Genomic DNA, 113256 nt, shown 5'->3' with positions numbered 1-113256 from the left:
GCGCAGGAAGCCGGACAGTGGCCGCGTGGCGCCAATCAATACCAGCGACCACACAAGGCCCAGCACCACATGGATGCTGACCAGGCCGAAGGTCCAGGCGATCAGCGAATGGCCCTGGGGGATGAACTGCGGCAGGAACGACACGTAGAAGATCCCCACCTTGGGGTTCAGCACGTTGCCCAACATGCCCTTGAGGAACCAGTTGCTGCTCGGCTGGCCGTTAGTCTCAACCGACGATAGCGAACGGCGTGGCCGCAACAACATGTTCAAGCCCAGCCAGGCCAGGTAGGCCGCGCCGCAGTATTTCAATACGTTGAAGGCCAGCTCCGACACGGCGATCAACGCGCCCAGGCCAAAGGCAACCGCCGCGCCCCAGAGCAGGCAGCCGGCATTGATCCCCAGGGTGGCCTGCAGCGCCTGGCGCTTGCCTTCCACCGTGGCGGTGCGCAACACCAGGGCGGTGTCGAGCCCCGGGGTGAGGGTCAGCAGAGTGGCGGCGAAGGTGAAGGCGAGGAGGTTATCGGCAATGGACATGGAACGCTGGCCTCAAGGGGGATGGGGCACACGTTAACCGATCGGCAGTCAACGCGGAAAACCCCGGGACTTCCCGGCAAAAAACTTCATAATAGCGGCCATTTTGTTTAGCCCGTTATTCTGGTGTGCCCGCATGGAAATTAAGGTCAACTTTCTCGACAACCTACGACTTGAAGCCAAGTTCGACGATTTCACGGTGATTGCCGACCAGCCGATCCGCTACAAAGGCGACGGTTCGGCCCCGGGCCCGTTCGATTATTTCCTGGCGTCGTCGGCGTTGTGTGCGGCGTACTTTGTGAAGCTGTACTGCCAGACGCGCAACATCCCCACCGAGAATATCCGCCTGTCGCAGAACAACATCGTCGACCCGGAAAACCGCTACAACCAGATCTTCAAGATCCAGGTCGAGCTGCCGGCCGACATCTCCGACAAGGACCGCCAGGGCATCCTGCGTTCCATCGACCGTTGCACCGTGAAGAAAGTCGTGCAGGCCGGCCCCGAGTTCGTGATCGAGGAAGTGGAAAACCTCGACGCCGATGCCCAGGCCTTGCTGATGCCCAACTCGACCTCCGACGGCGGCACCTACATTGCGGGCAAGGACCTGCCGCTGGAGCAGACCATCGCCAACATGTCCGGCATTCTGGCGGGCCTGGGCATGAAGATCGAAATCGCCTCGTGGCGCAATATCGTGCCTAACGTGTGGTCGCTGCACATTCGCGACGCGCATTCGCCGATGTGTTTCACCAACGGCAAGGGCGCCACCAAGGAAGGCGCACTGGCGTCGGCCCTGGGCGAGTTTATCGAGCGGCTCAACTGCAACTTTTTCTACAACGACCAGTTCTGGGGCGAGGAACTGGCCAACGCGCCGTTCGTGCATTACCCGGATGAGCGTTGGTTCCAGCCGGGCCCCAACGACGAGCTGCCCAGCGAAATTCTCGATGCCTACTGCCGCAAGGTCTACGACCGTGAGGGCGAATTGCGCGGCTCGCACCTGTTCGACACCAACTCGGGCAATGAGGAGCGCGGCATTGTCTCGCTGCCCTTCGTGCGCCAGTCGGACGGTGAAGTGGTGTACTTCCCGTCCAACCTGATCGAAAACCTCTACCTCAGCAACGGCATGAGCGCCGGCAACACCCTGGCTGAAGCGCAGGTGCAGTGCCTGTCGGAGATTTTCGAGCGGGCGGTGAAGCGCGAAATCATCGAAGGTGAATTTGCCTTGCCGGACGTGCCCGCCGAGGTGTTGGCCAAGTACCCTAGCATCCTGGCCGGCATCCAGGGCCTGGAAGCGCAAGGGTTCCCGGTGCTGGTCAAGGATGCGTCCCTGGGCGGTGAGTTCCCGGTGATGTGCGTGACCCTGATGAACCCGCGCACCGGTGGCGTGTTTGCCTCGTTTGGCGCGCACCCAAGCCTGGAAGTGGCGCTGGAGCGCAGCCTCACTGAGCTGCTGCAAGGCCGCAGCTTCGAAGGCCTGAACGACTTGCCGGCGCCGACCTTCGAAGCCCAGGCGGTGACCGAGCCGAACAACTTTGTTGAGCACTTCATCGACTCCAGCGGTGTGGTGTCCTGGCGCTTCTTCAGTGCCCAGTCGGACTACGAATTTGTCGAGTGGGACTTCACCGGCCAAGGCGAAGACTCCAACGTGCAGGAAGCCGCGACCTTGTTCGGCATCCTCGAAGGCATGGGCAAGGAGTCGTACATGGCCGTGTACGAACACCTCGGCGCCACCGCCTGCCGCATCCTGGTGCCGGATTACTCGGAAATCTACCCGGTGGACGACCTGATCTGGGACAACACCAACAAGGCGCTGTTTTTCCGGGCCGACATCCTCAACCTGCACAGCCTCGACGAGGAAGAACTGCACGCGTTGGTCGAGCGCCTGATCGAAAGCGAGCTGGACGACTACACCGACATCACCACCCTGATCGGCATCGAGTTCGACGACAACACCGCGTGGGGGCAGTTGACCATCCTGGAGTTGAAGTTGCTGATCTTCCTGGCCCTCAAGCAATACGAAGAGGCCAAGGAGTGCGTGGAGATGTTCCTGCAGTACAACGACAACACCGCCGAACGTGGCCTGTTTTACCAGGCGATGAACGCGGTGCTGGAGATGGAACTGGATGACGACCTGGAGTTGGACGACTACGAAGCCAACTTCCGCCGTATGTTCGGCAATGAGCGGATGGACGCGGTGATCGGCTCGGTCACCGGCGACGTGCGCTTCTACGGCCTGACCCCGACCAGCCTGAAGCTCGAAGGCCTGGACCGCCATCAGCGCTTGATCGAGAGCTACAAGAAGCTGCACGCCGCACGGGCCAACATCACCTCGGCCTGACACAAGGTCACCTGGGGGAGCAGCCTCGCTTGCGCGAGGCTGCGAAGGCGGTGGGTCAGGTGAAATCACAGTTGACAGTGCCGCCGCTATCGCAGGCAAGCCAGCTCCCACAGTTGACCGAGTACACCCACTGACCTGCACTCACTGTAGGAGCCGGCTTGAACTGGCGATCGCGATCCATCAGCCAGCAGAGTTGCAAGCTGACCCACCGCCATCGCTGGCAAGCCAGCTCCTACAGTTGACCGAGTACACTCGCTGACCTGCACTCACTGTAGGAGCCGGCTTGCCGGCGATAGCGGTCCATCAGCCGGCAGAGTTGCAGCTGACCCACCGCCACCGCTGGCAAGCCAGCTCCCACAGTTGACCGAGTACACCCACTGACCTGCACTCACTGTAGGAGCCGGCTTGCCGGCGATCGCGATCCATCAGCCAGCAGAGTTGCAAGCTGACCCACCGCCATCGCTGGCAAGCCAGCTCCTACAGAGGGGGGCTATCAGATGCGGGCCAACGCCTGGGCCAGGTCTGCCCGCAGGTCTTCCACATCCTCAACCCCCACCGACAACCGCACCAACCCGTCACCAATGCCCAACTGCGCGCGCGTGGCGGCCGGGATGCTGGCGTGGGTCATGATGGCCGGGTGTTCGATCAGGCTTTCCACGCCGCCAAGGCTTTCGGCCAGGGCGAAGATCTTGACGTTTTCCAGGAAGCGCGTGGCGCCCGCCAGGTCGCTGTTGAGGTCAACCGAAATCATCCCACCGAACCCACGCATCTGCCGACGTGCCAGCTCATGCTGCGGGTGTGAGGCCAGGCCGGGGTAGTAGACGCGCGACACTTGCGGCTGTTTCTCCAGCCAGGTCGCCAGGTCGAGGGCGTTGCTGCAATGACGTTCCATACGCAGTGCCAGTGTCTTCACGCCGCGCAAGGTAAGAAACGCATCGAACGGCCCGGCGATGGCGCCCACCGAGTTCTGCAGGAAGCCCAGGCGTTCGGCCAGCTCCGGGTTGTGGCCAACGATTGCAATCCCACCGATGACGTCCGAGTGGCCATTCAGGTATTTGGTGGTGGAATGCACCACGATGTCGAAGCCCAGCTCCAGCGGGCGCTGGATCCAAGGGCTGGCGAAGGTATTGTCGGCCACACAGATAATGCCGCGCGCCTTGCAGATGCGCGCGATGGCGCTCAGGTCGGTGAGGCTCAGTAGCGGGTTGCTCGGAGTCTCGACCCAGACCATGCGCGTGTCGTCCTGCAAGCTCGCCTCAAATGCCGACAGGTCGCTCAAATCGACAAAACTGAAGCGATGCCCGGCACTGCGTTGGCGCACTTTGTCGAACAGGCGGAAGGTGCCGCCATACAAGTCGTTGCCGGAGACGATATGCGCGCCGGCGTCCAACAGTTCCAGCACGGTGGAGATTGCCGCCAGCCCGGACGCAAAGGCAAACGCCTGGCTACCGCCTTCCAGATCGGCCACGCAGCGTTCCAGGGCAAAACGCGTCGGATTGTGGGAGCGTCCGTAGTCAAAGCCCTTGTGCACGCCGGGGCTGTCTTGCAGGTAGGTGGAGTTGGCGTAGATCGGCGGCATCAGCGCGCCCGTGGTTGGGTCGGGGGATTGCCCGGCATGGATCACACGGGTGGCAAACGCGCTTTTATCGGACTGACTCATGCAAGGGATCTCCGTAGGTGATTGAGCAGGTCGACGCGGGTGATCAGGCCATGGAAGCCCGACGCGTCGGCAATGATGGCGACCAGGCCGCGATCCAGTTCTGCCTGCAATTCAGCCAGGCTGGCGCTGGGGGCCAGGGTTTGCAAGGTGTCGGTCATGGCACTGGCGACGATCATCGAGAAGTCTGCCGCGTCATGGTGCAGGCCCAGCAGGATGTCGGATTCGTCGATCACACCCACCAGCTCCTGGCCATTCACCAACACTGGCAATTGCGAAACGTCGGCCAGGCGCATGCGCTGGAAGGCGGTGAGCAGGGTGTCGTCGGGGCTCACGCTGATCACGCGGCCGTCTTCGAAACGGCGGGCGATCAGGTCGCGCAAGTCACCGTAGTGTTTGTATTGCAGCAGGCCCGCGTCTTTCATCCATTGGTCGTTGTAGACCTTCGACAGGTAGCGCGTACCGGTGTCGCACACGAACGTGACTACACGCTTGGGCTCGGTCTGCTCGCGGCAATAACGCAAGGCGGCGGCGAGCAGGGTGCCGGTGGACGAACCGCCGAGGATGCCTTCGGCGCGTAGCAGTTGGCGGGCATGGTCGAAGCTTTCTTCATCGCTGATGGAGTAGGCGTGGCGCACGCTGGAGAGGTCGGCGATCGACGGAATGAAGTCCTCGCCGATGCCTTCCACGGCCCAGGAACCGGGGGTTTCCATCTTGCCGCTGCGGCTGTATTCGGCCATCACCGAGCCCACGGGGTCGGCCAGCACCATTTCCAGCTCAGGCTGCACACGCTTGAAAAAACGGGTCAGGCCGGTGAGGGTGCCGGCCGAGCCGACGCCCACCACAATGGCGTCCACGTCATGCTGGGTTTGTGCCCAGATCTCCGGGGCGGTGCTGGTTTCATGGGCCAGCGGGTTGGCGGGGTTGTTGAACTGGTCGGCGAAGAATGAACCCGGAATGTCCTTGGCCAGGCGGGCGGCCACGTCCTGGTAATACTCGGGATGGCCCTTGCCCACGTCGGAGCGGGTGATATGCACCTCAGCGCCCATGGCCTTGAGGTGCAGCACCTTTTCGGTGGACATCTTGTCGGGCACCACCAGCACCACCCGGTAGCCCTTGGCCCGGCCGACCAATGCCAGGCCCAGGCCGGTGTTGCCAGCGGTGGCCTCGATGATGGTGCCGCCGGGGCGCAGGCGGCCATCGCGCTCGGCGGCGTCGATCATGGCCAGGCCGATGCGGTCCTTGATGGAGCCCCCGGGGTTCTGGGATTCGAGCTTGAGAAACAGCGTGCACGGGCCGGTATCGAAACGGCTGACCCGAACCAGCGGCGTGTTGCCGATCAGTTCGAGGACGGCGGGGCGGGAAAGCGTGGGCATGTCGTCACCTGGGTACGGGAAGGGCGTAGGGAGGGGGACAGCAAATTAAAACGCATGGCTTGGAACATAGGCCGCTATCGGTCGGGTCGCAACCGGGCGGTCCGATGAATGTCTTTTTTTGGCGCATGGGCGATGCAGCTGTGCGCCATCAGTGGGCAGGGGTTAACCAGCGTAGGACTGGCGAAGCCCCGTAAACAGTGGGTGTGGCTGTATGGCCCGGGCTTTGCTAAAGGAAATCCAAACTTGGATACAAGATGGAATTTCCTATGCACAACGTTTTTGGCTGGACCCTTGGCGAATGGCAGTCGGCTTACCGCAGTGGCGCAATCAAGCCAGAGATTTTGCTGGACCTGGTCGACGCCTACCCGGCCGAAGACAATGCCTGGATCGCCCGCGCCGGTTCATCGCAACTGCAGGCGCAATTGGACGAACTCGGCGAACGCTTGGCGGCCGTGGGCGGCGACATGGCCCAGTTGCCACTGTATGGCGTGCCGTTTGCCATCAAGGACAACATCGATGCGGCGGGATGGGATACCACGGCGGCCTGTCCTGAGTTTGCCTACGCACCTGGGTCAGACGCGTTTGTCGTCTCCAAGCTACGAGCGGCGGGCGCGATCCTGGTGGGCAAGACCAATCTCGACCAGTTCGCTACCGGCCTGGTGGGCACGCGTTCGCCTTATGGTGCGGTGGGCAACAGCTTCGACCCGGCTTACGTCAGCGGCGGTTCCAGCTCCGGCTCGGCCTCGGTGGTGGCCCGTGGGCTGGTGCCGTTTGCCTTGGGCACCGATACCGCAGGCTCGGGCCGTGTACCGGCGGGGTTCAACAATATTGTGGGTTTGAAGCCGACCAAGGGGCGGCTGTCCAACACCGGCCTGGTGCCCGCCTGCCGCACGGTGGATTGCATTTCGGTGTTCGCCTTGACCGTGGCCGATGCCGAGCGCGTGGCGCAGGTGGCAGCTGGCTACGACGCCAGCGACGCCTACTCGCGGGTCAACCCCAACACGGCGCCGGTGGCGGTGGGGGCGCAGATCAAGTTGGCGATCCCGGCCGTGCTGGAGTTCTTCGGCGATAGCCAGAATCAAGCGGTGTTTGAGCAGGCTGTCGAGCGATTCAAGGCGTTGGGTGCAGTGATTACCCCGGTGGACTTCACACCGTTCAAGGCCCTGGCCGATCAGCTGTATTACGGGCCGTGGGTGGCCGAACGCACGGTGGCGTTGGAAGGCATGCTTGAGCGTCAGCCCGAGGCGATCAACACCGTGGTGCGCGGTATCGTTGAAAACGGCCGTCAATACACGGCGTGTGATGCTTACAAAGCCGAATACCTGCGCGCCGAATTGAGCCGGCGTATCAACGACAGCCTGGCGGGTTTTGATGCCTTGCTGGTTCCCACCGCACCGACCCTTCGCACCCTGGCGGAAATGGCCGAGGAGCCGGTGTGCTACAACTCGCAATTTGGCTACTACACCAACTTCACCAACCTGGCAGACCTCTCGGCCCTCGCGCTTCCCGCCGGGTTGCGTGTCGATGGTTTGCCCAGTGGCATTACCCTATTGGCACCCGCCTGGCATGACACGGCGCTGGCTGATCTGGGCAAGCGTTGGCAGGCCAATCTCGACCTCAGCCTGGGCGCGACCGGGCGTTCTCTGCCCGCACCCGGCGTACCCGTGCAGGCGCCAGGATCTGTGCGAGTGGCCGTGGTGGGCGCGCACCTGACGGGCATGCCGCTGAACTTCCAGCTGACCAAGCGCAATGCGGTGCTGGTGGAGCAAACCCACACGGCTGACAGCTATCGCCTGTACGCACTGCCCGGTACCGTGCCGCCCAAGCCGGGGCTGGCCAAAGCCGAGAGTGGGCGCTCGATCATCGTAGAGCTGTGGGACATGCCCCTTGCACGCTTCGGTGAGTTCGTCGCAGAAATCCCCGCGCCCCTGGGGATCGGCAACGTGGTGCTGGCGGACGGGCGTAGCGTCAAAGGCTTTATCTGTGAACCCTGGGCACTGGCCGAAGCGCTGGATATCACCGAGCTCGGCGGCTGGCGCACGTTTATTGCGAGCCGGGGGTGAACATGCCGCGTCCTGACAACCTCGCCGAGCAGGTGTACACGCAACTCAAGGCGGATATTTTCGACTTCCGCCTGCTGCCGGGGGATCGCTTCAGCGAAGGCGATGTGGCAGGTCGCATGGACGTCAGCCGAACGCCGGTGCGCCAGGCGCTGTATCGTCTGGAGAAGGAAGGCTATGTGGAGGTGTATTTCCGCAGCGGCTGGCAGGTCAAGCCGTTCGACTTTGCCTATTTTGAAGAGCTGTATGACGTGCGCATCGTGCTGGAGCTGGCGGCTGTCAGCCGGTTATGCCGGATGGAGGCATCCGATAATCCGGTGTTGAACGCGCTGAAGGGTATCTGGCTGGTGGCGGAAGATGAACGGTTGCAAGACCCTCAGGAGGTGTCTGCGCTGGATGAGCGTTTTCATTGCGCTTTGGTGGAAGCCACCGGCAACCGTGAAATGGCCCGCATGCACTACGCGATTACCGAGCAGATCCGCATCATTCGCCGGCTCGACTTTACCCAGGTCGAGCGCATTGCCGCGACCTACCAGGAGCATACACAGATCCTGGAGGCCATCTTGCAACGGCGCAGTGACGTGGCCCAGGCACTGCTCACGCGACATATCGAGTTGAGCAAACAGGCCGTGCGCGAGATCACGCTGCACCGATTGCAGATGGCACGGCAAGTGGGCCCCAGGCCCGTGTAGGAGCCGGCTTGCCGGCGATGCAGGCGCCTCGGTATTTCTTCAGGTACACCGCGTGGAGGCCATCGCCGGCAAGCCAGCTCCTACAGGTTATGTGTTTGGGTTGAGGACCGTGTGCAACCGGGCTTTCACGGCATCGCTGGCGGGCTGCATCGGGGCGCGCAATTCGCTGCTGATCAACCCTTCCATGGCCAGCGCGGCCTTGACCGGTGCGGGGTTGGGCTCCATGAACATTGTGTTGATCAACGGCAACAACTGAAAAAACGTCGCCCGGGCCTCGGCCAGTTGGTTGTCCCGTACCTGCTGCCACAGCGCCACAAACTGCTCGGTGTGCACATGGGCCGAGGCGGCAATCGCGCCGCTGGCGCCCAGGCACAGGGCGTTGAAGATCTGGATGTCCTCGCCGCACAACACATCCACTTCGCCACTGGCCAACAGCGCCAGGGTGTTGCCCAGGTTGCCGCCACAATCCTTGATCGCGACGATGCGTTCATGGGCGACGATGTTCAGCAGTGTCGCCTGCTCAAAGGTCGCGCCGGTGCGGTAGGGGATGTCATACAGGATGATCGGCACGCTGGACGCGTCGGCCACGCTGCGAAAGAACGCTTCCAGGCCCGCCTGGGACGGGCGGATGTAGCTGGGTGCTGGTACCAGCAAACCGGCCACCGGGCGTTTGAGGATCTGTGCCTGGAATTGCAGCAGCTCAATCTGGTTGTAGCCCGCCAGGCCCATGACCACGCGGTGTGCCGGCACCAATTGCAGCACGGCATCGAGCACGGCCAGTTGTTCCTGGCGGCTCAGCGCAGCTGCTTCGCCGGTGGTGGTGCAGACCATGATCCCGGCCACGTGTTTTTCCAGCAGGTGGCTGACCAGCCGGCGCAAGCCGACAAAGTCGATGGCACCGTCATGGAACGGCGTGACCACGGGAACCCAGATACCTTGAAACGCTGACATGCACTTTCTCCTGATAATTGACCGCTTGAGTCACCGTCAGAAGGGCAGAGGGAATTGTGCAAAGGGGGAGGGAGTCCGTCGCGCTCAATGTCCTGTCAGCTCATCTGACGGGACAGCGCGCCCCGGTCACATGAGCGACTGTTTCTTCGATTTGAGGGCGTGCGCTACGCAACCTTGCGCCTTGGCAATCAAGCCAATGACGGAAAAGTTAACGAACGACGTAGCAGACATAAATTGTCACACCCTGGATAAGGCCCCCATCTTCAGGGGAGCCTGGCGACTGTGTCAAGCCCGCCGCAAGTGTTCTCGCACAAATTGCGCGACCTGCGCGGCCAGCTCCAAGTCCTCCGGCGCGCCCATGAAACCGCCATGGGGCATCGCTTCGAACACGTGCAATTGCGCAGGCACCTGGGCCTTGAGCAGGGCGCGGTGCATGCGCACGGTGTTGGACAGGAACAGGTCCCGCGTGCCGCTTTGCAGGAAGGTAGGCGGGAACCCTTTCGTAAAGTCACCAAACAACGGTGACAGGTACGGGTGGGTCAAATCCGCGCCATTGGCGTACAGCAGGTTGGCGCTCATCAATGGGTTGGGCAGCACCACATCGACCGTGCGGTTGACCTGGAAACTGTCACCCGACTCGGTGAGGTCCACTTCCGGCGACAACAGCACCAGCGCGGCCGGCAGTGGCAAGCCTTCGTCGCGAGCCCGCAGCACCATCGCCGCTGCGAGGTTGCCACCGGCAGAACGGCCGCCTATCACGATGTGCTGCGGCGCGTGCCGGGTGAGCACATGGCGATAGGTGGCCAGGCAATCATCCAGCGCAGCCGGGTAGGGATGATCCGGTGGCATGCGGTAGTCCACGCCGTAGCAGACCAGGTCGTGCAGGTCGGCCTGCCGGGCGGCGGCCAGGCGGCAGTTCTCACCGCCGCCGAACACCAGCGCGCCGCCATGCAGATCGATGTAGGCCAAGTCAGCCATGCCGGTGGCCGGCGTCGCTACGTGGACGGTGGCGCTGCCCACGGTGATCGTCGCCAGGCTGGCCCGCAGCGATGCTTCCTGGCCTGCGTTGGCGGCGGCGTAATGCTGGGCCACGGCACCTTGCAGGCGGCGCCAGCCGTCGTGGTCATCGGATGAGGGCATGGCGTGCAGCGCGTTCAGTGGCACGCCGTCCTCACCCACCAGGCGCTTGAGCAGCGCCTGAGCCTCGGGGCTGATCGAGTGGGGGACGGGTAAGGTCCGTGGGTCGATCTTGACGCCGTCATTCATGGTCACTTACTCGAAGGTGTCGATACGCGAATCGGAGTAGTAGAACGGGTTCTTGTCGGTACTCGACTCAAAGAAGTAGGCGTAGTCGGTCAGGAAGTACCAATGGCTGACGCGCTTGTACTCGTCATTGTCGTAGGTGCACGACAAGGCCTTTGCCGTGCCCAGCAGCTTCGGGTTGAGTTCGCTGGCCTGCAGCTCGCGTTCCACCACGCAGCGGGTGAGGTTGGGCTTGCCGTAGCTGCCGACGATGTTGTTGAGGGTGGCGCGGGTGAACTGGTAAATCACGGTTTCGCCCACCGGCAGGGTTTTCCAGTTACCGGTGAAGCTCAGTTGGGTCACGGTCGAGCTTTCGGCCATGCTGCCACCGCCGTAGTTGGATTTGGTCACCAGTTCAACCAGGTTGCGCCAGCTCACCGATTGCGACTCGTAGCCCTTGCCGCGGTTCGCCACGCTCAGTTGGCCGCTGGGCCCGTCCTGGCTGATGAAGTATTGGCTCGACAACTCACTGGTGGTGCCTTTGTAGGTCGAGGTGCCGACCATGTGCACGTATTTGAAACTGCGGGTGGGCTTGTCCAGGTTCAACTGGGTGATCGCTGCCAGCACTTGCGGCTGTACCGACGTGAGGGCAATAGTCACCGGGGCTTTCAGGCGCGGCTTGAAGGCCGGCAAGGCCGCGATTTTTTCCGGGTTGGTGCAGACGTTGTTGAACAGCAGTTCGTAGTCGGCGTTGCTGCCAGCGATCTTCTGGGGCGTCGGGAAACTGTCGACACGGCCATCGCTGACGCGATTGTCGGCATCCATGTCGTAGCCGGCCAGTTCCTTGTAGGCGCCGGCGGCGCACGACACGGCAAAGTGCTCGCGTTTTTGCGCGTAAGGCGCGTTGTAGGGCAAGTCGTTCAGCACGGACGGGTTGTCGAAGGCGGCCCAGAAACGGGTTTCGCCATTGACGTTCTTGATGCTGTTGGCGTCGATCAACACCCAGTTCTCGCGTTCGTTGGTCTGCACCAGGCGCCAGTCGGTTTTGGGGGTGTCGGCACAGGCACGCACGAACGTCGGGTTGGTCGCCAGGGTGGCGCGCAGGTCGGCAGACAGCTTGCGTGCACCGCTGTAGCGGCCGGCGGCGGTCGGGTAGACGCGCTGGGCGCCATCGAGGTACAGCAAATACAACTGGGGTGAGGAACACGCTGCCTCGAACTGCATGGTGCGGCGTACTCCAGCGGTGGACTCCGGCATCAGCAATTCAAAGCTGAGGTTGTCGCCTTCGCGCACGATGCTGTTTTCTACCAGCGGCTGGGTCAGCGTGCTGGCGAACATGCGGTCAACCGTGGATTTTTGGGTGGCACAACCGGCCAGTGTGGCGATGCCACCGAGCAACAACAGGGAAGAAATAACGCGCACAGAAGCCTCATTGAGTCCATTCAGGGATGTAAGGATGACGGCAGGCAGCCCGTAATCTTTAGGCGGCAAGCCTAACGGCCACGGGTTTATCTGAATAGCCGGTTCGAAGCCGCAGCCAGCTATGCCTGGGACGCAATGGCTGCGCTGGGGGCGGCCAAGCCCTAACGACCGGCCACCGCCGCTTCAATCGCGGCAATGTCGATCTTGGTCATGGTCATCATCGCGTCGAAGGCACGCTTGGCGATCGCCGGGTCGGCGTGAGTGACCGCAGCGGTCAACACCCGTGGGCTGATCTGCCATGACAGGCCCCATTTGTCCTTGCACCAGCCGCAGGCGCTGGTCTGCCCGCCATTGTCGACGATGGCGTTCCACAGACGGTCGGTCTCGGCCTGATCGTCGGTGGCCACCTGGAACGAAAACGCCTCGCTATGGGAAAACGCCGGGCCGCCGTTGAGGCCCAGGCAGGGAATGCCCATCACGCTGAATTCGACGGTCAGCACGTCGCCCTGTTTGCCCGACGGAAAGTCACCGGGGGCATGGTGCACGGCGTGCACGGCGCTGTCCGGGAAGGTCTTGGCGTAGAAGGTGGCGGCTTCGAGGGCGGTGCCGTTGTACCAGAGGCACAGGGTGTTTTTGTGGTTCATTGTCTGGCTCCATGGGCGGATGGGTCCATGGAGTCTAGACAATGGCTGTGCTTGCGGGCGCTACATGATGGTGTAGTCCCTGACCACGCCATTGTTGAGGTGGATATTGAGACGACGGTTCTGTTGCTCGGGGGCGATGTTGTCAATGGCGGTGCGCCGCGTGTCTATCGCGTTGTCGTAGGTGTTACCGGGGATATGGTTGGACACCAGCCCGAGCAAGTGCCGCATGGAAGCGTTGGCGGTGGTGGAAGGCGAGTAGTCCCAGGTTTCGGTGCCGTCGGATGCAATCGACTGGTTCTGCGGTTCGCCGTACATCGCTTTGAGCTGTTGGGCGGTGGTCTTGCCGGACACGATATGGGTCCGCACGTAGGTGGTGTCGAACAACGAAATGTCCGGCCCTGACTTGCCCTGGATACCGGGTATGGACAGGCCGTTGAGGCTGCTGAGGCCGTTGTTGCCGCCGGCACAGCCTGACAGCAAAACCGCGGCGACCAGTGGGGTGATGGCGTTACGAATGAGTGCACGACGGGCCATGATTTCCTCCGTTGATTCAGGGCTCTGAAACTGAGGCCAATCATAAAACGGCGAAAAAAACGCGGAAAAAATCTTCCTGTCCCAGCGTCTCAATTACTTGCCTGGCTGTCTCACGCGGGTGTCATCTGGCCCAGGATGGATCGCAGCGAAAAGCCATCATGGCGGCTCACCTGGCCCTGTTTGAGGTGCACGCCCGCCACGTCCCGGGCCTCTCGGGGGGAATAGCCGAAAGCCTGTTTGAACGCACGACTGAAGTGCGCATCGCTCTTGAACCCAAATTGGAACGCCAGGCCGGAGACCCGATGCCGCGCGCCGCTGTCGCTTTGGATCATCACCCGTGCCCGGTTCAACCGACGCTTCTGGATATACGCCGCCACACCGGCTTCCTGGCTGAACAAGCGGTACAGGTGCGCTCGCGAAATGCCCAACTGCTGGCACAGGAAGGCGGGTGACAACTCGGGGTTGCGCAGGTGCTGTTCAATCTGGCGACGGGCACGGTTGAGCAGGGTGTGGTCGATCTCCTGTGCGGCCATGTGCAGGTTCGCCAGCGACGGTGCGATGGCAGCCGAGACCAAGCCCAGGGTGGCCTGTTGCGCGTGGGGGATTTCCCCTGGCACCAGGCGTGGCAGGCGATGTTGCAAGGCGCGCATGTGGTCGGCCAGCAGTTCGCTCAAGCCGCCTTGCAACACCTGCCCGTGCAGGTCTTTATGGCCCAGGCTCTGCGCCAGCAGGTCGCGGGGGATGGTAAGAATCACCGTGTCGCCGGCGGTGATCAGGCAGTCCAGTTCGCGGGCCAGGTCGAGGATGTAAATCTGCGAATTGCCGGCGGCCAGGGACGTGCGGCCCGCCGTGCCGTTGATCGAGTGAGACAAGCCCAGGCACAGGTAGTAATGGTCGAGATGGTCACGGCGGATCATCTGGGCCGAGCGCTTGACCCGGTAGGGGACCGGGGCGCCGGTGCCATCCCAGGCACCGCAGCCCATCAGCAATGCGCCCAGGTAGCCGGTGGCCAGGCGGTAATTGAAGGCCGTGGAGTCCGGCTCGCTGATGGTGATGTCGAAGATCGCGTTCACTTCCTCCCGCCACACCTCGAAGCGTTGGCGTGGCGGGTAGGGTTGGGTGGTAAAGGTGAACAGCGGGTTCTCCATGGCTGGCGCCTCCATCAAAGCTGTTGTGCTATCGCCGCCTTATCGATCACGGACCAGACGTGCGCGAATTTCCCATCGATGACTTCGTAGAATACGTTTTCATCGAAGGTCACTGTCTTGCCGTTGATCGGCAGGTCGAAAAATTCACCCCTGGGGCTGACCTTGAAATTCAACCGGCTGGCCACCGTGGGCGGGTCGGCCACCAGCAATTGAATGCGAAACACCAGGTCGGGTATCTCGCGAAAATCCCGTTCGAGCATGGCGCGGTAGCCCTCAAGGCCGACGGTGGTGCCGTTGTAGCTCACTTGTGGGTGCACAAAATCGCCCAGGTGCGCCCAGTCCTGGCGGTTGAGGCATTCGATGTAGCCTTGGTAAAGGGCGGCGAGTTGATCGCGGGTCATGGGGCGCTCCACTGAGGTTTAAAAGCGTTCGTCCAGGATGGTCGACTTTTCTTGTAGCATCCAATGTCGTTTTACATTCCTGGAGTGCACATGCGGATCTACATCACAGGCGCTTCCTGCTCGGGCGTGACGACGTTGGGGCGCACCCTCGCGACGTTGCTCAGCTTGCGACAAGTCGATGTCGATGACTTTTACTGGATGCCCACGGACCCGCCCTATACCACGAAACGTGCGCCTGAAGATCGCGTGAGCTTGATTCAACAATCACGCGGGGACGATGACTGGGTGCTGACGGGCTCGTGCAACCTGTGGGGCGACGCGTTGATCGCCGAGGCCGATCTGATCGTGTTTGTGGACACGCCAACCTCGGTGCGCCTCGAGCGGCTGGCTGCGCGTGAGCAGGCACGTTTTGGGGCGCGCATCGCACCCGGTGGCGACATGCACGAGATACACGTAGCCTTTCGCGAATGGGCTTCGCAGTATGACGATCCCCACTTTTCCGGACGCAACAGAGCGCGGCACGAAGCGTGGATTACAGAACAGACCGTGCCTGTCCTGCGAATTGACGGGGAGGGCACTGTTGAAGGGATGGCGGCGCAGGTGGTGCATGCTGTGGAGCGTCGGGTTCTGTAGTGAGCGAGCTTGCTCGCGCCGGGCGCGCCCCCATCCCAAACCTCGCAATCCTGACGCGAACAAGGTCAAGTTATGTGCGCAAGAGCAACCCATACCTCACTTCCGCAAGGGTTATACCGCCCCTTATCAGGTTACGCTCGCTACCCGGTTCCTCAACGCATCCAACGCTGCGATAGAACCGAATAGCCCGTTCATTCAGCGCCAACACCCACAGCGTTAATCGCGTAAAACCTTGCTGCCGTAACTGCTGCACGCCGACGTTCCATAGCGCCCGCCCGACACCCGTTTCCCAGTACCCGGCCAGGACATAGATGGCCATGACTTCACCCGTATTGACCTCGGCGTCGTCATCGCGACTGACTCCGACGGATACCCAGCCAACCACCTGCTGGTCCCGCTCCGCCACCCATACGCCGGATTCGTCCGATTCAATCGAACGGGCCCAGAACGATTCACGCCGAGCCAGGGTGGTATCCAGCGCGCTCAGGTAGTCGGCCGGCATCAGGTCACGGTAGGCCTCTTGCCAACTGCGGATATGCACCTGGGCAATGGCGTTTGCATCAGAAGGTAGTGCCCTACGAATCATTGAAATGCTCCTTGCCTGGCTGCTGTGAGTCCGTGCTGTTGCCCTTCAAGCATGGGCGCAAATCATGACAGTTGAAGGCTTGAGCGCAATCGTACACACCATGAGGAGCGCTAAAGATTCAGTGAAATCAATTCATTATCTATGGAGCAAGGGCTCGACCTAAAATAGCCTCAATGATTGAGACTATTAATATTGCTGAGCAACACCAGAAGCTATCAGTCGATACATTCAGGTGTTGCTTCGGGTGTATGGGTGTGAAATTAAAATGAGTACAGACTTTACATTTGCTATCAAGCGCATTCAGTTTGACGAGCATTATCACCCTTCCGAAAATACCCGCATTACCACCAACTTTGCCAATCTGGCGCGTGGGAAGAGTCGCCAGGAAAACCTGCGTAATACCCTGCGGATGATTGATAACCGCTTCAATGCCCTGGCGCATTGGGATAATCCAAAGGGTGATCGTTACGCGGTCGAACTTGAAATTATCTCCGTTGAAATGGACGTAAACTCCGGCAGCACCGGCAACGCCATTCCGCTGATTGAAATATTGAAAACCAATATTGTGGATCGCAAAACGGACGAGCGTATCGAAGGAATTGTAGGAAACAACTTCTCATCTTACGTACGCGATTACGACTTCAGCGTGCTATTGCTGGGGCATAATAAGAATCGTGCAGGTTTCAGCACCCCCGATAATTTTGGCGACCTGCACGCCAAGCTGTTCAAGCACTTCGTGAACTCAAGTGCCTACAAGGCCAACTTTAACAAGCTGCCTGTCATTTGCCTGAGCGTTTCAAGCAGCAAGACCTACCACCGGACAGAAAACCAGCACCCCGTGCTGGGTGTGGAATACCAGCAGGATGAGTATTCGTTGACAGACGCGTACTTCCAGAAAATGGGCTTGAAGGTTCGCTATTTCATGCCGCCCAACAGTGTTGCGCCGTTGGCGTTCTACTTCTCGGGTGACTTGCTGGGGGATTACACGAACCTCGAGCTGATCAGCACCATCAGCACTATGGACACCTTCCAGAAGATTTATCGCCCCGAGATTTACAACGCGAATTCGGCCGCCGGTAAATCCTATCAGCCAAGCTTGAGCCATCAGGATTACTCGCTGACACTGATTGTTTACGACCGAGAAGAACGCAGCCGCCTGGCGATTGAGCAGGGTAAGTTTGTTGAGGAAAACTTCATCAAACCCTACCAGGCTGTGCTTGAGCAGTGGTCCGCTAACTGCGCGCTTTGATTAATTAAACGTACAAGGTTGTTCATGATGAAAAAGTTGTTACCTACTTCAACCGCTGGCAGCTTGCCTAAACCGTCCTGGCTGGCAGAACCCGAGAAACTCTGGTCGCCCTGGAAGTTGCAAGATGATGAGTTGGTTGAAGGCAAACACGATGCCCTGCGTTTGGCGCTGCAAGAGCAACAGCAGGCGGGCATTGATATCGTCAGTGACGGTGAACAAACTCGCCAGCACTTTGTGACGACGTTTATTGAACACCTCAGTGGCGTGGATTTCGAGAAACGCGAGGTCGTCAGGATTCGTGATCGTTACGACGCGAGCGTTCCGACCGTGGTCGGCGCCGTTGCACGTCAAAAGCCGGTGTTTGTTGAAGATGCCAGGTTCTTGCGCCAGCAAACAGACCAGCCGATCAAATGGGCACTGCCTGGCCCGATGACCATGATCGACACGCTGTACGACAACCACTACAAGAGCCGTGAAAAACTGGCGTGGGAATTTGCCAAGATCCTCAACCAGGAAGCCCTGGAATTGGAAGCGGCCGGTGTCGACATCATCCAGTTTGATGAGCCCGCGTTTAACGTGTTCTTTGATGAGGTAAACGATTGGGGCGTTGCCACGTTGGAGCGTGCAATCGAAGGCCTCAAATGCGAAACCGCCGTGCATATCTGCTACGGCTACGGCATCAAGGCCAACACCGATTGGAAGAAAACGCTGGGGTCGGAATGGCGCCAATATGAAGAGGCGTTCCCCAAGCTGCAAAAATCCAGCATCGATATCATTTCGCTTGAATGCCACAACTCCCATGTACCCATGGAGTTGATCGAGCTGATTCGCGGCAAGAAAGTGATGGTCGGTGCCATTGATGTGGCCAACCATGCCATTGAAACACCTGAGGAAGTCGCCAATACCCTGCGCAAAGCGCTGCAGTTTGTGGACGCCGACAAGCTTTACCCGTGCACGAACTGCGGCATGGCCCCTCTGCCTCGTCATGTGGCAAGAGGCAAGCTGAATGCCCTGAGCGCCGGTGCAGAAATCGTTCGCAGAGAGCTGTTGAACCAAGGCTGAGCGAACGCCGGAGGAGGGCGGTGGAGTTAACCCTCACCCGCCTTCTTCCGGCCTCACTTTGCCCGTTCGACGCCACCGACTATTCAAGGCTTTCTATGTCACGTCTCCCTACGGCTATCGAGCCACTGCACTTTCGCGAAGCGCTTGGGCACTACGCCTCCGGTATCACGGTGATTACCTCCCACCTTGATGACGAACCGATTGGCTTTACCTGCCAGTCGTTCTACAGCGTGTCGATGAGCCCGCCGCTGGTGTCATTCAGCGTCATGTCCAGTTCGGCGAGCTACCCCAGGATTCGCGAGGCCGGTCGTTTCGCAGTCAACATCCTGTCGGGCGAGCAGGTGGGTATTTCCAATCAGTTCGCTCGGCGAGGCACGGACAAATGGCACGACGTGGACTGGCACACGTCGCCGCTGGGCAATCCGATCATCGCCGGCAGCCTGCACTGGCTCGATTGTGAAATTCACGCTGAACACGCTGCAGGTGATCACCTGATTGTGATTGGTGAAGTTAAAGCGTTGAACCTGCAAGCGCCTGGGGCGCAGCCGTTGCTGTACTTCAAGGGGCAGTATCGGAATATCGCTGCCAATGTCGGTCATTGATCGTCATAAATCGGCAGCTCTATCGCGTCCGCTTTCGGCGAAAGGATTTTACCGAACAGGGTTCTTAACCCTGGCGCGGTAGCCATCCTCAACACCGCGTGGCCCAGTGCGATACCGGCGCGTGAGTGCGGCGATGCCAACCTGGGCGCCCATTTGGGCACGCTTTGCGCCTGGGCAACGTAAGGGCGCATCAGGTTTTCATACGCCGCAAATGCTTGAGTGTGATCCGTGTGGCGCCCCAATTCCCCGGCCAGCACATAGGCCCCGCACAGCCCCAGGCTGGTGCCCATGCCACTGATGGGCGATGCGCAATACGCCGCGTCACCCACCAGCGCGATACGGCCTTTGGACCAACGCGCCATCTTCACTTGGCCCACTGCATCCAGATACAGGTCAGTCGCCCTCTCCAGGGCTGCGAGTACCCGTGGTGCCTCCCAGCCGGCGTCGGCAAACACGTGCTTGAGCAGGGTGATCTGCTCGGCCCGGGGCAGTTTTTCGTAGCCGCTCGGTGCTTGTTGAAACGATAGAAACGCCCGTGTAGTACCCAGGTTGTCAGGACGCAGGCAGATGGAACGCCCCCCGGGGAAGTTGCACCAGCGCATCACGTCACTGTCGCTCGTCTGTCGAGGCACGGTGAAGTAGGCCGTGTAGAGATCCAGCGGGCGCCGCTCGACTTCGCTGCCAAACACCTGACTGCGTGTGGTGGAGCCGATCCCCTCGGCCACGATCACCAAGTCGTAGACCTGCTCGCCACCCTGTTCGAAGCGCACGTGCACCCTGTCGCCATGGTCTTCGAGGGCTTCAATGCTGTCGCCGAAGCGGTAGGTCACACGGTTTTGGCTGTGCCCGATCAACAGCTTGGCGAGTTCGCCCCTGAGGATTTCCAACTCAGCGATGGGCCCGTCACCGTCGAAGGCATTGACGCCAATGAATGCTTTGGTTCGGTTGTGCACGTCGACGAAGGCGATCCCTTGCTCATGGGTGGTATTGGCCTGAATCAATCCCTCCAACCCCATGCGTTGCACCACCACACGGCCTGCACCGCGCACGTCGATAGTTTGTCCGCCGTCGCGAAAGGTGCGGGCGCGCTCCACCACGGTCACGTCCATACCTTGTCGGGACAACCAATACGCCAGCGCCGGCCCGGCAATGCTGGCGCCCGTCACCAGGATTTTTTGTGGTTTCATCAGGCGTCCTGACCTTCGTGAGAGGAGGGCGCATTGCCCGGCAGTGTGGTGCGGTAGACCTCGATCACCTGCCCGAGAAAGGCCTCGATCACCCTGCGGTCGTCGCCCTCGAGTGCGCCGAGCACGCTGCTGAGCCCGTTGAGCATCGGCGCGATGTGCCGATACGCCTGGGCCACCGACTCAGGCACCGGGCGCACCAGCACCCGGCGCTTGTCATCGAGCTGACGCTCGCGCACCACATGCCCGGCGCGTTCCAGTCGGTCGATGACCTGGGTGATGCCTGCGGTGGTGACCGAGAGGCGCGTGGCAAGCTCGGTGGGGGGGAGCGGCCCGTCGGTGATCAGGTGTTCCAACACGGCCACGTCGGTCTGGTTGATACCCAGGGCGGTGCCCAGATGACTGGCGGACTTGCGCGTGAGGATGGCGATCTGTTGCAGCTGCTGGCCGACGGTATCGCTGGCGATTTGCAGGCGGCGTGGGTCTTCGGGGGGTCGGTTTTTGGGTGACTTCATGGGCAGAGGCAGTCCACGGTTCATGGGCGAGGCGTTGTGAGGAGGAAGAAACTAGCATATAGCTAACTTGCTTAGCTAGTTTTAAAGGCGGGCGGTGACGCTGCCACCTGATCGGGCATAATCGCGGTCTGCCTGCCCACCGGGAATCCTGCACCCCATGCAACCGCTCGAATTCACCGTTGCCTTCGAAAACTACACGCTGCACGCCGATACCCTGACAGGCGAACGCAACCCTCACCTGTTTTGCATCCACGGCGGCGGCGCGCGTTGCCGCTCGGTATTCGCCGAGGTGCGACACACGCTGCACGGGCAGGGCATTGGCTCTACGGCCCTGGACTGCATCGGCCATGGACAAACCGGTGGTGTGTTCGCCGACTCATCCCTTCACCGGCGTGACCAGCAGGCGCTGTCGGTAGTTCGACACAGTGGGGTGCAGCCCAGCGCCTTGATCGGCATCAGCATGGGCGCCTATAACGCGGTGCGGTTGAGCGAAACCCTGGGCGCCCAGACGTTGATTCTGGTGGTGCCGGGCATCTACACCCCCGAGGCTTACACGGTGCCGTTTGGCCCTTCGTTTTCGGCAATCATCCGCCAGCACCGCAGCTGGGCCGATAGCGATGCGTGGGACATTCTCAGCCGGTTCAAGGGCCGGCTGCTGGTGATCGCCGGGGAGCAGGATGACGTCATCCCGCTGGAAATCCCCGAGCGGCTGTTGGGGGCAGCGACCCACGCCCAGGACAAGGAGTTGCTGGTCATTCCCGACGCGGGCCATAACGGGCTGATGCCCCTCATTCAGCAGCAGCCGCAATGGCTCGCAGCAATCACCACGCGTGTGGCGTCAAGCGCCTGAGTGCCTGCGGGTTCAGGCCCTGCGCGCCATCAACAACACTGTCGCCGCCGCCGACAACAACCCCGCGCAGCAACGATTGAAAATCCGCTTGCCACGGGGCTCGGCAAACCAGCGACGCATGTGCAGGCCCATGTAGGCGTAGGCGCTGATGGCAATCCATTCCAGTGCCAGGAACATCGCACCCAACAGGGCGAATTGCGGGGTGATCGGCTGGCCCGGCACCACGAATTGCGGGAGAAATGCAGTGAAGATCAGGATGGCCTTGGGGTTGCCCGCTGCCACCAGAAACTCCTGACGCGCCAACGCCCACAATCCCACCTTGGCCGTAGCGGATTCCGCCTCTGCCTGGGGATTGGCGCGCCATAGCTGAAAGGCCAAATAAAACAGATACGCCGCCCCCAGAATCTTGATCCCGTAGAACAACAGCTCCGAGGTTTGCAGCACCACCGCCAAACCCGCAGAAGCCAGCGCGATCATGCCGGCGAAGGCCAGCAGACGGCCGATACCCGCCAGGCACGAAGTGCGGTAGCCGTAGCGAGTGGAGTTGCTCACGGACAGCAGGTTGTTCGGGCCGGGCGCCATGTTCAGGGCGAAGCAGGCGGGGAGGAAGAGGGAGAGGGTGGCGAGGTCCATGGCGGCTCCGTGTGCGCGGGGGACGGGGAGCGTTGAGGATAAGGGGGGTGGGGCGCTTGGACAATGGGGGCAGTGGAGCGCTTTTATTGCGGCTCCAGTTCTGACCATAAATCACTGCGCCCAATGCCGTTCATGAACGTTCCGTAGTCTTCAAATTGACCGACATTCACCTCCTCTTCACTAAACCACGTCGCTTCACATTCGTTGCATACCCACAACAAGATCTGTGCGGCGTGGACACGCATTGCCAGGACGCAACCTTGACTACATCTTTTGCACTCAATCTGCATGTCAGTCATTGCCAGTGGGCAGTGAAGAAGAGCAGCGTTTGAAGCGGCCGCTGTGCACCAGGTGCTCAGTCTTGCTTATACGCCTGGGTGTTGATCAGTTTGCCTGAGGTATCAAATAAAAATGCCACCGTGATAGTGCTTTGGACTTTATAAAGATAGACGTATCGACCATCCGGGTTTTTGTTCTCATGAAATGGCGAACCCAAGCAGCTTCGGATCTGCTGTGAAGTGGCTTCGCCTGCCTTGTAATCGCCGATTTTTTGAGGGCAATCTGCAGGCGGCGCAGAACTTTGCTGATTCATTTTCTTTATTTCAAAATCAGCGCTGCCCATGCCCTTTTCTTTGAAGGTTATCAAGAACGAAGAACGGGCACCTTGCGACTCGACAACCCACATTTCCCGCCAAGCTCTGGCGCCAGGGCTGCCAACAGGTTGCTGGATCACGAACTTCAGTATTTTTGTTTCTGCAGTAAACGCGGGTGCGCCGAGTATGTTCTGCAGGCCGGCGGTGGTGTCAGACGCCAACTTTTCATTGGTCAGTGTCCCTTCACTGGCAACGTTTGGCTTGATGCTGGAGACCGGCTGCAACTGGGAAGAGGTTTCGCAGCCGGATAACACGAAGGCAAAAACAATGGCGGCAAGTTTTAAACGCATCTAATCACTCCTTGATTGAGACCGGCTGACCATCTGGGCTCGTAGCCTCGCTGGTAATATCCATGTGCTATCACTGTATCCAACCCCGGCGTCTTGTCAAATACGGCCGGTCATTAATGTTCGGCCATAGCGCGAGAAGACGCTGAGGGGTTTCGCGGTAGACATGACCGCCTCAAATCGAACGCTGATTGACCCGCGCCATCAGTTGCTCCGCCGTCTCCTTTCGCTCCGAGTAACGATCCACCAAAAAATTCTGTTGGTCTCGCAGCAGCAAGGTGAACTTCACCAGTTCCTCCATCACGTCAACGACGCGGTCGTAGAACGGTGACGGTTTCATCCGTCCGGCCTCATCGAACTCCATGTAGGCCTTGGGCACCGAGGATTGGTTGGGGATGGTGAACATGCGCATCCAGCGCCCCAGCACGCGCAGTTGGTTGACCACGTTAAAGGACTGGGAGCCGCCACACACTTGCATCACCGCCAGGGTCTTGCCCTGGGTCGGGCGGACGGCGCCCAGCTCCAGGGGGATCCAGTCGATCTGCGCCTTGAACACGGCCGACATCGCGCCGTGGCGTTCCGGCGAGCACCAGACTTGTCCTTCGGACCACAACACCAATTCGCGCAACGCTTGCACCTTAGGATGTTCCACCGGGGCATCGTCTGGCAGGGGCAAGCCACTGGGGTTGAAAATACGCACCTCGGCGCCAAAGCACTCCAGCAGGCGCGCGGCTTCTTCAACCAGGAGGCGACTGAAGGAACGCTCGCGAGTCGATCCGTATAACAACAGGATGCGTGGTTTGTGGCCTGATGCTGGCAAATCTGGGAACAGGCTAGGGTCGAGGTTAGGTGGGTGTTCTGACATGAATCCTCCTGAGATTAGAGCGTGCCGATGCGATCGAGCTCAGACTTGAGCTGGTCGCGGTTGAGCTGGGCAAAAGGCAGTTCGAGGAAGGCTTTGCAGCGTTGTTCGATGGTCGCCAGTGTCGCGTGGAACGCGGCCTCGATTTGCGCTTCGTCGCCGCGCACGTCGGACGGGTCTTCCAGCCCCCAATGGGATTTCAACGCTGGGCCGAAGTACACCGGGCAAGCTTCGCCCGCTGCCTTGTCGCAGACGGTGACGACGATGTCTGGCGGGTTGCCTTCAAAGGCGTCATTGCCTTTGCTGTGCAAGCCGTCGATGGAGATGCCGGCCTGCTGTAAGGTCGTCAGGCTGCGGGGCAACACCTGACCCTTGGGGAAACTGCCGGCGCTCACCGCTTCAAAGCCAGCGGGGGCCAGGTGGTTGAACACAGCTTCGGACAGGATGCTGCGGCAGCTGTTGGCCGTGCACATGAACAGGACTCGCATGGGGTGCTCCTTTCGCTTGGGGCGGTTGTCAAAGGCTCAGGCGCAGGGCCAGGGCCGAGAGGGTGATCAACAGAACCGGAAGGGTCAGCAGCGCGCCAACCTTGAAGTAATAACCCCAGGTGATGCGCATGCCTTTGCGCGCCAGCACGTGCAGCCAGAGCAGCGTGGCCAGGCTGCCGATGGGGGTGATTTTCGGGCCGAGGTCGCAGCCGATGATGTTGGCGTAGATCATCGCCTCGCGAACAACGCCATCCGCGTTGCTGGCCTGAATCGACAGCGCGCCGATCAACACGCTTGGCATGTTGTTCATCACCGACGACAGCAACGCCGACAGCAGGCCGGTGCCAAGGGTAGCGGCCCACAGGCCTTGTCCGGCCAGGTGGTCGAGGACCCGGGCGAGCCAATCGGTCAGGCCGGCATTCTTCAGGCCATACACCACCAGGTACATACCCAGCGAGAACACCACGATCTGCCACGGGGCTTCGCGCAGCACCCGTCGCGTCGAGATTCGGTGGCCCTTGGCGGCGACCGCGAACAGCAAGGCCGCGCAGGCAGCCGCGACGGCGCTGACGGGAATGCCCAGTGGTTCGAGTGCGAACAGGCCGACCAACAGCATCAACAACGTCCAGCCACCGACGATGAAGGTGGCGCGGTCACGAATGGCCGCTTTGGGTTCTTGCAACGCATCCAGCGCATAACGAGGGGGCACGTCGCGACGGAAATACACAAACAGCACCAGCAGGGTGGCAGCGACGCTGACCAGGCTCACCGGCACCATCACCGAGGCGTACTCGGTGAAACCCAGCCCGAAGTAGTCGGCGGAGACGATGTTCACCAGGTTGGACACCACCAGCGGCAGGCTGGCGGTGTCGGCAATGAACCCGGCGGCCATGACAAACGCCAGGGTCGCGGCGGGGGAAAAGCGCAACGCCAGCAGCATCGACATCACGATGGGCGTGAGGATCAGCGCCGCGCCATCATTGGCAAACACGGCGGACACGGCAGCGCCCAACAGGACACAGAAGGCGAACAACCGATAGCCGCTGCCTTTCGCCCAACGCGCCACATGCAGCGCGGCCCATTCGAAGAAACCGGCTTCATCCAGCAACAGGCTGATGATGATCACCGCGATAAAGGTGGCGGTCGCATTCCAGACGATGGCCCATACCGTCGGGATGTCCTGCAGCGACACCGCGCCCACTGCCAGCGCGATCAGCGCACCGACCGTGGCGCTCCAGCCAACGCCGAGGCCCTTGGGTTGCCAGATGACGAGCACGAGGGTGAATACAAAAACAGCCACGGCGACAAACATTGAACACTCACTCGATCAGGGGTCAGCAGCAGGCCGCTTCGCGCACGGGCCGGCCATCCATGTTTTGCAGGCGTGAAGCGTTGCCCTTGAGCCAGCCCGCGTTGGCCTTGGACGTCACATGCAGAACCTCGTGAACCCAAGCGGGCAGGTCCGGATTGAGGCGGTAATAGACCCACTGGCCCTGGCGGCGATCCAGCAACAACCCGCTGCTGCGCAGCTGGGCGAGGTGGCGGCTGATTTTCGGCTGGCTGTCGTCGAGCGCACACATCAGCTCGCAGACGCACAGCTCACCTTGATCGGCAATCAGCAGGGTGGCCCGCACGCGGGTCTCGTCAGACAGGCTCTTGAAGACTTCGGGGGGTGTGATCATGGGAGGCTCGGTAAATATGGATAACCGAATATACGGATATCCATATATTTAAATCAAGCACGAATTTCGCCGAGCGCCTGCGCTTTGATCGGTGAGGGGCTTGAGCAAAAAACTCAGGGCCTTGAATCCCGTGCGTCAATCGAGAAAACTCCACCGCACAATGTGAGGAGCCCGCAATGCAAGGAACAGCGTTTCAGGTCGTGCGAATCGACCAGATCCACGAAATAGTTTCGCCTACCGTAGACGCACTTCTGCTGCCATCGGGTTTTGAAGTACAAGGCCCATTGTCCTGGGTGCGCAGTGCTGATGCCCCCATCCGGCAGATCTTTCGCCTGGCGCAGTGGAAGGGCGGTGCGCTCGCGCCTTCATGGGGGTTGTCCCTGGATTTTGTCTCGCACCTGTCCGGCAATGACTTCAAGTGGCACAGAACTGTGAAGTCGGCGCGACCTGACCTGACGTTTGATGTGCGTGATCGGGCGCTTGATATTTCCTATAGCTACGGGCCCGAAACCATTGCGAAGTGCGCACCCGATATCCTCAGGGCAGTTATTCCAACCGCAGAATCCTTCTGGAACTCGGCGCGTTCGATAGCCGACCTGCCCAATGCTTTTGAGCGGGTCAGGCAGCATCTGTCGACAGGGGGATTGGGTTTCTACAACTACACGCAACACCCGCTTGCCTACGCTTTTGTGCTGGCCAGGAACGGCAAGCCCGATGCTGCTGAACAAGAGTTTCAGCGCTACTCACCGCGTCTTTCAGCGGCGGCGCAAAAGAAGCTTCGCACGTTGTTCGTTGATGCAGGGGGTTACCCAGGGGCGAGTGATTAACCGAATGAATCACCCACGTTGAAGCGTCTTTTGAATGGCCTTCAGTACCGCAGCGATGTGCCAGGTTTCAGGTCCGATGGCCGTGGCGCCTTTCGGTTCTGAAACCAATTCAATGTCCGTTGGTATCCCTTCCTCAGCCAGCAAGCACTTGGCCTCTTCCAGGTGTCTGTGTATGCCCGTCAACCACTGGCGACCCGTAACCGAAAGGAGAGCGAAGCTCTCGGTGTAAGAGCACGACAGCGTTTGCCGCAACTTGATCACCAAAGCTTTGTCCACACGAGAGAACGTCGGGCACAGCACATAGCTATTGCCGGCGGCAGCCTGCAGATATCGCTTGTCATACAGGTATTGGTCCACCGTAAAGCAACTGGCTACCGTCTCCAGCGCCCCGGTGTGTACGTCCACTAGGTGCGCGTTGACGCCGACGTAGCAGTATTCGGTTTTGCCGTGCAGCACGCATTCTTCGGTATTGCAGCGCACCACCCAGTAGTCGCGGTTGGCAGAGAGTTCGCAGAACGAAATGGCAAATCGCTCCGGGCGACCCTCTCTGAAGGAGCCTTCATGAAGGTCAAGGACGATAGCGCTGGCTTGTTGTGCGGATAGCATCTGGGTACTCAGGTGATCATTTTGAAGGTTAAGGTCACGGAAAACTTACTTCAATTTTTCCACCACCACGTTCGTGGCTTCAATTTCGATATCGCCGAAATCACCTTCCAGGATCAGTACGTTGTCTGCAAGGCTGATGCCCTCTAACTCTCCAAGGCCAGCGCGGGCGTGCAAGTTCAATGCGCCAAGCCGGATAGCCAGTTTAAGTCCATCGTCGTTCCAGGCCCTCAACTTGCAATAAGCACCGTCCTGCAAGCTGACGGTCATTTCAAAGAAACGATGGGCTTGGTCAATCGAGATCGACAGGATGTTGCTTTCTTCCAGGGCTTGAATGTTCATCGGCAGGTCTCTTTCGTTTGACGGCATTCTGCTGGAAACCCAAGGGTCAGTGCTGAGAAACCGCCAACTCACCGCTATCTTCCTTGGCCCGCGTCGCCCGAACCGCCATCACCAGCGCCAACATCGGTGCCAGGGTAAATACGGCGAACAACCAGCGCGCCGCATTGGCGACACCCGCATCGCCGGCTGCGTCGTTGATGCCCGCCATATTGGATATCACACCCGCAAGTGCCGCACCCAGCGCCATGGCAAACAGTTGCAGCGTGGTAATCGACGATGCAGCGGTGTCCTGATCCTGGGTCGAGGCCACTTGCAGGATGCGTGTCAGCAGGTGCGGCCAGCCCAGGCCGATACCGAATCCCACCAAAAACAACCCCAGGCAGATAGGCGCCAGGAGCGCCCAATCACCTCCACTTGCCGTGGGTGTGGTGATCGCCAATATCACCAACCCGGCGACGATCAGCAGCGGCCCTGCAAGGATGGCGCGATGGGCGCCGCGCCCGGTCCAGCCGGAGCTGAGGATCTCCGATATCGTCCAGCCTGCCGCCATCAACGCCGCCATGTAGCCGGCCACCAACGGTGATTGGCCGTGCAGGTGCTGCAGGAAATACGGCATGAAAATCTCGCTGCTCATGCCGATCACCAGCAGGCAGGTGGTGGCGTAGAGCGCGCAGAGTGGGGTGCTGAATTTCAGCGCGTCTCGTGGCAGCAATCGCACAGCGGCGCGGGATTCCTGGCGGATCAACAGCAGCACCAGCACGGCACAGGTTGCGATGCCCAGCAGGTTCCAGCTCGGCAGCGGCGAAACGCTGCCCGCACACACCGCCAACACCGCCGCAGCCAGCAGCACAAGTTGAGCCACCGGCAGGCGTGTGGCGGTGGTCGCCGCGTTATCTCGAGGTGGCAGCGCCCGGCTGGTGAGCACGATGTAGGCCAGGCTCACCGGTACCATCGCGCCAAAGGCGTAGCGCCAGGCGTCCATTTCGGCAAACACGCCGCCCACGGCCGGGCCCACCAGTGTCGCCACGCCCCACATGCCCGACACCAACGCCATCGCGCGCGGCCACAGGCGTTCCTCAAACACCAGTTGAATCATTGAGTAGCACAGGGCAAGCAAGACACCACCGCCCAGGCCTTGGATCGACCGCCCGACCAGCATCACCGGCATGCTGGGTGCCAAGGCGCAGATCATCACACCCGCCATGAACACCAGGGTCGCAACCGCATAGGCCAGGCGCGGCCCGCTGCGTAGCAGCAGCTTGGAGGTGAGGGCCGAGCCCAGGATCGAGGCCACCACATACAGCGTGGTGCTCCAGGCATACAGCTCCAGCCCGCCGATTTCGGCCACCACCGACGGCAAAATGGTGGTGGCGATATAGGTGTTGGTAGCGTACAGCGCAATGCCCCCCGAGAGGGCAAGGGAGCGGGCGGCGTTCCTGCCACGGAGCAATTCGCCCCAACTGCTGTTCTGGGTGTCCATCCACAATTCCTTGTCATACGGGCGCCGGTAGGCCCCGATGGTTTGCATGAGCGTCAGGCTTGGGTTAATTTGCCAAGCAATTGCTTTGAATATTGCGGTGGGGCTAAATATTTTGTCAAGAAATGACTTGGAAAACTCTTCGGCGTCTCCGGCTGATCGCATCTTGCACCTGCTCAAGACCCGTGGCCCGCAGCTGGCCGCCGATGCGGGCGTATTCCTCGGCACCAGCGGTGAGGCTGCGCGCCAGCAACTGGTGAAACTGGCGGCCAGCGGCCTGGTACAGGCCACTTCTGAGGTGCGCGGGGTAGGGCGCCCGACGCAGGTGTGGCAACTCACGGCCCAGGGGCATGCACGCTTTCCGGACACCCACTCGGACCTGACCCTGCAACTGCTGCAGACCGTGCGCGAAACCTTCGGCGAGGCCGCCATCGATCGCCTGATCGACGTGCGCGAGCGCCAGACTCAAGCCTTGTATGAGCAAGAAATGGAAGGGTTGGCGGACCTGAAGGCACGGGTCGAACGGCTGGCCACGCTGCGAACCCGTGAAGGCTATATGGCCGAATGGAGCGAACAACCCGACGGCGCCTTGATCCTGGTGGAAAACCACTGCCCGATCTGTGCCGCCGCCACGGCATGCCAGGGCTTTTGCCGGGCGGAGTTGCAGGTGTTCGAGCAGGTGCTGCAAGCCAAAGTGGAGCGGGTGGAACACATCCAACTGGGGGCGAGGCGATGTGCGTATCGGGTGATGCCCGCCTGACGTTTATCCCCGTCCTCTGTAGGAGCCGGCTTGCCGGCGATGGCATCGACGGGGTGCTACTGATGCACCGCGTTGCATGCATCGCCGGCAAGCCAGCGCCTACAGGGGAGCGCGCTTATTGGTGAAAGCGCCGCCCCAACGCATCCAGCCGCACCGCAATCACCGGCAACTGCTCACTGCTCCTGGCCAGCAACTCCACGTCGTCCGCCGTGCTCTGGGCAATGCCTTGCACCGCCTGCAACCGCCCCACAATCTCCAGATTGGCTGACGTCTGCTCCCGCGTCGTACTTACGATCCGCCCATTCAATTCATCGATATGCGCAATGTCATTGCCCACGGCTTGCAGCATGTCCACTGCGACCTGGCTGTCTTCCACGCACCGTTCCACCCCCTGGCGGCTGTCGTGCATGGCTTCCACGGCTTGGCGGCTGCCGTGTTGCAAGCCTTCGATGATGGTCTTGATTTCCTGGGTGGAAACGGCGGTGCGTTGGGCCAGGCTGCGCACTTCGTCGGCGACCACGGCAAAACCGCGGCCTTGTTCACCGGCGCGGGCGGCTTCGATGGCGGCGTTGAGGGCGAGGAGGTTGGTCTGGTTGGCGATGCTGTTGATCACTTCGAGCACGGTGCCGATCTGTTCGGCCTGTACCGCCAGGCCTTGCACGGTTTCGTGGGTGCCGTTGAGGCGGGAGGCCAATTGAGTGATTTCGTGTTGCGCACGGCCGACACTTTGCTGGCCGCGCACGATTTGCTGGCTGGCCTTGCCCGCGTGTTCGACGGCTTGTTCGACGTGCACGGCGATGTGGCCCATGGCGTCTTCCATGCGCTGCATCGAGCCGGTCATCTGAGTGATTTCTGCCAGCTGGTGCCTCGCACCTTTTTCCAGGGTGCCGCTGGCACTGGCCAGTTCCTGGCCCAGCTGGCCGAGGCCGTGGGAGTCGCGGGTGACGCCATCGATCAGGTGGGTGATCTGCTGCAGGAAGTGATCAAAGCGCTTGGCCAGTGACACATGCACCTTGCCTTCGCCCTGGCTGGTCTGGGAGGTGAATTGCGAGGTGACGGCCAGCATTTTTTCGAGCATTTCCTGGCTCTCGACCGCTTCGGCCTGGCTGTGCACGGCGAGGTAGAGCAGGGCGACGGTTTCCATCACCACGTAGAACGCATGCACGAACACCATCCCCCAGCCGCCGTGATGATCCATCACAAACACCGGGAAGCCCTGATGCTGCAAGGCATGGAACACCACGTGGTGTACCGCGATGGTGAGGGCAGCCACCAGGATCGGCAGCCAGTCGCGGTAAAACGTAAGCACCGCCAGCAGGGCGAAGATGCCGAAGTGGGATTCGATCACACCCTGGGCCTGGTTGATGTGCAGGGCGGCCATGACCATCAGGCCTGCGCCGAGTGCGCAGCGCATCACGCGGGTGCCTGAAAGGGCACGGTAAAGCGCGGTCAGTACAACAGCGGTGCCGCCGCCGATGATCACCGCTTGCAGCAAGGTGTCGTGCCAGAACGCCAGGCCCACGGAGAACAAAAACATCAGCCAGATCAACGCCAGCATGATGCGGTCGGCCTTGCGGTAATGCTCGAGAAAACGCGTACGGACAGGCATGCAGGCTTACTCCATGTAATCGTAAGAGGATCTGGCGTGCGCGGGGCGAGTGTTCGGATTCAATACTGCAAGTCAGTTATCGGCCTGGTCGAGTAGGACTTTAAACGGGCCAGGCGCTGTTCGAAGCCTTAGCGCCCCGCAATCGCCACCCGACTCGTCGCCTTCACTTCCTTCAACGCCAGGCTCGACTGGATCGACGCAATCCCCAGCTGCCGGCGCAGCACGTTCTCGACAAATTCGCTGTAGCTGTCGAGGTCCTCGGCGAGTACCTGCAGCAGGTAATCCGCATCGCCGGTGATCTTGTGGCACGCCAGCACCTGGGGCAGCTCGCGCATCACGGCCTCGAACGCGTCCGGCGCCTGGTCGGCATGGATGGCAAAGCGCACGTGCACGAAGGCCAGGATGTTCAGCCCGAGCAGCTTGCGATCGAGGTTGGCCTGGTAGTCCTTGATCACGCCTTCTTCTTCCAGGCGCTTGCGGCGACGCCAGCACGGCGTGAGGCTCAGGGACAGGCGCTCGCTGAGTTGGGCGTTGGAAATGCTGGCGTCTTCCTGCAGCAGGGCGAGGATGGCGAGATCAGTATCATCAAGAGCGACCTGCTTGGTTTTATTTTTCATTTATCGGTGCTGTAAGGGTAAAAAGTTCCGAATAAGCTAACAGTGGTGGAATTAAAAGCAAAGAAAGCCCGGCGTCGCCAGAACAAAATAGACCCTGTCTTTTACTGGCGGAACCTCAGCAATGTTGACTGTTTTTAGTGATGACCACCGTTTGCACCATGGCACCGAATTGAAAGATGGCGTGCTCAAACCTTCGTTCGAACAACCCAGCCGAGCGGACACGGTGCGTGACCGGGTACAACGGGTGGGGCTGGGCGAGATCATCGTGCCGCGCACCTTCGACCGCGCCTGCTACGTCAATGCCCACAGCGAACGCTATGTGACCTTCCTCGAAACCGCCTGGGCCGAATGGACCGCCATTGGCCGCAGCCATGACGCACTGCCGCTGGTGTGGCCGGTGCGCGACCTGGCCAACCAGCAGGTGCCGGAGTTCATCGATGGCAAGCTGGGCTTCTTCGCCATGGACGCCGGCTCGCCGATCACCCGCACCACCTGGAACGCGGTGAAAACCAGCGCGGATATCGCACTGACTGGCCTGGCGCTGATCGATGAAGGCCAGCACAGCGCCTTCGCCCTGTGCCGTCCACCTGGGCACCATGCGGCACGCGAATACATGGGCGGTTATTGCTACCTCAACAACGCCGCAATTGCCGCGCAACAGGCCATCACCCAGGGCGCCAAGCGCGTGGCGGTGCTGGACGTGGACTTCCACCATGGCAACGGCACGCAGAACATTTTCTATGATCGCCCCGACGTGATGTTCATCTCGTTGCACGGCGAGCCGAGCGTGTCCTATCCGTACTTTTCCGGCCATGCCCACGAGCGCGGTGCCGGGGCGGGAGAGGGCTTCAACCTCAATTACCCGTTGCCGAAAAACACCGATTGGGCCAGTTACCAAGTCGCCTTGCTTGACGCCTGTCGGCAATTGAAACACTTCGCCCCCGAAGTGCTGGTGATTTCCCTGGGCGTCGACACCTTCAAGGACGACCCCATCAGCCACTTCTTGCTCGACAGCCCGGACTTCATCGCCATGGGTGAACTCATCGCCGGTGTCGGCGTGCCAACGCTGTTCGTGATGGAGGGCGGCTACATGGTCGATGAGATCGGCATCAATGCCGTCAACGTGCTGCATGGCTTCGAAAACAAGAGCGCCTGAGCGCCACCGTTCAATCCTTTTTTCTGCCAAAACTCAAAAACATAACAAGAGGTTTTGTGATGAAAACAACCACGCCCGGGCTTGCCGAAAAGCCTGCGTTGCAACGCACCCTGAGTAACCGCCACATCCAGCTGATGGCCATGGGCGGTGCGATCGGCACGGGCCTGTTCATGGGTTCGGGCAAGATCATCGCGTTGTCCGGCACCTCGATCCTGCTGATCTACATGATCATCGGGTTGTTCGTGTACTTCGTGATGCGCGCCATGGGCGAGTTGCTGCTCTCCAACCTCAACTTCAAGAGTTTTGCCGACTTTGCCGGTGCGTACCTGGGGCCGCGCGCGGCGTTTTTCCTGGGCTGGTCGTACTGGTTGAGCTGGAGCGTGGCGGTGGTGGGGGATGCGGTGGTGGTCGGCGGGTTCTTCCAGTACTGGTTCCCGCACGTGCCAGCGTGGATGCCGGCCGTGGGCATGTTGCTGACGCTGTTTGCGCTGAACGTGCTCACGGTCAAGCTGTTTGGCGAAGTAGAGTTCTGGTTCGCGATTATCAAGATCATCGCCGTGGTCACTTTGATAAGTGTGAGTGCGGTGCTGATTGCCAGCTCCTTTGTGTCGCCCACCGGTGTGACTGCCTCGCTGGGGCATTTGCTCGATCAACAGGCGGCGTTCCCCAATGGCTTGTTCGGATTTTTTGCCGGCTTCCAGATGGCGATCTTTTCCTTCGCAGGCACCGAGCTGATCGGCACCGCAGCGGCCGAAACCCGCGCACCGGAGAAGACTTTGCCCAAGGCGATCAACTCGATTCCGCTGCGCATCATCCTGTTTTATGTGCTGGCGCTGGCGTGCATCATTGCGGTCACCTCGTGGCAGCAGGTGTCGCCAAGCAAGAGCCCATTCGTGGAATTGTTTTTGGTGGCGGGGTTTCCGGCGGCGGCGGGTATCGTCAACTTCGTGGTACTGACCTCGGCGGCGTCGTCGGCCAACAGTGGCGTGTTTTCCGCCAGCCGCATGCTGTTCGGCCTGGCGGACCTTGGAGATGCGCCGGGGATCTTCCGACGCCTGTCCACCCGCAGCGTGCCGTTTATCAGCCTGGCGTTTACCACGCTGTTGATGTTGCTGGGGCTGGTGTTGCTGTTCGTGGTGCCGGAGGTGATGACCGCGTTTACGATCGTGTCGACGGTCTCGGCGATCCTGGTGATTTTTACCTGGTCGACTATTCTCGCCTCCTACATTGCCTACCGTAAAAAACGCCCGGACCTGCACGCCAAATCCCTCTACAAAATGCCCGGTGGTGTGCCGATGGCGTGGTTCTCCCTGGGGTTCCTGGCGTTCGTGCTGTGCCTGCTGGCGTTACGCCCGGACACTCGATTGGCACTGTGCGTGATGCCCGCGTGGTTTATCTGGCTGGGGATCGCCTACCAACTGTCGCATTTTCGCCAGCGTTTTAACCGGCGAGTGGCAGAGAGCAGGGCGCTATAGTTGTTTTTACACAACGCTACGTTTAATCATGCGCGGCAATTCCTAACCTATGAGTCAAGAAAAGGACGCTCCCCATGAAAGTCAGTGCACGCAACGTATTCAAAGGCCAGGTCAGCCAGGTTCAGGACGGTGCGGTCAACGCCGAAGTTGTCCTGACCCTGCCCGGTGGTGAGCAACTGGTGGCAGTCGTAACCATGGAAAGCGTGCGCAACCTGGGCATCGCCGTCGGCAAAGAAGCCGTGGCGCTGATCAAGGCGCCGTGGGTGATGCTGATGACCGAGTCCAGCGACATTCGGCTGTCGGCACGTAATTGCCTGGAAGGCAAAGTGCTGAGCGTCAACGACGGCGCGGTCAATGCCGAAGTGGTGATCGAGTTGGCCGGTGGTTCGAAGGTGTACTCCATCGTCACCCGCGACGCGGTGGCCGAGCTGGGCTTGGCACCGGGCGTGAGTGCCACGGCCGTGATCAAGGCCTCGCACATCATCCTGGGCGTGCCGGCCTGACGAGAAACGCAGAGGTCCGGTGACACCCGGACCTCCGCGCTCAAGGCGCCAGTTTGGTGAACACGTAGTCGCGATCTTTCACCAAGGCCTGGTGGCAGGCAAAGCACGTCTCGTGCTGGGCCTGGTCCACCGGCTTGCCATTGATGAACCGCCCGAAGCCCCAGCCGCCGGTGGCGGCGTACTTCTTCGAATCCTTGACCATGAACTGCACCGTGGTGGCCGCGCCCGGAATGGAGGCTGTCTTGAAGTCCGGTGACTGTTCGTGTTTCCACGCCAACTTGGCCAGTACCGTGCCATCGGGGAAAGGCAACTTGCCTTCCCGGTAGGCCTTGAGCGCAGCACTGTTGCCCAGCACCACGCGCAGCTCGTTCAACGGGTCGGCTTCCTGGGCGGGCGCCACCAGTTCCCATTGGCGGTAGCCGTCGGGAATGGTCACGCCGTAGATCGGCGAGGCGTTGTCGTCGGCGAACACCCACGGGCTGGCCGAGCCGACCAGCGCAATGACGGCCATGCACAGGCGCTTCATCACAGGTGGTCCGCGTCGATCACCGCCTTGGCAAACGCCTCGGGCGCCTCCTGCGGCAGGTTATGACCGATGCCACCGTTGATCAGGCGGAACTGATATTTGCCGGTGAAACGCTTGGCGTAGTCCTCTGGTGCCGGATGGGGCGCGCCGTTGGCATCGCCTTCCAACGTGATGGTGGGTACACCAATGGACGGCGACTGCGCGAGTTTCTGCTCCAGCGCCTCGTATTGGCTTTCGCCCTGGACCAGGCCCAGGCGCCAGCGGTAGTTGAAGACGGTGATGGCCACGTGATCCGGATTTTGCAGGCCTTTGGCGCTGCGGTCGAAAGTGGCGTCGTCGAATTTCCACTGGGGCGAGGCGGTCTGCCAGATCAGCTTGGCGAAGTCATGGGTGTTTTTCTGGTAGCCCGCTGCGCCGCGCTCGGTGGCGAAGTAGAACTGGTACCACCATTGCAATTCGGCTTTTGGCGGCAAGGGGTTCTTGCCGGCGGCCTGGTTGCCGATCAGGTAGCCGCTGACCGATACCAGCGCTTTGACCCGCTCCGGCCACAGTGCCGAAACGATATCCGCCGAGCGCGCGCCCCAGTCATAACCGCCCAGCACGGCTTGCTTGATCTTCAACGCATCCATGAAATCAATCACGTCCTGCGCCAGCGCGGCGGGCTCGCCATTGCGCAGGGTCTTATCCGACAGGAAGCGCGTGTCGCCATAGCCCCGGGCATAGGGCACCAGTACGCGGTAACCCTTGGCGGCGAGCAGTGGGGCTACGTTGGCGTAGCTGTCGATGTCGTAGGGCCAGCCGTGCAACAGGATGACCACCGGACCTGTGGCCGGGCCGACTTCGGCATAGGCCACATCCAACTGGCCGGCCTTGACGTGTTTAAGCGTGCTGAAGGCCGATTGGCTGACGGGCGCCGGAATGTTGATTTCGGGCATCTCGGCATGGGCTACGCCCAGGGCCCCGAACTGCAACAGCGCAAAGGCCAGAAAGAGTGGGCGTTTGGAGCGAGGGGTCAACTGAGTGTGCATGGCGAGCCTCCTGCGGCTTGATGTGTGCCTGGTGCTCAGTTGAACGCTGCGCTGTATCTGGCCTGTTTCAGAAAAGCCGCTGAATTAAAGGCGGTGTATCACAGCGGGCTCTGTACACACTGCGATACAAACCTAGAACGCCATTCTCAGTCCCACGGTACCTTCGCGCCCGTTGAGGGCGTTGCTGTCCAGGTTGCGGTTGTAGCCGACTTCACCATAGAGGCTGACGCCTTCGGCCACGTTCAGGGTGGCGCCCAGTTTGAGGTCCAGGGTGGTGGACTGCTGTTCGGTGTCGATGTCGGTGACGTCATTGAACCGCACCGTATGGGTCCCGGCGCTGGCGTGCCAGACATTGACACGCGCGTAGGGCTGCACAGGCAGGCCGCTGACCTGGTAGTTGCCTCGCAGCCTGGCGCCCACGCGGGTGACGAGGTTTGTGTCGGTATGGAAGGTGACATCGGAGAAACCGTCGTTCTGATTATCCAGGCGGGTGCGGTCAACAATGACTTGAGCCTGGGGTTCCAGCTCCCAATGGCGGCTCAGCGCAAATGGCCAGCCCACTTCAGCCGACGCCAGCAGGTTACTGCCCTGGGTTTTCATTTTCACACCCCGGTCGGAGGTGTTGTTGCCGTTCAAGCGCGTGCCCATCACCACCAGGTCCAAATACGCGCGGTTGGCGCCGATCTGCGTCCATTACACGCCCAGGCTGTCGCCACGCAAGGTGGTGCTGCCCGCGTCCTTATCCTGAAAACCTCCATTGAAACCCTTGACGTCGCCACTCAGGCGGCTGTGCCCGATAAACATACCCGCACGCCGGGTCTGGCCACTGCTGCCGGTGTCGGCGTACAGGTCGCTGCCCACCTGAAAGCCGGTGATCGAACTGTCCAGTGTCGGGCTGACTGTCCCGGTAAAGCTCTGGCGTGTGCTGCTGCCGTAAATCCTGCCCCAACCCGCCGGCGAAGCATCGGCCTGTTGTTGCGGGCTCTGGTCTCCCATACGCTCGTGGTAAGTGCCGAGCATGCCTTGCACGATTTGCTGGGTGGCGGGAAACAGCGCTGCGTAGACGGAAACCTCGGGGCGGTAGATGGGAATTGGGGTCAGGCCCGGGTTGGGTGGCAAAAGCGGAGTGCCAGGTACCGGTTCGGGCAGTGGCATGATAATCACCGGGTCTGGCGGTGTGACGGGGATGGTCGAGCGCAGGTAGTAGTTTTCTGCCGTGCCGGGCGTAACCCCGCCCTTGAACAGGTAATAGTCAAACGCGCCGGCCGACACCGGCGCGGCGAGTGAGAACGCCCCGGCGCTGCCCGTGGCGCCATTGATGGCCTGCACGACCTGGATGCCATCCTGCAAGGTCGTCGCACCTGTACCGCCCAACTTGGTGATGCGGATGCCGGTGTTGCCCTGGATCGTGCCCAGGCCGATCACCAGTTTGTCGCTGGCTGAGCCGTCGGTGCCCAACACGGTTTGCAGCGCAAGCGTGCCGCCCGTGCCGTTGTAGTTGCCATTGACGGTCAGCGTGTCGCCAGCCGTTGAGCTGCCAGTGATCATGTCGATCATGCCCCCATTGTTCAACTGCGCCAGTTTCCCGCTGGTAAATGCGCTGATTGCACCGGTATCGACGAGCAGTTTGCTGCTGCCATTGAGGGTCATGGTGCCGGTTCCGGTATCGACATCGCCGAGAACAAATGCGCCGCCAAGTTTGAAGGTGGCGTTGTTGTCCAGCGTGACAAGTTCCCAATTGGTATAGCGCCCGGGCGTGTCAGCCTGGGTGTTGTCAAACGTCAGGGTATCGACGCCTGTGCCGCCGTCGATCAGGGGCGTGGAAGACAACATGGATTGGTTGAGGTTTTGCAGCAGGGCGGTGTCGTTGTCCGGGCCCATCAGAATGAACCCATTGACGCTGCCGCCGCCGATCCAACTGAAGTGGTCGGTACCCGTGCTGGCGAGTATTTGCCCGTTGATCGTGCCGCCCGTGAGGGTGATCAAGTCTGTACCGCCGCTGGTGCTGACGTTGCCACCGATGTAGCTGGTGCCCGAAATCAGAATCGTGTCGTTGCCAAAGCCGGTTACCAGGTTGCCGATGATGGTCCCGCCACTCATGTCGAACAGGTTGTTATCCAGTTTCATGTCCACCCGGCCGATGCTGCCGCCGGTCATCTTTGCGTCATCACCGTCCTCGAACGCCCCGGTAATGGTGCCGCCGCTCATGAAAAACTTGTCGTGCCCATCGCCCTGGGCCACCGATGCAACAGTGCCCCCGCTGATGGAGAAACTGTCGACGCCATCCCCTTGAATGATCGCACCAGCTTGGCCTCCACTGATCTGCGCCACGTCAGCGCCTGCACCCTGCGTCACCGTGCCCGTCACGGTACCCAGGTTCAACCGGAAAATATTGGCGCCATCGCCCATGCCCACCGAGCCATTGATCGTGGCCCCGGCTGCATCCAACTGGAACAGGTCGTTACCCGCGCCCAGCGTCACATTGCCATTGATTTCCGCATTGCCACTGGGGAACAGCACTTCATTGTCACCGGTAGGCGCGTTGATGCCAGGGTCGGTGCCGCTGGTACAAGTGAACACTTGGCCGGAGGGGCCCGGGGTGACGACGCAGGCGGCTTGGGAAAACACGGGGAATATGGCCAAAATTGTCAAAACGACCGGGATCAGGTCCTGTCTGGAGTGTGAGCTCATGATCGTGTCCTCATGGCGCAGGGTGGTTCCAGCAACCGCGTCAGCAGGTGCTGGCCAGACCATGACAACAAAAACGCGCGATACAGATCAGGGAGTGCGGGTTACCTGTTCGAAAACACCGGCCAATGCAAAGGGTTGGCATGGCATTCTCGACTGCACCTCAAGAGGTGCAGCGGTTTTTTGGACGCTAGCTGCACTTTGCTTGCGGCGCTACTGTGAAAAGTAACAGGTATAGACGAGCATGCGCCTAGCCGAACACGATCTCATAAGGCTCGCGCATGCGCTCCAGCAGCACCTGCGCCAGCATCGGCGGCAGGCCGATTTGCGGGTCGCCCGCCAACTGGCTGGCATAGGCATGGGCCGCGTGCAGCTTGCGGGCGACGCTCCAGGTATCGAGTCGCACCTTGCGCGCGCGTTGCCAGGGAATCACCGAGCCTTCCCGTGCGGGCCAGTGCCAGGCCCAGATCGGCAGTTCATACAGGCGGGCGCCCATCAGGCTGCAGGCTTTGGCGCTCGCACGACCGACGGCGTCATGGTCGTCGTTGCCATCGTTGCGCCAGGTGCTGAACACCACGTCACCCGGCTGCAGGTAGCGCGCAATGAATTGGCTCAACGGTTGCTCGCGGGCCGCCAGGGCGTCGTCGCGGAATCCACCGCGTATCCACTTCAGGCTGTGCAGTGGCATGCCCAGGCGGCGCAATGCCTCGACACTTTCCTGGGGACGGACCACGCTCAGGCGACTGGCGGGCCATATCTGGGAACCCGGGTGGCTGGCGCTGCCGTCAGTGATGGAGATTAATAGCAGTGGGTGTTCAAGCGTGCTGAGCAATTGCAACAGCCCTCCACACGCCAGCACTTCGTCGCCCGGATGGGGCGCGATGACCACCACCCGTGCACCCGGGGGCACCAGCGAGGAGGGAGAAATGGCTGGGATTTGCGCCAGCTGCGGGGCGCTGTTCCAGACTTGCGCGGCGCCGCGACGGCCCTCGCTTGAGGAGGCAGGCTTCATCGGTGTTACATCCTTGTCGATTGATGCTGGGTCGTGCCCCGTTGACGGGACGACTCTCTTTATTCACCGCAGACTCCGCTGCAATGATCGCTTGGCATTCCAACCCTGGAGTGCCAGCAAGGCGGTTTGAGCATAGACAAGGATCGGGCGCTTTTACATCTGGAAACTTGGATTTTTTACGTAGCCTGCATCAGGCTGACCAAGTAGTCGCCAAACCCGCCCCTGGCGCGGCAATCCAGGCGCGCACTGGTGATCACCTGCGGCATGTGGCTCCAGGCGATTGATGCACCGCTGCGTTCCAGGTCGCGCACCAGTTGTACATCCTCATGACACGCCAAGGGTTCGAACCCTCCCGCTTGTACATAGGCGCCGGCGCTCACACCCAGGTTGGCGCCGTGAATATGCCGGTGACCGTCACTCGCGGTGTAGGCCTGCTGATAACGGATCTGCGCGGCCTCGTCGAACCCTTCGCTCCACGCATCCACGGTCACAGTCCCGCACACTGCGTCGGTACCGAGCGCCAGCTGCGCCACCAGCCAATCGGGGGCCACGCGACTGTCGGCATCCGTGCAGGAGATCCAGCGTGCGCCCAGGTTCAACAAATGCCGTGCACCCACACCGCGTACATGTCCCACGTTGCGCGCCTGCACTTCGAGGCGACGCACCTGGAAGTCCAGGGCAATGGCCGCGCTGGCATCGCTGCAACTGTCGAGCACCACCAAAATCTCCACGGGTTCACCCAACAATCCGGGATGGCTCGCGGCAACCCGCGCAGCCTTCAAGCATTCGGCCAACAGCGCCTCTTCGTTATGCACGGGAATCAGAATGCCGATCATCGCAGGCCCTCGTGGCGCGCGACCGAGGTGCCATCACGGCTCCACAGGTCAAGCAAAAAGTCAGGTTCGTGATGCTGTACGACACGGTGCATACCGAGTCTTTGTTGGAGCAGGGCATGCACCTGTTCGGCGGTTTGTGGGCAACCCTCGATCACCGGGCGCCAATGACAGGCGAGCAGTTGCCCGTCGTCGGTCAAGGAGGCGAGGGCCTGATCGATCAGGCGATTCAAGTCTTCGACGTCCAAGTAATAACCCAGCTCGCTCAACACGATCAGGTCGAACGGGCCAGTCGGCCATTGTTCGGGTAGCCGGCTTTGCTGCACATGGGCGTGGGGAAAGCCCAGCAAACGGGTCTTGGCCAGGGCGACGGCGGCGCTGGCGGTATCGCAGCACAACAGGCGATCGCAACGGGTGGCCAGTTCGGCACTCAACTCGCCGTTGGCGCAGCCGGGCTCGAACACCGAGGCGTAACGCGGACGCGTCAGCACAGCCAGGGTCAGGGCGCGCTTGCGTCGTTCGTACCAACGCTGGCGAAACGCCCAGGGATCATCGTTGCCGGCGAACAGTTGATCGAAATAGGGCGTTGCCACACTCATACAAACACCACTTCAAAAGGTTGCAACAAGCGCTCCACCACATAGGGCGCAAGTACCGGTGCCAGGCCAATCTGCGGGTCGCCCTCGAGTTGGCTGGCGAAGGCGTGAATTGCATGGCGCTTGCGCGCAACGGCTTCGCAGGTCAGCGGGATTTTGCGCGCACGGTGCCAGGGCACTTGGCTGTCTTCAGGGGTAGCCCAATGCCAGGTCCAGACGGGCAACTCGTACAAGGTCGCACCGACCGCCGACGTGGCTTTGGCACTGGCCCGGCCGACCGCTTCATGGTCGCTGTGTCCGTCCTCGCGCCAAGTGCTGAACACCACGTCGCCGGGCTTGAGGTAGCGCTGGATAAACGCGGCCAGCTCTTCCTCGCGCACGGCGACCTTGCTGTCGGTAAAGCCCGCGCGCAGCCATTTCAAGCTGTGCGGCGGCAAGCCCAGGCGGTGCAGGGCCTGAGCGGACTCCTGCGGGCGCACCACGCTCAACCTCTCCACCGGCCACCGTGTGGAGCCGGGGTGGCTGGCGCTGCCATCCGTCACGGAAATCAGTTGGATGGGCCGACCCAGTGCGGCCAGCCCCTGTAACAATCCACCGCAGCCGAGCACTTCATCGTCCGGGTGCGGGGCGATGATCACCGCGCGTCGGCCCTCGGGCACCAACTGCGCGACGCTGACCAGCGGCAGTTCGGCCAACTGGGTCGAGGCCTGCCAGTGATGCAACGGCGTGCCTTGCCCCACGATCGGATTGGGTTTCACAGTTGCCACCTCCCTGTGGAATCACCGGCGACCAGTTCGCCAAGGGCGGCGAGGTCGCGTTCGGCATGACTTTGGCGTACATACACCGGCAGGTCCGCCATCAACTGGGCGAAGTGCGGGTCCTTGCAATAAGGGCCAGCACCCACCGCACGCCCGACGTGGTGTATCACTTGTTCCACCGTGTCCTCGATGCACGCACGGGTTTGTTGCGCCAGTTGCCGCGCGTCGGCCTTGGGCTCGCGGTCAACCTGTTCGGCGCTGGCACGCAGCACGCACGCAGCACCGTTCAACGCGCTGTCGACGGCGCCCAGGTGGGCGAGGGCGTGGGGTTCGGGACGTTTGCTGCACTGCATGCGCAAGGCTTCGCCCAGGCGTTGGGCCGCGCCGTACCAGCACGCGGCGATACCGATGCCACCCTGCCAGAACCCCGGACGTGCCAGGTAATCGCCCGGGCCGCCGATGGCAATGCCTCGGGCGCCAGCAAAGAGGATTTCGACACTGCCAGTGGCTGCCATGCCCACGGCGTCCCAGCCCTCGTCGGTAACGGTAATGCCGGGCTGGCGCATTTCCACCGCGACCAACTGCTGGCGGTCCTCGTCGTCCCAGGCGGTCAACAGCCCATGGCTGACCACCGCCGCGCCGGAACACCAGGCTTTGCGCCCGTCGACGATCAAACGATGCCCGTCCTGCCGCACGCGCACCTTGGCCGTCGGTGGCTCGGCGGCCCACATGCCCCAGAGGCTGCCTTCGGGGGGCAGCGAGCCATGTAATTCGGCAATGATCGCCAAGGCGTCGGTGTGCCCTTCGAACAACTTGCACAGACGTAGGTCGTGCCCGGCCACCTGGGCCAGGCGGCTGAACCGTTCCAATGTCTGGCCACTGCCGGGTAGCGGCAGTTGGTCCAGGCCTTCTTCCTGAAGCGCCCTCAGGGTGTTGCCCAAGGCTTGCGTGTCCGCATAGCCCCGGTAGCCCTGAAGGAATCCATGCAGTGCCATGTCACACCTCATCCTCGTATTGCAGCTCAAACAGTAGCAATGAACGGCCGGTGACGGCGTACTCGTGGTCAAACTCGAAACGTTCCTGGCCACGCACCGACGTCTGGTTGGTATCGACCATGCACGTCCAGAACCCACCTTCGGGCACCGGTGGCAGGCGGAAATTGACCATGTCGTGGTGTGCGTTCACCACCAGCAGCAACGTGGCATCGGCGCCCGGACGGCGGATCCCGGTTTCCTGGGCGCGGCCATCCATCAACATGCCCAGGCAGCGGCCGTGGCTGTCCTGCCATTGCTCAGTGGTCATTTCATCGCCGCTGGGCGCCAGCCAGGTTACGTCCTTGACGCCGATGTCCTCGTTGTAGTCGCCCACCAGGAAGCGCCCACGGCGCAGGATCGGGTAGGCCAGGCGCAACTTGATCAGGCGCTTGACGAACTTGAGCAGGGCCTTGCCGTCGTCGTCCAGGTCCCAGTTGACCCAACCGATTTCGCTGTCCTGGCAATAGGCGTTGTTGTTGCCGTGCTGAGTGCGCGCGAACTCATCCCCGGCCACAATCATCGGCGTGCCCTGGGCCAGCAGCAACGTGGCGAAGAAGTTGCGCATCTGGCGCAGGCGCAGCGCGTTGATCTCGGGGTCGTCGGTCGGGCCTTCGACGCCGTGGTTCCAGGACAGGTTGTTATTGCTGCCGTCCTGGTTGTTCTCGTCGTTGGCTTCGTTGTGCTTGTCGTTGTACGACACCAGGTCGTGCAAGGTAAAACCATCGTGGGCGGTGATGAAATTCACCGAGCTGTAAGGCCTGCGCCCCCGGTGGTTGAACATCTCGCCGGAGGCGGTCATACGCCCGGCAAAATCAGCCAGCTGGCCGTCGTCACCCTTCCAGAAGGCGCGCACGGTGTCGCGGAAGCGGTCGTTCCATTCCACCCAGCCCGGCGGAAAGTTGCCCACCTGGTAGCCACCGGGGCCGCAGTCCCAGGGTTCGGCAATGAGCTTGAGCTGGCGCAACACCGGGTCCTGACGGCAGGCGACCAGGAAGCTGTGGCGCTCATCAAAGCCGTCGCGGTAGCGCCCAAGGATGGTGGCCAGGTCAAAGCGGAAACCGTCGACGTGCATCTCGTTGGCCCAGTAGCGCAGCGAGTCGGTGACCATCTGCAGCACGCACGGGTGGCTCAAGTCCAGGGTGTTGCCGGTGCCGGAATCGTTGATATAGAAGCGCTTGTCGTCAGGCATCAGCCGGTAGTACGAGGCGTTGTCGATGCCGCGCATGGATAGGGTAGGGCCGCGCTCGTTGCCCTCGGCGGTGTGGTTGTAGACCACGTCGAGAATCACCTCCAGCTTCTGCTCATGCAGGTGCGCGACCATTTCCTTGAACTCGGCGATCTTGCCGCTGGCCAGGTAACGCGGGTCGGGGGCAAAGAAGGCGATGCTGTTGTAACCCCAGTAGTTGGTCATGCCTTTTTGCAGCAGGTGCTGGTCGTTGACGAACGCATGCACCGGCAGCAATTCAACGGATGACACGCCCAGCTGGCGGATGTGCTTGAGCACGTCGTCTTCCATCAAGCCGGCGCAAGTGCCCCGCACCGATTCGCCCACCGAAGGGTGGCGCATGCTGATGCCGCGCAAATGGGTTTCGTAGATGATCGTACGGTCCCACGGCACCCGCACCGGCTGGTCGTTGCCCCAGGTGTGCGCGGGGTCGATGACCTTGCACTTGGGCACGAAGGGCGCGCTGTCGCGTTCGTCAAAACTCAGGTCGTCGTCCGGATGGCCGATGGTGTAGCCAAACAGGGCTTCGGACCACTTGAGCGCGCCCACCAATTGCTTGGCATAGGGATCGATCAGTAATTTGTGGTGGTTGAAACGGTGGCCGTTGGCCGGGTCATAGGGACCGTACACGCGGTAGCCGTAAATCAGCCCGGGGTGGGCGTCGGGCAGGTAGCCGTGGAAGGTCTCGTCGGTGTATTCGGGGAGTTCGATGCGCTCCAGTTCCACTTCGCCGGAATCGTCGAACAGGCACAGTTCGACCTTGGTGGCATTGGCCGAGAACAGGGCGAAGTTGACGCCCAGGCCATCCCAGGTGGCGCCGAGGGGGAAGGGCAAACCTTCACGAATCCGCGACGGCTCGTGGTCCGGCGTCGGTTGGCTGTTATCGGGTTTGCTCATGGTTGAATTGCTCCTGCAAGGTGTGTTTTTTCAGGCCGAACGCTGCCGTGCTGGCTGTGCGCCAGGCAACATTCTTGAATGTGATGAAGTCCTGTAGGAGCCGGCTTGGGCGGCGCCTTGGGCTTTTTCGGCGCGGCCGGTTTGGCAGCCGCAGGCTTGGCTTTAGGCGGCGGCTTGGGGGCAGTCTTGGGTTTAGCCGCAGGTTTGGGTTTGCTCGGCGTCAGCGCTTCGGCTTCTGCCAGTTTGCGCGCCATCTCCCAGTGGCGTGCGTCCTCCCCATGAGGTTTGCCCTCGGACTCCCAGATCTGATGCGCCAACTCGCGTATGCGTTTGTCTTCAGTACTCATCACAATGCTCCTCACAGAAAATGTTCAGCTTTCTTGATCATCAGGATTGATAAAGACATTGACCGGGAAATCCCCCAGGGCAGTGCTGATCAGCAGCTCCTTGTCTGGTGTGACTGCGCCAGTATGAAAAAGTCCCTTCCAGTTTTGTGTGGCAGTGGCGAACGGTAATTTCACCCGTGTATCGCCCCAAACCTGCGCATTGATGTGGGGCCGCACACCGTTTTCAAGCAAGCGATGGGACCAGCGCGGCACCACCACCAACAGGTGTTTGCCTTGATGCTCACGGCAAAACGCGACGACGTGATCGGCGTGTTTGCCCACCACCTCCAGTGGCAAATAACGCCCGCTGCGAAACAGTTCAGGGTGGGCCTTGCGCACGGCCAGTCCCCCGGCGATCAACGCCTGTTTGATACGCCCGTCCTGCCAGTTCGACAACTGTTCGCCGATGTCCGGTGGGCTGTTGAGCGCACGTTGCCGAGTGTCGAAATCCACCGGGCGACGGTTGTCGGGGTCGACCAGGCTGAAGTCCCAGAACTCAGCGCCCTGGTACAGGTCCGGCACCCCTGGCACCGTGAGACGAAGCAAGGTTTGCGCCAGCCCGTTCAGTGCACCGGCCGGGGCGATGGCCTGGGCAGCAGCCGCGATGGCGGCGCGCAGGGCCTGGCCTTCGTCACCCAGCAGCAGGCGCGTGAGGAATGTTTCGACGCCTTTTTCGTAGGCCTCGTTGGGGGCGCTCCAACTGCTCTGCAACTTGGCTTCGCGCAGGGCTTTCTGTTGCCACTGCCACAGGCGCTGATGGTAAGCCTTGAGGTCTGGGTTCGATGCCAGAGGCCAACTGCCCAGCAGCACTTGATAGAGGATCAGATCGTCACCCGCCGATGGGCTGTCGGCAGATTCGCGCAACGGCGCTGCCAGGGTACGCCACTGCTCCACCTGCTCGACGTACCACGGCGCGCATTCGCTGATCACGGCCAGGCGCGCGCGGCTGTCCTCGCCGCGTTTGTGGTCATGGGTCGCGGTGGCCAGCAGGTTGTCGGGGAAGGTCTGCAGGCGTTTTGCGTTGACGGCATGGAAATCGGCCAGCGGCGCGCTGAACTGCTCGGTGCTGAAGCCCACGTCATTGCGCGACAGCAGCACCGCCGAGCGATAGAACGCGGTGTCTTCCACCGCCTTGGCGGCAGCGGGCGAGGTCAGTTGCTGGAAGCGCACGCAGGCATGCTTGAGGATCTTGCGTTCGCGGCCCACCGGTCGGTTGCGCCAGGGCTGGCCGCCGAGCGATTGCTCCAGATAGTCAAGCACCGGCCAGTCGCCTTCGCTCAGCGTGCTGCGCGCGCCTTCCAGGGCGTGCTGGAACACCGCGTCGTCATCGGCGCTGCGCCCCCGGGCACTGATGTACGTGCGGTAGACGGGGAAGTGCACGATCAGTTCCTGCAACGCACGGCGGATCGCGCCCAGGGTCAGGTCGCGGGTCATGACATCGTCACGGGCCACTTGCAGCAGGGCCTGCGCCACACTTTCAAAGTCGCCGCCGAGGGAGCCGTTGAGGATTTGCTGACGGGCCAACCGCGCTTCTTCGATAAAGGCCGAAGGGCGTTCGCTGTGGCGTGTCCATGACTCGGCCAGCGGTTCAAAGCCTTGCGGGTCGTGTTGCAGCAGTGACAACTGGTTCATGAATTCGTAGCCGGTGGTGCCGTCCACCTGCCAATCAGTGCGCAGGGTTTCGCCTTCACCGAGGATTTTTTCCACGAAGATCGGCAGGTGCCGTTCCGGTGAAAGCGTGTCGACGCGACGGCGCAACTTGCGGCAGTAACCCCGTGGGTCGGCGAGGCCGTCGATATGGTCGATGCGCAGGCCGTCCACCAGGCCTTCACCGATCAGTTCGAAGATCTTGCCGTGGGTGGCTTCGAACACCGCGCTGCGCTCGACCCGCAGGCCGCCCAGTTCGTTGACGTCGAAGAAGCGCCGCCAGTTGATGTCGTCCGCCGCCGTGCGCCAGCTGGCCAGGCGATAGGTTTGTTGTTCGAGCAAGGCGTGCAGGCGGTCGAAGTCGAACGTGGCCAGTTGCTGCTCGATGGCGTGCAGCACGTCAGCCTCAGTAGCGCGTTCTGCGAGCGCTTGCTTAAGCCACGCCGCCTCGTGGTAAGCGTCATCCTGATAGGCAAGGGCGGCGAAGCGTTCGGCCAGGGGTTTGAGTAAAGGGTCGCTGCCCAGAATCATCGCGTAATCCCGAGGGCAGATGGGGAAGCGATGTTCGTAGTGTGCCGCGTAGAAGCTACCGTGTGCAGCATCGAAGGCCAGGGTCAAGGTACCCGTTTGCAGGGCTTCGCCGTAGTCGCTGCCGAGGAAGGGCATCAGCAACTGCCCCTTGAGCAGCGGGTCGGGCGAATGCCACTGGATATCGAAGAACTCGCAATAAGGGCTCAGGCGCCCCCATTCCAGCAGGTCGAGCCACCACGGGTTGTCGGCGCCGCCCACGGCCATGTGGTTGGACACGATGTCGAGGATCAGCCCCATCTCGTGCTCACGCAGCGCCGCGACCAGGCGGCGCAAGGCCGGTTCGCCGCCCAGCTCCGGGTTGACGGTGGTGGGATCGACCACGTCGTAGCCGTGCATGGAGCCGGCACGGGCACTGAGCAACGGTGAGGCGTACAGGTGGCTGATGCCGAGTTTGGCAAAGTACGGCACCAGCGGCACCGCGTCGTCCAGGGTAAAACCTTTATGAAATTGCAGGCGTTGGGTGGCGCGCAGCGGCAGGGCTTTCATCGGTCACGCTCGTGGGCCTGGTTGCGCGCCACCGCGAGCAATTCCAGGCGGCGCGCGGCGCTTTCGCTGTCGAGCAGGCTGGCGGCTTCACCCGGCAGGCGGCGGCGCCAGTTGGGGTGGGTGTCGAGGGTGCCAGGGAGGTTGGCCTGCTCCTCGATGCCGAGCGCGTCTTCCAACGGCAGCAATACCAACGGCGCACGGGTGTGGCCCAGGTAGCGCACGCTGGCATCGATCATGTGGTCGGTGTCATTGCGGATTTCATCGACGAAGTTCTGCGGGTCTTGGCTCAAGGCCTGGCGCAGCGCCTGGCGTTCGCGCAGGCGGTGTTCGCTCCATTGCTCCACCGTGGGCGCGTCGATCAAACCGAGCTGGATGTTCCACTCGATATCGCGGCTGTGCCACCAACCGTTGAGGGTGGGCAAGTCGTGGGTGCTGGTGGTGGCCAGGGCGTTGTCGGGCCAGTCGAGGATCGGCTTGAACTGGCCATCATGGTTCTGTTCGAACAGCAGCACGCGCATGCCGAGGATCGAGCGGCCGCTGAGTTTTTCGCGCAGGCCATCGGGCACGGTGCCCAGGTCTTCGCCAAGGACGATGGCCTGGTGGCGGTGGGATTCCAGGGCCAGCAGGCGCAGCAGGTCATCCACCGGGTAATACAGGTACGCACCTTCCCGGGGCGAGGCGCCCATGGGAATCACCCAAAGGCGCTGCAGGCCCATCACATGGTCGATGCGCAGGCCGCCCGCGTGGGCGAAGTTGGCCCGCAGCATTTCGATAAAGGCGCGGAAACCGTTGCGCTTGAGGCCCTCCGGGGAAAACGCGGAGATGCCCCAGCCTTGACCGGATCGGTTGAGAATGTCCGGCGGCGCGCCCACGGTCAGGTCGGCCAGCAATTCATCCTGGCGGCTCCAGGCCTGGCTGCCACCGCCGTCGGCGCCCACGGCCAGGTCGGCGATCAGGCCCACGCCCATGCCGCTGCCGCGGGCGGCTTGCTGCGCACGTTCCAGGCTGCGGGCGATCAACCATTGGCTGAAGGCGAAGTAGCCGATTTCATCACGGTGGTCTTCGGCGAATTGAGCCAGCGCCGCGCTCTGCGGGTTACGCCAGGCGTCTGGCCAGTGGCGCCAGTCCAGGTCTTCACCGGCGGCCGCGCGCTGGGCTTGCACGGCCTCGAAGCGGCAGTGATTTTCCAGGGCCTCGCCACCGGCCTGGCGAAAGCTCAGGAAGTCGGCATGTTGCGGATGCTCGCCGTGGCGGAAGTCTTCATACAGCGTGCGCAGCAAGCGTTGCTTGGCCTTCGCGGCTGCAGGCCAGTCGATCAGGGTGTGCTGTTCCAGGGTGTGCAGCTCATCGGCGAGGCCGGCGGCCTCGATGGCGTTGCGTACCTCACGCTCGCCCAGGATGCAGCCCGGTGACGCGTAAAGGCTGTTGAGGAACAGGCGGCTGGACGGTGAGTAAGGGCTGTAGCGGTTCGGGTCGGCACTGAACATCGCGTGCATCGGGCTGATCGCTAGCGCATCGGCACCGCGCTCGGCGGCCGAGCGCGCCAAATGCTCCAGAGCCAGGGTATCGCCGAAGCCGCCGTCACCGAGGCGGCGCAATGCATACAACTGAGCGCTCAGGCCCCAGGCCCGGGCGGGGCGGCTGTCCACCGCTTCAGCCACGCTGTAGCAATGGATGGGGGCCACGGCCAGGGTGAAGACCTGATCGCTGATGTGCACTTGGTGGTACCCGAGCGCAATGACGCCTGGTAGAACGGCGTTGCCATCCAGGCGCAGCTCAAGGGTTTCGCCGTCTTCGAGGTTGACGCGGCACAGGGTGTCGGGTTCGAAGTAGCGCGCCAAGTCCAGCCCTTCGCCACTGTCGATGGTCATCAAGGGCGGCAGGTGTTTGTTCTGTTGCACCTGTTCCAGTTCGAGCAGGCTGGCGTCGATCTCGGCATCGGTATCGGCCGGGTGGCCGAGCCCTTTGAGGACCGCACGCAGGGCGTCGGGCTTCACGTGTTGCGGGCGGCCGTTTGCGTCGATCCAATCGACGGCCAGGCCCGCGCGGCTGGCGAGGATTTCCAGGTTCGCTTCGCTCAAGGGTGCTCTCCAACAGGGAATAGGGCTACGCGCGCACTGAACGGCGCCAGCAGGGCCGGGTCATGGGGGCGCGTTTCGAATAGCAGGTGGGACGGCGCAGGGTGAGTCACGGGCGCTGCGCTTAGATTGAGGTCGATCTGCAACAGGCTGCCGTTGCCCAGGCGCCAGCGCGCAGTGACGGCGCCATCGGCCAGCACCTGTGCGCCCAATGCAACGCTGCCGGGCAAATGCGGCACGAGGTGCTGGTGGCGCAGGTGCAGCAGGTGGCGATAGAGCGCGGTGTGGTCGTTGTCGGTGAAGCTGGGGGCGGAATGCTCAAAGGTCGACGCGGCGTTGGGATCGGGAATGCGTTCGCGCCGTTCGGGGTCGTGGAAGGCGGCGAAGTCGGCGAATTCATTACGCCGGCCTTCGCGCACGGCCTCGGCCAGTTCGCCATGGTGATCGGTGAAAAACAGGAACGGCTCGGTGGCGTTGGTTTCATCGCCCATGAACATCATCGGGATCATCGGCGACAGCAACAGTAGCGCAGTGGCGGCTTTGAGTGCCTCGGGCGAACAGAGTTGATGCAGCCGTTCGCCGAGGGCGCGATTGCCGATCTGGTCATGGTTCTGCAAAAACAGCACGAAGGCGCTGGGCGGCAGGTGCCCGCTGGGTTCGCCACGTGGATGGCCGTGGCGGGTCGCTTGACCCTGGTAGATAAAACCTTCGCCCAGGCAGCGTGCGAGCTTGGCGGTGGTGTCCGCGGCAAAGTCGCTGTAATAGGCGTCGGTTTCGCCGGTCAGCAGCACGTGCAAGGCATTGTGGCCGTCGTCATTCCACTGGGCATCGAACTCGTGTTCCAGCAGGCTCGCCTGGTTGAATTCGTTTTCCAGCACCAGCCACACATGGCGGCCGATATCGGCTTGCTGGCGCACCCGTTGCGCGAGCTCCTTGAGAAACCCCGGGTTGTCGATGGCGTGCACCGCATCCAGGCGCAGGCCGTCGAAGCGGTACTCCAGCAGCCACATCAACGCGTTGTCGAGGAAGAAGTCGCGCACTTCGCGGCGGTCAAAATCAATGCCCGCGCCCCAGGGGGTGTGCACGTCTTCCTGAAAGAAGCCCTTGGCATATTGACCGAGGTAATTGCCGTCCGGGCCGAAGTGGTTGTAGACCACGTCGAGGATTACGGCCAAGCCGTGTTCGTGGGCGCTGTCGATCAGGTGCTTGAGTTGTTCGGGTGTGCCGTAGGCGGCGTGGGGCGCGTAGGGCAGTACCCCGTCGTAGCCCCAGTTGCGTTCGCCGGGAAACTGCGCCAGCGGCATCAACTCGATGGCGGTGACGCCCAGCTCGGCCAGGCGCGGCAGGTGTTTTTCCACGCCGGCATAGCCGCCCAGCGCGCCAACGTGCAGTTCGTAAATGACCGCCTCGTGCCACGGGCGGCCTTGCCATTGGCTATGTCGCCATGGATAGGCGAGCGGGTCGACGACTTGGCTCCAACCATGGACGTCCGTGGCCTGGGCCCTGGACGCCGGATCGGGTACATCGGTTTCGCCGTCGATGTTGTAGCGGTAGCGCGTGCCCGCCGCGCAGCGTATTTCCGTTTCGAACCAGCCCTCTGCCTGGGGCAGCATGGCGATGGACTTGCCGTCTTCCAATTCAACGCTGACGTAAAATGCGTCTGGCGCCCACAAGGCAAAACGCGTGTGTTGCGCGTCCAGCATGATTGCGCCGTGGGGCCAGGTTTCCAGAGTCCGTGACGGCATCTATGAAGCCCTCCCTTGATTATTTAGCCGATTTCCCCAAGGCCTTGGCCACCAGTTGTTCGTACAGTTCGGCGTAGGGTTCGACCGCCTGGCACCAGTTGAAGGGTTGGGTCATGGCGCGGCAGCGCATGGCGTTGAGCAGCCCGGTATTGGCAAATACATTGAAGGCACGGCTCAGCGCTTCTTCGTAGCTCTCTACCGTGGATTCATTGAACAGGAACCCGGTGACGCCATTCTCGATGGTGTCGGCCAGCCCACCGGTATTGCGGGCTACCGGCAGTGAGCCGAAGCGCTGTGCATACATCTGGCTCAGGCCGCAGGGCTCATAGCGCGAAGGCATCAGCAGGAAGTCGCTGCCGGCGAACATGCGGCGGGCGTCGGTTTCGTTGAAGCCGATGCGCACGCCCACCTGGCCAGGAAAACGCAGGGCCAGTTCACGCATGGCTTGTTCTTCTTCCGGTTCGCCACGGCCGATAATCGCGATCTGGCCGCCATGTTCGACGATAAAGCTGGCAACGGCTTCGGTGAGGTCCAGGCCTTTCTGGTACACCAGGCGCGAGACCACGGCGAACAGTGGGCCGGTGGAGTCGTCCAGCTCGAACAACTCGCGCACGTGGGCGGCGTTGACGGCCTTGCCTTCCCAGTCACCGATATTGAAGTTGTGGGTCAGGTGCGTGTCGGTGGAGGTTTCCCAGCTTTCGTCGATGCCGTTGGGGATACCACTGAGCAAGCCTTGTTGAGTCTTGCTGGCGAGGAAACCATCGAGGCCGCAACCGAATTCAGGGGTGGTGATTTCCTGGGCGTAGGTGGCGCTCACTGTGGTGATGTGGCTGGAGTACGCCATGCCAGCCTTGAGGAACGACATCTTGCCGTAGAACTCCATGCCTTCTTGTTGCAGGGCATGGGGTGGAATGCCCAGCTCCGGCGTCGAGGCCAGGCTGACCACGCCTTGGTAGGCCAGGTTATGAATGGTGAACAGGGTCGGGGTGCGTGACCCACGCCAGTGCATGTACGCCGGGGCGAGGCCTGCTGGCCAGTCGTGGGCGTGCACCAGGTCGGGGCACCAATGAATCTGTGCCAGGTTGGCGGCCATGTCAGCGGCGGCCAGGCCCAGGCGGGCGAAGCGGATGTGGTTGTCCGGCCAGTCGCGACCGTTGTTGGCGCCGTAGGGGGTGCCTTCGCGCTCATAGAGTTCGGGGCAGATCAGCACGTAGATGACCAGGCCGTCCTTGAGGTCCATGCGCCCGATCTTGCACGGCGGCAGCGCGGCATGGCCGCCCAGTTCGCCGACGATGTGGATCGGGTTGTCGCTTTCCATCACCTGCGGGTAACCCGGGATCAGCACCCGCACATCGTGCAGGTGGGCCATGGCGCGGGGCAGGGCGGCGGACACGTCACCCAGGCCACCGGTCTTCACCAGGTCGGCAAACTCGGAGGTTACAAACAGGACTTTCTTGCGATTAGGGTTCTGGCTCACGATCGGCCGCACAGTGGTGGGCAGGTCGGCCAGCGAAGGCCCCCCTACCGGCTGACTGACACGCTCTCCCTGAATATCTACAGCGGCACTGATCATAGTTCTCTCCTACATGTCTGTCGGCTAATGGCCCGCTGCCATTAGCTCCGATGACCGCATCCTGCGGTCAGGCGCACAAGCACTGTACAAACTGGCAAGGCGTATGCCAGTTGCACGCTCAGCTGAAAAAGATTGGATGGACGGGCATTTGCGACAGAGCGCGTGTGCTCGCCTTACCTTAAAACTGGACCTACGGCAGGTTTGGAAAGTTTCGATTTTTTGCGGGGTTTTTGTTTTCGAACGGACCCATCGGTCATCAGTCTAGGACAGATCCTAGAGCGTGTAGGGTTTGTGAGAAGATTTTGTAGGACAAAAAACTTGTAACTATATGCAGCTTTTGAAACATGATCCTTGTAGTGAGCGGGCTTGCCCCGCGCGGCGGTGTGTCAGCCAAACTTGAGGTGGCTGGTATGCCGCCGCGCGGGGCAAGCCCGCTCACTACAGGTACTTTTTCAGCCGAGGGGGCGGATGGGCGCGCCGTTGGCCCAGGCCTGGATGTCTTCGATCATCTGTTGGTAGAACTGGCGGTAGTTTTGCTCGCTTACGTAGCCGACGTGGGGAGTGGCCAGCACGTTGGGCAGGCGGCGGAACGGGTGATCCACCGGCAGTGGCTCTTCGGCGTACACATCCAGTGCAGCCCCGGCCAGCCCGCCACTTTCCAGTGCCTGCACCAGCGCCTGCTCATCCACAATGGGGCCGCGAGCGGTGTTCACCAGGCGCGCGGTGGGTTTCATCCAGCCCAACGCCTGGGCATCTACCAGCCCACGGCTGCGGTCGCTGAGCACCAGGTGCACGGTGAGAATGTCGGCCTGTTCGAACAGTTCTCTCTTGCTGACCCAGGTCACGCCCGATTCGGCGGCGCGCTCGGGCGTGAGGTTTTCGCTCCAGGCGATCACGTTCATGCCAAACACTTTGGCAAACTGTGCGACCTTCTGGCCGATGCTGCCCAACCCCAGGATGCCCAGGGTTTTGCCGTACAGGTCGCCGCCCAGGCCAACCTGCCAGTGGCCGGCGCGCAGGGAGTTGGCTTCGGCCAGCAGGTTGCGGGTGGACGCCATGATCAGCGCCCAGGTCAATTCCGGTGCGGCCTGCTTATAGCTGTCGGTGCCACACACCTGGATCCCCAGGGCCTTGGCGGCGGCGATGTCGATGGCCGCGTTGCGCATGCCACCGGTCACCAGCAGTTTCAACTGGGGCAGGCCCTGCAACAGGGCCTTGTCGAAGGTGGAGCGCTCGCGCATCACGCAAATCACCTCGAACCCCTGCAAACGGTCGATCATCGTGGCGGTATCGGCGGGGTAGTCGTGCAGGAAATGCACCTGGCCGACGGTATCAAGCACCGACCAATCCACCACGCCACTGGCCACATTCTGCCAATCATCAATGACTGCGATCTGTACCGACATTCACGAGTGCCTCGAAAAAGGTTGGATTAAAGGGCGTTCAAACCCTGCAACAGCGCTTTATGAAACTGGGCCGGTTCTTCCATCTGCGGCGCATGCCCCAGGCCCGGGAACTCCACCAGGGTGGCGTGGGGGATCAGCTGTGCAGCCTGCTTGCCCAGCACGTCGTAGTGACCGAGCTTGGCCTTGACCGCTGGCGGTGCGATATCACTGCCGATGGCGGTGGTGTCGGACGTGCCGATCAGCAACAGGGTGGGCATCTGCAAGTCCTTGAACTCGTAGTACACCGGCTGGGTGAAGATCATGTCGTAAATCAAGGCCGAGTTCCATGCGACCAGCGTATGCCCCGGGCCTTTATTCAGGCCGGCGAGCATGTCGACCCAGCGGTCGTACTCGGGCTTCCAGCGGCCCACGTAGTAGGTGTTGAGTTCGTATTGTCGAATGCCCTCGGCGCTCAGCTTCAGCTCGCGCCCGTACCACTGATCGACACTGCGATAGGGCACGCCGAGAGCCTTCCAGTCTTCCAGGCCGATGGGGTTGACCAGCGCCAATTGTTCGGTCTGGGCCGGGTAGAGCAAGGCGTAGCGGGTGGCGAGCATGCCGCCGGTGGAGTGGCCGACGAGGGTGGCTGTGTGAATGCCGAGTTTTTCCAGCAGTTGGTGGGTGTTGGTGGCCAGTTGCTGGAAGCTGTATTGATAATGCTCGGGCTTGCTGGAGGTGCAGAAGCCGATCTGGTCCGGCGCGATCACGCGGTAACCGGCATCGCTCAAGGCTTTGATCGAGTCTTGCCAGGTGGCGCCGCAGAAGTTCTTGCCGTGCATCAGCACCACACTGCGGCCGTTGGCTTTGCCCTTGGCGGGGACGTCCATATACCCCATCTGCAGGGATTTGCCCTGGGATTGGAACTGGAAGTGCTCAACCGGATACGGGTATTGGAAGCCTTGCAGCTCGGGGCCGTAGGTGGCGGCGAAGGCGGGGGCGGCACTGGCGGTCAGCAGGCCGGCAATGCAGAAAGCGCGGATCAGAGGCATCGGCTGGGCTCCTAGAGAAGGTGCTCGGATGCTGTTGGGAGGCGATTAAGTGGGGATTAACACCCACTGCAGGGTCAAGGCAGCGAGCACGCCGTAACGTACGCCTTTGGCGAGGGTAACCAGCAGCAAGAAACGCCACAGTGGCTCACGCATCACCCCGGCCACCAGGGTCAGTGGGTCCCCGATGATCGGTACCCAGCTGAGCAGCAAGGTCCAATGCCCCCAGCGCTCGTAATGGTGGCGGGCCTTGCCCAATTGCTTGTCGCTCACCGGAAACCAGCGTCGGCCCTTGAAGTGCTCCACCCAACGCCCGAGCCACCAGTTCACCAGCGAGCCCAGCACGTTGCCCAGGGTCGCAACCCCCAGCAATAGCCACAGGCTGTAATGGCCGCTGAGCAGCAGGCCCACGAGCACGGCTTCCGATTGCAGGGGCAATAATGTCGCGGCGCCAAACGCCGCAAAGAATAACCCCAGGTAACCCGCGATCATTGCGCCGGGTAGTCAGCCACCACCACGTCGTTGCCTTCACGGGTCAGGCCGATGACTTGGAAGGCCTCGCTGCGGCCTGGGACTTCCATGCCGGGCGAACCCATGGGCATGCCTGGGGCGGCGATGCCCAGCAGGTCATTGCGTGTGCGCAGGGCCAGGACCTGTTCGGCAGGCACGTGGCCTTCGACGAACTTGCCGTCGATCACGGCGGTATGGCACGAGCCCAGGCGCGGGGCCACGCCCAGGCGTTGTTTGACGGCGCTCATGTCGGCTTCGACGTGGTCATTGACCTTGAAGCCGTTGCTTTCCAGGTGGCTGATCCATTTTTTGCAGCAGCCGCAGTTGGTGTCGCGGTGGACGTCGATGGGAATGAGGTCGGCGGCTTGGGCCAGGGTGGTGGTGAACAGGGCTGAGAGCAGGACCAGGCGCAATGGGGTTTTCATAGGATCTCGCGTGCAGGAGGTGGCCGTTGGGATGGCGGGGATCATGACGACGTCATCGCAGGCAAGCCAGCTCCCACAGGTCAGCGAAAGGCGGAGTAATGTTTCTAAATTATACGGAGGCGCCGTTTTCCAGGCGGTGCTTGAGCTGGTCGAGGGCAATGCCCGACAACTCGATCATGCGCTCATGCAGGGTGGCCAGTTGCAGCTCGGTCTCGTAGGTCAGCACACGCTTGAACAGCGTGCCACCGCGATGGGGCTGCAGGAAATAATGGATGGAACCGTCCACGGCCAGGGAGGTGAACACGGTCTTGAACTCGCCGGGGCGCCGAGCGATCTGCACGCGGTAGCTCATGGGGACGCGTACGCCCAGCAGGTCGATGATTTCGGTAAACCGCGTGCCCGCAGGGAGCGAGCCGGTGGTGCCGGTGTCGGCACTCAGGGACGTGGGGTGCCACTCGTGCCAGCGGTCGGGCTGGGTCACATAGTCATAAACGGCATCGATGGGGGCCTGGATAAAGCGTTCCTGACTGATCCGCTCCAAGCGGACCGATTGCTCGGCAGCGCGCATGGCACACCTCCTGTGTGACGACTAGGAAATGTCAGAATAGTCCTACTCCCGCGCTTTGCACGGGAGCATCCAGGCAATTGATCAACGGACTTTGAAGCGGCTCATCAGGGCAATCACCCGGCCATTGGCGTCCAGCAGGCTCTGGGTGTTGGTTTCGGTGGCATGGCCGCTGTGCACCAGCTCTTCGACCATTTGTCGGATCTGCACCATGCTGCGGTTGATCTCCTCGGTCACCGCGCTCTGTTGCTCGGCCGCCGTGGCGATCTGGGTGCTGAGGTTGTTGATGTGGCTGACCGAGCCGGCCATCTCATCCAGGCCGGTGTTCACCCGCGCCGTTGCATCCGCCGCCGACTGGCAACTGGCCTGGGTGTTTTCCATGGCGGCCACCGACGAACTTACGCCGGTGGTCAAGCGCGCCAGCATTTCGTTGATCTGCGAGGTGCTGGCTTGGGTGCGTGCCGCCAGGGCGCGTACTTCGTCGGCTACCACCGCAAACCCACGGCCTTGCTCGCCGGCACGTGCCGCTTCGATGGCGGCGTTGAGCGCCAACAGGTTGGTCTGGCCGGCAATCGCGCCGATCACGCCGAGGGTTTCGGTGATGCGTGCAGCGTCCTGGCGCATGTTTTCCACGGTGTGGGTGGCGCTGGAGACTTCGCCGATCAACGCGCTGACGCTGGTGGAGGCTTCACCCACCACCACGCGGGAACGGTCGGCGTGCTCGTTGGCGCGCTGGGTGAAGGCGGCGGTTTCGGCGGCATTTTGCGCCACGGTCTCGGCGGTGGAGCTCATTTCGGTGATGGCGGTGACGGTCTGGTCGGTTTCCGAGGCATGACGCACCAGGATCCGGTTGGTCTGCGCCGAGGCCTGTTGCAGCTGCTCCAGGCCCGACGACATGGCGCCGGTGGCCTGGGTCACTTCGCCGATCATGTTTTGCAGGTAGACGATAAAGCGGTTGACTGAATGGCCGATGGCGCCCAACTCGTCTTCCGCACGGATGGTGATACGCCGTGTCAGGTCCGCATCACCGGCCGACAGCGCGTCAATGTTGGTCTTCAGCGACTTCATGCGCTGCACCAGTTGACGAATCGCGTACACCGCGAGGAGCACCAGCAGCAACACCATCGGAATTTGCAGCAGGGCTAGGGTGCCGAGGACATCGTCGCGCTGGGCGGTGATCAACGAGGTGGGCAGGGCAGTGGCAAGGAACCACGGGGTGCCTTCGATGGGGCGCAGGTAGAAGGTGCTGGCCACGCCGCCGTTGTCGAACTCACTGCGTTGCAGCCCCTGGTCACGATGGGCAAGGGCTTTGCTGACCTGCGCGGCAAACGCCGAACTGCCGGCCAGTTCGCTGATGTTTTTCAACACCACCGGGCCATTGATGCGCGAGCTGTTGCTGATGATCTTGCCGTCGCCTTCGACGATGAGCATCTGGCCGCCGATGTCTTTTTCCTTGCTGGCCACCAGTTCATTGAAGAAACCCAGGGTCACGTCGATGGTGGCCACACCGTAGGCCGCACCGTCGCGCTGGATCGCCATGGCGCAGTTGGTGCGCGGCTCCTGGCTGGCGTCATCCTTGTAGGCAGCAGCCCAGGCACACTGGCCGCGTGGCGAGGCGAGGCCGCCGTTGTACCAGCTCTGGTCGTAGTAGTTGGGGGCGGCGTCGCTGTTCCAGAAGGTGTTCACCGTCAGCTTGCCCGAGGCATCGCGGTGCCAGAACGTGCTGTGCTTGTTGCGCCCCGGGGTGCGCTGGTTCGGCAATGGCCAGATCCCGCCACCGAAGACTTTCAGCTCGCCATACTGGTCCACCAGGCCCGGCAGGACCTTGTCGATGGCATCGCTGTCGAGCAGGGGAATGGTCTGGGTGATGCTGCGTTGCTGGGCTTGAACCTTGTTCAATTCGCCCTTGATCTGTTCGGCCACCTCAGCGATGCGGTTGAGCACCACCTGTTCTTCGGTGTGGCGCAGCGTGGGCGCGACCAACTGGCCGATACCCACTACGGTCAACACGAATAACACCAGGACGAACAGCACCAGAAACAGGGTATAGCGGGCTTGGATGGAGCGCAGTGGGGGCATGGGGTCGTCCTTACGAAGCGTTTATGACCGACGTGGCTTTGTTAGAGCTTCGTAGGGCTATCGGCTTGGCAGGACGGAGCTTTAGGTACGATCGTACAAGAAAGTGCGGGCGCCGTTGACCGGCGCCCCACGGGTCAGATATCCAGCATCGCCATGACCGCTTCGGGGTAGCGCAGGCCCGCGGTAGCGTTGGCGGGGAAGATCGTTTCGAGCGCCGCCAACTCAGCCGGGTTGAGGCGGATGGACACGGCGGCCACGTTTTCTTCCAGGTATTTGCGTTGCTTGGTCCCGGGGATCGGAAGGATGAATTCGCCCTGGGCCAGCACCCACGCCAACGCGAGTTGCCCGGCTGTCACGCCTTTATCGGCGGCCAGTGCCTCGACCTGTTTCACCAGCAACAGGTTCTTTGCAAAGTTCTCGCCCTGGAAGCGCGGGCTGAGGCGGCGGTAGTCATCGGCGGCAAAGTCGTCCGGGCTTTTCAGGGCGCCGGTCAGGAAGCCCCGGCCGAGTGGGCTGTAAGGCACAAAGGCGATGCCCAGGCGTTGGCAGGCGGCGAGGCAGCCGTTTTCCTGCTGGTCGCGGCTCCACAAAGAGAACTCGCTTTGCAGGGCGCTGATGGGGTGCACTTTATGCGCTCGCTCCAGAGTGGCGGCGGACGCTTCGCTCAGGCCCAGGTAGCGCACTTTGCCTTGTTTCACCAACTCGGCCATGGCGCCGACGGTTTCTTCGATGGCCACTTCCGGGTCGATACGGTGCTGGTAATAAAGGTCGAGCGTCTCGATGCCAAGTCGGCGCAGGGTGCCGTCGATTGCATTACGGATGTACTCGGGTCGGCCATTCACGCCGCGCAGTGCCGGGTTGGCCGGGTCGCGCACGATGCCGAACTTACTGGCCAGGAACACTTGGTCACGCTTGCCGGCGATGGCCTGGCCGATCAGTTGCTCGTTGGTGTGGGGGCCGTAGATGTCGGCGGTATCGAGAAAATTGACCCCCAGTTCCAGCGCGCGGTGCAGGGTGGCGGTGGCTTCTTTGGTGTCGGCGCCAGTGGTGTAGAAATCGGTCATGCCCATGCAGCCGAGGCCAATGGCGCTGACGTGGGGACCGTTTGTTCCGAGTTGACGAGTGTGCATGGGTACAGCTCCTGGGTGAGTAGGCGCCTATTGTTATCCTCGACAAAACTGCGATAAACCGGCTAAAAGCACTATCACTGTTTGTGATTTCTAAATAATCGCCCTGGGAGCCTGTCTTTGGACCGATTCAACGCCATGCGTGTGTTCACCCGAATCGTCGAGTTGGGCGGGTTTGCCAAGGCCGCCGACAGCCTGCAGTTGCCGCGTGCCTCGGTGACCATCCTGATCAAGCAGTTGGAAGCGCACTTGGGCGTGCAATTGCTGCAGCGCACAACGCGCCAAGTCAGTCCTACGCCGGATGGCGCCGCTTACTACCAGCGCTGCGTGCAATTGCTGACGGACCTGGAAGAAACCGAGGCGGTATTTTCCACCCATCGCCAGAACCCACGGGGCACTCTGAGTATTGATATGCCATCGGGGATTGGGCGGCTGATCGTGATTCCCGCATTGCCGATGTTTACGGCGCGCTACCCGCAGATCGAGCTGGAAATCGGCCTCAACGACCGCCCCGTGGATCTGATTCGCGAAGGTGTCGATTGCGTGCTGCGCGGGGGCCTGGCCCTGGATGAGTCGCTGGTGGCGCGGCCCTTGGCGATGATGGACCAGTTGACCCTGGCCAGTCCTGGCTACCTTGAGCGTTTTGGCGTGCCCGAGACACTGGAAGCATTGGCGGGGCACCAGATGGTCGAGTACGTCTCCAGCGCCAGTGGCAAACGTTTTGGCCTGGAGTTTCAGGTGGGTGCTGAATTGCGCGAGATCAATTTAGCCAAGCAAGTGGCGGTGAACAGCTCTGACGGCTACTTCTGTGCCTGCGAGGCCGGGTTCGGCCTGATCCAGGCGCCGCATTATCACGCGATGCGACAACTGGCGGCTGGCACATTGGTGGAGGTACTGCCCCAGTTGCCGGTGCCGAAGATGGCACTCACCGCCCTGTACCCGCCGCATCGGCAATTGTCACAGCGGGTCAGGGTGTTTGTGGATTGGTTGGTGGAGCTATGCGCTCAGCCCGGCACTGGGTTGCGACGCTAAATCGCTGTCAGTGGATCAGCGACGTTCGTAACCGTGACCGCCGTCATCGTAACGGTGGTCATGCCAACCGCCACCGCCGCCATGTGGGAAGAAGAAGCAGCCGCTCATGCTCAGCATGATCAGCAATGGAATCAGCAGTGTGATTCGACGCAACATTTGAAAATCCTCAAGGGTACACACAAGGTCAGTCAGGCAAGCTCAATCAGGCTTGGAACAAGCCAAAGTTTTACATCGCCTGTAACATAGGACCCTGCCGACCCCCGTCCATCCCCGTAACCGGGTATGTGCTTGGCATGTTCGGCGATACAAAGTGGATACATCTATCAGGTTCAGGAACCCGTCATGACTCAAAAGCAGCGTTTGAAATATTCGATTCTGATTGCCCTGTCGGTACTGGCGATCATGTTTGGCCTGTCCTACCTGCAGAACACCGGCGTGATCAGCGAGAAAACCTTCCAGTACATCGCCATTGCCGTGGCGGTGATCGTGGTGGTGATCAACGGCATCATGCGCCGCAAGGTCAAGCCGCACTTCTGATTCAGGCGCCACCTTCGAGCACTTTGGCAGCCTCTTCATGGAGGCTGTAGCTTTTATCGGCATTGAGGGTGATCACGCCCTCGCTGCACAGGCGCTTGAGCACTTCGCGCACGCTGAGAAACGACAGCGGAATGCCCAGTTCCAGCAAATGGCTGTGCACGCCGCGCACCCCCAGGGTGCGCTGGTTGTCGGCAGCGGTGAGCAGGGCGTCGATGACCTTCAGCCGAATCAGGCTGGTGCGCAAACCGAAACACTTGAGCAAATGGCGAATCCGCTGGTTGCCTTGCTGTTCGGGCGCTTTGCCGAACGCATGTGTGCCGTTGCCAAAATTGGCATCGGCAGTCGGTGAATGTCCGTCCGTGGGCAGTTGCGAGTTGTACATGCAAAAAACTCCTTATCAGAGCCTGATCAGGAAAATGATGGCGCTCTTATTAAGTAAGACGTATGAGCGACAGAAATCATGAAGTCCCGGATGTAGAAATTTTGTCGGTATCCGGTTTGTGACCTTGTGGTTGCCCTAAATAAACGTGCCCGCCCGCTAAATTATTCCTGGCTTATTGCGTCCTTACGGTGGGGTAGTTACCCCTCGTGAGGGTGTTCAATTTGACGGTGGAGTCGGCGTGATTATTTCCAATGGGTTGTCCAGGGCGTGCATGGCAGGGGTGTTGCTGGGGTTGAGCTTCGCCGCGTCGGCACGCGAGCCGGTGGCACAGGCATCGGCGGATATCCGTCGCACCACATTCGGCTTACCACACATTCGCGCCAACGATGAACGTGGCCTGGGCTACGGCATCGGTTACGCGTATGCCCAGGACAACCTGTGCCTGCTGGCCAATGAAGTGGTCACGGTGAACGGCGAACGCGCCCGTTACTTCGGCCCCGATCAGGCAACCCTGGAGGAGCGCAACAACCTCGCCAGCGACGTGTTTTTCACCTGGCTCAATACCCCACAGGCGGTCGCGACCTTTTGGAATGCGCAAACCCCGCAGATGCAGCAGCGCATGCAAGGCTACGTCGCGGGCTACAACCGTTACCTGAAAGAGCAGGGCGCGCCGGTGCAGTGCCAGGCGGCGTGGGTGCGGCCACTGGTTGTTGAAGACCTGGTGAAACTGACCCGTCGGCTGCTGGTGGAAGGCGGTGTCGGGCAGTTCGCCGAGGCCCTGGTGGGCGCGACGCCACCCCAGGCGACTGCCGGCGTGACAGTCGACGGCAAAGCCTTCGCACTGGCCGCTGCCAATCAGCAGCGTTTTACCCTCGACCGTGGCAGTAACGCGGTTGCGGTGGGCCGAGACCGTTCCTTCAATGGCCGGGGCATGCTGCTGGCCAACCCGCATTTTCCTTGGGTGGGCGGCATGCGCTTTTATGAAATGCACCTGACCATCCCGGGCCAACTGGATGTCATGGGCGCCGCGTTGCCAGGTTTGCCGGTGATCAATATCGGCTTCAACCAGCACGTGGCGTGGACGCATACCGTCGACACTTCCAAGCACTTCACCCTGTACCGCTTGACCCTCGACCCCAAGGATTCCACCCGCTACCTGCTGGACGGCAAATCCATCCCGCTGGATAAAAAACCGGTCACCGTGCAGGTCAAGCAGCCCGACGGCAGCCTCAAAACGCAAGCCCATACGGTCTACAGCTCGCAGTTCGGCCCGGTGGTGCAATGGCCGGGCAAGCTCGATTGGAACAACCACTACGCGTTCAGCCTGCGCGACGCCAACCTCGGCAATGACCGCGTGCTGCAACAGTGGTACGCCATGAACCGCGCGACCAGCCTCAAGGAACTGCAAACCTCGGTGCACACCCTGCAAGGCATCCCGTGGGTCAACACCCTGGCGGCTGATGACCAGGGCCAGAGCCTGTACATGAACCTGTCGGTGGTGCCCAACGTCAGCGCCGCCAAGTTGGCGCAGTGCAGTGACCCGCGTGCCGGCCTGCAACTGATCCTGCTCGACGGCGCCCACAGCGCCTGCGCCTGGGATGTCGACCCGCGTGCGGCCCAGCCCGGTATCTTTCCGGCTGACCAACTGCCGCAACTGGAGCGCACCGACTACGTGCAGCATTCCAATGACTCGGCATGGTTGGCCAATCCCAAGGCGCCGCTGACCGGGTTCTCGCCGGTGATCAGCCAGGACCACATCGGCCTCGGCCCGCGTGCACGCTTCGCCTTGCAACGCCTGCAATCCCTGGAATCGCAGCCCATCACCGTGGCCGCGCTGCAACACATGGTGATGGACAACGAGGTGTACCTCGCCAGCCAGGTCATGCCTGACCTGCTCGCGTTCTGCGCCAAACGCCTGGGCGCTGATGCAGTGGCCCTGCAACCGCTGTGCACCAGCCTCAAGGACTGGGACCAACGCGCCAACCTCGACAGCGGCCTGGGCCTGGTGCACTTCATCAACCTGGTACAGCACCTGCAGCAAATCCCCGATGCCTGGCGCGTAGCCTTCGACCCGGCCCAACCGCTGACCACACCACGCGGCCTGGCCATCGACCGCCCAGTTGTAGCCAACGCCTTGCGCGAGGCCATGCGGGCCTCGACCGCCGAAGTGGCCAAAAATGGCCTGACCGCCAACAGCCGCTGGGGCGACGTGCAGGTCAGCGGCCAAACGCCCATCCACGGCGGCCCGCAAGAACTGGGCATCTACAACGCCATGCAAACCGTCCCCCGCGCCGACGGCAAGCGCGAAGTCGTCAGCGGCAGCAGCTACCTGCAAATCGTCACCTTCGACGACAAGGGCCCCAACGCCCTCGGCGTACTGGCGTTCTCACTGTCCAGCGACCCTGCATCGAAATACGCGAAGGATCAAACCCAGGTTTTCTCCGAGAAAAAGCTGCGCCCGCTGCCGTTTACCGAGGCCCAGATCAAGGCCGACCCGCAGTACCAGGAGCAGGTCATCAAGGAGTAGGGCGGCCACGCAACCCCTTGATGTCCCTACGAAATATTTTTGAAATCAAGGGGTTGCACGCATTGGCAAATACGTACATAATGGCGCCCATCGAACGCAACGAAGCATTAAAAACTTCAATGTATTCAATGAGTTAGAGTAGAGGCAGGGTTTTACAGCCCACTCAAGTTTTTATGCGGTGAGTGCCAGCAATCAGGGCATTGATCGTTTGAGGCCGAGTAGCAAAATGGTTATGCAGCGGATTGCAAATCCGCCTACGCCGGTTCGATTCCGACCTCGGCCTCCACTCTTAAAAACCCCGTAGATTAGCGTCTACGGGGTTTTTTATTGCCTGCAATTTAAGAACCGTTCCGCAACTTTTGGCATGTGTTCCGTAACTCCCTGGGATTTTGGTCGCATCTAGGGAGCGGAGCGGCACCTGGTCATGTGGTGGGGATTTGCACTCCACCTGGCCACCCATCTGCATTTTACTTGACCAGCACAGTCCAACTTCGATCCAGAATAGTGGGACAGGTCAGACAGGGCACCAGAAGCGATAGCCGATTGAATGCATTGTCCCTGCGTCATACCTATATTGCACCCGTATTGCGCCATGGCATTAAAACTCCCTTGCTGCCACCGGAATCGACCTGTAAAAAGTACCCATCTTCGATAGGTGCGACCGCAAGCAGCGGGACTCACCACCACACTGAACCCGGTCATTGCGCCGGGTTTTTATTTTTCAGGATTCTTCCTCTCCAGAGATTCACGCAGGTGGCACTTTAGGAATACGCCCGTTGCCAATAAGACCAGCACGCCTATCGCTGCCACGTTTAGTGTCAGGATTCGAAACAGAGTCATTGGCTCAGTGCTGCTGCACAACAGGTAGAGGCTGTGTGCATGGCTAATAACTAAAACTGCAAGACCGCACCAGGTAGCGAAAACTTTCAAGTCAATCAGCCGCTGACCGCTAATCGAGAAATAAGTGAGAACGCCGGAAACGATGGCTGTGGCAACAGTAAATTTTTCCATTTAACACCATTAATTAATTAATTAATTGAGTTGAGGACCCGAGATTAACGCTCGCGCTTTTGCTGACAGCCTGCGCGGAGCGGCAGACGGCCTTGCCGCTCGACTCGCAGCCAGTCAAACCAGCAGCCATTCCTGCACTGCCGCCGCAAGCGCGGCAGCTTCCCGTGCCGTCCTGGTGCTTACCGACGTGCTCAAGCGCTCTGATGCGAGATCGGGCGATCTGGCAGGATATGCTGATCAAAGCCGGAGCAGGGGAGTGACGTGCGAGCAAGCCTTTGACGGCGTAGTGAAGGCCACCAGCAGCAGACCTTGATTCGACCGGGATGCATTAATAGCATCCCAGGGCTTGGCTTATCTGCTGGACTCTAGAGCCTTGGCAAACATGGGGACAAGATAGGATGCGCCGTGCTCACTCAGATGATCGTCATCATAATAAATAGGAAGACCGCCCTTGGATCCCTTGCACCACTTCTCATCGCAGAAGTAAGGGATAGGGTCTAATATTTTTATTCCGCATTGTTCAACTGCTGTATCTTGAGCTTTCCGTGCAAGTTTTTGCCTTTGTGTATATTCATCAACTGATAGCATTACTTCTGGGTCTCGGCCTAGAAGTAAGGATTTCCCCATGGATTTAGGGACGAGAACGTGCATTTCTGGAATTGGGCGGACCATAAAGACTTGTCTTGTTTTGGATAGCCTGCAAGCTGTGTTGACAATTCCGTCTGTTAGTTCTTTGTTGAATTCTTCAGTTCTTGTATCTGATCTTTTGCTAATGTGGTAGCTAGGCTTTGTTATTTCGGCTTCAAGCCCTGCCTCTGTTGGGCCAACAATATAAAGGGACAGCCTATTCATTATGATTATCGGCGCTTTGCGATCCAGATTTTCCTGCTCGCTCACGGCCCAAGAAACAAAATCGCCGCATCGGTAGCCATCAATCTTGTCATTATGGATTCCTTCAATTGTGGGGCATTCACTTAGGCTCCAATCGAGCACATATAAATCTTTAGACGGCAAAGACTTTTCGACTGCGCGCATTATTGATGCCGAGTGACTGTCACCTATGACAATAGCCCCTAGCTGTTTGTCTCCGCCGTATCTGCATTGCGGTACGGGCTTCGCGCCATCCGCGAAGCATTCTGAGAATCTAGGGTTTTTATCTGCTGATTCGTTGAAGACACTATCAATATATGGATCAATCCTGTTTTTTATCCCCTTGTTAAGCCATATGAAAAGCGTAGGGACGGCTACTAGCAAAGATGCTGTCAACAGTATGGTGGTGACATTTTTATTTGATTTGCTAGCTATTTTATTTGTCAAGAATCTTTCTATAGTGGCATGCGATATGAAGCCGAGTAAGAAAGATATCAGTAAGCCTACGATGATGGCGGCGGGCTCGCTCTGTAGTTCAAGATACCTAATGAATACAATGACCGGCCAATGCCACAGGTAGAGTGAGTAAGAAAGATTCCCAGTCAGCTGAAGAATGGGTGTGGATGACAGTGGCGAGCTATGCATGGATGATATGATGACCATCGCAGCTCCAGCAGATGGAACTAAGGCTCTCCAGCCCGGCCATGAACTTGATTGGTCAAACATAAATATTGAAGCTGCAATTAGTGAAAAACCTAAAAGCTCTAGTGATTTTCGTAAGTTAACTGACAGTGTTCTCGGATCGAAAAAGAAAATTATTCCGCCAAGCAACATCTCCCAAGCTCTTGTTGGTAGCATATAAAACGATGCGGCTTGCTTGATGGGAGTTAGGTATATGCACAGGGCTAGTGAAAAAATTAGTCCTGCAGCGGACGATAAAAATATTGCCCGCCTGTTGCTTTGCAGCTTCCAGATTATGCTCAGGGCTATTGGTAGTATTAAATAAAACTGCCATTCTGCGGAAAGAGACCAAGTATGAAGTAGCCAGTTATATTTTGAGTCTTCAAAGAAGTAGCCGGTCTCTCTCCAGAATTTAATGTTTGAAGTGAAGGTGAGTGCGGCAATTGTATTTATACTTAATGTGCTGTATTCGCCGGCTGGTAGTAGCACCCAGCCAATAGAAATTAGCACTGCGCAGAGTGCGATTAGCGCCGGTATTATACGGCGCGCTCTGGCCATGTAAAATGATGAGATTGAAAAGCCATTTTTGCTTTCTAATCCTTTTATTATTATTCCTGTCATCAGGAATCCGGAAATAACGAAAAATACGTCTACTCCGACAAAACCACCGTTAAAACCTGGAACTCCAAAGTGGTACAGAACTACCGAGACTACCGCCCACGCCCTTAGTCCGTTTATATCCGTTCGGAATTTGCCTGAATTGTTACGCATAAAATCCCTTTACATAGGGTGGTGATGTCAAATAAATATCGCGCTGCATTCTACAGCGAGTAGCAAAAAAAGGTTCATTTCTGATGCATGCCGCTTTATGGGGCGCTACGTTCGTGCCGGGCGCATGTTAGTGGTAGCCCGCCGGGTTCTACGATGCGAGCGGTGTATCGCAAAAGATTGGATGAGCTCCCCTTTAAAAAAGGGGAGCCTGCATGGATGGAATGACGCTCAACCCAAAGATCGAACGCGAGGAGGACAAGCTTCTGGCACAGATCAGCAGGTCGGACTCAATGATTGTTGCGGCGAAGGCTGGCGCTAGGGCCATTAGTAGCTGTCCCAATGACGGCGCCTCTTAAATGCCTGCTCAGGGCCGATTTGTACCTGCCGCCACCGTCCGCTTTGGGTCATCTTCTGCCCGTCGCGAGACGGAAGAAAACCACCCTTGGCTGCCGGTGGTGAAAGGAAGAAAAAACGCACAAAACTCAGGAGTAAATCTATTTTTTTGCGCAACTACTCGACGGGACTTCTGCGATAGGGCCGGGGGTCTCTAAACCGGAAAGAAGTCGAATCACCCCGCCGCATTTCCCGTCGTGACGGTCAAGGTATGCCTCATAATCCTTACCTGCCTCAGGAGTAAATACTCGGGTGCTTGGCACACAAGTAGCTTGGGCGGTGACCATTTTCATCAAGACCACAGAAGGGGCTCCTGCGGGGATGACAAACTCTGAGTACGACTCGCCATAGGTCAGATGGTCACTCCTCCATGATGCAGGCATTCCTATACTTCGTCTGGTGTGTTGTCCTACGGAGGAATTGACCTTATCTGCAACGGTATAGCCGTAGGCATAAAGAGGTTCTTTGCTCGAAGCGCAGTCTTGCCCAGGATTGATTGCGACGGGCAAACCATTGTTTCCAAAAAGACGGATCCTCGCGGAGGTTGCCTGATCGTAGGGCTGTTCTTGTATGGATTGCTCGTAATTCGTAGAACCACAGCCACTCAGCAACAGCGCAGAAAAAAGGGTCAGCAATCGGATGTTCAAAGATAACTCCTCGGTTCAGGTATCACACCGTATCGGCAAGTTTTTGCGTACCTTAAATGTCCCTGCCAACGCTATTGGAAAGCAATCTCCGGGGCAGGGCTTTGAAGCGGGGGCTTCTCGGCGTCCCGACGCACCAAACGAGCAAAAATTATAAAGCTGCCGTGGCAGCATGGATGGGGGCGTGTTTCACACAACAAGATGTGTGGAGCAGACGCTTATTGCTCCTGGGCGATGGCTGCCGGCTGTGCTGGTTTTTTGAAGGTGCAGTTCAGGTCGTGCGTTTAGCGACGGCGATGATGCTGACTAGCTAATCCCGCGACACTTGAGGGTCACCTCAACTGCACAATTTGAGAACCCCACTCAGGCTCCGGAGCCCCTCGTGCCGTCAACTCTGCGAAGACTTGCGCAGAGCACTCACCGTAACCCGAATAGCCGAGTTTGATAGCAGACATACCATCTTTCTTCCGAACATAGGTAGCGTCCGCTCCTGCTTGCAGAAGCAACAGCGCCGCCCAGACTTGCGCCTGCATCCATTAGCAACTTGTCCGTAGCAATCGTCCCGTTGTATACCGCCGCTCTCATTGCGGTACCGCCAAACTCATCTTTCAGTTCGACCTCTGCTCCGCGTTTGAGCAGCAACTTAGCAAGCTTCAAGTCGCCCCTTGCGCAGACCGACGCCAGCGGCGTTGAGAACTCACCACTACCGTTGGGGTTTCCTCCATGGTCGAGCGCATGCAGGAGTATTTCTTCCCTGCCGTAATGGGCGGCTTTGTCGAGCACGCTGTGGGGATCAGCTTCAAAGTCATAGTCATGCCCAATGAAATCCAGAAGCTGCTGCAGGTCACAATCACGCATCAGATTGCCGAGATCGTTTTTAAACCTAAACTCGCTCATTCAGACAAGTCCATTTGTTGGCGGTGAGATTTCGAGTAGTTAGCTGATGGCAAAACAGTAGCAGACGATTGCGGGTCGTGGCTGAAGTGGAAAGGGCATCCGCCTGAGCCGTTGCAGCAGATACCAGAAAATCTTGTTACAACACCCACCCCAACCCCAACGCCTTATGCAACGACGCAAAATCCTTCAACAACTCCGCATCCCCCGAAATCCGGCTCTCCTGCGCCTGATACCGCGTGCGCTCCGCATCCAGCCAATCCAACGTGCTCGCCGTGCCCGCGCGGTAGCGTTGCCGCGTCAGGTCCGCCGCGCGCACGGCGGACGATTCCACATTGCGCAACAGCACCACGTTCTGCCGCTGGTTCCCATAACGCGCCAACGCTACGTCGGCATCGCGCAAGGCACTGAGCACCACGCTCTTATAGTTCGCGAGTGCCTCGTCACGTCCGGCTTCGGCGCCTTTGACGCTGGCGGCGACGCGGCCGAAGTCGAGGGCGTTCCAGGTGAGGCGTGGCAGGATCAGCCAGGTGCCGTTGTCTTTGCGGGCGAGGTGGCCCGGGTCGCCCGCGGAGAAGGACAGATCGCCCATCAGGCTGAGCTTGGGAAACCAGTCGGCGGTTTTTTCGCCGATCTGTGCGTTGCTGGAGGCCAGTTTGCGCTCGGCCACGCGGATGTCGGGGCGGGCTTTGAGCAGGGCGGCGGGGTCGGCCACGGGCACTTGGTTGGGGATGGCGGGCAGGGCGCGGGCGGTGGCGAGGCGGCTGTCCAGTTCGCCGGGCTCCAAGCCACAGAGCAGGCCCAACTGGTCGAGAGACTCGACGATGGAGGCTTGCAGTGGCAGGCGTTGGGCGCGGGTGTTTTCGGCTTGGGTCAGCACTTGTTCCAATTGCAGCTGTGAGGCCACGCCGCGCTCGCGCCGTTGCTGGGTGAGGTCCAGGGCCTGGTTTTCGATGTCGACGCTGGCGTCGACCAGGGCCAGTCGCGCTTGCTGGTCGCGCAGGTCGGTATAGGCCTGCACGACGTCGGCGGCGAGTTGCACCTGGGCGTCGGCCAGTTGTGCCTGCGAGGCGTCGGCTTCGGCATCGGCGGCTTCGACGGCACGGCGGGTGCCGCCGAACAGGTCGGCTTCCCAGCTGGCATCGAAACCGGCGAGGTACAGGCTCAATGGGCCGCGCCCGCCACCGCTGCTGCCGCCCAGGGCGGAGGTGTCGGGGGAGCGCAACTTGAGCAGCGCCGCGTCGCCGGTGACTTTGGGCATCGCGTTGGCGCGGGCGCCGCTGAGGCTCGCGCGGGACTGGCGCAAACGTGCTTGTGCGGTGGCGATATCGGGGCTGTTATGCAGCGCCTGTTCCACCAGTTCATCGAGTTGGGCATCCCCCAGCGTTCGCCACCACTGGGCAGCAGCCGGTGCGTTTGACGCGGCCTTGTCAGCATGGGGCAGGCGCCCGGCTGCCAGGGTTTTTGGCGCGACGGCGGGCGCCCCTTGGTAGTCCGGGCCGACGGTGCAGGCTGACAACAAACCAACGGTCAGCAGCAGGGGAAAGGAACGAGCAATCATGGTTATACCGTGCGCTTTTTCAGAATGAAGATCAGGGGCAGGCACGCCAGCATTGCGAGTCCCAGTAGGTAGAACGAGTCGTTATAGGCCATCACCGAGGCCTGTCGCGCAATGTCATTGGCCAACTGGGCGAATGCCTCCAACTGCGAGGTGGCGGCATCGCCACTCTGGGCCAGGTAGCTGGCGGTGTTGCTCGCCATGTGGTCCTGGGCCAGTTGGCTGTTGGCGAGAATGCCTTCGCGCAAGCGGTCGTCATGGAAGTGGCTGCGGCGGTCCATCAGCACGCCGAGCAACGCCAGCCCGATCGTGCCGCCGAGGTTGCGTGACATGTTGTAGAGCCCGGCCGCGTCGCCGGCGTCCTTGGTGTCGACTGAGCGCATCGACAGTTGGCTGAGGGGCATCATCACCAGGATCTGCCCGAAGCCGCGCAACAATTGCGACCAGACAAAATCATGGCCGACGCTGTCGGCAGTGAGCTGGGTGTCGACGAAGCAACTGGCCCAGTACAACAGCAGGCCGGCGCCGACCATCCAGCGCAGGTCATAACGGCCGAGCATTCGCGGCAAAATCGGCATCAGCAGGAACGCCGGAATGCCCGACAGCAACATGATCGAACCGGACTGTTGCGCGTTGTAGCCCGACAAGATCCCGAGGAACTGCGGCACCAGATACGCCGTGCCATACAGCCCGGCGCCGACGGTGGTGCCAATCAGCAGCACGCTGCCAAAGCTTCTGTTGAGCAGCAATTGCAGGCGCAGGATGGGCGTACTTGAGCGGAATTGCCCGACGGCGATCAGGAAAAGGCCGGTGACGGTGGTGATGGTCAGCCAGGTGATCAGTGTTGAGTCGAACCAATGTTCACGTTGACCCTCTTCCAGCACCACAGTCAGCGAACTCAAGCCCATGGCCAGGCCGAGAATGCCCAGCCAGTCGGCACTGATAAAGCGTTGCAGGTTCATGCGCTCGGTCGGCAGGCCGGTGATCAGCAGGGTGATCAGGGCGATGCTGATGGGCAGGTTGAGAAAGAAACACCAGCGCCAGTTGATGTTTTCGGTCAGCCAGCCACCGATCACCGGGCCCAGCAACGGGCCGAGGATGACGGTCATGCCGAACATCGTGGTGCCGATCGCCAGTTGGTGCGGCGGCAGGCGCGTGCGCACGATGGTTTGTGCGGTGGGGATCATCGCGCCGCCGGCAAAGCCCTGGCCGATCCGCCCGGCAATCATCGCGCCGAGGCTGGAAGACAAGCCGCAGAACATCGAAAACGCGGTGAACATCAGCGCCGTGCCGATCAGGAAGCGGCGCAGGCCGAACACCCGGGTGAGCCAGGCGGCGAGGGGGATCATGACGATTTCCGACATCAGGTAGCCGGTGGCGATCCAGGTGCCTTCGGTGCCCGTGGCGCCAATTTGCCCCTGGATCTGCGGCAGTGCCGAGTTGGTGATCGACACGTCCAGGGTCGCCAGCAACGCGCCGAGCGCGCCGGCGGCGACGGCGATCCAGTCGGTCAGCGAGGCGTTGCGCGGTTTCTCGGCGGCCACCGTGGCCATCACGGCTTCAGCCATGATGGGCGTCCGCGCCTTGGGTGCGAGTGTCGACTTCCACCGTGGCCGACAGGCCTGGCATCAGGGCGACGCGCACGTCATCCGGTACATCCAGGGCGATACGCACCGGCACGCGCTGGACGATCTTGGTGAAGTTGCCGGTGGCGTTGGACGGTGGCAGCAAGGCGAACTGTGCGCCGGTGCCCGGTGAAAGGCTGTCGATATGGCCCTGCAAGTCGCGGCCCGGCAGCGCATCCACGTGCACGGTGACGCTTTGCCCGGGGCGCATGTCGCCGATCTGGGTTTCCTTGTAGTTGGCGGTCAGGTAGATCGCGCTGATCGGTACCACGGTCAACAAGCGCGTACCGGGCTGCACGTACTGGCCGACACGCACGCCGCGATCCGCCACGCGGCCGTCCAGGGGGCTGCGAATGACGGCGTCATCCACGTCCAGTTGGCTCTGGGCTTCGCTGGCCTTGGCGACGCCGAGTTGCGCCTGGGCCTGTTTGAGTTGGGCTTCCAGCGTGCCATAGCGGGTTTGGCTGGAGCGCAACGCCGCTTGTTTGGCGGCGACGGTGCTGCGCGCCTGGGCCAATTGGTTGTTGAGCTGGGCCAGGCGCTCTTCCGGCTCGGCGCCGGAGCGGGCAAGCGGAGCGTAGCGGGCGACTTCGGTCTGGGCGTGCCGTGCATCGGCCTCGGCGCCTTGCAGCTGAGCGCGGGCCTCGGCGATGGTCGAGTCCTGCTGCACCAGGTCGGCCTGGGCCTTGGCGTAGTCGGCGTTGCGTGCCGCGATGGTGGCCGTGGCTTCGTCGCTCACCGCCTGGTATTTGCGTGCATCCAGGCGCACCAGCACGTCGCCGCGCTTCACGTTCTGGTTATCGGCTACCAACACTTCGGCGACATAGCCATTGATCTTCGGCGCGACGCTGATGCTGTCGGCCTGCAAATAGGCGTCGTCGGTGGTTTCGATGAAGCGCCCGCTGAGCCACCACCAGGCGCCCCAGCCCAGGCCGATCAGCAGGGCCACGGTGGCCAGTGTCAGCAGGATGCGTCGGGCTTTGCCGCGCTGGCCGTTGACGGTGTCTTCAGGAATGACCTGAGGGGAGGGCGGTGCAGCGGACATCGAGGTCACTCCAGTTTTATAACAGGTGGAATAAATTCTATTTTTCGCGAAATTTTGTCAACTGGTATATTTTGGTCCGGTCTTTAAAGGGAGCTGCACATGGCACGACATAAACCGGCCGCCGAAGGTGGCTACCAGCGCGGTGAAGAAACCCGCGCGCGGATTGTCGAGGCGGCGGTCGCGGTATTTGGCGAGCGTGGCTACGACGGCGCGTCCACCCGCGACATCGCCAGCGCAGCCGGAGTCAACGCGCCTGCGATCCAGTACTACTTCGATGGCAAGGAAGGCGTGTACCTGGAGTGCGTCGAACACTTGATCACGCTGCTGTGGCGCAAGATGGCGCCCTCCGTGGAAGCTGCCGAGCACGCGCTGGCCGATGCGGGAACCGACGATGCGGTCCTGATCGACGCGTCACTGGGCATCCTCGGCACGGTGGTGTCGACGATCCAGGACAGCCCCCAGACCAGCGCCTGGCGCGCTTTCCTTGATCGCCACCAGGCCGGCCTGTGCCCGGAAAGCGCAACGATGGCGTTTGAAGAGCGCTTCAAGGCGCGCATCGGCCGGGTGATCCGCCAACTCATCGCGCGCCTGGCCGGTTTTGCGGTCGAGGACGATCGCACGGTGATTCATTCCATGGCGCTGTTTACCCAGGGCCTGGCGTTCCGGTTACAGAAACCCAAGTTGCTCGCGGCCTTGAAGTGGACCGAAATCAGTCAGAAAGAAATGGAGCAGGTCCGTGACGTGGTGCTGATGCAGGCACGCTTTACGCTGGAAGGGTTGGTGAGGCAGCGAGGCCTCAACGGCGCTTGATACAGGCCTTGGAGGGCCAGCCGATCACCGCGCCGAATACGGCACACCCAGCTCCCACCGCGATTGCCAGTGCTCCACATACTGGCGCGCCACCACCGGCTGATTACGGATGACCACCACGTTTTCCGAGTTCAGCGTTTCGGCCGAGGCGGCGTAGTTGAACGAGCCGGTCTGCACCGTGGTGCCATCGACGATGAGGGTCTTGTCGTGCTGCAGGTGGAAGTGATCGCTGGTGCGCAGTTCCACACCGTTGCGGCTCACGAAGTCCATGGCTTTCTTGCTGGCCTTGCCCAGGTTGCGTTTTTTGTCGATGACCACACGCACGTTCACGCCGCGCTGTTTGGCATCAACGAGCGCCCGGGTGATGTCTGTGGCCTGGAAGGAATAGGCGAGCATCTGGATGCTGTGCTGGGCACTGCCGAGGGTGTCGAGCACCAATTGGCGGGCGGTGCCTTCCGGTGAAAAGCCGACCTGGATGTCGCTTGCGGCCAAGGACAAGGTCGGGATGCCCAGTAAAGCAATCAGCGCGATGCAGCGAATATTCCACATGGTTCAGCTCCCCGAAGAGTAGGGTCAATAGGCTTCGCGTGGAATCAAGGAAACGAATTCCGACTTGAAGATAGTCTCCATCACGCGCATGAAATCCGACGCCAACTGTGAACGTTGCTGATGGCCGGGGAACACGATGGACACTTCGAACGGGATGTCCTGGTCGAGTTTGCGGAACGTGATCCCCGGGTATTTCGTATACGACGCTGTAAAAGGATCGCAGATCGTAATGCCCAGCCCGCCCGCGACCATCCCGCATGCCGAATGGGCCGCCGTGGTTTCTACCGATGAAAGCCCAGCCACACCGCGCGCTTCCATGGCGGAGCGGATGCGGCGCTGCAACGGGTTGTTCGCGTTCATCGTCACCAGCCGGCGCCCGTGCAGGTCGTCCAGGGTCACCACGCTCTTGCTGGCCAGCACATCATCTTCCGGCATCACGCACACCGCACTGATCGGCGGCAAGGGAATGGCAAAAATACCGGGGTACTCGCCCGAGGGGATCTGCACAAAACCGATGTCGAGCTGGTTGGCCGAGGTTAATTCCAGAATGCCCAGGGAGTTGCGCACATCGAGCGAGGTCTTGACTTCGGGGTGCCTGCGGGCGAAGCGGCACACCCCTTCAGCCACCACACTCAAGCCCAGTGTGCTCATGGCGCCGATGCGCAAGGTGCCTGTGCGCAGGGTGACCAGGTCTTGCGCCACACGCTCGATACGCTCGATGCCCTGATAGAACTTGTCGACCTCGGCATACAGCACCTGGGCTTCGGCCCCCGGGATCAGCCGGTTGCCTTCGCGGCGGAACAGCCGGATCGACAGCGCCGTCTCGAGGTCGCGTATCAACCGGCTGACAGCAGGCTGGCTGACTTGCAGGGCTTCTGCGGCAATGGTCATGCTGCCGGTCAGCATCACTGTCCTGAAGGCTTCCAGTTGGCGCGGGTTGAGTTTCATTGTTCGGCTCGGTGGTAAACAGGAAAGAGGCACTTTTTTGAGCGTATAACATTTTGTTATGTGCGTCCAACAGGTTGCCGGTTTGCTATCAAGTTGTAACGGGGCGATGATTTAGTTGCGTCATTTTAATCGATCGCAACCCGGTCAAACTGTTGGGCGGCGTGATCGTAAAATAAAAAAAGAGGATGCCACGTGCTGAACTACACCTTGCGTCGGTTATTACTCCTTTTTCCCATGCTATTAGGTGTGTCCGTGGTGATATTCCTGGTCATGCATTTTATTCCGGGCGATCCCGCGCAACTAGCGGCAGGCCCGGATGCAACGGAAGAGGATATAGCGCAGATACGCATCAACTACGGCTTGGATAAACCCCTCGTCAACCAATACTTCATCTATATAAAGAACGTCGTCAGCGGCGATTTTGGCGAATCCTTCCAGACGTTCACGCCGGTGCTGGAAGGCATCTCAAGAACGCTCCCGGCCACTCTGGAACTGACGGCTGCGGGTATGTTACTGGCGGTGATCATCGGCGTGCCGCTGGGCATCATCGCCGCGCTGAGGCCTCGGGGCCTGCTGGACAGCTCACTGACCACATTCGCCGTGTTGGGCATTTCGGTACCCGGTTTCTTCCTCGGGCTGATCCTGATGTCGGTCTTCTCCGCCAGCCTGGGCTGGTTGCCGCCCACGGGGCGCGGCGGATGGCAACACTTGGTATTGCCAGCGCTGACATTGGGCCTGCCGTATGTGGCGACATTCTCCAGGTTATCCCGTTCCACCCTGATGGACGTATTGCAGGAAGACTATATACGCACGGCCTACGCCAAAGGCGTACCCCGTTATAAAGTCGTGATCAAACATGCACTTTCCAATGCGGCAATTCCCTTGGTCACTGTATTTGGTATGGACTTTGGCCGCTTGTTAGGCGGTGCCGTTATTGTCGAAACAGTCTTTGCGTGGCCAGGCATGGGGCGTTTTTTAATTGATGCAATCATGGCGCGCGATATTTATGTGGTTCAAGGCACGGTACTGGTATTTGCCGCCTTGGTTGTCATCATCAACTTAATGGTGGACTTGGTCTATGGCGTCCTCGACCCTCGCATCACCTACAACTGAGGCCAGTATGCTTACTTCCAAGAAGCGTCGGCCTGGGTTTGTCCGTTTCCTTGTTTCCCATAAGCGCTGGTTCGCCTTCAGTGCATTGGTCGTGATTGTGATCATGACCGCCGCTGCGGTGTGCGCACCGTTGTTTTTTGACTGGGATGCGGTGACCAAGATCAACTTGTCCCGCTCTCTGGTCAGCCCCGGCAGCGACTTTCTGTTCGGCACCGACCAGATGGGCCGTGACTTGCTCGGCCGTGTGCTGTGGGGCGCGCGCATTACCTTGACTGTTGCGCTGTCCAGCGTGGCCATCGCCATGGCGATTGGGGTCGCGGTGGGCGCGGCGTGCGGTTACTACAACGGCACCTTGGCCAGCCTGGTGATGCGTGTCATGGACGCCATGATCGCCTTCCCCCGCACGCTGGTGGCCATTCTGGTGATCACCGTGGCGGGCAACAGCATCCTCAGCCTGACGCTGGCCATTGCCATCTCCAGCATTCCCATCTACGTCCGCTTCTTCGCCGGGCCGGTGGCAGCCTTGAGAAACCGCGAGTTCGTGCTGGCCTCCAAGTCGATTGGTGTCAGCGACCTGCGCCTGTTGTGGGTGCACATCCTGCCCAACATCGGCTCGCTGGTAATCATCCAGGCCACCGTGTCGCTGGCCGAAGCCATCCTGATCGGCTCCGGGCTTAGCTTCCTGGGCCTGGGCCCGCCACCGCCGACGCCGGAGTGGGGTTCGATGATTGCCGAGTCACGGCCATTGCTGACCACCCACCCTTACATCCTGCTGGCGCCGGGGTGCGCCCTGGTCCTGACCATCTTGAGCTTCAACATTGTGGGCGACGCACTGCGCGATTACATCGATCCCAAGTCACGCAATGCGTGACGGCGATCGGCGCGGTGCCTGCACCCGAACACTCACCCATTTTTCAGCGAGAACACTGATGGGGCGTTTAAAACTCCTGGCAGCGCTGATCGGCAGCCTGCTTGCATTCAACGTGCTGGCACTGTCGACAGGCAACGCCGCGCTTGCCCAGGCAAAAGAGCAAGGCCAGATCACCTTCGTGCAGGGCTCGGATATCGACACCCTGGACCCGGCGATCTCGCGCAGCGTGCCGTCCTACAACGTGATCGATCATGTCTTCAACCGTCTGGTCGCGTGGGAAGGGCACGACCATGAACGTTTCATGCCTGACCTGGCGCAGTCCTGGTCGAGGACCGACGACGGCAAGCAATGGACGTTCGTACTGCGCCAAGGCGTCAAGTTTCATGACGGCACCGACTTCAATGCCCAGGCTGTAAAATACAACCTTGACCGGATTCGCGACCCCAAGCTCGGTTCGCCCCACCGTTCCTACTATGCCGACATCGTGGCAGTGGAGGCGATCGCGCCCTATGAGTTGCGGATCACCACGCAGCATCCGTCACCCACCATGCTGGAGTTGCTCGCCAAGCAATCCTCGTCCATCAGCAGCCCGGCGGCGGTGGCCAAGTACGGCAGGGCCTACGGGCATCACCCGGTCGGCACGGGGCCTTATGTCTTCGACAGCTGGATACCCAATGACCAGGCGGTGATCGAGCGCAACAACGCCTTTTTTGGCGAGCCCGGCAAGCCGTCGAGGATCGTGTTCCGCCCGGTCAAGGAAGACGCTTCGCGGGTGATCGAACTGCGCACCCAAAACGCCGACATCGCCGCCAACCTGTCACCCGAAGCCGCAATGGAATTGAAGGCGCTGAACACGTCCACATTGCTGCGCGTGCCCAGCACCTTCCAGGTGTTCTTTGAAATGAACCTGACGAAGCCGCCCTTTGACGACTCGCGCATTCGCCGTGCGGTCAGCCTGGCCATTGACCGCCAGGCCTTGGTCAACAAGGTGCTGCTGGGCTACGGCAAGGTGCCCACAGGTCCATTCCCAGAAGGCACACAAGCACGCCGTGCGTTCGCGCCAGCGCAGTACGACCCGCAGAAAGCCAGGCAGATCATCAATGAGGTGTACCCGGGCGGGTACCCCGGCACGGTGGTGCTGTGGACCCCGGCCGGACGCTACACCAAGGACCGCCAGGTCGCCGAGGTGGTGCAGGGCTACCTGAATGCCGTGGGCCTGAAAACCGAGTTCAAAGTGTGGGAATGGGCTACGTACCAGAAAAACCTGTATCGCCAGGAGCCCGGTAAAGGCACCGGCAAAGGCTCCAACGACGCGAACATGTGGTTGCTCGGCACCGGGCTGTCGGACGCCGATATTCGCCTGCGCCGCAAGCTGTCCAGCGGTGACCCGCAAAACCTCACCGGCTACAGCAACCCCGAGGTGGACACGCTGCTCCAGCTGGCCGCACGCGAGCTGGATCAGCAGAAACGCATGGCCTATTACGGCCAGATCCAGCAGATCTTGTGGGAAAAGGACCCCGACAACCTGCCGCTGTTCGATCAGGAACAAGTGATGGGTTTGCGCAAAGGTTTGAACGGTCTCGACGTGGATTACGAAGGGACTCTCGATTTCAAGAATGTAGAATTCAGTGAGCGGTGATTGAAAATGTCTAATGCACATGCCAGCGAAACCTTGTTGACCGACGCCCGTTTGAGCGCGCCCCCGGCCGACCGTATGGTCAAGTACCACGACATTCCGGCGCTGGAGACCGAGAAGCGCCAGTTCCACGAATTCATCGAAGTCGACCTGGCCCACACGGTGATGCTGGTCGAACAGGACATCCTGTCGCGGCCGGTTGGGCAGGCCATCCTCGCCGAGTTGCGCCGGATACGGGGGATGTCTCCCGCAGATTTCCCCTTCGATGTGAAGAAAGGCAGCTTCCTGCTGCAAGTCGAGTCTTACCTGTTCGCCAGGATCGGCGAAGACTCCGCCGGCCAGATGCACACCGGCCGTAGCCGTATCGATCAGGGCGCGACGGTGCGTCGGCTGTATGACCGCACGCGCATCCTGGCAGTGCTCGAGCGTATCAATGAATTCCAGGTGGCCCTGATCGAGAAAGCCGCGCAGCACGCCGGCACCATCATGCCCGGCTACACCCACATGCAGCACGCCCAGCCCTGGGTGTTCGGCCACTACCTGCTGAGTTTCACCTCGCGCCTGCATGACAGCTTCAGCCGGTTGATGCACGCCTATACCCGGGTCAACCGCAACCCGTTGGGCGCGGTAGGCCTGGCGGGCACATCCTGGCCGCTGGACCGTGAACGCACTACGCACTTGCTGGGTTTCGACAGCCTGGTGGAAAACTCCAAGCTGGGCCGCGAAGCCTGGTATGCGGCTGAAACCATCGGCGCTTTGTCCTTTGTCATGGCCGATCTGAATGACCTGGCGACCGACCTGCATATCTGGTCCAGCGTCGAGTTCGCGACGGTGGAAAGCCACGACGGTTACTGCGGCACCAGCAGTATTTTCCCGCAAAAGAAAAACCCCAGCGGCCTGGAGACCATCAAAAAAGCCGCAGGGGGGTCGGTGACCTGGCTCAGCACCGCGCTGGCCACCTTTCGCTCCGAAGGCACCGGCGACCAGGCCATGCGCGACCTGCCGTTGATCCACGACGCCCTTGCCACCACCGAAGGCATGCTGGACCTGTTCACCGGCATCATCGAAACCTTGGTGGTGCACGAAGACCGCATGGCCGAGCTGTTGTCCGGCAGTTGGTGCACGGCCAGTAACCTGGCCGATGTGATTGTGCGTGAGCGCGGTGTCTCGTTCCGCCAGGTGCATCACGTGGTGGCGCGGCTGGTGCGCAACTGCCTGGTGGCGGGTGTCGCTCCGGGCACTGTCACGGGGGCGGCGCTGGATGACGCGGCGTTGGAAACCATCGGCTCCACGCTGGGCTATTCCGATGAGCAGGTCCGTGATGCCCTGAACCCTCGGCGCTTTGTCGAAACGCGTACCTCCACCGGTGGCGTCGGCCCCGGTGAAGTCACCCGCCTGCTGGCGGTCGCGAGAAGCGAGCTGCAGCAGGACCGTGACTGGGTCGCCCAGCACCGGCAACACGTCGCTCGTTCGCGTGCCGACCTGGATGCCGCCGTATCGCGCATCGTCGATTAAAGGAGCAGGCATGGAACAGAATCTGGTAGCCCGTGTGCGTAACCTGAGTGTCGGGTTCGGGCCGCGGGGCAGTGAGTCCGCCGTGGTGCGCGATGTGTCCTTCGAGGTGATGCGTGGCCAAACCCTGGCCATCGTCGGCGAGTCCGGCTCGGGCAAGTCCGTTACATCGATGGCCATGATGGGCCTGGTCAAGCGCGCCGGTGGCCGCGTGTTGTCCGGCTCGATGGAGTTGCACACGCGCAGCAACGCGATCATCGACCTGGTCAACGCCCCCGAGTCGGTGCTGCGTCGCCTGCGGGGGGCGGCCATGTCGATGATCTTCCAGGAGCCGATGACCTCGCTCAACCCGGTGTTCAAGATCAGCGCCCAGCTCACCGAAGCCATCGTGCTGCACAAACGCTGCAGCCGTGCGGAGGCCGAGACGCAGGCCTTGCGCATGCTCGACCTGGTGCGCATCCCCGATGCCCGGCAGGTCATGGGCCGCTATCCCCACGAACTGTCGGGCGGCATGCGCCAGCGCATCATGATCGCCATGTCGTTGGTGTGTGAGCCGACGTTGTTGATCGCCGACGAACCGACCACCGCGCTGGACGTCACGGTGCAGGCGCAGATCCTGCGGATCATCAAGGAACTGCAAGGGGACCTGGCCATGGGCGTGATCTTTATCACCCATGACATGGGCGTGGTGGCCGAAGTGGCCGATCAGGTGATGGTGATGAAGAAGGGCGAGACCGTCGAACACGGCGCGGCCCGCGAGGTATTGCTGGCGCCCCGGCAGCCTTACACCCAGGCATTGCTGGCGGCGGTGCCGAGGATCGGCTCGATGCGCGGCACGTCGTTGCCGGCCAAGTTTGCACTGATCGAGGACAGCACCGAGCAAACCCAGGCATTGCCGCAGCAGGCGCCTGACTACGCCGATGCGCCGATCCTCAGCGTGAAGGCGCTGTCCATCCGCTACGACCTCAAGGGCGGGCTGCTGGGCAAGGTCCAGCGCCGGGTGCATGCGGTCGAAGGGATCGACTTCGATATCTATCCGGGAGAAACCCTGGCCCTGGTGGGCGAGTCCGGGTGTGGCAAGTCCACCAGCGCCCGTGCGGTAGCCGGATTGATGCCGATCCAGGGCGGGGATATCCGGTTCGGCGGCCAGAACCTCGCCACCCTGAGCAAAAGCGGCATGCAGCGCCTGCGCCGGGATATCCAGATGGTGTTCCAGGACCCCTATGCGTCGTTGAACCCGCGCCTGACCATCGAGGACAGCCTGCTGGAACCGCTGCTGGTGCACCGGATAGCCCAAGGCGAGGCTGCGCGCAAGATCGTGCGCGATTTACTGGAGCGGGTCGGGCTGTCGGCCGAGCATGCCCAACGCTATCCCCACGAGTTCTCGGGTGGGCAGCGTCAACGTATTTGCATTGCGCGGGCGCTGACCCTGTCGCCCAAGCTGATCATCGCCGATGAGGCGGTGTCGGCGCTGGACGTGTCGATCCAGGCCCAGGTGATCAACCTGCTGCAGGACCTGCAACGGGACATGGGCATTGCGTTTCTGTTTATCTCCCACGACCTGGCGGTGGTGGAGCGCGTCAGCCATCGGGTGGGTGTGATGTACCACGGGCGCATCGTCGAAATCGGCCCGCGCCGTGACGTGTTCGAGAACCCGCAGCACGCCTACACGCAAAAATTGCTGAGCGCCGTGCCGTCGGCAGACCTCAATGCGGTCAGGACGCCCTTCAGCCTGATGGAGGAGGCGGTGCCGAGCCGTATCTACGGTGTGAATCACCGTGCGCAGGGCATGAGCTATCGGGAAGTCAGCCCCGGCCATTTTGTGGCGACTTCGGCAGTTGCCTGAGGATTGACGGGCAGGGGAGCGGCTGAATGTCGGCCGCTGCCCGCGAAATATTCCGGTTCTTGTGAATTGTTGTGAAGCGGGTGATTAATGGCCCATTGCCCATGCTACCGTCCGCGACGGGGTATCGTCAGCACGACGATTTCATTCGTTTCATTGAGGGAGCAGCGCCGATGTCTACTACCGTAACGCCCGCGACCGGCGGGCCGAGCACGCCAAAGTCTTCACCGTCCTCGTTCGATGACAAGTTGAACATCGCCAAGTCCAGCAAGGTGATTGCCGACTACATGCGCCAGTCGGGCAAGTCGGCCATTACCAAGCAAGAGCTGACACAGCTCGCTAACAATGCTTCGGGCAAGGTGCCCGCCAATGTGTCCGATGCGGCCAAGTACATGGAGCGTCATCCGGACGTATTCACCGCCATCGAAACCCACGACGTGGCGGGCGCCGACAACCTGTCCGGCGTGTGGAACTTCGATTGGGCAGCCAACGGTGGCCTGAACGGCACCTCGACCGATGCCATCGCCAAGATGCAGGACACGTTTGACCTGGCGATCGCCAAGTCGGCGCAGATCACCGAAATCAGCACCGCCAAGAAAGCCGAGCTGGATTCGACCAAGCAACGGCCGCAGAACTGAGTGACGGGCGCTGTCAGGCCTGATAAACGGTTCCCGCGAGGTTGGTCGGGAACCGTTTACCCATCTTTCTTCCTTTCGTGATGTGTTCAGCGCCGATTCAAGCGAAGTGCGCAAGTATACCGATCAGTGAAGGCAATCCAATTGCAGTGCGCCCGCGATTGCCGGCCATCCGTTTATTCACCTCGCTGTCGGAGATGCCTTGATGCTTGTCGTGGTTGCTGTGCTTGCCATCGTTGCCGCGTGCGTGTGGTGGACGTACCCACGAGTGGGGGATGTGCTGTTCGAAGTCATCGCCCGTGTCGAATCGCGGCGCTCCCGGCTCAGGGCGATCACCGTGCCGATCAAGGGCATGACCCTGGCCACTTACCAGGGGGGGGAGCGCCACGCGCCAGCCCTGTTGCTGCTGCATGGGTTCAGTGCCGACAAAGGCGTGTGGCTGGGGTTTGCCCGGCACTTTGTCGACGACTACCGGCTGCTGATCCCGGACCTCGCCGGCCACGGTAAAAATGCGTTTGTGGCGGGCGGCGACTACAGCATCGCGGCCCAGGCGCGGCGCATGGTGGCGTTGCTGGATGCGTGCGAGGTCGACAAGGTGCATGTGATCGGCAGTTCCATGGGGGCGTATGTCGCCACCTGGCTGGCGACCCATTACCCGCAGCGGGTGCTTTCCCTGGGGCTGATCGGTGCAGCCGGTGTGCACTTGCCGCAACCCAACGAAGTGGAAGAACTGGTCAACCGCGGCGACAACCCGTTCCTGATTCATTCACGGGCACAGTTCGATCGCTTTTTCGCCATGACCATGGCCGCGCCACCCTACATTCCTGAAGTGCTGCTGGCCGCCGAAGCACATACCTACATCCGCCGTCGCGAGGCCTTGACCGAGATCTTCGCCAACTTCTCCGACAGCCCACGCCTGGAACCCTGGCTGCCACAAGTGCGGGTGCCCAGCCTGATCCTGTGGGGGCGCGAAGACCGCATGGTGCCGGTGGCCAGCGCGCACACCTGGCTGGCGGGCATTCCCCATGCGCACCTTGAGATCCTCGACGGCATCGGCCACCTGCCGATGATCGAGTGCACCGAGCAAACCGCGGCGCACTGTCGCCAGTTTCTCGACCGCGCCAAAGTGTATTCCTCGATCCGCCCTTAGCTGTACGGGGCGGTTGGATCCAGAAACCACTACTGTCGCAGGCATACCTCTTCGCTTGGATGCCGCGCCATGTTCATGTCTACCAGCCTGTTGTCGGCCTTTGTGCTGTTCGCCTTTGTGTCGTCGATCACGCCGGGGCCCAACAACACCATGTTGCTGGCGTCGGGGGTGAACTTCGGTTTTCGTCGTTCCATGCCTCACGCGCTGGGGATCAGCGTGGGGTTCATGCTGTTGGTGATTTCGGTCGGGCTGGGGCTGGGTGAGGTGTTCAAGGTCTTCCCATGGGCCTACAGCATATTGCGCTATGCCGGCGCCGCGTACTTGCTGTACCTGGCGTGGAAAATCGCCAACGCCGGGGGCATGTCCGAGGGCAGTGATGCACAGGGCAAGCCGATGACATTCCTGGGCGCCGCAGCCTTTCAGTGGGTCAACCCCAAGGCGTGGATCATGGCGTTGGGGGCGATCACCACCTACACGCCGGCCGAGGGCTACGTGACCAATGTGCTGGTGATTGCCCTGGTGTTTGCCGTGGTCAACTTGCCCAGTGTCTGTGTGTGGGTGGTGTGTGGCAGTGGGCTGCGCAATGTGCTGCGCGAACCGCGCTGGCTGCGGCTGTTCAACTGGTCGATGGCGGGGCTGTTGGTGGTGTCGTTGTACCCGATGCTGGTTGCCAGCTGATATAGCCGCGTGCCGCCATTGACGGGGTTTGATGGGCTACTGCATGCTCGGCGCTGCATGTCAGGCCTGCTACGGGATGTTGCGGCACGAAGCGATTGAACGGGCGTCGGGTTCGAAGTATCGCTTCAGAATCCTTCTATGAGAAACCCGAGCGTGAAGCGTCCCCTCGTCCTTGCTGTGCTCATGGCGGCGTCCGTCGCCGCCCATGCCGACAACCTCGTCGGCATCCGCGCCATCGAAACCACCTACCACCAATTACTCACCGAGCTTGACCGCAGCCGCGGTGGCCGGCCGGATGCCGACACCCGTCAACGCATCACCACGGCCGCCCAGGCGTTCCAGGCGACGATGCAGCGCGATGGCGGTGCGCGTGACAACCTCAACACCGACGTGAAGAACATCGTCGCCTCCCTGAGCGACGGCAGCTACAGCGCCGACGGCAGCATTCGCGCGTTGCAGCGTGATGCCAAGGGCAGCGTGATCGACGCCGGCCCCTGGAAGCCGGCCCTGGCCGGTAACCCCATCGCCGAGCCGATCGGCACCCATCTGAACCAGACCAGCGAAGGCGACTGCGTGGGCATTTCGGTGGTCAAGGCGTTCTCCAACACCCAGATGGGCGCGCAGATCCTGCAACGCGGTGTCACGCTCAATACGGACGGCAGTTTTAATGTGAGCCTGCCGGGCGCGCCTTCAACGGTGTTCCACCTGCTAGCCGCCGACCTCGACCAGTACGGCAAGGGCGACGCGCCCGCTGCGGCGGTGGTAGGGGCGATGTTCCAGTACTTCCACCTCGACCCGGCCAAGGGCTCGCTGCCAACCAACAAGGTCATGGAGCTGCTGGCCGGCCAATACGGTGATCACCAGCGCCTGGCCGATGCCCACAGTTCACCCCAGGACATCACCCAGTTTCTGCTGAGCCACGCGAGTGTGGTGGGCAGCCGGGCGGCCATCGTGTTCGGCGGCAAACCGGCGCGTAATGGGGATTGGTCCAAAGGCGACGGGCATGCCTTTGCGATCATTCATATCGACCCGGCGAGCGGCCAGCTCAGTTACACCAACCCCTGGAACGAGGGTGTGCAGGTGCGCACGATTGCGATCAGCGACCTGGCGGCGCAGGCCGCGGGTACCTCGGCAGATTTCGAAATGGTGACGTTCCGCTGACTACTGCTTAAACCGGGGAGATGGTTGCCAGCAGGCCGATGCCGATGGTCAGCACCAGAAAGCCGAACAGGAAAAGTGCCATCTTGGTCATAAGGCCTCCGAAGGGAAGGGGACGGCAGGGAGATTCCTGCCGTGCTCGACAAGGGTGTCGGGAGTGACGCCATTGTCCGCCCGGGGCAGATTTCGATACAGACGCAGATGCAAAAGAAAAAACCGTATCAGATGGGGTTGTGAGGGCTCAGTACAGGGCTTTGCAGAGCACCGGCTTTATGAAGATCAGGCGTTGATGCCGTGCATGGCGCGCCTGACCCTGTGCCTTAATGTAATCTTCATGCCGGGCAGTGATTGTTGCCAAAAGTGACCGTGGCTGGCGTAGAGACGGCTCTACGCCGATTGATGCAGAGCGAGGATGTATGCGACGTTGGCTGAGCAAGTACCGTTACGCGATCATTTTTTGGCTGTGCTTCGGCATCTTCCGTACCTCGTTGGCCGACTGGAACCCGATCCCCTCCGGCTCCATGCGCCCGACCCTGGTGGAAGGCGATGTGGTGTTGGTCAACCGCGTGGCCTATGACCTCAAGCTGCCGCTCACGGACATCTCCGTGGCCGAGTTGGCCAACCCGCAACGCGGCGACGTGGTGACGTTTTCCTCGCCCAAGGACGGCGAGCGCCTGATCAAGCGCATCGTCGGCATCCCCGGCGACACCCTGCAAATGAAGGACGAGGTGCTGTGGGTCAACGGTGTGCCGGCCATCTATCAGGATGAGCAGGCGATCAGCGAACCCATGGGGCCGGGGCAGACCATCCCGGGCATCAAGCTCACTGAACTGGCCAACAGCAGCCGGCGCACCGTGCAGTTCATGCCGGCCGTGCGCGCCGCACGGGACTTCGGCCCGGTGGTGGTGCCGGCCGACAGCTACTTCATGCTCGGCGACAACCGCGACAACAGCGCCGATTCACGCTACATCGGCTTTGTGCCGCGCCGCCTGTTGATCGGGCATGCGCACCATATCCTGGCCTCCGCGAAGATCCTCGATAACTGGATGCCACGATTTAGCCGCTTTGGCTCGCCAATCCTCTAAGATAGCGCCCACTGCATCAACAATAAGAGTGGGCCAACCCTCGATGGAAAGACGCCAATTCAGCGGTGGCATGAAAGGCAAGAACCTGCGCTACCTGAATGAAAACCCGCAACAGCCGACGCCGGCCACCCGCGTCGGCTTCTTGTTGCTCGAACATTTCTCCCTGCCGGCCTTCACCCAGACCCTCGACACCCTGGTGACCGCCAACCTGTTGCGCCCGCAACTGTTTGCCACACGCACCTTCGGCTGGGGCGATGGCGAAGTCATCAGCGACCTGGGCCTGGTGATCCGCCCGGATGCGCGCCTTGAACCGGCAGTGATGCAAGACCTTGACCTGCTGGTGATCTGCGGCGGTTTTCGCACCGAGCTCAAGGCCAGTGATGAGTTCAACCAGTTGCTGTGCAGCGCCGCCGAACACGGCGTGAACCTCGCCGGGTTGTGGAATGGCTCCTGGTTCCTCGGCCGCGCCGGGTTACTGCAAGGCTACCGCTGCGCCATCCACCCCGAACACCGCCCGGCGCTGGCGGAAGTGGCCAAGGCGGCGCAGGTCACCAGCGAACCCTACGTGATCGACCGCGACCGCCTCACGGCCTCCAGCCCTTCGGGCGCTTTCCACATGGCGCTCGACTGGATCAAGAGCCTGCACGGCAAGGCGCTGGTCGAAGGCATCGAAGACATTCTGTCCTTCGAAGAGTCGCGCTACCGGCGCATCAAGCCGACCGAAAACGTGTGCGTCAGCGCGCCCCTGCGTGAAGTGGTCAAGCTGATGGATTCCAACCTCGAAGAACCCCTGGAGCTGGACCAACTGGCGGTCTACGCCGGTCGCTCGCGCCGTCAGTTGGAGCGGTTGTTCAAGGAGCAACTGGGCACCACCCCGCAACGCTATTACATGGAACTGCGGGTCACCGAGGCGCGGCGGCTGTTGCAGCACACCGAGCTGTCACAGGTGGACGTGCTGGTGGCGTGCGGGTTTGTGTCGCCGAGTCATTTCAGCAAGTGTTACAGCGCGTATTTCGGATATCGCCCCTCCAAGGAGAAACGGTTGGTCAAGTAGCATGGCCCCTGTTTGCCTGGATGGGCTTTTTATCAAGGAATGCTGATGTCGAGCGCAGATTGATAAAAATCGCAATGGGCTAAAGCCTATGAGTTGAGCGGCAGTACGGATAGAAATTCATCTGTGGCGAGGGAGCAAGCTCCCTCGCCACAGGTACAGTGTTCGCCCTTGACTCCGGTGCAGGTTTTCTCAGAATCGGTCCAGCCGATAGGGCGCAAGGGCCGGTAGGCTTGATGCTGAGGGGGTTGTTGAGACCAACTGCCCCACCATCTCCGCCGTCACCGCCGCCTGCGTCAACCCCAGGTGCTGATGCCCGAACGCAAGCAGCACCTTGCCGTCGCACACTCGATCGATGATCGGCAGCGAGTCCGGCAGGGAGGGCCGAAAGCCCATCCAGGGGGTGGCTTCGCAGGTGCTCAGGTCTTCGCGGAACAAGCCCTGGCTCAAGCGGTGCAGTTGCCAGGCGCGTTGCATGTTGGCCGGGCGTTCCAGCCCGGCGAATTCCACCGTGCCGGCCAGGCGCAAGCCACCGGCCATGGGCGTCATGATGAACTTGCGTTCCAGGGAGGTGACGGCAAACGGCAAGCGTTGATGTTCATGGGGCAGCATCAGGTGGTAACCGCGCTCGGTGTCCAGCGGCACGTGCTTGCCCGTCAGCGCCGCGGTGAGTCTGGCCGAATGGGCGCCGCAGGCGATCAGCACCTGGCGGGCCGCGAAGGTGCCTTGATCACAAACCAACGAAACGCCATCGGCGTGCACTTGGCCATCCACGACGCGTTGCTTGAGAAACTCCACGCCCTCGGCTTTGGCGGCGCTGACCAGCTCGCACACCACCTGGTACGGGTCGAGAAAATGCCCGGTGGCGGGGAAGAACAGCCCGCCTTGAATACCCTCGCTCAATTGCGGCGCGGCTTCACGGATAGCATCACCAGGCCAGTAGGCCACCGGCACGTTTTGCTGTTGCATGCGCACCTGCACCGCATCAAGGGCGGCACGGGAGTCGGCGCGTTCATACACCAGTAGCGAGCCGTCTTCGCGCAACAACTGCGGGCGCCCGATAGACCCCAACACACGTTGCCAGGCACCCAGGCTGCCTTCGTTCAGCGCGCGGATACCCGCCACGGTACGCCGGTAGCTGGTCGGGCGCAGGTTGAGCAGCAGGCGCACAAACCAGGGCAGGGCGCGGGGCAGGTATTTCCAGTCCAGGCGCAGCGGGCCCATGGGGTCCAGCAGCATGGCGGGCAGGCGCTTGAGGATCGATGCGTCGGCGATGGGAAACACCTGCTCGGTTGCCAGGTGCCCGGCGTTGCCGTAGGACGCGCCCATGCCCGGTTCTTGCGGGTCTATCACAACGACGCGCAGGCCCTGACGCGCCAATTGCAGGGCAGAGGCGACGCCGATGATGCCGGCGCCAACAACGGCGATGTCTGCGCGGTGGGAGTCGGGCATGGTTTAGGCCTCTCTCTGGCCGTTGAGCAAGCGTCGCAACAGCAGCGGGTTGCCGTGTTGCAGGGCGTCGGGCAGCAGGGTGTCGGGGAAGTCCTGGTAGCACACCGGGCGCAGGAACCGCAGGATTGCCGCCGTGCCGACCGAGGTGCTGCGCGAGTCGGAGGTGGCTGGGAACGGCCCGCCGTGGACCATGGCGTCACACACTTCCACCCCCGTCGGCCAACCGTTGACCAGCAAGCGTCCGGCCTTGCGCTCCAGCACCGGGAGCAATGCCTTGGCGCAGGGCAAGTCAGCCTCATCCAGGTGCAAGGTGGCCGTGAGTTGGCCTTCGAGGTGTTCGGAAACCTCGCGTACTTCAGCTTCGCTTGTGCAGATCACCACCAGCGAGGCCGCGCCGAATACTTCAGCTTGCAGGTGCGTGTTGGTCAAAAACGCCTTGGCCTGGGTGACGAACAGATGGGCTTGGCCCTGGTTCGGTCCCTGGGCTTCCAGGCCTTTGGCGACAACGTTGGCATGGGCTGCCAAGCCGCCGACGCCCGTTTGGTAAGCGCTGAAAATGCCGGGCGTGAGCATGGTCTGGGCGGCGCACTGTGCGAGGTGTTCACCGGCCGCGCCGATGAAGCGATCCAATCCGGTTCCAGCGATGGCAATCACCAGGCCGGGGTTGGTGCAAAACTGCCCGGCGCCCTGGGTCAGCGAGGTGACAAACCCTTGGGCCAAACCTTCAGCCCGCGCTTCAAGTGCCGCAGCAAACAGGTACACAGGGTTGATCGAACTCATTTCGGCATACACCGGAATCGGCTCCGGCCGTGCCTGTGCCGCCTGGGTCAAGGCAACGCCACCGCTGCGCGAACCGGTAAACCCGACCGCCTTGATACGCGGGTCAGTCACCAGCGCAATGCCCACCTCACGGCCTGAGCCGTACAGCAGCGAAAACACACCGTCTGGCAGTCCGCACTGATTGACCGCCTGGGCCACCGCGCGCCCCACCAGCTCACTGGTGCCCGGGTGTGCACCATGGGCCTTGACGATCACCGGGCAACCCGCGGCGAGTGCCGACGCCGTATCGCCGCCTGCTACGGAAAAGGCCAGCGGGAAATTGCTGGCGCCAAACACCGCCACCGGGCCCAACGGCACATGGCGTTGGCGCAGGTCTGCACGGGGCAGGGGCTGGCGCTCGGGTTGTGCGGTGTCGACGCGCACGTCCAGCCATTCACCGGCGCGCACGGTACGGGCAAAAGTGCGCAGTTGCCCGCAGGTCCGGCCGCGCTCACCGAGAATGCGCGGGCGCGGCAGGCCGGTTTCGGCCACGGCGCGTTCAATCAGCTCATCGCCCAAGGCTTCGATCTTGTCAGCGATGGTTTCAAGAAACGTCGCGCGGTCCGCCAGGGAGGTTTCACGGTAAGTGTCAAAAGCGGCCCAGGCCAAGGCGCAGGCTTGAGCGACATGCTCGCCGTTGCCACCGGCGTAGGCCGGTTCCAACGCTGTGTCGGTGGCGGGGTTGATGGCCCGGATCGCTTCGCGATTGCCAGAGAGTGAGTGCTGACCGATCAGCATCTTGCCCGTCAGAGTCATGGGGTCGTCCTGGAAAAAAGAGGGTGGGCCGCTGTGAGAACCACAGCGGCGCGCAGGGTCAGGCTACGTTTTGTTCGGCCGACCAGTTGGCGTACCACTGGCGGAACAGCGCGTATTGCTGCTCGGCATAGCGGCGCTGGGCGTCGCTGAGCACGTCGGTCTCGTTGAAATGCAGCGCGTAGCCCTGGTCGCCGTTGAGCACCATCAAGTGCTTGTAATACAGCACCAGGTCGCAGCCTTCGTCGAAGGACGACAGCACTGCCAGCGCCGCTTCCAGTTCACGGGCCAGGCGACGGGCCTTGGCGTCGCCCTTGGCGGCTTTTTTGCTCAGCGCCACCAGGTGCAGCACTTCTCGTGGCAGCGCATTGCCGATGCCGGTGATGGCGCCGGTGGCGTTGCAGTTGACGAAACCGTGCACCACTTGGGTATCGACGCCGACCATCAGGGTCACGGCATCGTCCTGGGAGGTGATGTTCTCTGCGGCGTAACGCAGGTCGGAACCGCCGCCGAATTCCTTGAAGCCAATCAGGTTAGGGTGTTCGCGGCGCAGTTCGAAGAACAGGTCGGCGCGGGTGGCGAAGCCGTAGTACGGGCTGTTGTAGATCACCGCCGGCAGGTTAGGCGCGGCATTGAGGATCGCGGCAAAGTGGGCCTTTTGTGCGGTGGCCGAAGCACCCCGCGACAGCACCCGTGGAATCACCATCAAGCCGTGGGCGCCGACCTTGGCGGCATGGGCGGCGTGGGCCACGGCTTCACGGCTGTTCACCGCGCCGGTGCCGACGATAGTCGGTACGCCGGCCGCAACCAGGCGCGCCACGCCTTCCTGGCGTTGGGCTTCGGTGAGCAACGGCCAGTCACCCATGGAGCCGCAATACACCACGGCGCTCATGCCGATGTCGATCAGTTCACGGCCCTTGGCGACCAGCGCGTCGAAGTCTGGCTGGCGGTCGGCGGTGCACGGGGTCATCAGCGCGGGGATGCAACCGGTGAAGATGTTGTCGCTCATTGTTCTTGCTCCTTACAACGTTCAGATAAACACGGCTGGGGCTCAGATGCCCCAGGCGAAAGGGTCTTGCTCGTCGATCAGCAGGGTGCTGTCGGCGGTCATGTAGGCGCGGCCGGTGATGAAGGGGCGCACGTGTTCGCCGTCCCATTCATAACGGCCTTCGAATTGGCTGCCGGTGATGCTGGCTTGTACCCAGGTTTCACCGGGCTGCAATTTCCTGTCGGCGGCCAGGCAGGCGAGCTTGGCGCTGGTGCCGGTGCCGCACGGCGAGCGGTCGTAGGCTTTGCCAGGGCACATCACGAAGTTGCGGCTGTTGGCGTGGTCGTCGTCGGCGAACAGTTCGATGTGGTCGATCAGTGCGCCGTCCGCCCCGTGGATGCCCTGGTCTTCCAGGGCCTTGAGCATCGCCCAGGTGTAGTCGGTGAGAACGTCGACATTGCCCATGTGCAGGGACTGGCCGTGGCCCGACACCAGGAAAAACCAGTTGCCGCCCCAGGCAATATCCCCGAGTACCTCGCCGTAGCCCGGAACCTGTACCGCCACCTGTTGGCGCAAGCGGTAGGCCGGCACGTTGCGCAGGGTCACGGCGCCGTCGGCGTGCAGGGTGGCAGTCACCGGGCCCACTGGCGTATCAATCGTGTGATTCCCCGGCGTGATGCGCCCCAAGTGGTGCAACGAGGCAACCAGGCCGATCGTGCCGTGGCCGCACATGCCCAGGTAACCGGCGTTGTTGAAGAAGATCACCCCGCAGGTCGCCCCGGGCGTGACGGGTTCGCAGTACAGCGCCCCCACCAGTACGTCATTGCCACGCGGTTCCAGCAGGCAGGCACGGCGCCATTGATCGTGCTGGGTGCGCAGGTTGTGCAGTTGGTCGGTGATGGTCGCGCCGGTGAGTTCGGGGAACCCGTTCATCACCAGGCGCGTGGGTTCACCACCGGTGTGGGAGTCGATAACGTGCAGCCGTTTCATAGAACGCTCCATCAATGGGTGGCCGGGGACAGTGGGGCGCTGTAAGGGGTTTCGCTGACGGCTTCGCTTTCGTCGTCTTCGGTTTCCAGGCGTACCAGGTGCGCCGGCACACCCGTAGCCGCGCCCCAGTAATAGATGCCCAAGGCGCAGACCGCGACGACCACCGTGTCAAACGGATGGCTGATTACGCCGATGCCACCAAAACTGCCGAGCTTGGACAGCAGGATGGTCACCGCGTAAAAGCCGATCAGCCAGGCCGACGAGCGCACTTGTTGCTTGAGATTCAGGTGGGCGGTGGGCACCCAGCGCGCGCACAACAGGTACACCACGAACATCAGGATCTGCAGGCCGAGCAGCCAGGACACGGTGCTCCAGCCCGACCAGTACACGATCAACGCGGCGATGATGAACGACAGCGGGCCGAGCACGCCCAGGCCCTTGACCCGAAACGGGCGCGCCATGCCCGGGGCGTTGCGGCGTAGGGCGGCGACGGTGACCGGGGCCACGGCGTAGCTCAGGATCAGCGCGGCTGACACCACGTTGATCAGCGCTTCCCAGGACGGGAACGGCAGGGTCCAGAACACTGACAGGCCGAAGGTCAGCCACAGCGCCGGGCGCGGGATGCCGGATTTCTCATCGATACGCGTGAAGATTTTGAAGAACGTGCCGGTCTGCGCCCAGCCATACACCACACGCGGCGTGGCATTCATGTAGATGTTGCCGCAGCCGCTGGGAGAGATCACCGCATCGGCCACCACCAGGTAGGCCAGCCAACCCACGCCCAGGGCCAGGGCAATGTCGCGGTAAGGCAGGGCCAGTTCCTTGCTGATCCCGGCCCAGCCGTTGGCGAGCATTTCGGTGGGCACGCCGCCGAGGAAGGCGGTTTGCAGCAGCACGTAGATGGCGGTGGACAGCAGTACCGACAGGATCAGGGCGATGGGAATGGTGCGTTGCGGGTTCTTCACTTCGCTGGCCACCGAGATGATTGGCGTCAGCCCCAGGTAGGCGAAGATGACGCCACCGGCCGAGACCGCCATTTCAATCCCCGACAGGCCGAACGGCGCAAAACCGTGGACCTGGAAGTTCGCCGGCTTGAAGAAGGTGAACAGCACGCCAATCACCAGCAACGGCACGATGAACTTGAACACGCTCACCAGGTTGTTGGCGATGGCGAAGGTCTTGACGCTGCGGTAGTTGAGGATGAAAAACAGGCAGAGCAGGGCGAACTGCACCAGCCAGCCGAGGGTGGTCGGGTCACTGGAACCGGCCTTGGTCAGCTCGGGGAACCACGCCGCTGCGTATTGGCGCGAGGCGACCACTTCAATCGCTACCAGGCTTGAAAACGCGATCAGCGTGATAAAGCCCATCAGGTAGCCCAGCAACGGGCCGTGGGAGTAGACCGGGTAGCGCACCACGCCACCGGCACGAGGCAACGCGGCCCCCAGTTCGCAGTACACAATGCCGAGCAACAACACGGCAAAACCGCCGAGCAACCAGGAAAAAATCCCGGCCGGGCCTGCGATGGCAGACACGTGGCTGGCCGCGAATAACCAGCCCGAACCGAAGATGGCACCCAGCCCGATAAAGGTGAGGTCCATCAGTGAAAGTTGTTTCTTGAACTTGCCTTGACCTGACATGTTGGCGCCTTCTTGTGAGTTATTGGATAGGCATGCAGTGGCGATATCGTGAACCGATCAGCCCGGCGGCGATTGATGTTTTACGCAAGCGTGAATGACGAATTCGGCACAATGGCCGGCGCTCGACAGCGCCCTGGGCATGGGGCAATCTGCTCGGCGTCAGTGCCAGAATCGGGGAGTGAAAGTCATGCTGCAAAGCGCGTTTGCAAGCCTTTGCCAGGGGGACGAGGCCAATCGACCCCAGAGCATCGAGCAGCTGTTGGCCGGGGTGGCGCAGCTGTTGCCTATGCTGGATGTAATCCCCAATGCGGCGATCTTTATCAAGGATGTCGACGCGCGCTACGTGCTCGCCAACCGCACCCTGGTGCAGCGCTGCGGCCTGCGGCAGCTGCAACCGTTGCTGGGCAAAACCAGCGCCGACGTGTTCCCCGCACAACTGGGGCCGGGCTACACCGAGCAGGACCGGCGCGTGCTTGAAGAAGGCTTGGTGCTCGAAGATCAGTTGGAGTTGCACCTGTACGGCAGCCGCGAACCCGGCTGGTGCCTGACCCACAAGTGGCCGCTGTACAACCACGCCGGCCAGATCATCGGGTTGGCCGGTATTTCAGTCGACCTGCAATCGGCCAGCGAAACCCACCCGGCGTACCAGCGCCTGGCGGCGGTGGACGAGCACATCCGCCAGCACTTCAACCGCCGCGTCACCCTGGGTGAACTGACCCGCATCGCCGGGATTTCCGTGGCGCAGCTGGAGCGCTACTGCAAGCGCGTGTTCCACCTGACACCGCGCCAGATGATCCAGAAAGTCCGCCTGGAACACGCGCACCGGCTGTTGCATACCGACCTGCCGATCACCGAGGTGGCGCTGCAATGCGGCTACACCGATCACAGCGCGTTTACCCGCCAGTTCAAGGCGTTGACCGGGTTTACGCCAAGGCAGTATCGGCAACTGGCCTGACTGCCCCGGATATCCAATGCAACGAATGCCGCCCGTTGCCGCTCCTATGCTTACGAATAACCTTTCACGACGGCAGGTATCAGGCTTATGACGGCGGCGGACAAGGACCATGTGAACTGGCTGGTGGAACAATCGATGCTGCACGCGGCGCGGCAGCGGGCCAGGCTGTATTCGGGGCAGGGCCGGTTGTGGCAGCAACCCTATGCGCAGACGCGGCCGCGCGATGCGTCGGCGTTGTCATCGGTGTGGTTCACCGCGTACCCGGCGTCCATCGTCACCCGTGAAAACGGCACGGTGCTAGAAGCGCTGGGCGATGAGACGCTGTGGCAGGCCTTGTCGAAAATCGGCATCCAGGGCATTCATAACGGGCCGCTGAAAAAGTCCGGTGGCTTGTCGGGCACTGAGCACACACCGACCATCGACGGCAATTTCGACCGCATCAGCTTCGAGATCGACCCGCAACTGGGCACTGAGGCGCAGTTGCAGGCGCTGACGCGCATGGCCGCCGCGCACAACGCGGTGATCATCGATGACGTGATCCCGTCCCACACCGGCAAGGGCGCCGACTTCCGCCTGGCCGAGATGGCGTATGAGGACTATCCCGGCCTGTATCACATGGTGGAAATTCGCGAGGAAGACTGGCCGCTCCTGCCTGAAGTCACGGCGGGGCGCGATGCGCAGAACTTAAGCCCGCAGCAGGTCGATGCGCTGCGCGACAAGAATTACATCGTCGGCCAGTTGCAGCGGGTGATTTTCTTCGAGCCCGGGGTGAAGGAAACCGATTGGAGCGCCACGCCCGTGGTAGTGGGCGTGGACGGCAAGCCACGCCGCTGGGTGTACCTGCACTATTTCAAGGAGGGCCAGCCGTCGCTGAACTGGCTGGACCCTTCGTTTGCCGCGCAGCAGATGATCATTGGTGATGCCCTGCACGCCATTGATGTGATGGGCGCGAAGATCCTGCGCCTGGATGCCAATGGCTTTCTCGGCGTGGAGCGCAAGCTGGACGGCACCGCATGGTCGGAAAGCCACCCGTTGTCGATCACCGGCAACCAGTTGCTTGGCGGTGCGATCCGCAAGGCCGGGGGGTTCAGTTTTCAGGAACTGAACCTCACGGTCGACGATATCGCCGCCATGTCCCACGGCGGCGCCGATTTGTCCTATGACTTCATCACTCGCCCGGCCTACCAGCATGCGCTGTTGATGGGCGACACCGAGTTCCTGCGCCTGATGCTGCGCGAGATGCACAGCCAGGGCATCGACCCCGGCTCACTGATCCATGCGTTGCAAAACCACGACGAACTGACCCTGGAGCTGGTGCACTTCTGGACCTTGCACGCCCACGACAGTTACCCCTACCAAGGTCAGACGTTCCCTGGCAACAGCCTGCGCGAGCATATCCGCGAGCAGATGTACGAGCGCCTGGCCGGAGAACAGGCACCGTACAACCTCAAGTTCGTGACCAACGGCGTGTCTTGCACCACCGCCAGTATCATCACCGCCGCGCTGGGTATTCGCGACCTGGAAGCCATCACGCCGGCCGATATCGTGCAGATCCGCCAGATCCACCTGCTGTTGGTGATGTACAACGCGATGCAGCCCGGGGTGTTTGCCTTGTCCGGCTGGGACCTAGTGGGCGCTCTGCCGCTCGCAGCCGATGAGGTGGCGCACCTGATGACCGATGGCGATACGCGCTGGATCCATCGCGGTGCCTATGACTTGGTGGACCTGAACCCCGAGGCGGTGCTCTCCGCAGGGCAAATGCCGCGTTCGAAAACCTTGTATGGCAGCTTGAACAGCCAGCTGCAGGACCCTGAATCCTTCGCGTCGCAGCTGCAGAAAATTCTGGCGGTACGTCGGGCCTACGACATCGCCGCCAGCCGCCAGATCCTGGTGCCCGATGTGGAGCATCCCGGCTTGCTGGTGATGGTCCACGAACTGCCGGCCGGTAAGGGCACGCAAATCACCGCGCTGAACTTTGGCGCGACACCCATCACCGAAACCTTGCATTTGCCCGACATTGCGCCTGGGCCGGTGGTGGACATCATCAATGAACGGGTCGAGGGCGACCTGACTGCCGAAGGGGATTTCACCATCACCCTGGATGCCTATGAGGGCCTGGCGCTGCGGGTGGTCAGCAGTACGCCGATGCTGTAGCAGGTTTCATGGAATAAAGGCGCGCACCGAGGCGTTCCATCAGTAACCGTCATCGCCTCGGAGCACGCACACCATGTCATCGATCACCCGACAAGCCCTCAAGAGCTTCGAAAACGCGCCCAACCCGCGTTTCAAACAGGTCATGCAAAGCCTGGTGCGCCACCTGCACGCGTTTGCCGACGAGGTGGAACTGACCGAGGAGGAATGGTGGGAGGGCATTCGCTTCCTGACCGATACCGGCCATATGTGCGATGGGTTTATCCGCCAGGAATTCATCCTGCTGTCGGACACTCTGGGGCTGTCGATGCTGGTGGATGAGATCAACCATCGCCAAGTCGCCAACGGCACCGAAACCACGGTGTTCGGGCCGTTCTATATCGACGGCATGCCGGACCGCGCCTTTGGTGAAAACATGGCGCTCACGCCGGGCGACGCCACGCTGATCCACGGGCGTGTGCTGGATACTCACGGTCAACCCGTGGCCGATGTGGTGCTGGATGTTTGGCAGACCGCCAGCAATGGCATGTATTCCGGGCAGGATGTCGATCAACCCACCGGCAACCTGCGCGGCCGCTACCGCACCGACGCCAACGGCAATTTCGCGATTCGTACCATTTTGCCGGTGTGCTACCCGGTGCCGACCGACGGGCCGGTGGGGCGCATGCTCGACGCCGCCCAGCGCCTGGCCTGGCGGCCGGGGCATGTGCATTTCGTGCTGGAACGTCCGGGTTACACCCGGCTGGTCACGCACCTGTTTACCGAGGGCGACCCGTACCTGGGCTCGGACGCGGTGTTTGGGGTCAAGCAGTCATTGCAAGTGGTCTATGAGGACCGTGCTGAGCAAGATGAGTTGTCTGCTCAGGTCGGGATGCCGTTGCCGTTCAAGCGGGCGTATTACGAGTTTGTGCTGGAGAGCGAGTGAAGCGTCTGCATCAGCACGTCTTTCAGGCACGTCGCCGCCGGGGTCAAGACGCGCCCGGCTGAGCTGAGGAACACATGCACAGGAGGCAGCGCTGGCAAGGCTTGGGTGGCACTGATGGCTTCCAGGCCCTGGGGCGCACTCATCTGCGTGCGCAAGGTAATACCCAGGCCGGCATTGACCGCCGCCCACAAGCCGGAGACGTTGGCGGTGGTAAACGCGATTTCCCAGGGGATCCCCGCTTCATCCAGCGCATTGATCGCCGCCGTGCGGAAGAAACACGGCGCTTCCAGCACCGCCAGTTGCACCGGTTCGCCGGCCTTCAACTGGTCGCCGGGGCGGCCGATCCACGCCATCGGCACGGTGGACAACACCTGGGCTTCCACGCTGACCTTGCCACTGAGCAACACACTCAGGTCAAGCTGGCCCTTTTCCAGGCGCTCGATCAGCGCGACGTTGCGGTCTACCGTGGCTTCGATGCGGATGTTCGGGTAGCAGCATTTGAACTGCTGCAACGCCAGGGGCAGCCAGGTGTGGACCAGGTCTCCGGAAAAGCCGAAACGCACCACGCCTTTGACTTTGATGCCGCTGATCACGGTGACGGCCTCGTCGTTCAGGTCAATCATGCGCCGGGCGTAGGCCAGCAATATTTCTCCGGCCTCGGTGAGCACACGTCCGCGACCTTGCTTGCGAAACAGCGGTTGGCCGATGCGGTGCTCCAGCTTCTGGATCTGCTGGCTGACGGCCGACTGGGAGCGCCCGACCTTATCGGCCGCACGGTTCATGGCCCCCAGTTGCTGGGCGGCGATCAGGGTGCGTAGCACGTCCAGGTCCAGATCGATGGGCATGGGGTTCCTGCCTGTGAGTGAGTGGGTGGAACCGCCGAATCCCTGGCGGTGACTGGCGTTGGATCAGTGGGTGCGCACGTAGGCGATCTCGCCGTACACGCCCGGGCCACCAATCGTGGGGTGCGGGACGGTGAACGTGGCGTGCTCGGCATCGACGGTGTAGGGCCAGGTCAGGTTGGCGCCTTCCCAGTTGGCATAGGTGGCGTGCTCCACGTGCAGGGTGAGGGTGTGGTCCTTCTCGTTGACGGTGTAGGTGCCGAAGTGGCATTGGGTGCCCACGACTGTTGCGCGGTACTCCTCGGGGGTGCCTTTGCTCTTGTCATTGGCAGCGAACCTGGGGCGCACTTTGCTCATGATCTGCAGCGAGTAATGACCGGTGGCGTCGAAATTCAACGTGCCTTGCGGGTCATCGCCGTACAGGTGGACGCGGGTGCCGTCGGGGTTGATGTTGTCCGAGGCGGTGAGTGTCCAGGTGCCTTGCAGGGGAACGGCAGCGTAGGCGGGCAGTGTCAGTGCCAGCGGCACCAGGCACGTCAGGGTGCGAATCAGGGTTTTGCCAAGCATCATGTTTTTCTCCAGCCTTTGGGTGAATGCGAGCGCCGAGCCTAGCAACGGCGCTTTCACCGCACTAACGGATAGTGTGAACGTGAGACTGTTGAAAAACTGAAGCCTTGGTGAACAGTGAACCTGTGGCGAGGGGTAAACGAGGGGCGTCATAATCCGTTTTCCAAAGCATTCAGAGGCGCATAAGCCGTTCGGGGTGCCCGTCTGCGTTATGCTATGATAATCATAGTTACTTTTCAGAGGCAACGTCCGTATGTCGTTGAAGAAGAAACTTGCGCCTGAAACCCTGTGCCCGGTCTCCCGCGCGGAGGAGATCGTGGGCAGCAGTTGGACGGTGCTGGTGCTGCGCGAATTGTTCATGGGCAACCATCGGTTCGACGAAATCCAGGTACAAAGCGGCGGCACGCCGCAAATGATTGCTGCGCGCCTCAAAGGCCTGGAAGCCGATGGGATGGTGGAGCGCCGGCCTTATAGCGAGCGGCCTTTGCGCTACGAATATTTCCTCACGCCAAAAGGCGAGGGGTTCTATTCGGTGGTACTGGCGTTGCGCGCCTGGGGCGAAACCTGGTGCAAGTCCCCGGGCGAGGACAGGGCGGTGAATTACATCCATGTGCCCTGCGGCCAGCCTGCAGGCTTGGACCCATTGTGTGAGCATTGCGGTGAGCCACTGCGGCGGGGCGAACTGGTGGGTGAGCTGAGCGAGGGGTATGCCCTGGAACGCCAGTTGCGCCGTGAGGGCGTCTAACCCAGGCCGTCGGTGATGGCCTGGATCAGCAACTGATTGGCCAGTCGCAAGTTGCCCGGGCGTGGCGAGTGCGTGACCCAGATGCCCATCTTGAGCTGGAAGTCCTCGATGCTGACCACCGACAACGCGTGCGCGTACGGGTTGCCGGGCAGCAGCGTCGCCGGGATCAGCCCCAGGCCCAGGCCTGCCGCGACCATGCGCATTTGCATGGCGGCGCCGTGGGTGTCCACCGCGAGCTTGAGTGTGTGCCCGCGCCCGCCCATGGCCGCCTCCAGGGCCGCTCGATAGCCGCAGCCCTTGGGGTTGAGCACCCACTCTTGAGCGGCCAGGTGTTTGATCTGGGTGGCAGCATTCACCAGGGGTTTTGATTGGCTCTGCACCACAAGGATATCGAGGGTGGTCACCCGTTGACCTTCCAGCGCAGCGGGTGGGCGGCTGGACGCCGGCAACATCAGCGTGGCGGCATCCAACTCCCCGGTCAGCATCTGCTGCTCCAGTTCGGAACTCCAGTCGGTGACGATCTGCAATTCAAGGCTCGGCAGTTGCTCGCGCATGCGGGTGACTACGTCAAACATCACGGCGTCCGCGACGATCTGCGTCAGCCCCACGCGAAATCGCCCGCTGGGCATTGCGCTTTCTTGAGGCAGGCTGAGCAAATGCTCGGCGTCGCGCAACAGGCCCACGGCCAATTCGTACACGCGGTGTCCCATGGCCGTTGGCAAGGGCGGGCGGGTGGTGCGATCGAGCAGCGCTTCGCCCAGGGTCTCTTCCAGGTGCTGGATGCGGCGGGACACGGCGGACTGGGTCAAGCACAAGCTCTGGGCCGCTTTGGTCAGTGAAGCGCTTTCAATCACCGTGACGAAGGCTTTCAGGTCCTGGAATAGCATGCGTATTACTCATCATCTTTTCGAAAATTATGCGCTTGATGAATCATGGCGTCGAGACTAGCGTTGTATCACCGGCCACCGACCTGGATTGGCCATTGACCCGTTAAGGACTCCCCCATGCCTTTAGTTCGAATCGACCTGGCTGCCGACACCAGCGCCGAAACCGCAGCCGCCATCGGTGATGTGGTGTATGCCGCAATGACGAGCGTTGCCAACGTACCGGAGCACGATAAATTCCAGATCATCAACCGCCATGCCAAGGATGAGTTGGTGTACCCGGCGGCCGGGTACCTGGGCATTTCCTACACGCCCAAAATTGTGTTTATTCAGGTCACCTGGAACGCCGGGCGCACCATCGAAGTGAAAAAGGCCTTCTACACGTTCATCGCCGAAGGCATCCACGCCAAGACCGGGCTGCGCAAGGAAGACGTGTGGATCAGCCTGGTGGACGTGAAGCGCGAAGACTGGTCCTTCGGCAACGGCGAGATGCAATACGCGCCCACCGAGTGATCTGAACACGGAAAAAAGGGGCGACTCCTGTGGGAGTCGCCCCTTTTTTTATCCGGCGTTCAGCGCTTGCAGAAACGCGCTGTGCTGCAGGGTCTGGGAAAACATCGGCAAGGTGAACTGCTCGGCGGCGTGCTGTTGTTCGTCACTGAAGGTGGCGGTGCAGTCGGTGAGGGTGACCACGTCGTAGCCCTTTTCATAACCGGAACGCACGGTGCCTTCGACGCAGCAGTTGGTCAGGAAGCCTGCGACCACCAGGTTCTGGATGCCATTGTTGCGCAGTACCAGGTCCAGGCCGGTGGTGGCAAAGGCGTCCAGCCCGCGCTTGCCCTCGATCACGATATCCACGGGATCACGGGGCAGGGCGTCGGTGATTTCAGCGCCCCAGGTGCCAGCGAGAAACGCATGGCCGTCCGACACGCCTTTGAGGATCCCGTAAGAGCGCGTGGTGAGCTCCGGGTAGCCTTTGGCAAAGTGGATCGGCATGTGGATGATCGTCACGCCGAGTTTGCGCGCCTGCTCGACGGTGGTCGCGGTATTGGCGAGCATGTTGGAGGACTGCATGACGCCTTTGACGGCGTCATGGAAGACCCCGCCCGGACTGGTGAAGTCGTTCTGGTACTCGATCAAGACAATCGCGGTGTTATGCGGGTGCATGGGAAGGCTCCTGTCAGTGGTTGCCCGGGATGGGGGCGTTGGGGTGGATAAAACCCTGCTCTTTCATGGCCTGCCAGAACGCAGGCGGGATCACGGCATTGACCGCTTGGGTGTCTTCGATAATCCGCGAAGGGCGGCTGGCCCCCGGGATGACGGCGGCCACGAGCGGGTTGGCCAGCGGGAATTGCAAGGCGGCGGCCTTGATGTCCACGTGGTACTGCTGGGCGAGGGCGTGGATCTTTGCCACTTTGTCGAGCATCGCGGCGGACGCAGGCTGGTATTCGAAGTGTTTGCCGCCCACCAGTACGCCTGAGCTGTAAGGCCCACCCGCGACAAATTCGGCGCCCTTGGCCTGGGCCTTGGCGAACAACCGTTGCAGGGGTTGCTCATGGTCGAGCAGCGTGTAACGGCCTGCGAGCAGGAAACCGTCCGGGCACACGTCCTCCAGGTCCAGCAACAATTCGCAGGGCTCAACACGGTTCACACCCAGCCCCCAGGCCTGGATGACGCCTTCCTGTTTGAGTCGGGTCAGGGCTTTGAAGGCGCCTTTGCGGGCGATGTTGAAGTGTTCGATCCATTCATCGCCGTGGGTGTCCTGAGCCACGTCGTGCACGAACACGATGTCGAGGCGGTCGGTGCCCAGGCGCTCCAGGCTGCTTTCGATGGAGCGCAGGGTGGCGTCGGCGCTGTAGTCGCTGAGCATCTTGTTGGGGTTGCCCTGGCTGAACGGGCCGGAGCCTGGGTTGGGGTTGACCTCGTCAGAGACCAGGCGGCCGACTTTGGTGGCCAGGGTGTAGGAATCGCGTGGATGTTGCGCCAACGCCCGGCCCAAACGGGTCTCGGACAACCCGGCGCCGTAGAGCGGTGCCGTATCAAAGAAGCGAATGCCCTGGTCCCAGGCTGCGGCGACGGTTGCAGCGGCTTCCTCTTCGTCGATTGAGCGAAACATGTTGCCCAGGGGCGCGGTGCCAAAACCCAGGGTGCCGATAATCTTGTCTTTCAAGCTCATTGCCGTTTCTCGTGTGGTGAAGTGGGTGGACTAGTGCTGCGCAATGCGGTTTTCGAGTGTGCCGATGCCCTCAATGGCAATGCGCACGGTGTCGCCGGCCTGCAGGAAGCGCGGCGGGGTGAAACCAATGCCGACGCCTGCAGGCGTACCGGTGCTGATCACATCGCCCGGCTTGAGCTCGATACCGGCAGAGAGGCATTCGATCAGCGCGGGGATATCGAAGATCAGGTCCCGGACATTGGCCTGCTGGCGAAGCGTGCCGTTGACCCAGCATTCAATCGTGGCGTCCTGGGGGTTGAATACATCGGCGGTCACCACCCAAGGGCCCATGGGGCACAAGCCGTCGAGGGATTTGCCGAGGAACCACTGGCGGTGGTTCTTCTGCAGGTCGCGCGCGGTCATGTCGTTGATGAGGGTGTAACCCCATACGTGAGCGTAGGCGTCTTCCCGGGAAATGCCTTTGCCGCCTTTGCCGATGATCACCGCCAACTCCGCTTCATAGTCCAGCTGGCGCGTGACCGAGGCGTGCAAGGGGATCGTAGCGTGATGGCCGATCACCGATTCCGGGGTCTTGGTGAAGATCACCGGAAACTGCGGGGCAATTTCCCCGTCCTTGGCGCTGTGGTCGAAGCCCGATTGGCTGAACTCCGCCGCGTGCTCGTGGTAGTTCTTGCCGACGCAAAAGATATTTCGCGTGGGGGAGAGCGGTGCGAGGAGGGTCACGCCTTCCAGCGGCAGGCCGTCGCCGTGTGGGGTGAGCCCTGCCTTCAGGTGATCCCACTGACGGATCAATTGCTCCAGACTGCCGGAAAATGGCACGGCCAGCTCACTCAGTGGCCAATAGCGCTGGCCGTCGGCATCGATCAACGCAGGCAAGGCCTTACCGTTGCTGCTCAAGACATTGGTGAATTTCATCGTATGACCTCAACCCCTGTGTCGGGTGATGGAGGACCACCCGAGGTGAGATTCAACATACATGATTAGAAACATCTATTGAGAAAAGTGTTGTTGAAAACTATTAATACGTCGATGAAGCAAAACTGATAGGTGAGAACAGGTCGGCTTGACGGCCGTAAAGCCACCTGGCCCTGATCGGCGATGAATCCAAGCGCTTTGCAGAGAAAGACTGAAACACCTGAACTACGCTGCACCCAGGCGATCGTATCTCGATCAATGAAACCGGCGACGGGGCACTATGGATAAGCGGCTTGCAGGTCTTTCGTTTTTGCTGACACTGGGATGGGTCAGCGCGGTTGCATTTGTGATGTGGTTTTTTGGCAAGGCATAACCGGCGCGCGGTCATGACGGCGTCAACGGGGCGTCAACGCCGAAATGCCCTTTGGGAAAAGGGCTTGCGCCACTCAGATTAATCGGTGTTGCGTGTCAGGAAACCCTCGATGACGGTTGCGAAATAAGGCGGGCACTCCTGCATCGGGTAATGACCACAATTGGCAATCACCTGCAGTTCTGCGTTGGGATGCCACGCTAGAAAGGTATGCGCCATAGCTGCCGCATCAAGCCCGGGATCCTTGTCGCCGACCATCACCAGATATGGTGTTTCAAGGCCTCGAACGTCATCAACGAAATTGGCCGTGACCAGCATGTCGAGGTACTTCGCCCGGCAGGCAGGCGAAACCGTATCGCGACTTTGCCGGACCTTGAGATTCACCCACCCGTCACAGAGCCCACCGGTCACGAATTTGAACAGGCGCCCGAGGGCCTCGTCGTTTTCCGTCGTGCTGGCAAAGAACGCCAGGGCGTCCGGGCTCAACCGATTGCCAGCGGCGGAAATGGGACACACCGCTATCGCGCTCGCGATGCGTGATGGCGCATCCGCAGCCATACGTTGGGTGATCATTCCGGTCATCGAATGGCCGACTACGTGGAAGCGCGCCCAACCGAGTTGATCGGCGAGCATCAGGCAATCGGAAGCGGCTTCTTCCACTGTGAATACGCCAGCCAGTTCCATGGATAGCCCGTAGCCACGCAAATCAACGAACACATAGGTAAACGCGTGGCCATCAAGGCAGGGCATGACGGCATCGTAGCTGGAGTGGTCGCCCAGCCAGTCGTGCATGACCAGCACGTGAGCGGGGCCATTGCCGTACCGTACATAGCCTAAGGCGGTGTGAGTTGCGGCGTTGACTTCAATGAGTGCTTTCACTTCATGGTTCCTTTGTAGGGGGAACCAAAAAGAAAACGCCCTCCCGGCGAACCGGGAAGGCGTTTTGAAAGAGGGGCAAACTTATCAACCCCGTGAGCCAGGGTCAATACCCCAACCCGGGCAACGGATAGCCTGCGTTCTTGGACTGAGTAGGTGTTCGGCGGGGCGCCGAAAGAGCCAGGTTGCGGTGAAAGGCATGATCTTGCACAGCACAAACAATAAGGGCCTGCATCAGGTTTCCCTGGCAAGCCCTTGATATGTATGGTGCCCGAAGCCGGAATCGAACCGGCACGCCCTTACGAGCGGGGGATTTTAAGTCCCATGCGTCTACCAGTTTCGCCATTCGGGCGGTAGCGCGGTGAAGCAGGGTTGGGAATATATAGACCCAAACGCTTCGACGCAAGGTCGCAGCGCGCCTTTCTTGCACAAATGCCCGGCTGAAAAACCTCGATAGATCAGTGATCTACGGATAACTCTTGGCGCAATGCCGAGGATTCTTACAGCACGGGAACAAGATTACAAAATTCCAGTCATAGCGATATGCCATCCCGGCAGTTACGAAAGGAATCTGTTGATGCACAGTGTTCGCAAGCCTTCTCGGATGATTGCTGCAAGCGTAATGGGGTTGTTGTTGGCCAGTGGCGTGAACGTGGCGCAGGCGGGGAGCGCGGTGCAATGGGGGGATTACAGTTCGTCCCGTGGCGACAAGCTCACGGCCAGTACTCTGGAGGCTGGAAACAAGTACGTATTGAGCACGACGGGTTTTTCGGTTGGGGATATTGAACAGCTGCAGGAAGGGCAAAAGCGTGACAGTGAAGAGCTTCAGCGCTTGAAGAGCAAGCTGGAAGAACAGGCTAAATATTTTGAGGAGTTCAAGCGCAAGGACGGCTCAAGTTCCAGTGCCAGCGACAGTCAGTTGTCCGACTTGAAGCGCACGGTAGCCGACCAGAAAAGCACCATCGACAAGCTCAAAAGCGAAGTGGATGACCTCAAGCGCAACTCAAGTTCCAGCTCCAATTCCAGCAACAGCGAACTGTCCCGGCTCAAGAGCGATGTCAGTGACCAAAAACGCAGCATCGACGATCAGAAACGCAGCCTGGACGACCTCAAGCGCAGCCTGGATACCTTGAGCAGCAAGGTGAAATAACCCGCCATTCAGACTGGCGCCTGCTAGCAGCAGGCGCCTTGTCTGAGCCCGTTATACGAACGGCTGGCCGCTGAAACCCCGTGGCAAACGCTGCAACCCGGGCAGGTCGGTCAGGCGTTGCGTCCAGGCACTGCGCCAGTCACTGGCGGTATGCGTCTTGGCTTTACGCGCGGCGCGGCGAGCGGCATTGCGCTGGGTGCGGCGCGCTTCTTTGTAGGCATCGGTGTTGCGGCAGGTACGGCATTTGACACGGTTCAGCTCGGTGCTGGACGTGAGGTTGGTGCCGTGATGGCCGCAGGCCAAATGCCCGGCGACCTTGAAGTGAGTGACCATGTAAGCGTCTCCTTCTTATGGGGGTACGCACAGCCCGACGAGGCGGGTGTACGTGAGCAGGGCGGGGCAATCTCTCCCGGCGCCTTACAGTTACGACCCTGCGCGGCTCACAGCGTTCGGTTTTGTTATCACCGGGGTTCACGCTACCCTGTGTCGTCAATAATCATAAAAAGGAGTGGATGATGAGCGTCGAACACCAACCGCTGGAAGGCAGTTGCCGCTGCAATCGGGTGCGTTTCAGCGTGAGTTTGCCACCAGTGATCACCATGGCCTGCCACTGCACCGGCTGCCAGAAGATGACCTCCAGCGCGTTCTCCCTCAGTGCGCTGATTCCCGCCAGTGGTTTTACCGTGACCCAAGGCTGCCCGGTGATGGGCGGGCTGCACGGCGTGGACCGCCATTATTGCTGCCCGCACTGCATGAGCTGGCTGTTTACCCGCCCCCATGGCATCGATGAATTCGTCAACGTGCGTGCGACTCTGCTGGACAACGCTGGTGCCTACGTACCCTTCATGGAAACCTGGACCAGCGAAAAACTGCCCTGGGCCTCCACACCCGCCGTCGAACGTTTTGCGCAATTGCCCCAGCCACACGACTTCCCGCGCTTGATGCAGGCCTACGCCGAATTCAAGGCGAGCTGATTTCAGTCGATCAGCGCCAGCAGGTCGGTATCGCCGACGTCCACGCCCGCCTGGGTCAGCAACGTGGTTGCCTGGCCCCGGTGGTGGGTCTGGTGATTGAAAAAATGCACCAGCAGGCTGAAGAACGGTTTGTCCGCCGCCACGCCACGCATGTTGTGGTAATGCAGGCGGTGATCCAGGTCGGCTTCACGCAGCGTGCGAGCCCAGTCGATGATGAGTTCATCCAGCCAGGTTCGACGGGCGCGAAGTTCGCGGAGATTGGCGAAGGCGAGTTGCTTCAGGTTTGTCGGCATGGCCAGGTCGTTCAAGGGGGCCAGCGCGGTGAAGCCTGCCGGGTGTTGGGCAAAGCGCTTGAGCCATACGGTGTCGCCCAGGGTGAGGTGATTCAGCGTGCCGAGGATCGAGCCGAAAAATGCCTGCCGGTCCATCGCCAGCTCAGCGTCCGTCAACGTGGCGGCCGCGTCATAGACCTTGCGGTTCATCCACTGGTTGTAGCGGGCCATCAATGCGATGTGTTCGATACGGTTCACCTGCGTTCTCCCTCAGCGGCGCAATGGCGCCATCATAAGGCGTGCCCGCCCGGCGGTCATGGTATTCGCGCAACGGCGGGCTATGGTTGTTGGACGCCTACACTGCGCCCTGGGAGGGTGAAACCATGAACACCAGCGATCTTCTCGAACAACTGCTGCGCGCCGGGCAGCAAGGCGGCGGTGCCTCGGGCGGCGGCCTGGGCGGCTTGCTCGGCGGCTTGTTGAAGGGCGCTGGCACCGGCACTGCGTCAGCCGGTGGTGGTGGCCTGGGTGGATTACTCGGCGGCCTCGGCGGCTTGTTGGGCGGTGCACCTTCGGGCAACGCTGCGCCCAGTCGTTCCGGCGGGATGAATTATGCCGCACTGGCCTCCCTCGGCATGGCGGCCTTCCAGGCCTATCAAGCGTGGCAGCGCCAGCAGGCCACAGCACCACAGCAAGCCTTCCAGACCGTCGACCAGTTGGACGGGCCGCAGGCCGAAGCCCATAGCCATGCGGTATTGCGCGCATTAATCGCGGCGGCCAAGGCGGATGGCCGCATCGATGAGCAAGAACAGCAGATGATCGGCACAGAGATCGGTCGGCATACCGATGACCCGCAATTGCAACAATGGCTCGACGCCGAAGTCGCCAAGCCACTGGATGCTGCCGATTTTGCCGAGTACGCCCATGACCTGGCGCTCGCCTCAGAGGTTTACCTGGCCAGCGTGATGCTGGTGGACGACCAGCAGGACGCCGAGCGCAATTACCTCGACGACCTGGCCGCGCAGTTGCAGATCGACCCTCAGATGCAACTGCACCTGGAGCAGCAAGCCAAGGCTTAGAAGCGCACCGTGGCGCCCGTTGTCAGCCATTGGGCCCTGTCAGCGATCAGGCTGCGCCCGACCACCACGTCCACGTCGACGAACTCACCCAAGTGAAAGCGTGGCCCGGCCTGCCAGGCCTGGTCACCGTCTTGCTGGCCGTAACGCTCGGCAATCAGGCTCAGCGCGGGCGCTACCTGGTATTCAAAACCGGTGCCCCAGGTCAGACGGTGCTTCTGGTCGCCGTCGTTGTAGGCGTGGGTCCAGCCGGCGTCGAGGTTCAGGCGCAAGGCTTCCACGGGTTGCCACGTCAACGGGATATTGAAATCGGCGCCGTCGAAGCTGTGCTGGCGGTCCAGCGCAAAATGCGCCCCAGCCGACAGGGCCAGCTCCAACCCCAGGTCTTTCTGTGTGTAGACCTGGGCTTTGACTTGCGGGTTGACCTGGGTTTCGCCGCTGCTCGCCGTGTCTGCCCGTGAGAGCGCTGCTGTCCATTGCACCGTGGGCATGTCGGTAAAGGTGCACGCTGGCGACAGGGTCTGGCTGTGAGTGCTGCCGTCATGCCGGTTGGCGGTGAACCACGCGTCGATATTGCATTGCCCTGGGTCGTTGATAGCGCCGTCGTCCACCACATAGGAACCGCCCGCCGCATGGGCTTTCGAAAACAGGGCGATCAGCAAGATTAAACCCAAGGTCACGCCGATAAAGATCAAGTTGCGTTGCAGCGCGCGCCGTTTCGCCGGTGGCAGCAGCAACAGGGTGTGGCGAGCGCCGCGATAGTGACGCGCACGGTATTTGGCGAACCCGTCCTGACGGTTCGGTGTGTGTTTTTTGTGCATGATGCACCTCGCTTGAATTCA

106 protein-coding genes, 2 tRNA genes and 2 pseudogenes (2 of these 110 cut by a window edge) are annotated in these 113256 nt (G+C 61.3%); 38 read left to right on the top strand and 72 right to left on the bottom strand.

The features are described 5' to 3' along the window. Positions 1-534 carry the 5' portion of a LysE family translocator gene (locus tag AC07SU_RS01335; RefSeq protein WP_494995952.1) on the bottom strand. 87 nt of this gene lie to the left of the window's left edge, so only the first 534 of its 621 coding nucleotides appear in the window; the start codon lies at positions 532-534; its stop codon lies off the left edge, out of view. A gap of 133 nt (positions 535-667) precedes the next feature. On the opposite strand from AC07SU_RS01335, the gene AC07SU_RS01330 reads away from it, so the two are divergent. Beyond that, positions 668-2866: an OsmC domain/YcaO domain-containing protein gene (locus AC07SU_RS01330; protein WP_494995951.1), complete on the top strand. Its 2199-nt coding sequence runs from the start codon at positions 668-670 to the stop codon at positions 2864-2866. A gap of 493 nt (positions 2867-3359) precedes the next feature. Here the strand turns inward: AC07SU_RS01330 and AC07SU_RS01325 are convergent, their stop codons facing one another. Both AC07SU_RS01325 and AC07SU_RS01320 read right to left on the bottom strand, forming a co-directional pair. Next, positions 3360-4526 (bottom strand): cystathionine gamma-synthase, encoded by a 1167-nt coding sequence (locus AC07SU_RS01325; RefSeq protein WP_494995950.1) that lies wholly within the window; start codon positions 4524-4526, stop codon positions 3360-3362. After that, the gene (locus tag AC07SU_RS01320) at positions 4523-5899 is read right to left on the bottom strand and encodes a pyridoxal-phosphate dependent enzyme (RefSeq protein WP_176995899.1); all 1377 of its coding nucleotides are present in this window, start codon (positions 5897-5899) and stop codon (positions 4523-4525) included. Before AC07SU_RS01320 ends, AC07SU_RS01325 begins: the two co-directional genes overlap by 4 nt. A 266-nt stretch (positions 5900-6165) precedes the next feature. Between AC07SU_RS01320 and atzF the strand changes: the two genes are divergently transcribed. Together atzF and AC07SU_RS01310 are read left to right on the top strand one after the other, a co-directional pair. Next, positions 6166-7962 carry an allophanate hydrolase gene (atzF, locus tag AC07SU_RS01315; RefSeq protein ID WP_494995949.1) on the top strand — a complete coding sequence of 599 codons (1797 nt, stop codon included), beginning with the start codon at positions 6166-6168 and terminating at the stop codon, positions 7960-7962. A 2-nt stretch (positions 7963-7964) separates the two neighbouring features. Beyond that, positions 7965-8651 carry a GntR family transcriptional regulator gene (locus AC07SU_RS01310; RefSeq protein WP_494995948.1) on the top strand — a complete coding sequence of 229 codons (687 nt, stop codon included), beginning with the start codon at positions 7965-7967 and terminating at the stop codon, positions 8649-8651. Positions 8652-8738: 87 nt separating this feature from the next. On the opposite strand, the gene dapA is transcribed toward AC07SU_RS01310, so the two are convergent. From dapA to AC07SU_RS01275, 7 genes are all read right to left on the bottom strand, one after another. Then, on the bottom strand, positions 8739-9602 hold the full coding sequence (gene dapA, locus AC07SU_RS01305; protein ID WP_494995947.1) for a 4-hydroxy-tetrahydrodipicolinate synthase: 864 nt from the start codon (positions 9600-9602) through the stop codon (positions 8739-8741). 285 nt (positions 9603-9887) lie between these two features. Next, positions 9888-10868: an alpha/beta hydrolase gene (locus AC07SU_RS01300; RefSeq protein ID WP_494995946.1), complete on the bottom strand. Its 981-nt coding sequence runs from the start codon at positions 10866-10868 to the stop codon at positions 9888-9890. A gap of 6 nt (positions 10869-10874) precedes the next feature. Continuing rightward, entirely contained in the window at positions 10875-12266 is a 1392-nt protein-coding gene (locus AC07SU_RS01295; protein ID WP_494995945.1) for a hypothetical protein, read from the bottom strand. A 161-nt stretch (positions 12267-12427) separates the two neighbouring features. After that, positions 12428-12910 (bottom strand): VOC family protein, encoded by a 483-nt coding sequence (locus AC07SU_RS01290; protein WP_494995944.1) that lies wholly within the window; start codon positions 12908-12910, stop codon positions 12428-12430. Between the two features lie 60 nt (positions 12911-12970). Continuing rightward, the gene (locus AC07SU_RS01285; RefSeq protein ID WP_176995906.1) at positions 12971-13444 is read right to left on the bottom strand and encodes a hypothetical protein; all 474 of its coding nucleotides are present in this window, start codon (positions 13442-13444) and stop codon (positions 12971-12973) included. Between the two features lie 110 nt (positions 13445-13554). Further along, entirely contained in the window at positions 13555-14592 is a 1038-nt protein-coding gene (locus AC07SU_RS01280) for a helix-turn-helix domain-containing protein (RefSeq protein WP_494995943.1), read from the bottom strand. Positions 14593-14606: 14 nt separating this feature from the next. Continuing rightward, a complete protein-coding gene (locus AC07SU_RS01275) occupies positions 14607-14993 on the bottom strand; it encodes an ester cyclase (protein ID WP_494995942.1) in 387 nt (128 codons plus the stop codon). A 90-nt stretch (positions 14994-15083) separates the two neighbouring features. On the opposite strand from AC07SU_RS01275, the gene AC07SU_RS01270 reads away from it, so the two are divergent. Beyond that, entirely contained in the window at positions 15084-15626 is a 543-nt protein-coding gene (locus AC07SU_RS01270) for an AAA family ATPase (protein WP_494995941.1), read from the top strand. A 70-nt stretch (positions 15627-15696) separates the two neighbouring features. On the opposite strand, the gene AC07SU_RS01265 is transcribed toward AC07SU_RS01270, so the two are convergent. Next, positions 15697-16212: a GNAT family N-acetyltransferase gene (locus AC07SU_RS01265; RefSeq protein ID WP_494995940.1), complete on the bottom strand. Its 516-nt coding sequence runs from the start codon at positions 16210-16212 to the stop codon at positions 15697-15699. Positions 16213-16477: 265 nt separating this feature from the next. Here AC07SU_RS01265 and AC07SU_RS01260 point away from each other — a divergent pair, with 265 nt between their 5' ends. From AC07SU_RS01260 to AC07SU_RS01250, 3 genes are all read left to right on the top strand, one after another. After that, positions 16478-17461, top strand: a complete 984-nt coding sequence (locus AC07SU_RS01260) for a DUF1852 domain-containing protein (RefSeq protein WP_494995939.1) — start codon at positions 16478-16480, stop codon at positions 17459-17461. A gap of 27 nt (positions 17462-17488) precedes the next feature. Continuing rightward, a complete protein-coding gene (locus AC07SU_RS01255) occupies positions 17489-18523 on the top strand; it encodes a methionine synthase (protein WP_494995938.1) in 1035 nt (344 codons plus the stop codon). Between the two features lie 95 nt (positions 18524-18618). Then, complete coding sequence (locus AC07SU_RS01250) at positions 18619-19125, top strand: flavin reductase family protein (RefSeq protein ID WP_494995937.1); 507 nt, start codon at positions 18619-18621, stop codon at positions 19123-19125. Here AC07SU_RS01250 and AC07SU_RS01245 read toward each other — a convergent pair. Both AC07SU_RS01245 and AC07SU_RS01240 read right to left on the bottom strand, forming a co-directional pair. Beyond that, positions 19119-20312, bottom strand: a complete 1194-nt coding sequence (locus AC07SU_RS01245) for an FAD-dependent monooxygenase (RefSeq protein WP_494995936.1) — start codon at positions 20310-20312, stop codon at positions 19119-19121. The two genes, AC07SU_RS01250 and AC07SU_RS01245, sit on opposite strands and share 7 nt — an antisense overlap. Beyond that, positions 20312-20824 (bottom strand): MarR family winged helix-turn-helix transcriptional regulator, encoded by a 513-nt coding sequence (locus AC07SU_RS01240; protein WP_494995935.1) that lies wholly within the window; start codon positions 20822-20824, stop codon positions 20312-20314. The genes AC07SU_RS01245 and AC07SU_RS01240 overlap by 1 nt, the downstream gene beginning before the upstream one ends. A gap of 157 nt (positions 20825-20981) precedes the next feature. On the opposite strand from AC07SU_RS01240, the gene AC07SU_RS01235 reads away from it, so the two are divergent. Beyond that, entirely contained in the window at positions 20982-21674 is a 693-nt protein-coding gene (locus tag AC07SU_RS01235) for an alpha/beta fold hydrolase (protein WP_494995934.1), read from the top strand. A gap of 12 nt (positions 21675-21686) precedes the next feature. Here the strand turns inward: AC07SU_RS01235 and AC07SU_RS01230 are convergent, their stop codons facing one another. The 6 genes from AC07SU_RS01230 to AC07SU_RS01205 form a co-directional block, all read right to left on the bottom strand. Continuing rightward, positions 21687-22307: a LysE family translocator gene (locus AC07SU_RS01230; protein ID WP_178920529.1), complete on the bottom strand. Its 621-nt coding sequence runs from the start codon at positions 22305-22307 to the stop codon at positions 21687-21689. 355 nt (positions 22308-22662) lie between these two features. Then, positions 22663-23250, bottom strand: a complete 588-nt coding sequence (locus AC07SU_RS01225) for a hypothetical protein (protein ID WP_494995933.1) — start codon at positions 23248-23250, stop codon at positions 22663-22665. A 172-nt stretch (positions 23251-23422) separates the two neighbouring features. Then, positions 23423-24112, bottom strand: a complete 690-nt coding sequence (gene arsH / locus AC07SU_RS01220; RefSeq protein ID WP_494995932.1) for an arsenical resistance protein ArsH — start codon at positions 24110-24112, stop codon at positions 23423-23425. 14 nt (positions 24113-24126) lie between these two features. Continuing rightward, positions 24127-24597: an arsenate reductase ArsC gene (locus AC07SU_RS01215; protein ID WP_494995931.1), complete on the bottom strand. Its 471-nt coding sequence runs from the start codon at positions 24595-24597 to the stop codon at positions 24127-24129. A 28-nt stretch (positions 24598-24625) separates the two neighbouring features. Then, complete coding sequence (locus AC07SU_RS01210; protein WP_494995930.1) at positions 24626-25909, bottom strand: arsenic transporter; 1284 nt, start codon at positions 25907-25909, stop codon at positions 24626-24628. 22 nt (positions 25910-25931) lie between these two features. Beyond that, positions 25932-26279: a metalloregulator ArsR/SmtB family transcription factor gene (locus AC07SU_RS01205; protein ID WP_494995929.1), complete on the bottom strand. Its 348-nt coding sequence runs from the start codon at positions 26277-26279 to the stop codon at positions 25932-25934. A gap of 176 nt (positions 26280-26455) precedes the next feature. Here AC07SU_RS01205 and AC07SU_RS01200 point away from each other — a divergent pair, with 176 nt between their 5' ends. Further along, on the top strand, positions 26456-27106 hold the full coding sequence (locus AC07SU_RS01200; RefSeq protein ID WP_494995928.1) for a hypothetical protein: 651 nt from the start codon (positions 26456-26458) through the stop codon (positions 27104-27106). Between the two features lie 9 nt (positions 27107-27115). Here the strand turns inward: AC07SU_RS01200 and AC07SU_RS01195 are convergent, their stop codons facing one another. The 3 genes from AC07SU_RS01195 to AC07SU_RS01185 are packed head-to-tail and all read right to left on the bottom strand — an operon-like array spanning position 27116 to position 29531. Further along, the gene (locus AC07SU_RS01195; RefSeq protein WP_494995927.1) at positions 27116-27712 is read right to left on the bottom strand and encodes a hypothetical protein; all 597 of its coding nucleotides are present in this window, start codon (positions 27710-27712) and stop codon (positions 27116-27118) included. A 45-nt stretch (positions 27713-27757) separates the two neighbouring features. Further along, the gene (locus AC07SU_RS01190; RefSeq protein ID WP_494995926.1) at positions 27758-28051 is read right to left on the bottom strand and encodes a hypothetical protein; all 294 of its coding nucleotides are present in this window, start codon (positions 28049-28051) and stop codon (positions 27758-27760) included. 46 nt (positions 28052-28097) lie between these two features. Then, on the bottom strand, positions 28098-29531 hold the full coding sequence (locus AC07SU_RS01185) for an MFS transporter (protein WP_494995925.1): 1434 nt from the start codon (positions 29529-29531) through the stop codon (positions 28098-28100). Between the two features lie 127 nt (positions 29532-29658). Between AC07SU_RS01185 and AC07SU_RS01180 the strand changes: the two genes are divergently transcribed. Further along, complete coding sequence (locus AC07SU_RS01180; RefSeq protein ID WP_218172604.1) at positions 29659-30288, top strand: helix-turn-helix transcriptional regulator; 630 nt, start codon at positions 29659-29661, stop codon at positions 30286-30288. A gap of 115 nt (positions 30289-30403) precedes the next feature. Here the strand turns inward: AC07SU_RS01180 and AC07SU_RS01175 are convergent, their stop codons facing one another. Further along, the gene (locus AC07SU_RS01175) at positions 30404-31897 is read right to left on the bottom strand and encodes a methyl-accepting chemotaxis protein (protein ID WP_494995924.1); all 1494 of its coding nucleotides are present in this window, start codon (positions 31895-31897) and stop codon (positions 30404-30406) included. Positions 31898-32025: 128 nt separating this feature from the next. Further along, complete coding sequence (locus AC07SU_RS01170; protein WP_494995923.1) at positions 32026-32514, bottom strand: Lrp/AsnC family transcriptional regulator; 489 nt, start codon at positions 32512-32514, stop codon at positions 32026-32028. Positions 32515-32635: 121 nt separating this feature from the next. Between AC07SU_RS01170 and AC07SU_RS01165 the strand changes: the two genes are divergently transcribed. From AC07SU_RS01165 to AC07SU_RS01155, 3 genes are all read left to right on the top strand, one after another. Then, the gene (locus AC07SU_RS01165; RefSeq protein WP_494995922.1) at positions 32636-33670 is read left to right on the top strand and encodes a histone deacetylase family protein; all 1035 of its coding nucleotides are present in this window, start codon (positions 32636-32638) and stop codon (positions 33668-33670) included. Positions 33671-33729: 59 nt separating this feature from the next. Continuing rightward, entirely contained in the window at positions 33730-35145 is a 1416-nt protein-coding gene (locus AC07SU_RS01160; protein ID WP_494995921.1) for an amino acid permease, read from the top strand. A gap of 74 nt (positions 35146-35219) precedes the next feature. Continuing rightward, complete coding sequence (locus AC07SU_RS01155) at positions 35220-35648, top strand: TOBE domain-containing protein (protein ID WP_155585186.1); 429 nt, start codon at positions 35220-35222, stop codon at positions 35646-35648. 40 nt (positions 35649-35688) lie between these two features. On the opposite strand, the gene AC07SU_RS01150 is transcribed toward AC07SU_RS01155, so the two are convergent. The 21 genes and pseudogenes from AC07SU_RS01150 to AC07SU_RS01050 all read right to left on the bottom strand — a co-directional run bounded on the left by AC07SU_RS01150 (position 35689) and on the right by AC07SU_RS01050 (position 61891). Further along, entirely contained in the window at positions 35689-36159 is a 471-nt protein-coding gene (locus AC07SU_RS01150; protein ID WP_494996018.1) for a cytochrome P460 family protein, read from the bottom strand. A 14-nt stretch (positions 36160-36173) separates the two neighbouring features. Continuing rightward, on the bottom strand, positions 36174-37202 hold the full coding sequence (locus AC07SU_RS01145) for an alpha/beta fold hydrolase (RefSeq protein WP_494995920.1): 1029 nt from the start codon (positions 37200-37202) through the stop codon (positions 36174-36176). 132 nt (positions 37203-37334) lie between these two features. After that, positions 37335-39893, bottom strand: a pseudogene (locus AC07SU_RS01140) (autotransporter family protein). 247 nt (positions 39894-40140) lie between these two features. Continuing rightward, on the bottom strand, positions 40141-40902 hold the full coding sequence (locus tag AC07SU_RS01135; protein ID WP_494995919.1) for a PIG-L deacetylase family protein: 762 nt from the start codon (positions 40900-40902) through the stop codon (positions 40141-40143). A gap of 176 nt (positions 40903-41078) precedes the next feature. Next, complete coding sequence (locus AC07SU_RS01130) at positions 41079-41738, bottom strand: glycosyltransferase family 2 protein (protein ID WP_494995918.1); 660 nt, start codon at positions 41736-41738, stop codon at positions 41079-41081. Next, positions 41735-42334: an SAM-dependent methyltransferase gene (locus AC07SU_RS01125; RefSeq protein ID WP_494995917.1), complete on the bottom strand. Its 600-nt coding sequence runs from the start codon at positions 42332-42334 to the stop codon at positions 41735-41737. The genes AC07SU_RS01130 and AC07SU_RS01125 overlap by 4 nt, the downstream gene beginning before the upstream one ends. Then, complete coding sequence (locus AC07SU_RS01120; RefSeq protein ID WP_494995916.1) at positions 42331-43089, bottom strand: PIG-L deacetylase family protein; 759 nt, start codon at positions 43087-43089, stop codon at positions 42331-42333. Before AC07SU_RS01120 ends, AC07SU_RS01125 begins: the two co-directional genes overlap by 4 nt. Next, positions 43086-44084: an acyl-CoA dehydrogenase family protein gene (locus AC07SU_RS01115; RefSeq protein ID WP_176995936.1), complete on the bottom strand. Its 999-nt coding sequence runs from the start codon at positions 44082-44084 to the stop codon at positions 43086-43088. Before AC07SU_RS01115 ends, AC07SU_RS01120 begins: the two co-directional genes overlap by 4 nt. A 1-nt stretch (position 44085) precedes the next feature. Then, positions 44086-46245, bottom strand: a complete 2160-nt coding sequence (gene glgX, locus AC07SU_RS01110) for a glycogen debranching protein GlgX (RefSeq protein ID WP_494995915.1) — start codon at positions 46243-46245, stop codon at positions 44086-44088. 95 nt (positions 46246-46340) lie between these two features. Next, positions 46341-46592: pseudogene (locus AC07SU_RS01105) on the bottom strand (DUF2934 domain-containing protein); the annotation flags it as partial. A 24-nt stretch (positions 46593-46616) separates the two neighbouring features. Beyond that, positions 46617-49355, bottom strand: coding sequence for a malto-oligosyltrehalose synthase (locus tag AC07SU_RS01100; protein WP_494995914.1), 2739 nt, complete (start codon positions 49353-49355; stop codon positions 46617-46619). After that, a complete protein-coding gene (gene malQ, locus AC07SU_RS01095) occupies positions 49352-51436 on the bottom strand; it encodes a 4-alpha-glucanotransferase (protein WP_494995913.1) in 2085 nt (694 codons plus the stop codon). The genes AC07SU_RS01100 and malQ overlap by 4 nt, the downstream gene beginning before the upstream one ends. Then, a complete protein-coding gene (treZ, locus tag AC07SU_RS01090; protein ID WP_494995912.1) occupies positions 51433-53178 on the bottom strand; it encodes a malto-oligosyltrehalose trehalohydrolase in 1746 nt (581 codons plus the stop codon). Before treZ ends, malQ begins: the two co-directional genes overlap by 4 nt. Positions 53179-53197: 19 nt before the next feature. After that, on the bottom strand, positions 53198-54751 hold the full coding sequence (glgA, locus tag AC07SU_RS01085; protein ID WP_176995942.1) for a glycogen synthase GlgA: 1554 nt from the start codon (positions 54749-54751) through the stop codon (positions 53198-53200). 452 nt (positions 54752-55203) lie between these two features. After that, entirely contained in the window at positions 55204-56157 is a 954-nt protein-coding gene (locus tag AC07SU_RS01080) for a D-2-hydroxyacid dehydrogenase family protein (RefSeq protein WP_494995911.1), read from the bottom strand. Positions 56158-56183: 26 nt separating this feature from the next. Continuing rightward, on the bottom strand, positions 56184-57185 hold the full coding sequence (locus AC07SU_RS01075) for an alpha/beta fold hydrolase (RefSeq protein ID WP_494995910.1): 1002 nt from the start codon (positions 57183-57185) through the stop codon (positions 56184-56186). 45 nt (positions 57186-57230) lie between these two features. After that, positions 57231-57674: a YqaA family protein gene (locus AC07SU_RS01070; RefSeq protein ID WP_176995945.1), complete on the bottom strand. Its 444-nt coding sequence runs from the start codon at positions 57672-57674 to the stop codon at positions 57231-57233. After that, complete coding sequence (locus tag AC07SU_RS01065; protein WP_494995909.1) at positions 57671-58117, bottom strand: DUF411 domain-containing protein; 447 nt, start codon at positions 58115-58117, stop codon at positions 57671-57673. The genes AC07SU_RS01070 and AC07SU_RS01065 overlap by 4 nt, the downstream gene beginning before the upstream one ends. A 109-nt stretch (positions 58118-58226) precedes the next feature. After that, positions 58227-58685 (bottom strand): SRPBCC family protein, encoded by a 459-nt coding sequence (locus AC07SU_RS01060; RefSeq protein ID WP_494995908.1) that lies wholly within the window; start codon positions 58683-58685, stop codon positions 58227-58229. A gap of 81 nt (positions 58686-58766) precedes the next feature. Further along, entirely contained in the window at positions 58767-60761 is a 1995-nt protein-coding gene (locus AC07SU_RS01055) for a methyl-accepting chemotaxis protein (protein WP_494995907.1), read from the bottom strand. A gap of 134 nt (positions 60762-60895) precedes the next feature. Continuing rightward, complete coding sequence (locus tag AC07SU_RS01050) at positions 60896-61891, bottom strand: aldo/keto reductase (protein WP_494995906.1); 996 nt, start codon at positions 61889-61891, stop codon at positions 60896-60898. Between the two features lie 117 nt (positions 61892-62008). On the opposite strand from AC07SU_RS01050, the gene AC07SU_RS01045 reads away from it, so the two are divergent. Next, entirely contained in the window at positions 62009-62920 is a 912-nt protein-coding gene (locus AC07SU_RS01045; protein ID WP_494995905.1) for a LysR family transcriptional regulator, read from the top strand. Positions 62921-62935: 15 nt separating this feature from the next. Here the strand turns inward: AC07SU_RS01045 and AC07SU_RS01040 are convergent, their stop codons facing one another. Then, entirely contained in the window at positions 62936-63076 is a 141-nt protein-coding gene (locus AC07SU_RS01040; RefSeq protein ID WP_176995951.1) for a hypothetical protein, read from the bottom strand. 186 nt (positions 63077-63262) lie between these two features. On the opposite strand from AC07SU_RS01040, the gene AC07SU_RS01035 reads away from it, so the two are divergent. Further along, positions 63263-63457 carry a hypothetical protein gene (locus AC07SU_RS01035; RefSeq protein ID WP_176995952.1) on the top strand — a complete coding sequence of 65 codons (195 nt, stop codon included), beginning with the start codon at positions 63263-63265 and terminating at the stop codon, positions 63455-63457. Between the two features lies 1 nt (position 63458). On the opposite strand, the gene AC07SU_RS01030 is transcribed toward AC07SU_RS01035, so the two are convergent. Next, positions 63459-63839: a fe2+ zn2+ uptake regulation protein gene (locus AC07SU_RS01030; protein ID WP_494995904.1), complete on the bottom strand. Its 381-nt coding sequence runs from the start codon at positions 63837-63839 to the stop codon at positions 63459-63461. 238 nt (positions 63840-64077) lie between these two features. On the opposite strand from AC07SU_RS01030, the gene pvdQ reads away from it, so the two are divergent. Both pvdQ and AC07SU_RS01020 read left to right on the top strand, forming a co-directional pair. Next, entirely contained in the window at positions 64078-66366 is a 2289-nt protein-coding gene (pvdQ, locus tag AC07SU_RS01025; protein ID WP_494995903.1) for a bifunctional acylase PvdQ, read from the top strand. Positions 66367-66578: 212 nt separating this feature from the next. Then, positions 66579-66652: transfer RNA gene (locus tag AC07SU_RS01020), tRNA-Cys, on the top strand. 428 nt (positions 66653-67080) lie between these two features. Here the strand turns inward: AC07SU_RS01020 and AC07SU_RS01015 are convergent. Then, positions 67081-67377 (bottom strand): hypothetical protein, encoded by a 297-nt coding sequence (locus AC07SU_RS01015; protein WP_494995902.1) that lies wholly within the window; start codon positions 67375-67377, stop codon positions 67081-67083. Between the two features lie 59 nt (positions 67378-67436). On the opposite strand from AC07SU_RS01015, the gene AC07SU_RS01010 reads away from it, so the two are divergent. Further along, complete coding sequence (locus AC07SU_RS01010) at positions 67437-67637, top strand: hypothetical protein (RefSeq protein ID WP_494995901.1); 201 nt, start codon at positions 67437-67439, stop codon at positions 67635-67637. Positions 67638-67728: 91 nt separating this feature from the next. Here the strand turns inward: AC07SU_RS01010 and AC07SU_RS01005 are convergent, their stop codons facing one another. The 5 genes from AC07SU_RS01005 to AC07SU_RS00985 all read right to left on the bottom strand — a co-directional run bounded on the left by AC07SU_RS01005 (position 67729) and on the right by AC07SU_RS00985 (position 75858). Next, positions 67729-69699 carry an acyltransferase family protein gene (locus AC07SU_RS01005; protein ID WP_494995900.1) on the bottom strand — a complete coding sequence of 657 codons (1971 nt, stop codon included), beginning with the start codon at positions 69697-69699 and terminating at the stop codon, positions 67729-67731. 1454 nt (positions 69700-71153) lie between these two features. Continuing rightward, complete coding sequence (locus AC07SU_RS01000) at positions 71154-71633, bottom strand: ankyrin repeat domain-containing protein (protein ID WP_494995899.1); 480 nt, start codon at positions 71631-71633, stop codon at positions 71154-71156. A 136-nt stretch (positions 71634-71769) separates the two neighbouring features. Beyond that, positions 71770-73191: an efflux transporter outer membrane subunit gene (locus tag AC07SU_RS00995; RefSeq protein ID WP_494995898.1), complete on the bottom strand. Its 1422-nt coding sequence runs from the start codon at positions 73189-73191 to the stop codon at positions 71770-71772. A gap of 2 nt (positions 73192-73193) precedes the next feature. After that, positions 73194-74756 carry an MDR family MFS transporter gene (locus AC07SU_RS00990; RefSeq protein WP_494995897.1) on the bottom strand — a complete coding sequence of 521 codons (1563 nt, stop codon included), beginning with the start codon at positions 74754-74756 and terminating at the stop codon, positions 73194-73196. Then, positions 74749-75858 carry an HlyD family secretion protein gene (locus AC07SU_RS00985; protein ID WP_494995896.1) on the bottom strand — a complete coding sequence of 370 codons (1110 nt, stop codon included), beginning with the start codon at positions 75856-75858 and terminating at the stop codon, positions 74749-74751. Before AC07SU_RS00985 ends, AC07SU_RS00990 begins: the two co-directional genes overlap by 8 nt. 99 nt (positions 75859-75957) lie before the next feature. Here AC07SU_RS00985 and AC07SU_RS00980 point away from each other — a divergent pair, with 99 nt between their 5' ends. Further along, positions 75958-76668, top strand: coding sequence for a CerR family C-terminal domain-containing protein (locus AC07SU_RS00980; RefSeq protein WP_494995895.1), 711 nt, complete (start codon positions 75958-75960; stop codon positions 76666-76668). Positions 76669-76692: 24 nt separating this feature from the next. Here the strand turns inward: AC07SU_RS00980 and AC07SU_RS00975 are convergent, their stop codons facing one another. Both AC07SU_RS00975 and AC07SU_RS00970 read right to left on the bottom strand, forming a co-directional pair. Continuing rightward, positions 76693-77217, bottom strand: coding sequence for a phospholipase D family nuclease (locus tag AC07SU_RS00975; protein WP_494995894.1), 525 nt, complete (start codon positions 77215-77217; stop codon positions 76693-76695). Positions 77218-77241: 24 nt separating this feature from the next. Next, positions 77242-78165: a LysR substrate-binding domain-containing protein gene (locus AC07SU_RS00970; protein ID WP_494995893.1), complete on the bottom strand. Its 924-nt coding sequence runs from the start codon at positions 78163-78165 to the stop codon at positions 77242-77244. A gap of 192 nt (positions 78166-78357) precedes the next feature. Here AC07SU_RS00970 and AC07SU_RS00965 point away from each other — a divergent pair, with 192 nt between their 5' ends. From AC07SU_RS00965 to AC07SU_RS00915, 11 genes are all read left to right on the top strand, one after another. After that, positions 78358-79278, top strand: coding sequence for an ABC transporter permease (locus tag AC07SU_RS00965; RefSeq protein ID WP_494995892.1), 921 nt, complete (start codon positions 78358-78360; stop codon positions 79276-79278). 7 nt (positions 79279-79285) lie between these two features. Next, positions 79286-80149 carry an ABC transporter permease gene (locus tag AC07SU_RS00960; RefSeq protein WP_494995891.1) on the top strand — a complete coding sequence of 288 codons (864 nt, stop codon included), beginning with the start codon at positions 79286-79288 and terminating at the stop codon, positions 80147-80149. A 58-nt stretch (positions 80150-80207) separates the two neighbouring features. Then, positions 80208-81788 (top strand): ABC transporter substrate-binding protein, encoded by a 1581-nt coding sequence (locus AC07SU_RS00955; protein ID WP_494995890.1) that lies wholly within the window; start codon positions 80208-80210, stop codon positions 81786-81788. A gap of 6 nt (positions 81789-81794) precedes the next feature. Beyond that, positions 81795-83300 carry an argininosuccinate lyase gene (argH, locus tag AC07SU_RS00950; protein WP_494995889.1) on the top strand — a complete coding sequence of 502 codons (1506 nt, stop codon included), beginning with the start codon at positions 81795-81797 and terminating at the stop codon, positions 83298-83300. Positions 83301-83310: 10 nt separating this feature from the next. Further along, positions 83311-85143, top strand: coding sequence for an ABC transporter ATP-binding protein (locus tag AC07SU_RS00945; protein ID WP_494995888.1), 1833 nt, complete (start codon positions 83311-83313; stop codon positions 85141-85143). A gap of 170 nt (positions 85144-85313) precedes the next feature. Beyond that, positions 85314-85778, top strand: a complete 465-nt coding sequence (locus tag AC07SU_RS00940) for a hypothetical protein (protein WP_176995965.1) — start codon at positions 85314-85316, stop codon at positions 85776-85778. 202 nt (positions 85779-85980) lie between these two features. Beyond that, a complete protein-coding gene (locus AC07SU_RS00935; RefSeq protein ID WP_494995887.1) occupies positions 85981-86925 on the top strand; it encodes an alpha/beta fold hydrolase in 945 nt (314 codons plus the stop codon). A gap of 69 nt (positions 86926-86994) precedes the next feature. Continuing rightward, on the top strand, positions 86995-87603 hold the full coding sequence (locus AC07SU_RS00930) for a LysE family translocator (RefSeq protein ID WP_494995886.1): 609 nt from the start codon (positions 86995-86997) through the stop codon (positions 87601-87603). Between the two features lie 153 nt (positions 87604-87756). Continuing rightward, positions 87757-88764 carry a hypothetical protein gene (locus AC07SU_RS00925; protein WP_494995885.1) on the top strand — a complete coding sequence of 336 codons (1008 nt, stop codon included), beginning with the start codon at positions 87757-87759 and terminating at the stop codon, positions 88762-88764. Positions 88765-89177: 413 nt separating this feature from the next. Further along, positions 89178-89846, top strand: coding sequence for a signal peptidase I (gene lepB, locus AC07SU_RS00920; RefSeq protein WP_494995884.1), 669 nt, complete (start codon positions 89178-89180; stop codon positions 89844-89846). A 70-nt stretch (positions 89847-89916) separates the two neighbouring features. Further along, the gene (locus AC07SU_RS00915; protein ID WP_494996017.1) at positions 89917-90900 is read left to right on the top strand and encodes a GlxA family transcriptional regulator; all 984 of its coding nucleotides are present in this window, start codon (positions 89917-89919) and stop codon (positions 90898-90900) included. A gap of 189 nt (positions 90901-91089) precedes the next feature. On the opposite strand, the gene AC07SU_RS00910 is transcribed toward AC07SU_RS00915, so the two are convergent. The 5 genes from AC07SU_RS00910 to AC07SU_RS00890 are packed head-to-tail and all read right to left on the bottom strand — an operon-like array spanning position 91090 to position 97536. Further along, positions 91090-92349: an NAD(P)/FAD-dependent oxidoreductase gene (locus AC07SU_RS00910; protein ID WP_494995883.1), complete on the bottom strand. Its 1260-nt coding sequence runs from the start codon at positions 92347-92349 to the stop codon at positions 91090-91092. A gap of 3 nt (positions 92350-92352) precedes the next feature. After that, on the bottom strand, positions 92353-93924 hold the full coding sequence (locus tag AC07SU_RS00905; RefSeq protein ID WP_494995882.1) for an aldehyde dehydrogenase (NADP(+)): 1572 nt from the start codon (positions 93922-93924) through the stop codon (positions 92353-92355). Between the two features lie 58 nt (positions 93925-93982). Next, the gene (locus AC07SU_RS00900; protein ID WP_494995881.1) at positions 93983-94930 is read right to left on the bottom strand and encodes a dihydrodipicolinate synthase family protein; all 948 of its coding nucleotides are present in this window, start codon (positions 94928-94930) and stop codon (positions 93983-93985) included. Positions 94931-94972: 42 nt separating this feature from the next. Continuing rightward, entirely contained in the window at positions 94973-95899 is a 927-nt protein-coding gene (locus AC07SU_RS00895; RefSeq protein WP_494995880.1) for a 4-hydroxyproline epimerase, read from the bottom strand. Between the two features lie 11 nt (positions 95900-95910). Then, positions 95911-97536 carry an APC family permease gene (locus tag AC07SU_RS00890; protein WP_176995975.1) on the bottom strand — a complete coding sequence of 542 codons (1626 nt, stop codon included), beginning with the start codon at positions 97534-97536 and terminating at the stop codon, positions 95911-95913. A 187-nt stretch (positions 97537-97723) separates the two neighbouring features. On the opposite strand from AC07SU_RS00890, the gene AC07SU_RS00885 reads away from it, so the two are divergent. The 3 genes from AC07SU_RS00885 (at position 97724) to AC07SU_RS00875 (ending at position 101567) form a co-directional block, all read left to right on the top strand. Next, positions 97724-98491, top strand: coding sequence for a PAS domain-containing protein (locus AC07SU_RS00885; protein ID WP_494995879.1), 768 nt, complete (start codon positions 97724-97726; stop codon positions 98489-98491). Positions 98492-98578: 87 nt separating this feature from the next. Further along, positions 98579-100645, top strand: coding sequence for a maltose alpha-D-glucosyltransferase (gene treS, locus AC07SU_RS00880; RefSeq protein WP_494995878.1), 2067 nt, complete (start codon positions 98579-98581; stop codon positions 100643-100645). A 73-nt stretch (positions 100646-100718) separates the two neighbouring features. Beyond that, positions 100719-101567 (top strand): dioxygenase family protein, encoded by an 849-nt coding sequence (locus AC07SU_RS00875; RefSeq protein ID WP_494995877.1) that lies wholly within the window; start codon positions 100719-100721, stop codon positions 101565-101567. Here the strand turns inward: AC07SU_RS00875 and AC07SU_RS00870 are convergent. Then, positions 101540-102412 (bottom strand): LysR substrate-binding domain-containing protein, encoded by an 873-nt coding sequence (locus AC07SU_RS00870; RefSeq protein ID WP_494995876.1) that lies wholly within the window; start codon positions 102410-102412, stop codon positions 101540-101542. The two genes, AC07SU_RS00875 and AC07SU_RS00870, sit on opposite strands and share 28 nt — an antisense overlap. A gap of 63 nt (positions 102413-102475) precedes the next feature. Next, positions 102476-102979 carry a lipocalin-like domain-containing protein gene (locus AC07SU_RS00865; protein WP_494995875.1) on the bottom strand — a complete coding sequence of 168 codons (504 nt, stop codon included), beginning with the start codon at positions 102977-102979 and terminating at the stop codon, positions 102476-102478. A 250-nt stretch (positions 102980-103229) separates the two neighbouring features. Here AC07SU_RS00865 and AC07SU_RS00860 point away from each other — a divergent pair, with 250 nt between their 5' ends. After that, on the top strand, positions 103230-103721 hold the full coding sequence (locus tag AC07SU_RS00860) for a winged helix-turn-helix transcriptional regulator (protein WP_494995874.1): 492 nt from the start codon (positions 103230-103232) through the stop codon (positions 103719-103721). Here the strand turns inward: AC07SU_RS00860 and AC07SU_RS00855 are convergent. Continuing rightward, a complete protein-coding gene (locus AC07SU_RS00855) occupies positions 103718-104608 on the bottom strand; it encodes a LysR family transcriptional regulator (protein ID WP_494995873.1) in 891 nt (296 codons plus the stop codon). The genes AC07SU_RS00860 and AC07SU_RS00855 overlap by 4 nt on opposite strands. Before the next feature lie 117 nt (positions 104609-104725). Between AC07SU_RS00855 and AC07SU_RS00850 the strand changes: the two genes are divergently transcribed. Next, on the top strand, positions 104726-105118 hold the full coding sequence (locus AC07SU_RS00850; protein WP_494995872.1) for a tautomerase family protein: 393 nt from the start codon (positions 104726-104728) through the stop codon (positions 105116-105118). Between the two features lie 48 nt (positions 105119-105166). Here AC07SU_RS00850 and AC07SU_RS00845 read toward each other — a convergent pair whose 3' ends face one another. The 5 genes from AC07SU_RS00845 to AC07SU_RS00825 form a co-directional block, all read right to left on the bottom strand. Next, positions 105167-105772 (bottom strand): cysteine hydrolase family protein, encoded by a 606-nt coding sequence (locus AC07SU_RS00845; protein WP_494995871.1) that lies wholly within the window; start codon positions 105770-105772, stop codon positions 105167-105169. Between the two features lie 13 nt (positions 105773-105785). After that, positions 105786-106781 (bottom strand): aldo/keto reductase, encoded by a 996-nt coding sequence (locus tag AC07SU_RS00840; protein ID WP_494995870.1) that lies wholly within the window; start codon positions 106779-106781, stop codon positions 105786-105788. A gap of 30 nt (positions 106782-106811) precedes the next feature. Further along, entirely contained in the window at positions 106812-107696 is an 885-nt protein-coding gene (locus tag AC07SU_RS00835) for a fumarylacetoacetate hydrolase family protein (protein WP_494995869.1), read from the bottom strand. A 451-nt stretch (positions 107697-108147) separates the two neighbouring features. Then, complete coding sequence (locus tag AC07SU_RS00830; RefSeq protein WP_494995868.1) at positions 108148-108945, bottom strand: alpha/beta fold hydrolase; 798 nt, start codon at positions 108943-108945, stop codon at positions 108148-108150. A gap of 262 nt (positions 108946-109207) precedes the next feature. Continuing rightward, positions 109208-109294, bottom strand: a tRNA-Leu gene (locus AC07SU_RS00825). A 225-nt stretch (positions 109295-109519) separates the two neighbouring features. Between AC07SU_RS00825 and AC07SU_RS00820 the strand changes: the two genes are divergently transcribed. After that, a complete protein-coding gene (locus AC07SU_RS00820; protein ID WP_494995867.1) occupies positions 109520-110092 on the top strand; it encodes a hypothetical protein in 573 nt (190 codons plus the stop codon). A gap of 51 nt (positions 110093-110143) precedes the next feature. Here AC07SU_RS00820 and AC07SU_RS00815 read toward each other — a convergent pair whose 3' ends face one another. Continuing rightward, positions 110144-110425: a hypothetical protein gene (locus AC07SU_RS00815; protein WP_176995997.1), complete on the bottom strand. Its 282-nt coding sequence runs from the start codon at positions 110423-110425 to the stop codon at positions 110144-110146. A 182-nt stretch (positions 110426-110607) separates the two neighbouring features. On the opposite strand from AC07SU_RS00815, the gene AC07SU_RS00810 reads away from it, so the two are divergent. Further along, positions 110608-111066, top strand: a complete 459-nt coding sequence (locus AC07SU_RS00810; RefSeq protein WP_494995866.1) for a GFA family protein — start codon at positions 110608-110610, stop codon at positions 111064-111066. Positions 111067-111068: 2 nt separating this feature from the next. Here the strand turns inward: AC07SU_RS00810 and AC07SU_RS00805 are convergent, their stop codons facing one another. Next, on the bottom strand, positions 111069-111596 hold the full coding sequence (locus tag AC07SU_RS00805) for a DinB family protein (protein WP_494995865.1): 528 nt from the start codon (positions 111594-111596) through the stop codon (positions 111069-111071). A gap of 125 nt (positions 111597-111721) precedes the next feature. Here AC07SU_RS00805 and AC07SU_RS00800 point away from each other — a divergent pair, with 125 nt between their 5' ends. Then, positions 111722-112417: a tellurite resistance TerB family protein gene (locus AC07SU_RS00800; protein ID WP_494995864.1), complete on the top strand. Its 696-nt coding sequence runs from the start codon at positions 111722-111724 to the stop codon at positions 112415-112417. Here the strand turns inward: AC07SU_RS00800 and AC07SU_RS00795 are convergent. Beyond that, positions 112414-113235: a PA4824 family protein gene (locus tag AC07SU_RS00795; RefSeq protein ID WP_494995863.1), complete on the bottom strand. Its 822-nt coding sequence runs from the start codon at positions 113233-113235 to the stop codon at positions 112414-112416. The genes AC07SU_RS00800 and AC07SU_RS00795 overlap by 4 nt on opposite strands. An 18-nt stretch (positions 113236-113253) precedes the next feature. Beyond that, positions 113254-113256 carry the 3' end of a DUF2493 domain-containing protein gene (locus tag AC07SU_RS00790; protein WP_494995862.1) on the bottom strand. 345 nt of this gene lie beyond the right edge of the window, so 3 of the gene's 348 nt are visible here — the last part of the coding sequence; its start codon lies off the right edge, out of view; it ends in the stop codon at positions 113254-113256.

This window comes from Pseudomonas sp. GW821-FHT05H12 (assembly GCF_059419385.1).
This window is presented reverse-complemented; position numbering and strand designations above follow the sequence as displayed.

Coding starts and splice junctions, on each gene's coding strand:
- AC07SU_RS01330 (WP_494995951.1), top strand. CDS start 668: ATGGAAATTAAGGTCAACTTTCTCGACAACCTACGACTTGAAGCCAAG.
- AC07SU_RS01325 (WP_494995950.1), bottom strand. CDS start 4,526: ATGAGTCAGTCCGATAAAAGCGCGTTTGCCACCCGTGTGATCCATGCC.
- AC07SU_RS01320 (WP_176995899.1), bottom strand. CDS start 5,899: ATGCCCACGCTTTCCCGCCCCGCCGTCCTCGAACTGATCGGCAACACG.
- atzF (WP_494995949.1), top strand. CDS start 6,166: ATGCACAACGTTTTTGGCTGGACCCTTGGCGAATGGCAGTCGGCTTAC.
- AC07SU_RS01310 (WP_494995948.1), top strand. CDS start 7,965: ATGCCGCGTCCTGACAACCTCGCCGAGCAGGTGTACACGCAACTCAAG.
- dapA (WP_494995947.1), bottom strand. CDS start 9,602: ATGTCAGCGTTTCAAGGTATCTGGGTTCCCGTGGTCACGCCGTTCCAT.
- AC07SU_RS01300 (WP_494995946.1), bottom strand. CDS start 10,868: ATGAATGACGGCGTCAAGATCGACCCACGGACCTTACCCGTCCCCCAC.
- AC07SU_RS01290 (WP_494995944.1), bottom strand. CDS start 12,910: ATGAACCACAAAAACACCCTGTGCCTCTGGTACAACGGCACCGCCCTC.
- AC07SU_RS01285 (WP_176995906.1), bottom strand. CDS start 13,444: ATGGCCCGTCGTGCACTCATTCGTAACGCCATCACCCCACTGGTCGCC.
- AC07SU_RS01280 (WP_494995943.1), bottom strand. CDS start 14,592: ATGGAGAACCCGCTGTTCACCTTTACCACCCAACCCTACCCGCCACGC.
- AC07SU_RS01275 (WP_494995942.1), bottom strand. CDS start 14,993: ATGACCCGCGATCAACTCGCCGCCCTTTACCAAGGCTACATCGAATGC.
- AC07SU_RS01270 (WP_494995941.1), top strand. CDS start 15,084: ATGCGGATCTACATCACAGGCGCTTCCTGCTCGGGCGTGACGACGTTG.
- AC07SU_RS01265 (WP_494995940.1), bottom strand. CDS start 16,212: ATGATTCGTAGGGCACTACCTTCTGATGCAAACGCCATTGCCCAGGTG.
- AC07SU_RS01260 (WP_494995939.1), top strand. CDS start 16,478: ATGAGTACAGACTTTACATTTGCTATCAAGCGCATTCAGTTTGACGAG.
- AC07SU_RS01255 (WP_494995938.1), top strand. CDS start 17,489: ATGAAAAAGTTGTTACCTACTTCAACCGCTGGCAGCTTGCCTAAACCG.
- AC07SU_RS01250 (WP_494995937.1), top strand. CDS start 18,619: ATGTCACGTCTCCCTACGGCTATCGAGCCACTGCACTTTCGCGAAGCG.
- AC07SU_RS01245 (WP_494995936.1), bottom strand. CDS start 20,312: ATGAAACCACAAAAAATCCTGGTGACGGGCGCCAGCATTGCCGGGCCG.
- AC07SU_RS01240 (WP_494995935.1), bottom strand. CDS start 20,824: ATGAAGTCACCCAAAAACCGACCCCCCGAAGACCCACGCCGCCTGCAA.
- AC07SU_RS01235 (WP_494995934.1), top strand. CDS start 20,982: ATGCAACCGCTCGAATTCACCGTTGCCTTCGAAAACTACACGCTGCAC.
- AC07SU_RS01230 (WP_178920529.1), bottom strand. CDS start 22,307: ATGGACCTCGCCACCCTCTCCCTCTTCCTCCCCGCCTGCTTCGCCCTG.
- AC07SU_RS01225 (WP_494995933.1), bottom strand. CDS start 23,250: ATGCGTTTAAAACTTGCCGCCATTGTTTTTGCCTTCGTGTTATCCGGC.
- arsH (WP_494995932.1), bottom strand. CDS start 24,112: ATGTCAGAACACCCACCTAACCTCGACCCTAGCCTGTTCCCAGATTTG.
- AC07SU_RS01215 (WP_494995931.1), bottom strand. CDS start 24,597: ATGCGAGTCCTGTTCATGTGCACGGCCAACAGCTGCCGCAGCATCCTG.
- AC07SU_RS01210 (WP_494995930.1), bottom strand. CDS start 25,909: ATGTTTGTCGCCGTGGCTGTTTTTGTATTCACCCTCGTGCTCGTCATC.
- AC07SU_RS01205 (WP_494995929.1), bottom strand. CDS start 26,279: ATGATCACACCCCCCGAAGTCTTCAAGAGCCTGTCTGACGAGACCCGC.
- AC07SU_RS01200 (WP_494995928.1), top strand. CDS start 26,456: ATGCAAGGAACAGCGTTTCAGGTCGTGCGAATCGACCAGATCCACGAA.
- AC07SU_RS01195 (WP_494995927.1), bottom strand. CDS start 27,712: ATGCTATCCGCACAACAAGCCAGCGCTATCGTCCTTGACCTTCATGAA.
- AC07SU_RS01190 (WP_494995926.1), bottom strand. CDS start 28,051: ATGAACATTCAAGCCCTGGAAGAAAGCAACATCCTGTCGATCTCGATT.
- AC07SU_RS01185 (WP_494995925.1), bottom strand. CDS start 29,531: ATGGACACCCAGAACAGCAGTTGGGGCGAATTGCTCCGTGGCAGGAAC.
- AC07SU_RS01175 (WP_494995924.1), bottom strand. CDS start 31,897: ATGCCTGTCCGTACGCGTTTTCTCGAGCATTACCGCAAGGCCGACCGC.
- AC07SU_RS01170 (WP_494995923.1), bottom strand. CDS start 32,514: ATGAAAAATAAAACCAAGCAGGTCGCTCTTGATGATACTGATCTCGCC.
- AC07SU_RS01165 (WP_494995922.1), top strand. CDS start 32,636: ATGTTGACTGTTTTTAGTGATGACCACCGTTTGCACCATGGCACCGAA.
- AC07SU_RS01160 (WP_494995921.1), top strand. CDS start 33,730: ATGAAAACAACCACGCCCGGGCTTGCCGAAAAGCCTGCGTTGCAACGC.
- AC07SU_RS01155 (WP_155585186.1), top strand. CDS start 35,220: ATGAAAGTCAGTGCACGCAACGTATTCAAAGGCCAGGTCAGCCAGGTT.
- AC07SU_RS01150 (WP_494996018.1), bottom strand. CDS start 36,159: ATGGCCGTCATTGCGCTGGTCGGCTCGGCCAGCCCGTGGGTGTTCGCC.
- AC07SU_RS01145 (WP_494995920.1), bottom strand. CDS start 37,202: ATGCACACTCAGTTGACCCCTCGCTCCAAACGCCCACTCTTTCTGGCC.
- AC07SU_RS01135 (WP_494995919.1), bottom strand. CDS start 40,902: ATGAAGCCTGCCTCCTCAAGCGAGGGCCGTCGCGGCGCCGCGCAAGTC.
- AC07SU_RS01130 (WP_494995918.1), bottom strand. CDS start 41,738: ATGATCGGCATTCTGATTCCCGTGCATAACGAAGAGGCGCTGTTGGCC.
- AC07SU_RS01125 (WP_494995917.1), bottom strand. CDS start 42,334: ATGAGTGTGGCAACGCCCTATTTCGATCAACTGTTCGCCGGCAACGAT.
- AC07SU_RS01115 (WP_176995936.1), bottom strand. CDS start 44,084: ATGGCACTGCATGGATTCCTTCAGGGCTACCGGGGCTATGCGGACACG.
- glgX (WP_494995915.1), bottom strand. CDS start 46,245: ATGAGCAAACCCGATAACAGCCAACCGACGCCGGACCACGAGCCGTCG.
- AC07SU_RS01100 (WP_494995914.1), bottom strand. CDS start 49,355: ATGAAAGCCCTGCCGCTGCGCGCCACCCAACGCCTGCAATTTCATAAA.
- treZ (WP_494995912.1), bottom strand. CDS start 53,178: ATGCCGTCACGGACTCTGGAAACCTGGCCCCACGGCGCAATCATGCTG.
- glgA (WP_176995942.1), bottom strand. CDS start 54,751: ATGATCAGTGCCGCTGTAGATATTCAGGGAGAGCGTGTCAGTCAGCCG.
- AC07SU_RS01080 (WP_494995911.1), bottom strand. CDS start 56,157: ATGTCGGTACAGATCGCAGTCATTGATGATTGGCAGAATGTGGCCAGT.
- AC07SU_RS01075 (WP_494995910.1), bottom strand. CDS start 57,185: ATGCCTCTGATCCGCGCTTTCTGCATTGCCGGCCTGCTGACCGCCAGT.
- AC07SU_RS01070 (WP_176995945.1), bottom strand. CDS start 57,674: ATGATCGCGGGTTACCTGGGGTTATTCTTTGCGGCGTTTGGCGCCGCG.
- AC07SU_RS01065 (WP_494995909.1), bottom strand. CDS start 58,117: ATGAAAACCCCATTGCGCCTGGTCCTGCTCTCAGCCCTGTTCACCACC.
- AC07SU_RS01060 (WP_494995908.1), bottom strand. CDS start 58,685: ATGCGCGCTGCCGAGCAATCGGTCCGCTTGGAGCGGATCAGTCAGGAA.
- AC07SU_RS01055 (WP_494995907.1), bottom strand. CDS start 60,761: ATGCCCCCACTGCGCTCCATCCAAGCCCGCTATACCCTGTTTCTGGTG.
- AC07SU_RS01050 (WP_494995906.1), bottom strand. CDS start 61,891: ATGCACACTCGTCAACTCGGAACAAACGGTCCCCACGTCAGCGCCATT.
- AC07SU_RS01040 (WP_176995951.1), bottom strand. CDS start 63,076: ATGTTGCGTCGAATCACACTGCTGATTCCATTGCTGATCATGCTGAGC.
- AC07SU_RS01035 (WP_176995952.1), top strand. CDS start 63,263: ATGACTCAAAAGCAGCGTTTGAAATATTCGATTCTGATTGCCCTGTCG.
- AC07SU_RS01030 (WP_494995904.1), bottom strand. CDS start 63,839: ATGTACAACTCGCAACTGCCCACGGACGGACATTCACCGACTGCCGAT.
- AC07SU_RS01015 (WP_494995902.1), bottom strand. CDS start 67,377: ATGGAAAAATTTACTGTTGCCACAGCCATCGTTTCCGGCGTTCTCACT.
- AC07SU_RS01005 (WP_494995900.1), bottom strand. CDS start 69,699: ATGCGTAACAATTCAGGCAAATTCCGAACGGATATAAACGGACTAAGG.
- AC07SU_RS01000 (WP_494995899.1), bottom strand. CDS start 71,633: ATGAGCGAGTTTAGGTTTAAAAACGATCTCGGCAATCTGATGCGTGAT.
- AC07SU_RS00995 (WP_494995898.1), bottom strand. CDS start 73,191: ATGATTGCTCGTTCCTTTCCCCTGCTGCTGACCGTTGGTTTGTTGTCA.
- AC07SU_RS00990 (WP_494995897.1), bottom strand. CDS start 74,756: ATGGCTGAAGCCGTGATGGCCACGGTGGCCGCCGAGAAACCGCGCAAC.
- AC07SU_RS00985 (WP_494995896.1), bottom strand. CDS start 75,858: ATGTCCGCTGCACCGCCCTCCCCTCAGGTCATTCCTGAAGACACCGTC.
- AC07SU_RS00980 (WP_494995895.1), top strand. CDS start 75,958: ATGGCACGACATAAACCGGCCGCCGAAGGTGGCTACCAGCGCGGTGAA.
- AC07SU_RS00975 (WP_494995894.1), bottom strand. CDS start 77,217: ATGTGGAATATTCGCTGCATCGCGCTGATTGCTTTACTGGGCATCCCG.
- AC07SU_RS00970 (WP_494995893.1), bottom strand. CDS start 78,165: ATGAAACTCAACCCGCGCCAACTGGAAGCCTTCAGGACAGTGATGCTG.
- AC07SU_RS00960 (WP_494995891.1), top strand. CDS start 79,286: ATGCTTACTTCCAAGAAGCGTCGGCCTGGGTTTGTCCGTTTCCTTGTT.
- AC07SU_RS00955 (WP_494995890.1), top strand. CDS start 80,208: ATGGGGCGTTTAAAACTCCTGGCAGCGCTGATCGGCAGCCTGCTTGCA.
- argH (WP_494995889.1), top strand. CDS start 81,795: ATGTCTAATGCACATGCCAGCGAAACCTTGTTGACCGACGCCCGTTTG.
- AC07SU_RS00945 (WP_494995888.1), top strand. CDS start 83,311: ATGGAACAGAATCTGGTAGCCCGTGTGCGTAACCTGAGTGTCGGGTTC.
- AC07SU_RS00940 (WP_176995965.1), top strand. CDS start 85,314: ATGTCTACTACCGTAACGCCCGCGACCGGCGGGCCGAGCACGCCAAAG.
- AC07SU_RS00935 (WP_494995887.1), top strand. CDS start 85,981: ATGCTTGTCGTGGTTGCTGTGCTTGCCATCGTTGCCGCGTGCGTGTGG.
- AC07SU_RS00930 (WP_494995886.1), top strand. CDS start 86,995: ATGTTCATGTCTACCAGCCTGTTGTCGGCCTTTGTGCTGTTCGCCTTT.
- lepB (WP_494995884.1), top strand. CDS start 89,178: ATGCGACGTTGGCTGAGCAAGTACCGTTACGCGATCATTTTTTGGCTG.
- AC07SU_RS00915 (WP_494996017.1), top strand. CDS start 89,917: ATGAAAGGCAAGAACCTGCGCTACCTGAATGAAAACCCGCAACAGCCG.
- AC07SU_RS00910 (WP_494995883.1), bottom strand. CDS start 92,349: ATGCCCGACTCCCACCGCGCAGACATCGCCGTTGTTGGCGCCGGCATC.
- AC07SU_RS00905 (WP_494995882.1), bottom strand. CDS start 93,924: ATGACTCTGACGGGCAAGATGCTGATCGGTCAGCACTCACTCTCTGGC.
- AC07SU_RS00900 (WP_494995881.1), bottom strand. CDS start 94,930: ATGAGCGACAACATCTTCACCGGTTGCATCCCCGCGCTGATGACCCCG.
- AC07SU_RS00895 (WP_494995880.1), bottom strand. CDS start 95,899: ATGAAACGGCTGCACGTTATCGACTCCCACACCGGTGGTGAACCCACG.
- AC07SU_RS00890 (WP_176995975.1), bottom strand. CDS start 97,536: ATGTCAGGTCAAGGCAAGTTCAAGAAACAACTTTCACTGATGGACCTC.
- AC07SU_RS00885 (WP_494995879.1), top strand. CDS start 97,724: ATGCTGCAAAGCGCGTTTGCAAGCCTTTGCCAGGGGGACGAGGCCAAT.
- treS (WP_494995878.1), top strand. CDS start 98,579: ATGACGGCGGCGGACAAGGACCATGTGAACTGGCTGGTGGAACAATCG.
- AC07SU_RS00875 (WP_494995877.1), top strand. CDS start 100,719: ATGTCATCGATCACCCGACAAGCCCTCAAGAGCTTCGAAAACGCGCCC.
- AC07SU_RS00870 (WP_494995876.1), bottom strand. CDS start 102,412: ATGCCCATCGATCTGGACCTGGACGTGCTACGCACCCTGATCGCCGCC.
- AC07SU_RS00865 (WP_494995875.1), bottom strand. CDS start 102,979: ATGATGCTTGGCAAAACCCTGATTCGCACCCTGACGTGCCTGGTGCCG.
- AC07SU_RS00860 (WP_494995874.1), top strand. CDS start 103,230: ATGTCGTTGAAGAAGAAACTTGCGCCTGAAACCCTGTGCCCGGTCTCC.
- AC07SU_RS00855 (WP_494995873.1), bottom strand. CDS start 104,608: ATGCTATTCCAGGACCTGAAAGCCTTCGTCACGGTGATTGAAAGCGCT.
- AC07SU_RS00850 (WP_494995872.1), top strand. CDS start 104,726: ATGCCTTTAGTTCGAATCGACCTGGCTGCCGACACCAGCGCCGAAACC.
- AC07SU_RS00845 (WP_494995871.1), bottom strand. CDS start 105,772: ATGCACCCGCATAACACCGCGATTGTCTTGATCGAGTACCAGAACGAC.
- AC07SU_RS00840 (WP_494995870.1), bottom strand. CDS start 106,781: ATGAGCTTGAAAGACAAGATTATCGGCACCCTGGGTTTTGGCACCGCG.
- AC07SU_RS00835 (WP_494995869.1), bottom strand. CDS start 107,696: ATGAAATTCACCAATGTCTTGAGCAGCAACGGTAAGGCCTTGCCTGCG.
- AC07SU_RS00820 (WP_494995867.1), top strand. CDS start 109,520: ATGCACAGTGTTCGCAAGCCTTCTCGGATGATTGCTGCAAGCGTAATG.
- AC07SU_RS00815 (WP_176995997.1), bottom strand. CDS start 110,425: ATGGTCACTCACTTCAAGGTCGCCGGGCATTTGGCCTGCGGCCATCAC.
- AC07SU_RS00810 (WP_494995866.1), top strand. CDS start 110,608: ATGAGCGTCGAACACCAACCGCTGGAAGGCAGTTGCCGCTGCAATCGG.
- AC07SU_RS00800 (WP_494995864.1), top strand. CDS start 111,722: ATGAACACCAGCGATCTTCTCGAACAACTGCTGCGCGCCGGGCAGCAA.
- AC07SU_RS00795 (WP_494995863.1), bottom strand. CDS start 113,235: ATGCACAAAAAACACACACCGAACCGTCAGGACGGGTTCGCCAAATAC.